Genomic DNA, 104,005 nt, shown 5'->3' with positions numbered 1-104,005 from the left:
TCGTACTCACAACGCCTAACCCTAAAGAATTCAAACCAATAAATCTTTTAGAAGCTACATGACATTTTTTGACCACGACATTGATGCCTATATTTTTTCATCTTTATATAATCAGAAAAAGATAGGTATCTCCGAGTAAAAAATGTCATGTATGGCTTCAACATAAAAACAATGAGCCACATTTCCCTCAAAGGTTTACCCTAGCTATTTAAACAACTTCTTTGTACCCTTACTTCAAACATAGAACTTCCTAATTATGCCAGGAAATTTACACCAAGAAATTTTAGCCTCAAACCGTATCTATTTTAGTAGGTATATTATTGATATGAAGAATAATTACCTATCAAGGTATTTGACCGCCTCATATGATTATGTCCAATTTGATCCCAAACAAAATATGAATATTTAAATATTAACATTCCATCATCATGATCTATTTCATCATATTTTCTAACATGAAAATCGACAATAAATTTATGATTATCTTTTGCACTATTAGTCATGTATTCTTTATTAAATTCAACTTCAACATATCTAGTCAATTCATCATTTTCAATATCATTAGTAAAAGAACACCACTTTCTATTGAAATTCAATTCTCTTAAAAATTTTTCGCTAATATTTGAATTTATTGGTACATAAGATTTAACCCTTGAATGCAAAATATTTGCATCTAATCCAGTTTGTATATCTGTAGAAGTAACACCTTTAACATCCCATTTCATATTATAGAAAGCATCTCCACCTACCTCATCATCATTTCCTTGAATAATAAGCTTTAATTTTGTTGGTCCTCCTCTCCCAACTGATAAAAAAGATTCATCTGAACTATATAATGGATTTGTAAGACATATAGTTCGATTACTACATACCTTAATCCATGCTGACATATCCGCATCACCGTGAACATCTTTAAGATAAATCTCTTCTTTAATCTTTAATTCTTGCTCATATGTTTCACCCATATAATTATATTGATTAGAAAATACTACTGTCTCAACAGGTCGTGATTTATAAGTCCCATCAATTAAACAATCCTTATAAGTAACAACCGAACTGATACTTATTCCTGTATGAAAATCTAATAGTTTCTTATGCCATAGTATTTCTTCTCTTTCAGCTTTTGGTAATATATTTTGTTTTTTAACAATATCTTCAACATTAATATTAGGATTAAACCATTCTATGTAAGTTAATCTGTTTGTTTCTTTTTCTTTAAATATTAATGATATCACTGAATGAATTTGATGTTTATTTCTTAGATATTCTTCTTTGTTAAATAAATTCATTTTTCCTGGTGATATTGACAAACTGCAATTTATAACCTCAAAATTATCTAAAGAATCTTTTAAATCAGCAATAACTAGAATATCCTTATCTTTACCTCTATTTTTCAATTTACCAACAAGTTCAAAATCAACCACTTCTCCATTATTATAATTCAATGAACCAATAAGTTTTCCTTGAGTATTTAAAAAAACTATTTCTTTTAGATCGACAATTGAACATGTTATGTTTTTCATATTATTTGCTTTGCTCTGTTTAAGCATCTCACTATTAAAATTCATAAATGTATCTGCTTTTAGATTTATTTCTTTATCAAATTTACTTTGCTTTTCATTGAAAAAAAATACTACACTCTTAAAAATAAATAAAAATAAAATTATTACTATAAGAAATATAAATGATTTTTTCATATACTTTTACCTCTAAGATTTTTTTAAAGCCTTGCAAGACTATCTATAACAATTATATAACTTATTTATTTTTTTGCACGTATTTTATTTTTTGCTATATTTTGTCTTTTGATCTCGATTTTATTATTAATAGCTCTATAATACCCTATTTATTTTAAATTAATTTTTAAATTCAGTGGTATAAGAGATTTTTCTAACTAGGATAAAAGCATATTTTTTAGATTTTTCTAATGTTAAATTACACCCTAGTACAATATATTTGTAACATAAAAGTTACACGGAGTTACTTTCTATAAGTTAATCAACCTAACTATTTACCATTTTTGTAAATATTATGTTCGTGTTCATATCTTTATTAACTTATTATTTATTTTGTATTTACACCAGGCAACTTTTGTTTTATTCTATTAACTGAATAAGAAGAAAAATGAATCCCGCCCTAGGGAGAATCATGCTTATTTATTACTATATTAAACAACAGGCATACCAATACGGTATGCCTGTTAATTTGCTTAATTGTAGTTGTTTTTCAATTTTTCCACTAAGCAAGCGATTCACACTAAATTAAAATTTAGCTTCTCTACTTAAATTCAAATTCTTCTACTTCTTTTTTGGTAGGTATCGAGCTTTGTGCTCCACTTCTCGTTACAGTTATTGCACTTACTTTTGTAGCTGTTTGTATTGCTTCATCTATATCCATACCTTGTGCTTTACCAACTGCTATAGCTCCAATAAAACTATCTCCAGCAGCAGTTGTGTCTAATGCATTTACTTTATAAGCGTTATATTGTTTGATTTTTTTATTATTAACATAAACGCACCCCTTATCTCCTAATGTAACAATAACTTCTACTACACCTTGTTCTAATAACATTTTAGAACCCCTTATTACATCATCAAAATTGTTTATTTTTATATCAGTTAATATTTCAAGCTCCGTTTCGTTAGGAATCAATAAATCAACATTATTAATAAGCTCTTGTGATAATTTCTTAGCTGGTGCTGGATTAAGAATAGTATATTTTCCATTTCTCTTTGACTCGATTAAAAACTTCTCCACTAGGTTCATTTCAACCTCTAGCTGAGCTAAAGCTACGTCATAAGCTTTTTCTTCTATAATATCTTTAATATCACTTTCTTCAATACAATAATTAGCTCCAGAAATTACAACTATACAATTATCTCCACTATCATCTACTAATACTGTTGCCACGCCTGTACTAACTTTATCAATAAATTTTATTTTTGAAATGTCTACTCCATCATTATCTAATGAGTTTACAAGGGTTTTGCCAAAAACATCATTTCCAACACAACCTGCCAGAGATACTGGACATTCTAATCTAGCTATAGCACAAGCTTGATTCGCACCTTTACCTCCACCAACTTGTTTAAAGGTTTTGCCTGTAATAGTTTCTCCTATTTTGGGCATACGGTGAGTTGTTGTCACTAAATCCATATTTATGCTTCCTAAAACCATAACCTTACCCAAAAAATCACTCCTCTTTTGTATTGTCAACATGCTTTATGCACTATCGCCTATATGTAATTCAAATTCTAATAAAACTTCTACAAATTCTCTATTCTTATTTTTAACAATATTTATTAATATCTCACCAGCCTTATAACCCATATCATAATATGGTTGTTTAATAGTTGTAAGACTAGGTTCATATAATGAACCAAAATGTATTCCATCAAATCCCATTACAGCTATTTGCTCAGGTATTTTATAACCAAATTCTTTAAGTTTTTTCATTGCACCTATAGCAATCATATCGTTTCCACAAAAAATAGCTTCAATTGGTATATTTCTTTCTAAAAGTTTTTGTACACCAACCTTACCTGAATCAGTGTCAAAAGTACCTTCTACAATATAATCATCTGTAAGGTGTATAAAATTGTCAGCTAAAGCATCTTTGTAACCTTCTAATCTATGTAAACCAGTGCTTCTATTGGTTTGTCCTGATAACATAGCTATATTTTTATAACCTTTATTGATTAAATAAGTTACTCCTTCATAGGCTCCTTTATAATTATCTATTGTTATTTTGCCTACAATATTTTCACCGGTAATCTTACTATCGCTATCAACTAAAATTACAGGTGTATCTGTTCTAAAAAAACTTTTATAATAAGTTGAGCTCTCTGAACAATCAAGTATAATTCCATCAACCATCTTTTCAGTAAGCATTTCTATAGCTTTTTTCTCTCTTTCAATAGAATTATCAGTGTTACACAATATTAAACTGTATCCCATTAAATTTGCGATATCTTCAGCACCACGTACTATTGCTGGAAAAAATGGGTTTGTAATATCAGGAATAATTAATCCTAATGTTTTTGTATTCTTTGTTACAAGACTACTTGCTACACGGTTTGGAATATAATTATTTTTTTTTACTATATCTAATATTCTATTTCTAGTATTATCACTAATATTCTTATCTTTGTTATTTAAAACTTTTGAAACTGTAGCAATAGAAACTCCTGCTTCCAAAGCAATGTCTTTAATTGTATATTTTTTATTGCTCATATAATCACACTTTCAAATTAGAGTAAACGTTTAACTAAATATATTATTATTCTATCACTAGTAGCATATTTTATCAACATGTAATTTCATTTTTTTTTATAATTAACAAATTATTGAATAAAGAGGAAGTAAAAAACTCTATTGAAGTATTTTTACTTCCTCTTTATCATCTTTAAAAGAAAAAGAAATTTATTAAGGGAATATGATTTAATCTTGCTGTTTATTTTATTGAATTGATTTTTATAACACATTTATATTTCTATAGACTCTCCATTGTTTAAAATTCTAACCTCAGCAGTTTTTATCTTTTCTTTAAAATCATTTGGATTAGCTTTTATTACCGGAAATGTGTTATAATGCATTGGTATAACTAATTTTGGCTTTATGAACTCAACTGCTCTTGCTGCATCCTCTATATCCATTGTGTAATTTCCACCTATTGGTAATATAGCAACGTCTATATCTTCTTTTTCTAAAAGCTTCATATCCATTGTCAGTGCTGTATCGCCTGCATGATAGATTTTTTTATTATCTATTTCTATTAAAAAACCACATGGATTTCCTCCATTTGTTACAGTGCCATCTTGGTTAATTATACCAGAACCATGTAATGCAGTCACCATTTTTACAAAACCAAAGTCAAAATTATATTTCCCCCCTATATGCATTGTATGGACATTTATATCTTTGTTACCTAAATAAAAACCTAATTCAAAATTACATATTACTAATGAATTATTTTTCTTTGCTATTTCTACAGTATTGCCTAAATGATCTCCATGACCATGTGTAACAAATATATGTGTAATGTTGTTTAAATCGTTAACAGTTACAGGACAATTTTGATTACCACTTATAAATGGATCTATTAATGATTTTATTTTTTCTCCTTCAATTAAAAAGGCCGAATGACCTAAATAAGTAATTTTCATACTTCACCTCTTAGTATCCTAAATTTTTATTTATGATAATAACATGCATTCTGTCTTTATCCATATCCCCTTTTATAACAACATATTTTCTGCATATTCTTTCTTTACTTAAACAATTCATGCAAATTCCTGTTTTAGTACAAGGTGTCTGCTTGTTCAATCTTTTAGCATTAGCAGGTGCTGCTAAGTTTTCATTTCTTTCTACAGCATACTTCATCTCTGAAACTAACTTATTGATACCTACAATGAAAATAACTTTATCAGGACCATATAAAGTTGCTGCAACTCTATTACCATTACCATCTACATTATAAATCTCACCTTGCTCAGTCAATGCATTAACACTTGTAAAATATGCATCTGCAAAAAAGGTTTTTCTATATATCTCTTTAATATCCTCTTTAGAAAGTCCTTCTTGATATCTATCTAAAAATTTATATTTACCATTTCTAAGATAATCTAATATACCTGTTTCAAATAAAGTCATTGATCCTCCTACTGAAACAGTCGCTCCTTCTTTTACTATTGACTCTATGGTTTCTATAGCTTCTTTTTCGTCTTGTAAAAAATATCCGTTTATATTTCCTTTTTTCAAATTTTCAATAGTTCTTTCTGCCATTTTTTCATATACAAAACCTACATTTTCATTCATATCGTCCCTCCTTAAATATATTAGCTATTACTATTGTATAATAGAATTTTAGTATTACTTTCAATAGAATAATACCCTGCTTATACATTTATCTGAAAAATCAAACTCTTATAAACAATAAAATCCCCTAAAAGGGACTTTATTATATGTATTACTTATTAAAATATTCCTTATAATCATATAAGTCTTTTATAGGATCCAATTCTTCATCATTCTTTATGTAATCAATAAAATAATCATTCAATTCCACTGCTTTCACAGCATCTTCAAGTGCCTCTTTTAAATTACCTCTATGTACATAAAAACAAGCTCTATTATAATATAAAAATGCTGATTTATTATTATTTTTAATACCTAGTGTTATAATATCTATAGCATAATCATAATCTAATTTATCCTTAAATATTACAGCCAAATTTAAATAACTATAAGGATATTTTGGATTTTGTTCTATAGATTGCATGTAATAATCTATAGCCTCTTCTACTTGCCCAAGTTTATTTATTATTACACCTTTGTTAAATAATGCTAAGAAATTGTCTGATTTTAACTTCAAAGCTTTATCAATCATATCTAATGCATTTTGATTTTTATCTATTTCTTCATATATTGACCCTAAATTTATGTATGCCCAAAAGTCATCTGGTTTAAGTTCTATTGTCTTTTTATAATATTTTATTGCTTTTTCTTTATTTCCAATACTATCCCAAGTATCCGCCAAGAAAAAATATGCTCTATCATAATCGGGTTTTAACTCAATTGCTTTCTCATAGTATTTAATTGCTTTATCATGTTTTTTCTGCTCATCATATAATATAGCTAGTCCATAAAATGCTCTAGGTTCATTGGGATTAATTTCTAAAATTTGTTCATATTTTCTTTCAGCTAATGTATAATTACCTATCTCATCATAAATTAAACCCATCTTTAATAAAATTTCGTACTTATCTCTACCTTGTGCATAATTAAATGCCTTCTTTAAAAATCCCACTGACTTAAAAAGTTTATTTTCCAGTCGAAACTTTTCTGCTAAATTAATATAATTATCAAGCATATAATTTCGTTTCATATAAATAATTACTCCCTCTATTTTTTCAATAAATTATATACAATCAAAAATTTATATATTATAAGCCAATATATTCATTAAAAAAACTTTTAATTTAATAGCCTAAAGTTAATTATATTTATTTTTTGATATCAGTATCTCTCGACGTCTTTATAAATGTACTTTTAGATTCATTATAATATAAATTTAACTTTCTTAAGCTTATAACCCATAAATAAACAACGAATGGTATGAAAATACCCATTAGCATTGGTATATTTGACATTAATATAAAATTAAATATTCCATGAAATATAATTGGTACAGTTAATGATTTTCTAAAAAATTCTTTAGCTTCAGCTTTATTGTTTGAAAATTTAGATAATGATAAATAATAACCCATAGTTACAGCAAACAGTGTATGTGCTGGCACTGATAATATACCTCTATATAATCCAACATGTGGATTTGTTGAAAACCTAAAAACAACATAAACAATATTTTCAACCAAGGCAAAACCTAATGCAGAAAATATACAATAGACAATACCATCAAGCTTTTCATTAAATGCCTCATGATTAAAAGCAGTTCTTATTACAACTTCTCTCTTGAAAAACTCCTCTGTTAAACCTGCAACAATAAACGCAATGTAAGCAGCAGATATCAAGCCACTAAAAACATTAACAGATACTAGTATCTTTTCGATTATAGAAATTGGAATTGCAGATAACATGCCTAATACGAATACTTTAATTAAAAGTTTGAAAGGTTCTTTATCAAACCTATCTGTCAAATAAATACCTAAGCCAAGAGCAAAAACGGGTATTGCAGCTATTACCAATAATCTTATATCCATAATCATACCACCATCCTAATTCATAAAATATATTGACTTATGAATTATTCTCTCAAATATAAGATTTGTTATACAAGGACATTTTGGTAATAGAATAGTATATTTCCACCTCCTAATTTAAGTCTTCTTTTATTAACATTTAATGTAATTATATCATTTTTTTATGTTCATGTAAATTTATTCTTCAAAATAATATATAAAAAGTAGGTCAAACATTAATATAAATGCTTAACCTTATAAAATAAATTGATTGTATATTATATATTATACCATAATATTTGTAAAGTTGGTATAATTTTACTTATATTTTCTAAATATTTTTCTTTTATATATATAGCTTCACCTCTAATTATTATTTCTCTTAGTTAGATAAAAACACTTTATTTTATGTACTCTTTTAGAAATTCTTATATACTACCATACCATTAACAATAGTGTAAATTACATCTGAGTTTATATCTAATGGGTTTCCATTCCATATTACTATATCTGCATCTTTACCAACTTTTATACTACCTACTTTATCATCTATTTTTAATATTTCAGCAGGGTTAATAGTCAATGCCTTTAAGGCTTCCATTTCATCTAAACCTGATTTCACTGCTAGAGATGCACACACTGGCAATAAATGTAACGGTATTACTGGATGATCTGTCATTAAAGCAATTTTTATACCATTTTCAACTAAAACCTTTGGAGTTATAAATGATCTATTTGAAAGCTCAAATTTAGATCTATGTGTCATATTCGGACCTACTATTGCATTCATTCCTGCATTTTTTATATACTTTGCTATTAAATGACCTTCTGTACAATGGTCTAAAGTAATGTCAACATCAAATTCATCTGCTATTCTCATTGCTGTTAATATGTCATCAGCTCTGTGTGCATGAACTTTTAGAGGAATTTCCTTATTTAATACTTGAAGCATAGCCTCATGTTTCATATCAAAAGCTGGTCTTTTTGCATAATCATCTTTAGCAGCTTCTATTCTCTTCTTGTAATCTACTGCTTTAAATAATGCTTCTCGTAATAATGAAGCTATTCCCATTCTAGTCATAGGCATTTGATCTTTTTGATTATAATTTCTCTTAGGATTTTCACCAAAAGCACATTTCATACCTACAGTCTTTTTAACAATCATATCATCTACTCTGTCTCCATATGTCTTAATAGCAACAAATTCTCCACCAATTACATTTGCACTACCTGGACCTGTAGCAGTACAAGTAATTCCTCTTTCTATAGCTTCTTTGAAAGCTATATCAACCGGATTAATAGCATCTATTGCTCTAAGCTGTGGGGTAATAGGATTAGTCCTTTCATTGTGATCTGAACCTTCGAAACCAATACTGCTTTCGACAATACCTATATGTGTATGTGCATCTATAAACCCCGGCATAACTATTTTTCCTTGTGCATCAATAACATGGGCAGCTTCTGGTTCTTTTAAATCATAACCAATATCTATAATCTTCCCATTTTCAATGAGTATTGATGCACCATCTAAAATACCATTTTCCATAGTAAAAACTTTACCATTTTTAATAAATAACATTTTTCCACCCATAAAATACAACAACCTCTTTCTTCTTTTAGTAATTAATATTATATCATATTTTATATAAATATTTTGCTTAGAAAAACGCTGATAGCATTATACAGATTGTTAATCGTTAAATTTTGTTAGTTTATATTTTAAGAGTGATTTTGATATAGTCAAACTTTGTTAGATTAACAATGAAACTACTCATTTATTTTCCTTACTAACTGGTATAGGATTTTTCTAAGAATCTTCTACGACTCCGTAAAGAGCTTGTTTCCTTTTGATTTTATAAAAACGCCTAGAAACAAGCTCTTAAAGTCGCTCTCCGAAGAAACCTTAGAGAAATCCTAGTTACTTATTGGTTATAACAAAAGTAATTTTTTCAACTATGCTATTTTTTGTCTTTCAATTTTTCAACTTAAAATATTCATATAAAGCGACCATTGGTCATTGGTCGCTTTATTATACTTATTCAACATAAACATAGTTTATTTATTTAATCAACTTAGCTTTCCTATCTACCTACACAATAATATTTAAAGCCTAATTGTTCAACTATTTTTCTTTCGTAAATATTTCTAAAATCAAAAAAATAGTTTCCCTTCATTAGCTGCTTTATCTTCTTTAAATCCATTATTCTAAATTGATTCCATTCTGTTAATATTACTAGAGCATCAACATCTGTTATTGCTTCATATTCATTTTTACAAAATACTATTTTATCTATTATCTTCTCAAGTCTCACTTTTCCTTCTTTTAACCCCTCAGGATCATAAATTTTAAAATTCACACAATATTTAGCTAATTCATTTAGTATAGTTATAGAAGGTGCCTGCCTCATATCATCAGTTCTTGGTTTAAATGTAACACCTAATACTCCTATAGTTTTTTCTTTTAGTTCTCCCATAGCTTCTTTTATTTTTAGAGCCATTTTTAGTTTTTGATTTTCGTTAGCTTTTATTGTCTCACCAACTAAAGTAATAGGTTCATCGATTTTTTGACTTATTTTATATAACGCATTTGTATCTTTTGGAAAACAACTACCACCATAGCCTGGTCCTGGATGTAAAAATTTTGAACTTATCCTGCCATCCATCCCCATAGCTTTTGCTACATGATGAACATCAGCCCCTACCTTTTCACATAAATTTGCTATTTGATTTATATAAGTTATCTTCATTGCTAAAAATGCATTAGATGCATACTTTATCATTTCAGCAGTCTTTATATTTGTAATCACAAATGGAGTCTCATTTAAATATAACACTCTATAAACTTCTTTCATAATATTAGCAGCTTTTTCAGATTCTAAACCTAATACTATTCTATCTGGATGGGTAAAATCATAGATTGCAGAACCTTCTCTTAGAAATTCTGGATTAGAAACTATATCAAAGTTATAATTTACATTTCTATGCTTTAATGCTTTCTTTATTTCATTTTTTACTATTTCACCTGTTCCTATAGGTACTGTTGATTTGTTTACTATAACTTTATACTCATTTATATACTTACCAATTGTCTGTGCAACATCTACCACATAATTAAGATCAGCTTCTCCATTTTCCATTGCAGGTGTACCTACAGCTATAAAAATCACATCACTATCTTTTACTGCACTTTCTACATCTGTTGTAAATCTAAGCCTTTTATAATATTTATTTCTTTGCACTAACTTATCTAAGCCTGGTTCGTAAATTGGAATTATATCATTATTTAGTTTTTCAATTTTACTTTTATCATTATCTATACATATCACACTCATACCAAAATCAGCAAGACATGCCCCTGAAACTAAGCCTACATAACCACTTCCAATAATAGTTATATTGTTTATTTTAATTACCCCCTTTTAAGTCATAAAAAAACACATCCATATTTCATTAATATGAAATATTAGCTGTTTTGATAATATTCAACTTTTAACACTGAATATAAATATAACTAGGAGGTAACATCATAACAAGCTTATGCTTTAAAATTTGATAAAAAAGCTTTTAAAATAAAATTTTTAATAATAAATCATACAATAATTACGTCAGAATTTTATCATTTAGACTATTTGTTTTTTTGCATTGTAGTATTTAATCACTTCGTTACCATCATTTGTGACGAAATACCTGATATGTTTATTTTTTACAAAACTATCTATATATCCTTTAACTATCAACTCTGACAATATAGCTTTTACTTTAATAATTTCTAAATTTGTTTCCTTACTAATTCCATCTATAGATCTAAAGACAAATCTACTGTAACATATAGCATTCAATATTGTTATTTTTTCATCGTCAATTATTTTATCAGAATTTATTATTTGCTCACTGTCATTTTTATTCGATATTGTATCTTCTCTAGTCTCATTTACATCATCTTCTACAACCTTGTTAACAATAGGATTAATATATCTATTTATATAATTCATTTGATTCTTAACTTCGTCTACTTGTTTTAAAAATGAGCTAGTCATTGAATTGATAAATGTACTAGATGCAATAGCTGCTATTGTACAAAAACCTAAAAAAATAAATAATTTATAATAATCCTCTTCACTAGATTTTATTAAATCACTTGATATCATATTTAAAAATAATGGTACTAAAAAAGAAGCTGCCATTCCAATTATTATAGACTTTATTAGATTATATCTCTTATACTGTTTCTCAACATCCAATTTAGCATACATAAAATTATTAACTAGTCCACCTAAAATTCCAGCAAAAACCATAATGATAATAATATAAACCATATGCATATTATTTCCCCCTTACATTCTATATAAAAATAATATAGAATTGTTTATATATGTATCCAATCATACCCCAGTTCATTTTCAAAAAACTATTCAATTATATATTTCTTTAATATTCTTTTTACAATATTGACAAAATCATTAGCTGCTCCCCAATCAAAATTAAATATCATTCCTTGCGAACTACCTGTACAAACAGCTCTTAAATTTGTTTGTCCATATAAATCATCTACAATAACAATTAAAGCCGCTCTATTACTTGCTCTAAAGTAAAATTTTTCATATATCATCGTTGCGATAAACTTACCACTTTCTATATCATGATATTCTTCATGTACTAAATCTTCATTCATTTCATTTCTTAATATATCACATACTTCTCTAGGAGATATATTTACATTAAAACTTGTTTTGCTCATAATTTAAGACCCTCTTCCTTGTTTTTATATTTTTAATTTAATTATATCGTAAATCCTTAGTATATAGCTATTTTATCATTTTTTTACATTTTTGTAAACTCACACAAAGCTTTTCTATTCATTGTGATTTGAATTTCTATGAACAACTTGAGTTTGTTATTGACATAAATGCTTATTTGATATAATATCAATGATGATACATTTGGTCATATGACAATAAATACACACAAGGAGTGGTACTAGTGAAACTGAACTTTAAATGTCTCCCATGCAATTTAAATCAAACTTTAAGAATAACTGAACTTCTAAATTGCACAGATGAGCAAAAGAAACTAATTTTCGCAGATGTTTTTGATTATCTTAAAAATATTGACTACGAATTGGCTAATCCACACACAATGAAGGGGATTTTAAAAATCGTAACAAAGTACACTAACAACGCTAATCCATATAGTGAAATAAAGAAATATTATAATAATATCCTATTAGATCAAGCTGAAGCTATTGAAAATATAATTATGAACTCCAATGATTTATTTTTCACTGCTCTAAAAACAGCAATAATTGGTAATATAATAGATTTTGGTCCTGCACATAAATTTAATAAAGATATTATTCTTGAGAAAATAAAAAACGTAGATGATTATAACCTTACTGTAAACAATAGTAATGAACTCAAAGACGCATTATCAAAATCTAAAACTTTGCTATATATAGGAGATAATTGTGGCGAAATAGTATTAGATAAAATTTTTATAAAGTTTATTAAAGAAACTTATCCAGATTTGAAAGTTATATTTGCTGTAAGAGGTAAACCTGCTCTTAATGATGTTACTACCGAAGATGCTCTTATGGTTAAAATGGATGAAGTTGCTGAAATAATTGACAGTGGTGATGGTTCTCCAGGAACTATCTTAGAAAATACAAGTGATAGTTTTAGAGAAGTATTCTTCTCTGCAGATACTGTTATTGCTAAAGGTCAAGGTAACTACGAAGGTTTAAGTGATGTTAATAAAGATAATCTTTTCTTATTATTTATGGCTAAATGTGAAGTGGTTGCAAATATAGCAGGTGTAGAAAAAATGAGTATAGTTTGCCTTAAAAACTAGGCAAGCTATACTCATTCTATATTATTTTAAACTATTATTACTTTTATTGATATATCTGTTTCTTGTTTCTTAATAATACTAAAGTTATTAATCCTCCAATAAACGCTGGTAAAATCCATCCAAAGCCTTTATCATATAAAGGTATCTTATTAATAATATTAGTTATTAAGTCTATTTTATAGCCTGCTTGTACAATTCCATCATGTAAACTTACAATCATAGCTCCGAAAACTGCTCCAAAATAATAACTATTTGGTATAGCATCTCCAAATAGATTTAATAATATTAAAACTATTGCTATTGGGTAAACCGCTACTAACAATGGTACAGCTATACTTACTATCATCTCCACACCTTTATTAGCAAATACACAACTAAATACGCATGTTATTATTACTATCACAATATAAGGAATTTTATCATTGCTTAATTTATTGAAGAAATCACCTACAGTCGCTGTTAAACCTATAGATGTTGTAAGACAAGCTAGAAATGCTACTATCCCTAATGCTACTTTACCAAAGCTACCTAAAGCATGATTTGCAATTCTCATAAGTAATTCTGTCTTTGATAAATCTAATGGATAAACACTATTAGCTGAAGCTCCTAAATAAACTAATCCTCCATAAATTATCGCTAAAAAGAATGCAGCTATAAAACCTGCTTTTATAGTTATTTTTACTTGATCTTGAGTCTTAACATATCCTTTTGCTATAACAGAATATAGTATAACTCCACCAAAAATTAATGAAGCTAAAGCATCCATTGTTTGATAACCTTCATTAAAGCCCACTGAAAATGGACTATCAGACATAACACTTTGTGGACTTCCTATCGGACTCATTACACCTTTTATGATTATAGCTAATATCATTATTAATAATAAAGGAGTTAATATCTTGGCAATTTTGTCAACTATTGTACTTGGTTTAATAACGAAAAATAAGGTCAATCCAAAGAATATAATTGATACAACTACACTTTCTACCTTTGGAAACATCGGTAAAACACCTAATTCATAAGCAGTTGCTCCTGTTCTTGGTATAGCAAGCAAAGGTCCAATAGCTAGAATTACAACAGTTGCAAATATTTTACTAAAGACTGGATGAACTTTATTTCCAATTCTGTCGATCGACCCTCCAGCTTTTGATACAGCTATTATTCCAAGCAAGGGCATTCCTATTGCTGTTATAAAAAATCCAAACCCACATGTAATCCAATTTTTACCAGCAATTAAACCTAAAGATGGTGGAAATATTAGATTTCCCGCTCCAAAAAACATTGCAAATAATGCCAATCCAACTATTATAATATCTTTTGTCTTGTTATTCATTTAATTCCTCCGTTATTTGATATTATTTTGTCAAAATTCTGTCATTTTAGAATATTTACAAAACTAAGAAATATTATAACTTTAATATTTTAATTTGTCAAAGTAAACATTTTTAGTGATTAAATCTTTTTAAATCTTCTTTTGAAAAGAGCCATTCAGACCAGCTAGTAAAAGTCAATAATTTTTTTATTAAATAGGAAAAGATAACTAAGAGCATAGAAAATAAACCAATTAGAAACACGAAAAATTGGCTTTAATTAAGTTTGAAAATTCGGTTTCTATGCTGCAGATTTAACTTGTTTTAATTGACTATATTTTTTAATATGATCTTTTGGTGTAATCATTACATATTCCTTTTTGTCTCTAGAACCGCAAAAACAATATTAACAATTTTCCTCATAATAGAACCAATAGCACATTTTTTAGATTTAGCTACAAGCTTGCTGTCATAATAATTACGTATAACACAATTGACATAGTCACCATTTCGTTTTCGGCGAATAGTTGCCATAGCTATAATATATAGAACTCTTCTAGCTATAGAAGAACCTCTTTTAGACATAGATACTTTACTTGCTTTAAAATTACCTGTTCCTTAGTTAGCTGATTAACGAAAGCGGTTTTAGTATCAGTCAATTGTGATAGTTTCTAGTTAAAGTACGAATATTTAGAATCAGATCGTTAGGTACAATAGAAGTCTTTAAATCATAAGAATATGCTAATTTTGTTAATTCAATTAAAAAAGCAGAAGAGGTATATTCTTTAAAAGCTAAAATCTTTCTAGAATCCACAGGAATCTACCATATTCCACTCTTCCACTTTCTTAAATCTATGGATTTAGATGTATACATCTTAAATCCCCTCATTAGTAATTCTAACAAAAACCGAGGGATTAGGAAAGTTAAAATGATAAAAATGATTCTAAAAGAATTGCAAAATTAGAAAGAGAAGCATCAGAAGTAAAATCAATTTTAATATACTTAGAGATGGGTTTGTAATCAGGAGTAAGGATACTAGGTTTTAGAACCTACATCAATACCAACGCTTAAAAAATCAAAATATCTATTGATAGTAATCACTCCTTTGAAAAAAGTAAGTAAGAGCATCCATTTCATCTAGTGATACATAACCTAGCGCGTTATACGGATATGCCATAAAGGTTCCAACCAGCCAACACATAAAATTCAGTAAATGGATTAATTGTCTGACCCACAGGTATCCAATATTGAACCAAAGAGATTAATAATATTGTCCTAAGGCGTTATTCAAATTTAAGAATACTATGTGCTGACAGTATTGTCCATACCTGTAATGTTCGTTTTTATATTGTATCCTTTAAACAAATTCTTGATCCTCTTGCTTAACATTATTATACTAGGCGTTGATATCAATTCATTATCATCTAAAGTATACCAAGGACTAATATCTTCGTTATCTTACATACAGTCCACCAATGGCTACCTACAAACCAATTTGCACTATTACAATATTTATCAATCATTCATCCTTTTATGTAATTTTAAATTATCTATTTATCTAATTTCTAATTTATTCTAATTTGTCAATCAAACTTTTTATTATCTATTGCCACAAATACTGTATCATTATTATAGAGCAAAAGCATCTAAAAGATGAATTTGAAGAAATTTAACAAATATAACATGGGGGTGATTCAGTGTTGAAAAGAAATTACATAGAAGAATAAAAAAAAATTTGGGTAATAGAAGAAATAAAAGTTTCTAATAAAAAGTTACAAATTTATTTAAGCAATGCTGTTTTATTATGTCAATTTTGTAAGCAAGAATTATCTTGACATAAAATAATATTTCCAAAAAATAGGAGCGCTGTACTAGCTTTACAAAAAATAATTTTAAATACGTTTTGCCCTGAAAGACATTGAAGTTAATCTAGTTTTATTGTTAATTTTATGTTACTATTATATTATATTTTAAATATGGAAATGTTTTGAATGTATTTATTTATATTTTTTTCTGGAAAAGAGGTATTATTAATAATTAAGAATATAAATAAATAGTTATAAAACATTAATGAAGCATAATAAAGGAGGATGAAATGATAAAAAGATTAATCAGTTTAGTAATTATATTAACTTTAGCCTTTGGCATATTTACTCAAAATAGTTTTGCTATAGAGAATTCAAATTATAAAAATTTTATAAGTAAAGAAGGTTCAGAATGCAATTGGAAAACACGAAGTTAATAAAATCAAAAAACAATTTCGTGGAGCTATAAACGCCAAATTGCAGAAAGTAGAAATCGAATATTATAAAATTGATACTGCTGGTAATTATAAAAAAACTAGTACTATCACATTAAATACTAACACGGCCATAAAAAATTATATACACGAATCTTCTGAAAATGCTTTAACTGAAATAGCCAGTATTGGTGATGTGAAAGTTATTACAGAAGATATGGGCATTGTAGGTAGTTTTGAACCATATGAAGAGAAAAGTGCTTTATACCTACCATCAATAATAGGAACTTCTATAGGTTTGGTTGCTGGAGCTTTTGGTCCAGTAGCTGGTGTGATAGGTTCAATAATAGGAACATTTATCCCCCCTGCACAGCAGCCATTTTATAAAAATCCGTTAGTTGAAACTAAGCATAATAGAATATTATTTAGTAGAGATGTTTTAATTTATACAGAGTATGGTTGGCAAGACTATGCTGCTTCTGCCAGATTAGATACTGAACTAATTGCATACTTTTCAGCTTATAATGAAAATACTCAAGACTTTATTAATGAAGATACTCAAGACTTTATTAATGAAGATAAGGATTATGGAACAATCAAAATCGAATATGGAGAAAATTACGACAAAGAACTTTTGACAGATATAGCATTAGATGTATGGATGAATAATAGAAGTAAATATGTTGAATACTATCATGGAGGCCCAGAAGAAATAAACTCTTCAATTATCGACCATTTTGAAGAATGTGCCAAAGAATGGTAATGTTGTAATAAGATTTATATTCAAATCAAATATGATTTGAAATTAATAAAGGTGGAAAATATTAAGTATGAAAACAAAACATATCTTGATTTTAATAATAATAATAATAATGGTTATATATAAGATACCTACAAATGTACAAAGAACTTATAATGGGTATATGGATATTGGAAAAAATCAAAGTAAAAAAATCCAAATAAAATTTAATGGAAAAATAAAAAGAAATATAACAATGCAAAATAAAATAACAGGTACATTAAATATTGATGGTATCTCAATGGAAATTCAATCTAATCAGTATATAGTTTCATTCACAGAAAATTTCAAACATAAATTTGAAGATGATTATTACACTTTACATCAATTAAATAATTCAGGCAGCGATATTGGTAGAATTCTAATGCCCAGAAATTTAAAAATGATATTTGGACGTTTAAGTGCTTTAGATGAAAAATACAATGAAAATGTGTATTTTTTCGCACCAACTGATAATAAAGATGATATATTAAATATTTATGATCAGATTACAGGATCTTCTCTTTCTACAGATTAATTGGCTATATAAATAAACTAATTAATAATTTGAGCAAGCTTATATTGCAAGTTTAGCAAAAAGGCTTGCTCATTTTTTTATGAATTTTTGTATTTATCAATATCATAAGGTTAATGTTAACAGGAAAAATTTTATTTACTCCAAAAGTTCATAACTACTTATCATAAAAGGCATATTTAAATTTCCTAATACTTTTTCTAATAATACTCCTTCTTTTCTAGGATAATTAAACCCATAACTAGCTCTTATACATGCAGTTATAAATTGAACTCCTCTATCTAAAGCCATTGGAAGACTATCACCTTTTAGTAAACTACCTACTATAACGCTTGTAAATGCATCTCCTGTACCGGGAAAATGAGCAGGTATGTATTGACAACTAACTTTCCAATACTTATCTTCTTTGCTGTCATAAGCTATTACTGCTGTGTTTTTAGTGCTTTCTGTAGGAACACTTGTTATGATAACAGTTTTTGCTCCCATATCAGCAAGTCTTTTTAACCATTCTTTTACCTTTTCCTCGGAAATATCTCTATTATATTCTTCTCCAAGAAGATATGCTGCTTCAGTAAAATTAGGTGTTATTATATCAGCTTTTTGTATTAACTTTCTCATATTCTCTACCATTACCATATCCATTGTACTATACAATTGTCCATTATCACCCATAACAGGGTCAACAACAACTAGACATTTATCCGTTTTAAATGTATCAATGAATTTAGAAATTATACCAATTTGTTTAGGAGAACCCAAAAAACCACTATATATACTATCAAACTCTATTTTTTCATCTTTCCAATGATTCATATAATTTTCCATAGTATCTGTTAAATCCACAAAAGTATAATTGTCAAACTCTGTATGACTTGACAAAACAGCTGTTGGCATAGGACAAACTTGCATTCCCATAGTCGATATTATTGGAATAATAACTGATAATGAAGCTCTTCCAAACCCAGCTAAATCATGTATAGCAGCAACTCTTTTTACTTGATTCATATAAACTCTCCCCTATCTTAATCTATAATAGTTAGTTCAAGAACTCTACACTGCTTATATTTTCCCTATTAAATGTGTAAAGCAACTCAGTTTCCCCAATATATTAGTTGTAAAAACCACCAATTAGTTACTAGGGAACCATCTCATGTTTCTTTGAAAGCATGACTTCAAGAGTTCGTTTCTTCATCGCCCATACTTAAATCATAAGAAACGAGCTCTTGTCGGAATCGTCAAAGATTATGAGATGGGTCCCCTCACCAAAAACTTATGAGCTAAACAGTTAATGTTATCTACACATTATATTTAAATTTTAGTTTTGAAACTATCTATTTAATCTGTAAGTAACATATCCTTTATACTCAACTCTTTGTATGCTATCTTCTTTATTTAAAGAACTAATTATATTATCAGTATCAGTACAATTTCTAGAATTTAGAAAACTTTTTATTTCAAAAGTATTCATAGGATGTCTTTTAATTATACTTTTTATAGCTTCTAAATCATCCTTTATATCACTATAGAAGCCTTTTGATACAAGATGATTAATAGAAATTCCTCCTAAAATTTCACAAGCTTTGTTAACTAAATCGTCTGAAGGCTCTAAAGCATATTCTTCTGCTGGAGGTCTAACTGGAGTATTGATATACAATCTATCATATTTTATTTTGCTTATAATATTTTTATAATCATACAGCTTTTGTATATCATCATTAAAATCTTTTACGAGCATAGTTTCAAGCCAAAGCTGACCTTTGTATTGCTTTGAAAAGTTAATTAAACTTTCTAGCATTTCATTAAATTTGATTTGCCCATGGGGTCTGTTAATTTTCTTAAAATCATCCTCATTACTTACATCAAGTGATGGAAGAACTAAATCTGCACAATTTAATGCTTGCACTACCTCATCATTTGTCAAAATTGAACTGTTTGTAATTACTGCTATAGGCTTATCTGTTAGTTTCTTAATATGTAATATTAGATCCTTCAATTTGTTATATAATGTTGGTTCACCCTCGCCAACTATAGTAATTACATCAAACTCTTTATTGGTTTTTAAATACTCTTTTATCTCTTCAATTATTTCACTAACTTCAAAAAAATCTTCTGGCTTAACTTTCATGCTTCTAGTCCTGCCTAACTGACAATAAATGCATGAATAACTACAACAATTATCTTCAATTGGACTAACACCTAATGATATACCCATCCTTCTTGAAGGAACTGGTCCAAATATATGTTTATATTCCATAACTGTATCCCGTTAATTAAATTAGCGGTTTTCACCATCCTTTCTATTTACGACTGTATACTATTAATACGATTTTTGCTCTAAATCATAATGATTTATTAAAACATTGGTTTACTCATTTAATTTTTAGTCAAATTTTTAAGCACTCAAAACTTAAGTGCTTAAGTATTCACTAAAATATTAAAATTGAAAATATATAAATTCATTTGCTTTAGTATAAGCACCTAAAACAATTATTACAAAAAGTGCAGCAAAATACAACCCCCATCTAACATATACAGGTATTTTATATCTATTAAAATCAATGTATCTTTTATTCCTTGGAATTTTTATTCCTTCAATAATAATAGTACATAATATGAATATTACTAAATCAACTTTAGTAAAATGAACTGTCCAAAATAGCTTATAGACAGGTTCTAAATTTAAGCTTAAATGTGTCATGTTTTTTATTATAGTAACTGAATCACCTAAAGAATTTGCTCTAAAAAATATCCATGCAAAATCTACTAAAATAAATGTTATCACCATTTGAATCAGACTATTTAATTTCTTTAATTTTCTAATAGGAGCCATTACCTTATCTCTAATATTTTTGGTAATTATACTAACAACTAAATATCCTCCATGTAAAAGTCCCCATATAACAAATGTCCATGCGGCACCATGCCACAATCCACTCAAGAAAAATGTCACTATTAAGTTATAATAATGCCTCCATTTTACTACTCTATTGCCACCTAAAGGTATGTATACATAATCTTTAAGCCATGAAGATAATGATATATGCCATCTTTTCCAAAACTCTGATACACTCTTTGCAAAATAAGGTTTTTTAAAATTATCCATTAAACTAAATCCCATAATTTGAGATACACCTATCGCTATATCTGAATACCCTGAAAAATCATAATAAATCTGCACTGCAAACAAGACTGTTGCTATTATTATTGTTATTCCATAATAATCATTTGGATTATTATATACTTGATTTACAACAACAGCTATTCTATCTGCAACAACAACTTTTTTAGTAAAACCAATAAGCATAAGTATAAATCCATTTATTACTCTATCATAGTCGAAATCGTGTTTTTCATAAAATTGCGGCAGCAAATTCTCTGACCTTTCAATAGGTCCTGCAACTAATTGCGGAAAAAATGTAACAAACAATGCAAATATCCCAAAATGTCTTTCAGGTTTAATTTTACCTCTGTATACATCTATAGTATAACTAAGTGTTTGAAATGTATAAAAAGATATCCCAACAGGTAGTAATAAGCTTAATGTTGTAGATTCTATATTTATATTTAAAATCTTATTTAAGTCTGTAATTGACTGCATGAAAAAATTAAAATATTTAAAAATAAATAGAACGCTTAAACTGCTTATTAAACTAATATATAAATAAATCTTCTTTTTCTTCAGATTACTTGTCTCATATAATTTTATACTCATCCAATAATTTATTATAGTTGCAAATAATATTAAAACAATATATTCAACTTTCCATGACATGTAAAACAAATAACTAGCTGTTAATAACAGTATCCATCTGTATTTATGAGGTATTAAAAAATATAGCGTTACAACTACTATGAAAAATATTAAAAACTCTAATGAATTAAATAACATATGTCCTCCTAATTTTTTATCCTTTCATATAAATCCTCTGCTAACATTTCATATCCTTTAGGAATTAAGTGTATATGGTCTGAAAATAACTTATAATCAATCTTTCCGTTGTAATTGACATATTTAATTTCTTTTTTTTGATTGAAATAATTATCTATCTTTTCCATATTAGATATATAACCATCCTTTTTAACATTATCACCTAACAATTCATCATTCATTGCTGCCAAAAAGAATAATGTATTTTTGCCTCTTTGCATTTGTAGAATTTTTTCAATAAAAAAAATCTGAGGAACATCATTGTTAAATGTAAAAGGTAAATCAGTATATATGTATTTGTAATCCTCTTGTTTCATGAGATCAAATAAAAATGTTTTTTTGTTCCATGCTTGTACTATTTTTTCCGTATCATGTGCAAAAGCATTATTTAAATTCCCTTTAAAGTAGTCTCTATACCTCAATATTGAAAGCCTTGTATTTAAGTAATGTTTAATAGTATTAACGTAATAATCTCTATTACTTTCTTTTTGTGGATAAAACTCTGTATATACTTTATCATATGTTTCTCTATCTAGCTCACATAGATAATCTTTCATCCAAAAAACTGGTGTACTATATGGTACAGAATTAATGAAATCCGGATATATAGTATTAATAATAAGATTATCTGATGATATACTGTATTTATCCATTAATTTTAACATTACATAAATATCACCCATTTGCATTGAGGGTATAGCTAGATTATAAACTTTGTCAAAGCTGCTATCTTCATTTACCAGCTTATTCATGTAATAACCAATAGATTGGTGCTGACTCCCAGGACTGCTATAACCAACAGAATCTCCTAATATAACAATATATTTATCAATTTTATTACCTTCAATATCATCAGCAATTACTTCAAAAACTGCTTCAATACTGTCTGTATAATCCTTAAATACATCATAATTCACTCTATAATCATATATATAATCTGTTTTGAATATTTTAGCAAATCCTATTTGAAATATCAGTAAAAATAAAAAAATAAAAACTATTCCTCTTTTAATAAATTTTTTCATCTTGTAACTCCTTTAATTTTTATACTAGAACATTGTAAATATCCAACCCAGATTATTCAAAGTTATACGAACAATCAGGGTTCAATTTACTATACAAATTTAACTTTTATGTTACAAAATTCTCAGCTCTATTATATTAAAACATCTTGATTAAGTAAATAATTTTATATTTTTATATTTTTATTTCACAAAGAAATATTCACATAGCTCAATTGAATTTTATTAACTATTTGACGCATAAGAAAACCTCCTAAAGTATATAACTCTTTCTACTTTAGAAGGTTTTCTTCACTTTATATCTGCACCAAAAACAGCTACATTCTGCATAAAACTAACAAATTCTCTATCTTTCCACTCAAGAGAGGTTTCTACTAGTCCTAAACCATCTGCATTATATAGCCCTATAATTCTCTGCATTGCATATAGATTATACACTCCGTTTCTTCTAAAATCAATAGGATAAAGCCCTCCTAAAGGCATTACTGCCCCTTTTATTGGCTGTTTAAGTTTTCCATTTTGATCATATAATTTTGAAAGGTAGTCTTTATCCCTATTTCTTATGTCTATAATAAATACTTTTTTAACTTTTTTACTAGTAACTTTAACTGCATAATAGTCTAGATAATCAACTTCGTAAGTGTACTGTTTGTAAAACTTATCCGAATCAAAAATAGTTATATATTTTCTGCCACGATAGGTATAAACATAATAGAATGCATAACCCCCACTACCACCAGAATCTATAGATATCATAATATCTAGTATTTTGTTTCCTGTAAAATCACCTAAAAACAATGTTGGATTATAACCAGCGTCATTTTCTGGTGAAATAATTGTATATTTATATGTTCTGCAATTAAATATTACAAGCTTTATTTCAGTAACAAATGGACTGCTAGAGTCAATTTTTTTTCCTATAAGAAATATACTATCTAAAAAACCATCTCCGTTTACGTCTCCTCGTTTAAAGTCCAAAATAATATAATTACTATCTAAACCATTTTGACTGTAATAGTAAAAAGGATAGTAATACATAATTTTCCTCCTCATATCATCAAGTCCCAGATTATCCACACAACTTAAGATACTATTCTGCATCCTATTTTTTTAAGTTATATCAACCCAGATTAGTCATAGAAAATTTAATACTTTTTTTAAATGATGCTCATTCTTCGAATGAGTAAGCGATTCACATAAAATCATAGATTTTAGTTCTCTGCTTATGTTTATAAGGCATATATTAAATTCTCGACGTACCAACTAGGTATGCCTTCGAATTCACTACACACCTTCTAATTCAAAACTATACAGCATATTATGGGGCGTTATATGAATAATCAGGGATTAACATTCTGGGATATATTATCATAATATGAGATATTATATTTAATTGATACAAGCAGGTTATGCTTTACATGCTTTTATATATGGTGCTTTCATTTTATACACAATTTCTACTCCGTTTTCCAACTCATCCTTTATTCTATTAACTCCACTTTCAATATCTTCATCAGTTAAAAATCCAAACATAGAATATCCTCTTTTTTTAGCTAGCTCTATCAATTTAAAGCCATACTTATGATCATAGCCAATCATAACCTCGTTTGTTTCTATATCTGTAAAATTATTTTGTTTTAATTTGCAGGTTAATTCATTTAAACTCTGGTACCTTCCCAGTTCATATTCTAATGTCTGTGGAAAATATTTTGTAGTAAGTCTGTTTTTTATATGATCATGACTGTCTGTAAAAATATATAAAAAGCCACCTTTTTTCAGTACTCTATTTATACTTTTGAAAAATTTATCAACTTCTTTTATATGATGTATTACATCAACCATATAAATTAAGTCAAAGGTACAATCATTATAAGCTTCTAATATTGTTGCGTCTCCTAAAGTAAATATTGCATGATTACATTTTTTCTTAGCTTTTGATAACATACCTCGGGATTGATCTATCCCATAGATATTGTTAAAGCTTTGTTCAAATATCTTTAAATAATTACCAGTGCCACAACCTATCTCTAATATATAGCTGTCAGTATCTATATCACTATCTTGAATCATTTTGTTAATTAATTCAACCTCACCATATCTAACATCATCATACACTTTTGATATATCATCATAATTATAAGTAATCATATTATAACTCCTCCCTAATTCTATACCAATAATTATAAATATGATTATATCCTAATTGCTCATATAATTTCTTTGCAGGTACATTATCTCTTACAACCTGTAGATATGATTTTTCAACACCGTTTTTCTTTGCTTGGTTTAGTATAGCCATCATAATTTCTGTTGCTAAACCTTTTCTTCTATTATCTTCACTTACATATACGTTGAATATACCAACATATCCTCTTTCAATAATCCCCAAGCCTGTAGCTATGCACCTTGCATCTTTGAATATTGAAACACAAATAACAGGTAATACTAAGTTCTCATATAATTTCTTTATAGCACTATACTCAGTCTTGCTTTTTTTGCTTAATTGAATAAAATTATCCAGCCATCCATTATACATAGTTTTTTCTATTTTAATATTTTCATCATAAGCGTAATTATCATCCAAATCCATGTCCATGACACACGTTACAGCTTCTTTATTATATCCTTTTTCTTCTAAAATTCTATCTAATTCCAAACTAACATCATCTTCAGATATCTTGAAAACTACCTTTTTATCTTGTTTAGTATAAATATTTTCACATCTAGTAATTTTAGTTTTAATATCTTCAATAGAAGGATACATTGCATATACTGAACTTGCCCTTTTACTGCTATAATCTTTTGATATTCTTATAATCCATCCATCATAGAAAATTGTATTAAGTGCTGGTAATGCATTCATGGATAATTCCTCTATGAATTTAACCATTTACAATTCCTCCCCTTTAATAAAATTATAAATATCATCTAAAGCTTTCTTTATCTTGATTTCATTAAGGTAATAATAAATTGAATTCCCCTCCTTTGCTTGTATATCTACAAAATTTGTATCCTTAAATATTTTCAAATGTCTAGATATCGTTGAAGCATTAACATCTAAAATCTTTGCGATTTCATTTGCACTCATACTTTTATTAATCAATAATTTTAGTATTTTTAACCTAGTCTTGTCATTGAAAGCAGAAGTTTTTAACAAAAGCATATCAGAGGGTTCTATAGGCGTTATTTCCTTACTCTCAAGTCCTATATAAAATATAAAATTATTATCATTGTACCAAAAGGTAAAATTTCTACATGCATACAATGAAGGCATGATTATTATATTCTCTATAGCTGCTATCTCAACTTCAAAATCTGGTTTTATATGAAAATCTATAATATTATCTCTTATTTCAAATCTATCAGTAATACTGGTAAGATAATTTAAAATACCTTGTTTAGATATATTCTCATCAATTTCAAAAACCTTGTCTGTTAATTGCTTGTTGTTTTTTGAAATTTCAATATTAAAATAATTCTGCCACAAATTCAATATAAAATTGACTTCCTGTTTCATTGAATCGTCATTTAACAATAAAGACGGTTTTTCTCTAAGTTTTAGAAAAATTTCTTCCACAGAAGATCCTATATTTAATACAATATTTATACTATTTGCTATAGCATCTAGATACCCATTTGTCTCATCACCAAGCTTAAATATCTGTTCATACTCTTGTTCATTTAATTTATTATGTAAATTTGTTAACTGCTTACAAAAAGGTTTAAACCTCTCTCCCATGTATATCTCTCTTAAACTTAATAACAAATCTAATAATCCATAATAACCCTGCTTTAATTTCATAAATTCCTCCTTTTGCATATTTGTGCATCTACGCAAATATTAGCATATTTTTATCTGTATGTCAATATTAAACATTATAATTTTTTATTATTTTTGAGTGAATCAAATACAGTTCCATAGACAGCTAGCAAAATACACACTGTACCAATTACAGTATTTATTCCAATATGTTCACCTAAAAACACAGCACTTAAAATTATACCTGTAATTGGTTCTAATGTACTTAGTATTGATGATTTAACTGAGCCAATTATTTTTACTGCATCTATGAACATTAATAGTGTAAAAATAGAAATGCATCCGAGTACTATGAATAAACTATATGCTTTCCAAGAAATATTAAGCTTTATAGTATTCGTAATAGTTCCAAAAGTAAATAATGCCAAAAAACAAAATACTGTTAAATACAAAGTTAATATTATACTATCAAGCTTTCTCAAGCTGCTATGATCAATTATTAAAATATATACCGAATAACTCATTCCTGACAAAATTGCAAATGTAATACCTTTTGCATTTAGTTCAATATGACTAAAGCCTATCAAAACCCATATTCCTATAAGTGACATTAATAATGCACCAATTTTATATTTATTTAATTTTTCTTTAAACACTATAAAACATAATAATGTAACTACACACGGATAATTAAAATGCAATACGGTTGCTAAACCCACATCAATGTATTGATAAGATTTAAATAATATCAATGCGGTAGTTGCATAACCGATTATACTAGTGATTATTATTTTAGGAATAAGCTTTATATCAAGCTTTAAGCTCTTTTTAGTTAACAATACATAAAAAAAGAGCAATATTGATGCTACAAAAAATCTAATTAATACTAAAGTTATTGGATTAGCTCCATATTTATATGCATAAGAAGCTATTATCGGCATAATACCAAAGCCTACAGCTGAACACATAGCTAAAAGTATTCCCTTTATATTATTATTACTATTCATGTCTATATACCCCTATCATATTTGTCATTCAATTCATTTTAAAACTTCTAGCATATATTTTCAATAGTAAACATAGAAAATTATGAGCAGTGAACTAAAATCTATGATTTTATGTGAATAGCAGGGTTCAATATTAATTTATACAAAAAAAAATGAAATGTCTCAAAATGAAATTATTCTATATTGTAGAAATATCTAATATCCATTTTGAAACACTCTAAAAAATAATAGTTATATATTCGCCCTAGACTGTAGTTAATGAATAATCAGGGTTCAAGTTTTCTATGGTTTATATATAACTCCTTCAAACATTATTACGCCTGTTCTACCATGTTTGATAAAATATAAAAACGGTCTATTTGCATATAAATTTATTATCTTCTCTGGAGGAGGTGCACTACCACATAAACCAACAGATGTTAAAGCCGCTGCTTCTGTACCTTCCTCATCAACTGATATCACACATTTTTGCTTAATTTTATCTACCCACAATGGTTCTGGGTTTTCTTTAAATATTCCATTAAGATTAGCCCTGTACGCAATAAAAATATCTTCCACACCTAGTTGTCTTAATGCATCATTTAAATTATATTCAGCTTCATACTTGAATTTAGGTAATTTAATATTACATTTAATATATTCCTTGTTTTTGAGTTTATCATTTAGTTCTTGGTAACTAAATTCTTTTATGTAATCATCTATATTACCTTTTGGAATAACTATATTCATACTACATCCATAATAACTTAAGCTTCCATAAGTTATTTCTTCATCCTCATAACATGACATTTGTCTTTGTGCATTCATCATATCTACATCTATTTCGCTGCCATCTTTCAAATGGAATTTTTCTGTTTCTGTATTCTTTTTATTAAATTGATCCACCCATTTCCCATTAAAATATACTGTATTAAAAATAAACAGTCTATCTAATACATCAAGCTTTTTTATATAATCTTTTATCATGCCATTTGTTTTATCACTAATCCACTTATTCATATCATCTTTACTATCACTATCGTTAAAATCTACACTATAAACTCCACTGTCATAATATTCTTGAGCTATTTTGACAAATTCATCTCTTAATTTGTATCTTTCATCTACCCATATTGAATTAGCAGATTGTACTAAGGTTGTTTTTTTCCCGCCTTCGTCATATCCTGTTTCGTTTAATAAATTTAACAGTAAGCAATATTGTTCATTTAGTGTTTTTTCATCTAAATGTGATTTGTTGATTATGTCCATTAATTCTTGTTTGGTATTTTCTTGAGCCCCATTTGTTAAAACAGATAAAGCTACTGCTAAACTTAATGGAGAAGTTATACTATTTTCTTTTCCATCAGAACAAGATTTGATTAATGTTTCTCCTAATTCATTAATACTAGTTGCTACTTCTTTATTAAATTCATTATCTTTTGTTTGTACTTTCATTAATTTACTTGAGCTATCAATCTTACTAATAGTATTTGTACTGCACGCACATAAATTAATCATAATTAAACAAATAATAGTTAGAAAACTAATTTTTTTCACAATAATCCCCTCCTAATTACTATAGACTATAAAGCATGGCATTTTGTTCCAAATATAATTTTTATTATTTAAAAAGCTCAAATTCAACACTAATTCTGAATTTGAGCTTTTTTAGCATATATTTTAACACAATTTTAAAAGGCTCCAATTAATCTTGCAGCCTTACTAAAAATTTATCTATTCATTATACTTAAACAATTAATTCTATTCCATCTTTTGTGATTCTTATTATTCTCTTTTTTAATAATCTGCCTACTGCCTTTTTAAATGCACCTTTACTTATATTTAATTGCTGTCTGATTTTTTCAGGAGAACTGTTATCATTCAAATACAGTTTCCCTTTGTTTTTCAAAAGCTTATCCATTATAATATTCACATCTTTATCAATTTGCTTGTATGTTTTCTGTCTAATACTTATATACATTTTACCATCTGGCCTGATTTTAGTGACTCTACCTTCTATATTATCACCAATTCTAATATCACCAAATAATTCATTGTTAGGTATCATTGCATGATATCTGTAATCTATAGCAACAAATGCACCCATTTCTCTGTTTAATTTATACACAAAACCTTTAACTGAATCATTTACCTTATATGGTGACTCAGTACTCAACAAATCATAAACATTCATAGTTGCACATAGTCTAGAGCTCTTGTCAATATAAACACCAACTAAATACTCTCTACCTTGAACAATTTTATCTTTTTGCTCTTTAAACGGTAAAAACAAATCTTTATCTAATCCCCAATCAAGAAATGCACCAAATTTTGTTATTTCAATAACTTTTAGAAAGCCAATTTCACCTACTGTAAGTTTGGGTCTATTTGTTGTAGCAACTATTTTATTACTAGTATTTCTATAGACAAAGACCTCAATTTCATCACCTATTTTAAGCTGATTCTTAATTTCATTATTATGTAGCAATATTTTATTATTTTCCTTTTTACCTTCACTTAAATATACACCCTTTGAGCCAAAATCAATTACCTGTAATTTCTGTATTTTACCTAATTCTATCATATTCTCTCCTTATTTATATATATTTTATCTCATATTAATTAGCTATAGTAAATATATCATTATACATAATGGATTTCAAGGTAGTAAAATGCAATGATTATACATTATTTATTTTTTTAATCTATATAAGTGCATTTTAGCTCGAATAATTTTACAGTTAAACATCCAAACGAATACATTATTCTAATGTTTTTGCACTATTATAGATGTATAAAAATTAGCAATACGGTCAACAGAAAACTTTCACTCACTAACTCAAATAAAATAGGAGAGGTTGAAATCTATACAAACCCTCTCCTGTTATTAATTCTAGTTACCATTCATTTTATTTGCAAATTCTTTTATTCTATCAACATCCATACCATTACTTTTCTTCACATCCCCCTTATCTCCTTTAGAAACCATCTTAATAATTAAACGATCAAAAAACTTAGCTTTATCCATGATTATTTCACCACCAAAATAATCCTTAGCAACAGCCTTTTCATATAAGTCACTTGGAAAATTCATTTGCATCTGCTTCAATGCCTGCTCACCAGTTGATGTACATGTTATAAATAACCCAGCTTCTTTATTTTGCAAAACAGATAAGTTTTCCAAACAAAATTTCTTAACTCTCTTTCGTAGCATCCCTGCATATATTGAACCTCCAATAATTACCTTGCTATAAGAGCTTAGGTTATGCACTTTATCTACTTGAAGATTAACACTATTTACATCACCTTCTAATTTTCTAGTCAAATATTCCACACACTTATCTGTAAAACCATATTTTGAATCATACACAATTAGAATACTCATCTCAAAGCCTCCTCTACTGCTAATTTAATAACATTACTGCTCATGGTAGCACCACTAATACAATCTACCTGTAAGGATTGTTTTTCAATTATATCATCAACAATTGCCTCAGCCTTCTTGCCTAAACCACATTCATGTTCTTTAATAACAATATCTTGAATTATATTATCTTTAACCGTAACAACAACCTTTACTTTAACAAAATTTGTCTTGCTATCACCTTCATATATACCATCTGCAATTGTAGATAGGTTTACATTACTTATCTCCACTGCTTCGTACTTCGTTGTCTTAAGCTTAACAAAAATACCAACTATCACTGCTATACATAATACACAAACACTTAATATAATTTTCTTTCTCATAAGCCCACCTCTTACCTTTTAATACCATTAATTAAAACTTCTAGTTGTCGATTAATCAACCTACATCTTTGTTCGTCTGTTGTTTTTTCAATAATTAATCTAAGAACAAGGCCAAACACTGATACCCACAAAGATTGAGCTGTTAGTTCTACATCACAATCTGCAAAAACACCTTGTTTTATACCTTTTTTTATACTCGCACATAATTTCTGAATTGATTTTCTATCGTTACTAACACCCTTATGCAATAAACAAGTATACTTCAAGATAGAAGGTCTCTCACATAAAAGAAAAGCTTTGTATTCATCTTGAAACTTAAGTACAGTATAAATGTAATGCATAAAATCTTCTTTAATTTCTTTTTCAGGATCATTATTATCAACTTTCAAGGTTGATAAACTTTTGAGAATCTTTCCATAACCCTCTTTTAACAATGTATCCACTATTTCATCTTTATCTTTAAAATAATGATAAATGATGCCTGGTGAATAATCTAAAATATTTGTTATTTTTCTTATAGACAGCTTATCAATGCCTTCCTTAACTACAATTGACCGTGCAGTATCTAGTATTAATTGCCTTGTTTCCTCTTTTTTTTGTTTCTGTCGTTCTCTACCCATGATTATTCATCTCTCTTCTATTTATTAACTTTATTCAAATATTAAACACTGTTTAATTATTATTATATATATTCCATTCTACTTTGTCAAAAAATAAAACAAAGACGTTTTAACATTTACTACTTTTAAATATTTCTGAAATTCATATGCTAGTATAAAGAATATATTTATTAAAGTGCACACAAAAAAAGGTAGCGTTACTTCATCTTGAAATCTTCTAATTCAGAAACTTACAGCATATTATCGGGAGTTATATGAATAATCAGGCTTAAATACTATCAAAATATAAACTTTCATGATAAAATATCACTATTAAACAAAGCAAAGGATGATATCAATGAATGTTTTAACTGTCAAAAACTTATCTAAAAGCTATGGTGAAAGAAATTTATTTAAAGATTTATCTTTCATTATTAATGATACAGACAAAATAGGTTTAATTGGTATAAATGGCGCAGGAAAATCTACATTATTAAAGGTGCTAAGTGGTCAATTAAGTGCTGATTCTATGGATATAATTATGCCTAAAGGCATTACTATTGAATATTTAGACCAAAATCCAAATTTTGATCCTAATAATACTATCTTAGAACAGATATTCAAGAGTGATAATCCGAAAATACAATTAATCAAAAAATACGAACGTGCAGTTGAAACTGTAACTGATGATCTGATGAGTCAAAAAGAATTATTAAATTTATCTAGTGAAATGGACAAATCTAACGCTTGGGAACTTGAAAACCAAGCTAAAACTATACTAACAAAGCTTGGTATAACTGATTTTGATGAAAAAATTGGAGAATTGTCTGGCGGGCAACGAAAAAGAGTAGCATTATGCTCATCATTAATAACACCCAGCGATTTATTAATATTAGATGAACCTACTAACCATATGGACAATGAAACTATAGATTGGTTAGAAAAATATCTTACTACTAGAAAAGGTGCATTATTAATGGTAACTCATGATAGATATTTCTTAGATAGAATAACTAATAAATCATTTGAGCTTGATGAAGGAAATTTATATGTTTATACTGGTAATTATTCTGAATTTCTTCAAAAAAAATTAGAAAGAAAAACTCATGAAGCTATAATGGAAAATAAAAGACAGCAACTATATAAGAAAGAATTAGCTTGGATAAGAACTGGTGCAAAAGCAAGAACAACAAAACAAAAAGCTAGAATTCAACGTTTTGAAAATCTAAAAAAATCAGAAATTAATGCAGATGAATCAAACCTAGAGATTTCATCTGCTTATACTAGACTAGGCAAAAAATTAATAGAAATTAGCAACATTTCAAAATCATATGATGCTAAAACAGTGATCAATGATTTTAGCTATATATTATTAAAAGATGATAGAATAGGTATTGTAGGAAATAATGGAATGGGTAAATCAACCTTATTAAATACTATAACAAAAAATTTATCACCTGATACCGGTACTGTTGAACATGGTTTAACTCTAAAAATCGGTTATTTAACACAAGAATCAGAAAACATGGACTTAGAATTAAGAGCTATTGAATACATTAAAAAGGGTGGAGAATTCATAACCACTGATGAAGGTATAAAGATTAGTGCTTCTCAAATGATGGAAAAATTTCTTTTTACTAAAGAAATGCAATGGTCATATATTAAAAAATTATCAGGAGGAGAAAAAAGAAGGTTGTATTTGTTAAGAACACTTATGGAGGCTCCCAATGTATTAATATTAGATGAACCTACAAATGATTTAGATCTTGATACTATAAAAATTTTAGAAAACTATATAGAAGAATTTAGCGGTCCAGTAATAACTGTTTCTCACGATAGATATTTTTTAGATAAGATATGCAACAAAATATTTTCTTTTGAAAACACTGGAAATATTTTTATAAATAACGGTAATTATTCGGATTACAAAGAAAAACGTGTACAAGAAAATATAAATAATGATACTAAAAAAACTTTCAAACCAAATAAACCAACAATAAAAAATCGACCTAAACTAAAATTTTCTTATAAAGAAAAACTTGAATATGAAAATATATATACTGATATTGAAAAGTTAGAAACGCAAATAGAAGAAATAGATAAAAAGATAGAAGTATACTCAACTGATTATATAAAACTTCAAGAACTTATGGATAAAAAAAATGAATTAGAAGAAAATCTAATGTATAAGCTTGAAAGAGAAGAATATTTAAGCAATCTTGAAAAACAAATAAATGATAGCAAAAAAAAAGCTGAATAACCATCAGCTTTTTTTGGTTAAATTATTTACATACCCTTCAACTTTTTTATATTGTTATTATTCTCATTGTTCCATTTTTTACTATCAAAATTATTATCAATGCTCAACATTTTTCTTAAAGATGATTTGCCTCTAAATAATCTTGATTTAACAGTACCAATGCTTATTTTTAACTCTTGACTAATCTCTTTATATGAAAAATTTTTGTAAAAATACAGGTATATAACTTCACCATATTTGGGATTAAGACATTTAACCTTGTCTAAAATGAACATTCTTGCTTCCTCTTTTATTAGATTATCTGGAATCGATAATAGTTCATTGTATTTGAGCTTATCAATGCAATACTGTTCTACTTTAATATTTTTTTTATTTTGATTATACTTTAACTTAGCAAAATTGTAGGCTATAGTATAAATCCATATTTCAAGCTTGTTTTTATTTTTTAATTGGTCTATCTTATCTACAGCTCTCATTACAGTGTCTTGCACAACATCATTAGCATCATAATCATTTCCTAGTACTGAATAGGCAATATGATAAATTTTACTTTGATAAGTATTGAAAATTTCAACATATAAATCCATTTTGTCTCTTTCATTATTTACCAATTTATACACCTCGATCAGTGGTTCACATTAAATTAAAATTTAAGTACCCTGTTCATAATTCAGAATTATACAGTATATTATCGAAAGACATATGAATATCAATGATAATAAAACGCAAAACTTAGAAACTTATACAATTTTCTAAATTTAAATACAATACTATGAAATATAAAATTTTTTAATTTAATAACTTTTTATTAAATTAGTAAATACTTTTAATGTTATATAATTTGTTTCATTTACTTAATCCCTAAATATGTATAAGTTCTAAAATATGTCTTTATTATATCACCCATTTATGAAATATTATGTCATATTTTCTGGTAAATGAAATAATTTTTAATTCTTTCTATTACATTTTACGACAAAAAAACTTATGAATAAATCATAAGTTTTAGGAAATGTGGAATAATTAGCTCTAGACCTGCTGGTATAATGATATCTTATGTTCTTATGTCAAGAGGTTATAAGTTTTTCTAATTCATTTGTATATTTTAATCCAACCCCAGTATCTCAAGCTTGATTACTATAAGTTATAGCTAAATCTACTATCTCCATATCAAATTATTCTGAAATCATTTACATATTTCGCTAATTATTTTAGATTTATTATATAAAATCCTATAATTTTCACTACCAGACCTAGCATTTCTAATAAATTTATAATAGTAAGTTCCTTTTTCTAATTCAAAAACCTTATTGGTAAATTTCTTATCATCAACTTCATATTTTTCAATAATTTTTCCATCTTCTTTCTCTAATACAAATACAACTTTTCCTAATCCTATTTTTATATTATGCAAGAAATACATTTTAGTCTTTTCATTAACATCTAATTTAACTTTTTCTTCTTGTGAGCTTTCACCATATGTTATATTAGCTATATCATATTCTATATTTGACGCAGTTTTTGTAACATAGTAAATACTAAAAGAAAAGAAAGCAAGTGAAAGTATTAATATTATATATTTAATAGTATTTTTCATTTTTGTCCTCCCTAAAATTTATACTCATAAAAGCAAATTAATTTATAATTAACCAGACAAAAGATTATATTTATTACTAACATACAAGCTATAAAATAATTAATTCCTACACCAAACACAACCAGGACAATAATCTGTTTAATACTCATCATCACTACTCCCAATACAAAGAATATCAAAGTAAATAATAGCCATCCTGATTTATATGCTACTAAGCCAATATTCAATAAGAAGTTATATATTAAAAATGCAGCTGTCCATGATAATAATATTATTCTAAATAAATCAAATACACCTATTGTCATAAATTTTTTACCAAACATAAAATTTGTTTTAAAACAATACATAGTCACAATAAATATTAATGTAAGTATAATACTTCTAATTAAACCCTGTTTAATTGTTGTCTTTCCTAATAGCTTTCTAGGACAATTTAAAGAAACCAAATGTGGTATTACAGATAAAGATATTAATAAACCATATATGGACATATATATTAGTATGTATATGCTAATTTGTAATTTTATCGATGTCATAAGTGTTTGAACAGTCATACTATCATCAAATATTAATCTTGTACCTATATTTATAGATAAATTAATTACTGCTATAAAAACAATTATACCAATTATCAGTTTATCAAATACAAACATTGATTTTTTTATATTTTTTGCAGAAATCATATCTTGTCTCCCCCTTTGCTAAGATTAATAAATAGTTTTTGTAAGTTAATCGGTTTAAAATCTATTCCTATATCTTTCACAACTCTCTTTTCAGCATCTGTAAAACTATCATATACAGTATATGTTGCCATCCTACCAATAATCTGTTTATTGATTATCCTTTTGCCCGCCAACACACTTTCAATTCTATCTTTATCTCCTTCTAAAACCTGTGCCTTTAGCTTAGTCTCTTCTGTAGAAGTATTTAAAATCAACTTACCTTTATGTAATATATATATGTGTTCAAATAAATTTTCTAATTCATTGATCAGATGAGTAGATATTATTATAGTTCTTGGATTTTCTTCATAATCACTTAATAATTTCTCATAAAACAACTCTCTGACAATAGGATCTAAACCTATATATGGCTCGTCAAACAATGTCATAGGAGCTCTACTAGCAAGACCTATAACAATTCCTACACAAGTCTGCATTCCTCTTGATAATTTATCATACTTTTTGTTAGTATCTAAATTAAAATCCTTTATTATTTCATTTGCAAAAGCCTGATCCCAATTAGGATAAATATATGATGCAAATTCAATGAGTCTTTTCACTTTTATTCCTTTTATATTATTACACAATTTTATAAAATCTCTTGATAAACAAATAGTTTGTGTTAGTTCATCATCATTCTTTAATAATTTACCATCTATCCTTATTTCCCCTGTTGTAGGTATTAGCTGATTTGCCAAAAGCTTCAAAAGTGTTGTTTTACCAGCACCATTTCTTCCAATTAATCCATAAATCTTATTTTCTTCTATTTCAAAGGAAATGTCATCTATACTCTTGGTTTTACCAAAATGTTTACTCAAATTAGTTACTATCCAATCACTCATTCTTAAAACCTCCTGTACAATTATTGATCATGTTTATTATTTCATCCTTACTAATACCTAGTTTTTCTCCTTCCTGCAAAAGCTTTATTATAAAATCATTCATAAAATTTTTTTTCCTTTTCAATTTAATCAAATCAACAGCACCTTCTTTTACAAACATACCTACCCCTCTTTTCTTGTATACGATATTCTCATCAACTAATATGTTTAAGCCTTTTCTGGCTGTTGCTGGATTGACATGTAGAAGTGTCGATAACTCATTTGTTGAATAGACCTTTTCTTCTTCCTTTATTATGTTTTTCAAAATTTGATCTTCAATCATATCCGCTATCTGAATGAATATAGGTATCGTTGAATCAGTTTTTAATTCCATAAGAAATCTCCTCTTTGTTATTTGGTTAGTTACTTAAGTAACTAAGTATATATCTAATTTACCATTTGTATTTACTTTTGTCAATTATATTTTTTCAAATTATTTTAGTTGAATATATAACTAAAATTTTATAAAATGAAAGTAATTATGTAAAATGAGGTGAATTAATGTTATTAGTTGAGAATTTAAATCATAGTTTTGGCGGTAGAATTATTTTAGACAATGTATCTTTTAGATTAAAAAAGGGCGAGCATATTGCATTAATAGGTGCTAATGGTGAAGGTAAATCTACTTTTTTAAATATAATAACCAGAAAAATAATGCCAGATGAAGGTTTAGTGCGTTGGGCAAAAAAAGTAAGTGTTGGATACCTTGATCAACACACTGTTTTAGAAAAAGGAAAAACAATTAGAGAAGTTTTAAAAACTGCTTTTAATACATTATTTGATTTAGAAAAAGAAATGCTTCAGATGTATGACAAAATGGGCAGTGCAACTCCTGAAGAGTTAGAAAAATTGATGGAGGAAACATCAAAGATACAAAATACATTAGAACTAAGTAGTTTTTACAATATTAATGCTAAGATTGAAGAGGTTGCGAATGGTTTAGGTCTAGGAGATATTGGACTTGATAAGGATGTCTCTAAGCTTAGTGGTGGTCAAAGAACAAAAGTTTTACTTACAAAATTACTCTTAGAAAATCCTACAATATTAATTTTAGATGAGCCTACAAATTATTTAGATTTTGAGCATATAGAATGGCTTAAGATTTATCTGCAAAATTACGAAAACAGTTTTGTATTAGTATCTCATGATATTCCATTTATCAATTCTGTTTCTAACGTTATTTACCATATGGAAAATGGCAGTATCACCAGATATAAAGGAAATTATGAAGATTTTCAGCATATGTACAATGTTAAAAAGAAACAATTAGAAAAAGCTTATGAAAAGCAGCAAAAAGAAATAAAAAATCTTGAAGATTTTATAGCAAGAAATAAAGCAAGAGTTGCAACTACAGGAATGGCAAGAAGTAGACAAAAGAAACTTGATAAGATGGATAAGATAGATAAACCAAGAGAAAAAATTAAACCAACTTTTGAGTTCTTAGAAGCAAGAGCACCTTCAAAAATAATATTTGAAGCTGAAGACTTAGTATTAGGTTACAATGAACCATTAACTAAGCCATTAAATGTGCAATTAACAAGAGGCTTAAAAATAGCACTAAGAGGTGTTAATGGATTAGGAAAAACTACACTCTTAAAAACACTAATCAGAGAAATAAAACCTTATGATGGCAGTGTAGTTTTAGGTGATTACCTTGAAATAGGTTACTTTGAACAAGAATCTTCTAACGATAATAATAATACTGCCCTCGAAGAAATTTGGAATGAGTATCCTGGTATGTTAAATTCAGAAGTTCGTTTAGCGCTGGCTAAATGCGGCTTGTCAAATGATCACATAACAAGTAAAATGAAAGTTTTAAGTGGTGGCGAAGCAGCAAAAGTAAGGCTGTGCAAGATAATGCTAAGAAATATAAATTTCTTAGTTTTGGATGAACCTACTAATCATTTAGATGTTGATGCCAAGGAAGAACTTAAGAAAGCTTTACAGACTTTTAAAGGTACTGTTTTAATAGTATCTCATGAACCTGAATTTTATATGGATATCGTTGATGACGTGTGGAATATTGAGGATTGGACTACAAAGATTATTTAGGAAGTGATAATATGTATGACAATTTAACAATAGTAAGAACTCAAGAAAAAGCTTATAAAAAATACTGCGTAAATGATAGTATTTTTTATTCAAATAATTTTTTTATTGCTTTAGATAAAAAGAATAATATTATAGCAACAGGTGAATTATACGTTCAAAATCATTCACTTGCTGATTTATATACCAAAGTGTTTAATGATAATTATTTAGAAGAAAATTTAATTGATATGTTTTTTAAAGAATGTCTGTATTGGAACCCTTATATTGAAACCATAACATGTACATTTGGAGAGTTATATAATGAAAATCCTGCTAAAATATTTGAAACAGAAATATCATCAATACTCCCTTGTCAATTAACTGTAAGTGACAAAAAACTAAAAAATGTAACCAAATGGCTTGATAGTCCTGAAAAAGTAATAGTGCCTGTAGTTGAAATTAATAAAGCTTTATACCTTACCGACGGACACACCAGATTAGTTAGAGCCTATTTGCAAGATTACCAAAAAATATATGCCTTTTATGATCAAGACATAGATGCTACTATGTATCCAGAGTTTATTAAATGGTGTGAAAATGAAGACATTACTTCTATTAATGCTCTTTCAAAACGTATAGTTAGTGAAGAGTCTCATAAAAAACTATGGCTAGATAGATGTCAGGAATATATTAAGAATAATAGAACATAACAGCATAACTCAAGCTGAGATTTATAGGTACAAATGGGATGTCTTAGAGGTTTTGAGCCATCCCATTTTAAAATTATCTGCTTTTTGATTTTGTAATAAATTTTTAAACTTAGATATTATTCTTTTATTAACGATAATAAATCTTTATCCGATATGTTTTTTTTCTTTTCTGCTAATAATTTAAAATGTTCAAATATTTCATTAATCTGTTCATTTTCTAAATCTTCATACCCAAGTTCACTCAATCGTTGTTTAATTGCGTGTCTTCCAGAATATTTACCCAAAACTATATTGTTCTTTGTTATTCCTATAGATTTAGCCGACATAATTTCGTATGTCAAGCTATTACTAATTACTCCATGTTGATGAATACCCGAAGAATGTACAAACGCATTTTCACCTACCACTGCTTTATTTTTTTGTACATCTATACCAGTTATCTCGCATACTCTCTTGCTTATTTCTGATATCTTTTCAGTTTTTATATTCGTAAAGTATTTCAATTTATCAGATCGTACTTTAATAGCCATTACTATTTCTTCTAAAGCAGTCATACCCGCCCTTTCACCTATTCCATTTATAGAGCATTCTATCTGCCGTGCTCCATTCTCAATACCCTCAATTGAATTTGCCAAAGCTAAACCTAAATCATTATGACAATGTGTACTTATCATTGATTTGTGGATATTTGGAACTTCATTTCTAACTCTTTTTATTAATTGTCCATATTCACTAGGTATTGAATACCCAACTGTATCATTTATATTTATCACATCTGCTCCAGCTTCAATAACTTTTTCTAAAACTTTAAATAAAAACTCTGGCCTTGTTCTCGTAGCATCTTCTGGAGAAAATTCAACACTTGGACTTAATGATTTGGCATATTTGACCATGTTATATGCTCTTTGCAAAATATCATCTGGACTCATTTTAAGTTTATACATCATATGTATATCAGATGTAGCAATAGATACATGTATCCTAGGATATCTTGAATATTTTAGTGCTTCCCATGCAGTATCAATGTCTTTTTTTACAGCTCTAGCAAAACCTGCAATTGAAGCATTCTTAATATTCTTTGCAATTGTTTTAACCGCTTCAAAGTCTTCAATAGAAGCAAAAGGAAACCCTGCTTCTATAACATCTACTCCCATATCTTCAAGCTGTTTAGCAATTTCAAACTTTTCTTTCTTATTAATATTTACTCCTGGTGTCTGATCTCCATCTCTTAATGTAGTATCGAATACAAATATTCTTTTTTCCATTTTCATCCCCCCAATACTACTAAATATTAGTTAGTTGCATAACTCTACAATATGCATAATATCAATATTTCTGTGTTATGAAGTAATTCAGTTTCCCCCATATGTTAATTGTAAAAACTACCAATAGAGTTACTAGGGAACTATCTCATGTTTCTTTGAAAGCGTGACTTCAAGAGTTCGTTTCTTCATCGCTCTTAAGTAGAGAACCAAAATCTATGATTTTGAGTAAATCACTTACTGCTAGGAACGCAGTGAGTAGTAAGTTTCTTATTCATTTCAAAACGAGCTCTTGTCGGAACCGTCAAAGATTATGAGATGGTTCCCCTCACCAAAAACTTATGAGCTAAAACATTAAAGTTATCCACATTTTTTATATTTTAGTTTTGCAACAACCTACTACTAAATATCTTATAAAATAATCTGAAATTTATTTAATCCTCTATATAACAATATTTATTTATAAAATCATATTTATTTTGAATCAAAAGACTTTTCTTGTAATTTTTCAACTTATCAAGAATATCTACGTTATCCTCTTTCTTAACATAATATCCTTGTAGATATAAACCATCTAATTCAGTTGTATAAAAGCAAATTAAAGCATCAAGAGGAGATTCTACAATTGGTTCTTGATTGTCGTTAAAAGAAGTATTAAGTAACACTGGAACGTTAGTTATTTTTTCAAATTCATCTAATAAATCATAAAGCAATGAATTATCATTTTTATCTACCGTCTGTATTCTTGCAGTACCGTCAAAGTGTACTACTGCAGGTATTTGTGTTTTAACTTCCTCGATCACATTTTTTGCAAACAACATAAAAGGACTTGTATCATTCACATCAAAAAATCTGTTTGCCTTATCTAATTTAACCACAGGAGCAAATGGTCTAAATATTTCTCTATGCTTAACTCTTTTATTTAAAATATCTTTATTTTCTATTTTTCTTGGATCACATAATATACTCCTAAATCCCAAAGCCCTTGGTCCATATTCAGATGATCCTGTAAACCATCCAACTATGTCTCCTTTTGATATTTTGTCTGCTAATTCTTTATTAGTTATTTCAATATAATTTATATTAAATCTATCAAGTAAATTTTGTATCTCTACCTTTGTATAAGAAAATCCTATTGCAGCACTCTTCATCCTGTATCTACTGGATGATTTTAATATTTTATTATATCCATACAGTGCTGCTCCCAAAGGTATACCTGAATCATCAGATGCAGGCTGAATCCATATATTTTTGAACTTGCTATATCGTTTTATTTTTTCATTTGCTACACAATTCAATCCTACTCCACCAGCTATACATAGATTTTCACAAGGATTCATTTCCCATGCTAGATTTACTAAATATAACATCTGTCTTTCAGCCTCTTTCTGAATATCGAAAGCTACTCTAGAATATATAGAATTAAGAATATCCTGTTTATTGTCACAAATTTTTACCTCTGTTTTTAGCAAAAACTCTGTATCTGTTTCATCCAAGATATGATTATAATTAAGATCTATACCACTTCGAACTGCTTGCAGCTTATTTGAAAGATCATTTTCACTATATTTTCCACCATATGCTGATAATCCCATTGTTTTCCCAGCAGACCCAGTTCCTTTAAAACCAAGAATATTATTTGTAACAGCCTCATATAAAGCTCCAATCCCTCTCTTATAACTTCTATCTAATAAATTAAAATCTGAACCTTCGGCTGCATATATACTCTGACTTTCACCTTCGTTACCAGAAGCATCTACAACTAAAATGGTTGCTTTATCAAATGGTGAACAAAAATAAGCTGATGCTCCATGACAATCATGATGATTAATAATATGTACTTTTTTATCTGGCCATTTGAAAGATTTACCTATATATGAATCATATCTGCTACTATCAAATTCGCTTTTAAAATCAAAAAATGTCTGTAATTTATACACATTTCTTCTATGATTAAAAACAATTGCATCTAAATCATCGATTCCAATTCCTGCTTGTTCAAGACATGTCCCAATAGCAAATATAGGGAATTTAGTAGTGTGCTTTACTCTATTTAATCTTTCTTCTGATATCGCCATTAATTTAACAACTCCATCTGAATCATCAACTATTGCAGCACCTGTATCATGTCCAATTACCTTTAGACCTAAAACCTTCACTTTTTTCACCCCTCTATCTCAAATCATATTTCAAAAATTTTACTTATATTTTTTTGCTCTATTGTACTATTACATTCCAATTCTATTAGAGTTCTATTTATTTTCTGCCACTCATCTACACAACAATTATCTTTTATACTACAAACACTACAATTAGGACATGATGGAAATCTAATTATCTTATCAAATATATTATTGTTCTCAATATTATCTACAAGTAATTTATATATATCTTGACTTAAAATCCCCTTTAATATAATAAAAATATCTTCATTTGATACATCATTAGCTTTATTTCTAAGATATATTAGTAAACCTATAAAATAATCACTACCCTCTCTAGCTAAAACTCTTTCGTCTCTAACATAACTTTGTAAATATTCAAATGCTTCGTTGTATTTTTTCTGGTTATACAATATATAACAAGCATATAATTTGCTATTAACTTTTCCCTTTATTAGATAATTATTAAAGCAAAGATTGAATGACTTGACCAATCCACCGCTATTGTCTGAAATTTTCACCATATTAATTTTTTTTATATTATCTAGTAATATGTTTGAGTTTTCAAAGTTACCTTTTCCTAATTTCACTAAATATTCAGTTAGTTTTTTTTCTTTTATTCTAAAATCTATTTCTTCACTAAACAAAGATTTAGTTTCTGATATTCCGGGAATATATATACTATAAGTTGGAAATCCTAGGTAAGAACAGTCTCTAATATATATATTGAAATTTTCTTTTACTAATAAATTTTTTATATATATTAATGCTTCTGTGTTTGATATGTTTTCATTTTTAAATGCTCTTAGATAATTTTTACTTGCAATCTCGTCATGAAAAATTGTTATTGGATGAAGTCCACTGCAAAAACAGATTGATTTAATCCATTCTTTATAATTAAGCAAATAACTTGTCTTATCTTTTGGTGCTGCTTTGAATAAACTATCATCATAATAGTTTATAGGTAACATATAATTATTATCAAATGTATTATTAAAACTTTTCCCCTGAAATATTTCAGTAATACATCGCTGCAATGCAATGTCTAAATTCGGATCTGCACCTATAGAGAATAAATATTTTGTTCTCTCAGGGTTAAGTAGTATTATACCTACTACAGGATATTTACAATCCATTGTACAATCTTTTACTATAGGCTGATATCCCAGTTCAATTATTTTTTTAAGTAATAAATAAGACTTAAATTTTTGTAAATGAATAATAGGAATTGTAGGTACTTTTTTATGTTCTAAAAAAATCTTTTTATGAACATATCTTTCTAATATCTCAGATAATCCTTGCACTATTGCTTCAGCTGGCGAATTTCCTGCACATAAACCATTTGTTCCTGTTAATAATTTAATTAACCTTATCGGAAGAAACTTAACATTATTTTTATGAACATTATAATATGGTATACAAATTCTATATTCTTTATTACCAAGTAGTAATTTTATTATTTCTTCATAGCTTGCATGTTTAGAAGCAATATTCAAAATATCTTGTGCATCTTTTTCGATTTCTTCTATCTCAAATACCTTCCCATCACTAAAGTAAGATTTATTGCTAGATTTTTTAGTGAACATTTTTTTTATTAATACCCCAGTTTGAATTCTTTCCATGAGTTCACCATATGCACTTGCCATTGCATATTCTCTACTTAATCCTTTTCCATTAGTACCTACTCCTGGCAATCCATCTATTTCCAATCTCAATGAGTACCACTTGTCTTCAAATTCAACTACATCCTTAACAGAAGTACTAACGCCAATGTTTTTTAATATATCCTTTACTATTTGAACTGTTTTTTCTGGACTCAGATCTTTACGATTCCATTTCTTATCTTCCCACATATACATCTACTCCTTTAAACAATTCGCTTATACCTATATCAGTAAAGTCTTAAAAATACTCTCTATTTAGTATTAAATCTAATACTTCTGGCTTTTTTTCTTTAAGTTCTACAAATAGTGAAATAATTTTCTTTACTGATTCAACAGAATACATACTACTTTGACATATATTCATATCAGTTGAAGTATAACAATTGTACAATGAATATATATTATAAACACACTTTCCTCCACAAAATCCTACTATGAAACAATCTTTACATGAATGTCTTTCACTTAAAGATACTTTTCTTATATATTCTCGCCGCTTTATAAAATCAATACCATTGATTATATCTCCAATTTTAAACTCATCATTATTAATAAATCTATTACATGTATAAATATTGCCAATTGTTGAAAATGCAACATCATTTATTCCTCCATAGCAAGTTACATATTTAAACCTTGATTTATTTATATTATCTATTATTAAATCAATACTATCTAAGAATTTTATATTATTAATATCAGTATTTAATAAATGATTTCTGTAAAAATTAATTACATCATCTTCGTTATTTAATAATTTACTATGATATTCATTTTTAATAGATCTAATGTCACTGTTTATAACAGGTTGATATTTTATATACTTAAATCCTAAATCTATGCAACCTTTAATTTTCTGGACAGCACTTTCTTTATGAGGGTAAAATGTAATTGCTACTATAACATCTTCATTTCCTAAATAAATTAAGGATTTATTTATTATTTTAATCAATTTATTATATTGTTCATTATTTTTAAATCTGCTTCTGTTATGTTCAAAACCAGGACCATCAATACTTATTTTTATCTTAAATTTATATTTTTTAAAAAATTTAAGCATCTCATTATTGATTAACAATCCGTTAGTTGATAATCTATATACTACTGTTTTATCCTTCTTATTTCTTTCCATGGATTCAACAATAAACTTTATTACTTCAAAATTTGTTAAAGGTTCACCTCCACCAACAAAACGAATACTCATCAAATCTCCAAATATATCATCTTTACAAATCATATCAACTATTTTTTTAGCAATATCTTTACTTAAAAAAACTGAATCAGTATTTATTTCTTTCCTAGCTTTCTGAGAATAGCAATACTTACACCCCAAATTACACGTAAGACTCGGAACTATATTTATTAAATGAAATTTCTTTTTTAAATACCTATCTAATAGTTCTTCATCTGAAATATCTACTGAAAAAAAGTCTATTTTATTATCAAGCTCTTGTAGCTTGTCTAAATAATAATTATAATTCAAATTTTCATGTCGCTTGATATTATTCTTTTCTGTCAATTTTAAAAAGTCATACATTTCTTTATCTATATGATATATATAGAAATTATTCTTATTAAATAAATAATATTCGTTCCTCTCTTCAAACCAATAAAAATTGGTTTTAACCTTTTCTAACAAAAAAACATCTCCTTATTCAACAAATTCTCTCTTGTTATAAATATTATTAATAAATCCAATATCTTTTTGTGCAATTTTAAATGTATAATATATCAATTTCTCAAATAATTTAATTTTGATATTGCAATCATACTGTAAGTAATTATCTAGTATTTTGCTATTCTTATAATTATTAAAATAGCAACCACCATTGCAATAATTTAGTATAGGACAATTTACACATCTATCCATAACATTATAATTTCTGATAGTTTTAATTTTTTGTCTGTTTAATCCTTTTTCTACATTTCCAATGACATATTTTTCATCACCAATAAATCTTTGGCAAAAATATACATTTCCAACGTCATCATATGCACATGATGCTATACCTGCTGAGCATCCACATAATGAATTCAGAGGCGCGAATAAAAATTTGATAAAAGAATCTAGCAAATTAACGTAAATTTCCTGACCTAAATTCATTTTAATATTTATAAAATTCAACATTTTTTCATACTCATTTATAATTTCATCATATTTTTCAACTAAAATATCAGGTACTCTTTTTTCATAAAAATCATTATTACAAACAAATTGAACGTAAAAATTTCTAAATCCAACTTCATATGCATGTTTCAAATTTTCACAAAAATTTATATTGTAATAATTATTAGTAATTCCAGCTGTTAATAACTCATTAGGATAGCATTTAAAAACTTCTTTTAATTTTTTTATTAATACACAATAAACATCTTTATATTTAGCAGATTTCCTATAATAATTGAATATTTCTCTATTACCATCAACACTTATTTTTATTTTTGTATTACTATCATTCATAAAACTTAATTTATCTGAATCTAAAAGCAATCCATTTGTTGATAAATAATAGTTAAATGTCGTATTTTCATTAAATCTATCATTGCTACAATAATTTATTATTTGTTTCATTAATTTATAATTTAATAAGGGCTCTCCTCCAAAAAAACGTATCTGAAAATCTGTTTCTGTTTTTCTTTTATTTTTTATCATCATGTCAATTAATTTCTTTGACATAGAAAAATTCATTTTCACAGGTTTGCTCTCTTGATAACAATATCTACACTTTAAATTACACGCATTAGTTAAAAAGAAATATGCTTTATTGTGATACATATAATTTTCTAAGTTAATAGAAGCATTCGCTTTATAATTATCCAAATTATTTAACAATTCTTTTATATCTTTTATTGATAAATTACTTGTTTTGTATAGTTTTATAGAATTATTATCCTTAATAAAAGTAGATACTAAATAACCTTTTTCTTCTAAATTTTTCTCAATTAATAAAATTTTCTTTGTCTTAATATGATATATAAATAATTTATTTTCTCTTTCAAAATAATAAAGTTTTTTATTCAAATTATAGTAATCAAGTGATTTTACATATTCTATAATAGATACCACTACTTACATCCTTTCTACTAAGTTGAATAATTCTAAGGACTATACCATCTTGAACTTTACAAAATACATAAATAGTACTATTTCAAAAACTATGATGATATAGTCCTAAGTAGGTATATCATCTTTTAGCATCCATGATGACATATCTGTTCTTCTTGATTATTAACTTTTGTCTTTTCTGAAAATTCCTCGTCAATTTTTTTTATAAGTTCTTCTTTTTTTATTGGATTTTCTTTTTCTTTCTCTTTCATCTAAATCACCTCCTTCTAATATATATTTTTATTAAACAATCACAAAATACTATAATCAAGCAATATTATTCTGTAATTGTTTTCATAAAATAGACTTCAACAATTCTAAAAAAGTAAAGCAATATTAAAAATATAGTTAAACTAAGATTACAGTTCAAATTTTTTGTTAATTTTATCTTAAGAAATATATAAAACTTGGATTTTGATACAACAGAGATGGATTTTAGATTGAACTAATTTACTTATAAGCTGAATTTTCGTTAAGATAAGTGATATGATATAGGAAATAATACTTCAGAAAACAATTAAATACTTCAAATATAATTTTTTTGACTGTTTTCTGGTATTCATTACATTTCAAAATGGGTAAAATAATTTGTTTGCTGCAATATCATCTATAGCTACATTATTTATTTATTTATTTAAATTCTACACTTTCTCTTAAATACCTTGTAAAATTTATACTAAACTAAAAATATTATTCATTTTAAACTGTTCGTAATTCTTTTGAAGTCAGCAATTTTAAAATCAGAAATTAGACTTCTGCTACAGCTTTTATTAGCTTTACCCTTGAACTTCACTTGCTTTTCTATTAAACTAATATAATTAAGATAGATATTTTACTAATTCTAAGGGAGAGATACTAATGGGTAATTTAGATTTTATTTATAATAGACATAGTATAAGAAAATTTTCACAGCAAGATGTTCCAATGAAAGATTTAAAAAAAATACTTGAAGCTTCTACTTATTGTGCTTCAGCTAAAAACGTTCAAAATTGGCATTTTGTTGTTGTAAAAAACAAAGAATTAATTGAAAATATAGCTAAAGCTATTGAGCAAAAAAACTCCGAAATAGCAAATCAATTAAACGATGAGTCACAAAAGCTAGCGTTTACTAAATTTGTTAGGTTTGCAACCTTTTTTAGAAGTGCTCCAGTAGCAATACTTGTTTATGCTAGCTCTTATACTCCTACTGGCCTTGAAGAATTGAAAGCAGTCAATGGTTATGAAGAAGAAATCAATCATATACTAGAAATGTCACCTCAAATGCAAAGTATTGGCGCACTCATAGAGAATTTATTATTAGCAGCTACAGAAATGGGATATGGAGCTTGCTGGATGACAAGTGGCAATTATGCTGCTAAAGAGATATCAAGTACAATTAACTTTGAAAAAAAGGGATTTTCCCTAGCTGCCATAGTTCCAATTGGAGTACCAAATTCACCAATTAAAAGCCCCGGAAGAAAGCCAGTTGATGAAGTAATATCAGTGATTGAATAGTTATATATTAAAGTATATGTTCTCTACCATCTTTAACATAAATAGTATCAAAGATAAATTAGTCTGAACGTATTAAGCAAAAGGGATGTCTCAAAGTAATTTTGGGTCATCCCTTCATAATCTGTTTCATAGTTATAAAATGTTAAAGTCCAATAATTACAGAATTGTCGTAAAAATCGTCTCCTTCTGGTAAAATGCTACACATACAAAGACATTTAGGTATAAAAGCAGTAGTAGTATTTATATTAGCTTTTTTTATTAATTTTTTCATCAAATTCACCTCCTTTTTTAGTTAAGTTATGACTAATGCAGTTTTCTTTCGTATACAATTAATTATTCACATGTTTGATTATTCAATTAGTAATTTTGTTCCATTTTTCTATCTTTAATGCTAAAAAATATAAAGGGACTGACTCAAAATATTTTTTTGAACCGCCCCTTATATTTGTTTCAATTTGTGCTATGAATCCCACATTAAAATAATTTTTTTAATACTTTTTCTGAAAAAATATTATTTTATAATTATTTCTCAAAACAATTACTATTGATAATATAAAAATTCTTTCTATATTAATACCTGCACCTATTATTGAAAAATAATTATTTCTGATACCACTAAACCCTAAAAATGCAATGCAAAATAAAAATGCTCCAAACAATACTTTTGAAAATTTAACTTTATTTTCTTCATAAAAATATTTTATTTTAATCAAATACCAAAATACTTTAGTTAAAAGTACACTTACACAAAATCCTGCAAGCAAACCAAAACAAAAATATATTGTTTCTATACGTGCTAATTTATATGTATAAGGAATACTTTTATATATAATAAAAATAAAATAAGAAATAAATATCATGTTACCTAATATTCTTTTTACTTTTTTGCTATTTTCCATAACTTAGCCTCCAGAATAGTATAATAGCAACTCAAGATAGTTACCTATAAATATATTTCAACTATGATTTTATAACCAATCCTAACATTTTTGCAAAGTCCACTGCCTGCATAGGAGAGACTATTGCTCCTTTAATATCTTCTGGCCTTACACCTAACCCTTCAACGTTGGAATTACTAAGATCTATCCCTGATAGGCTTGTTCCTGACATCTGACTCATTTTAAAGCTACAATCACTAAACTCTACCTTTGTAAACTTACTGTTTTGAAAATTACTGTTTTCAAATATACTTTCTTTAATAATAACTTTCTTCATTTGTGCAAAGCTCAATATAGCAAATTTGCCATTACATTGTTTTATGATGGTATTTTGTAGTATTGCTTCGCTTAGGTTTATACCCATGAGTTTACAATTGATAAATTCCACCCTATGTATGATTGACCTACTAAAATCTATATTTGATAAATCACAGTTTTCAAATCTAACATCTGTTAGCTCAAGTGCATTTAGTTTTATATTTATAAAATCAACGTTTTTAAAAATTACTCCTTCAAAGCATACTCTGTCAGCTGCTTGATTTTCAATTATACTGTTTGATACATATACATCTTCAAATACATCTTCGTCATTAATAACACTAATTTCAGTGCAAATACTATCAATTTCTTTTATAAATTTGGGTTTTACTATTTTAAGTTGTTCTCTCTTGCTATTCATTTTTTCTAAGCCTCCTGTATTGTCTCATGAATAATTGGTAAATACTACTAATGATTTATGATTTATTTATAAGTCCATTATAGATTTCCAGTAGTTCAATCATTTTATCTTCATCTCCTCCTCTATCGGGATGATATAATTTCGCAAGTTCTCTAAATCTTTTTTTAATATCAGCTAATTCTGCATCAAATGGTAAATTCAATAACTGTAATAAATGAGGATCATACATACTAGTCATAGTCAACCCATTATCTAAATAGTTTTGATAATAAACATTGAAAAAATATTCATCAATAACATTTTTATATTCTTGTTTACTCATTTTCATTAGCTTATCCATGCAATATTTTACATCCGTACTATCAGCATTTTTTGTGCAGAAAAACATATCCCATACCAAATTTATTTTTTTATTCTTAATGGGAATGTTCTCAAATCTGATTTTAATCTCTAATTTTTTTAATTTTCTAAGTTTTTTCTTTAATTGATTAATATTAATCACCTACTAGAAATCTCAAATTATTAACATACTAGAAAATAGCCTAATCTTACATTCATATTTTATTTTATAAAATACATCTAAAACAACTACTATATTTATTCTATACTTTTTCATAAAATACCTTGTGAAAATTATACATTAGATTAACTAATTTTAAAATATATCTTCTATATTTTTAAGGCATCATTAACAATTCTAATAAGTTTTATAACCTCTGTATTTATATAATATAACATGTTTTAAATATAACAGTATCTTTTTAAAAAAGTTGTCATTTAACATTTTATTGTCATATTGTATAATTAAAATAATAACAAATGTTATATACATAGAAAATTTCTATTTTCTTACAGTTTTCTATGATTGGAGGGAGAAATCAATGGTTAATTATAGAGATATACCTTTTAGTGAGATTTCAATTATCAAAGATGTGTGGGAAAGAAATAGAAAGTATCATGAAAAAATATCAAAATATTTTAAACATCTTTATTCAGATATTGTTTTCGAAGACAGAATAAATGGATTCAGCTCCTTCGATAAAGATCATATAAAAATAACACTAGCTGAGGATGCTGAAAGCTTAAAATTACTTGGCTACTGTATTTCTACTTTTGAAGGAAATCAAGGTGAGCCACAAACTCTCCATGTTGTTGAAGAAGCACGAAACAAAGGAATAGGTAAAGAACTGATGAACCGCCATATAAAATGGCTAAAAAGTAATGGCTGTGACAATATCACCATTACAGTTTCTTACGATAACATTAAAACTATTGAATTTTATCAAGCTATGGGCTTTAGACCGAACACTATCGAAATGAGGTTAAAATAAATTATTCTATTTTGTCGCTTACTAATCCAAAAAATAATCTACTCAAAAGAAATCTCTTTATAACTAATTTTATCATCAAATGAGCGCATAAATAATATTTCAAATAATATAATTTCAAATTCGTTGAAACCTCTTCTTTTCTTTTCTAAACACAGATAATGCAACACTGTGAGTAGTTTCATTTTCTAAATAACTGTGAAAAGCTTATTAAACAAATTAATAGTTGTCTTAAGGATTATTTACATTCTAATGAATAATAAGTTGTAATTTCCCACACTATAGAATTCCATGAAATTTTAAACGTTGTTTTTTGAAAACATTGATGTTTGCAATATCTTAAATGACTTTACTTTACGCTCAGTTATTACATGATTAGCATCAATATTTCCAATTAAAATTGGTGATTTATCATTATGCTTTTTCATATTTCTCATTACTACGCTTTGATTTGCATTAGCATAGCAATACACACATCCATTACCACAACAGTCATAAGCACCAATGTCAATACTTTCAATACAACCACAATCATGGCGTTGATTAACATCTTTTTTTGCTTTAATGGGACATCCAATAATATTTTCAATCATAGCTTTATCTATGCATGATGCATGGGTTATACCATATTTACTTAAGTCCTTAACCTCTGAACATGTTGATAATTCTATACCATATGATTTCGCAATTTTAGAAAATCCATCTGCTATTTTATTCATATTTATATCACTAACTTCAGATTCTACAATCCCTTTAGTTCTATTTCTAATTTTTGCATACAAATCAATAAAACTGAAAATGCACTTATTTGTATAACCTCTTAACATGTTGCACATTTTGCCATATGTATCTATATGATATTGTACCGAAAACTTTTCATTTATAATAACAGGATCATAACGCCAAACCACACGATGCGGTCCTATTTTATCACTCAATCTTCTAAAAGTATCTACAACTACATTTTTTGGTGGTAATCCCTTTTCTATATTTTTACCATATGGTGTCAGTGTAAATTGAAAATAATATGAATACTTCATAGCATCAATAATGTCTAATTTATCTAGCATTGGCTGAGCATTTTTAGTCCAGAATACAATACAATCTACAACTTCTGGATTTAAAATAATCTTACTGCATTGCTTACGATTCCATGGATTTTTAACATACAAAAAACCTTCTTTCAAACGATTGATTAACCACTCTGAATAATATGCTGGTATATCTGTTCTCCTGCTTGCACTAATTATCATACTAAATCACCACATTTACTATTTTTCATGAGACTAGTCTATTCATTATTGTAAAAAATATCACTATTGAATCACTATCTACGTTTCATATTACGAATCAATGTTTTTGTTTCTTTATTGACTTTTAGTGATTCAGTTATTTTTTGCAGTGCTTTGTTATATGTAAAATCATCTAATTTATTATTCTTTAGATACTGCATTGTTGTTTCAGGAAATTTGACAAAACAGATAGATACAGCCCACGCAACTGCCATTTTAACATAATATCCTTCATGCTTTGGCTTATCTAATAATTGTAATACCTTTGCAATATAATCTTCTTCTATATAATAAACAATTAGCATTACAATGCCAAAACGCATTTCAAACTCTTGTTTTGAAGATAGATAAGGTCTAAGATATTCCCAAACACATTCCTTATTTGTTTTCGTAAATTTTAATCCGCTACAAAAGCTATCACAAACAGCCCAGTTATCAATTTTAGGCACAAATTCAGTTACATAATTAAGTAATTCTTCAATATCAGCAGCTGCATAACCTATAACCATGCCTTGCAGCATAATCTCTTCAAAATACTCCTCTTTTGCTATCTTTAAATACTCGCGCCAGTTACCTTTAGCTATTTGTTTTGCAAGTTTTCTTAATAACGGAAGTCTAACTCCTATAATGTTGTCATTATTAGGGCATAATTTACTTTGAAACTTTTTATATTCTTCATCTGCCAGCTCAAAAATTCGTTTTCTAATTGTAGTATTCTCCATATATTCTCCTTATAAAATTCTAAACTGTTTTTACTATTTAATTTTATCATATATAAACTCTTATTTATTATAAGTTTTTATATTATTCAAAGTTATACGAATAATCAGGATTAAAATATATATGATAACATCCCTATTTTCAATAATTATAAATCTAAAATAGGGATGTTTTAATAGAAAATTTAATTATATTTTATATAAAATTCTTTACAATCATATAAGTAGATGTAGACGTAATCAAAAATAACACACTTCCTATAAGTAAAGCTTTCATTCCTTTATTTTTAATGCTTTTGAAATCTACAGAAAGTCCCATAGCCACCATTGCCATTAATATAAAAATCGAACTCAATTTAGTTAATATTTTTAAAATATTAGCTGGTATAATCCCAGTAGAACTAACTACTCCAGCAATAATGAAATATAGTACATACATAGGAAATTTAGTTTTTTTACTACTGCCATTACCTTTATTATAAATTAGTCCTAAAATCAAAGATACAGGTATAAGCATCAAAACTCTTCCCATTTTCACAAAAGTTCCTATTTCTCCTGCTGTATCTCCTCTGGCAAAAGCAGCTGCAAGAGCATGTGCAACTCCATGTAAAGATAAGCCTGACCAAATTCCATATTGAATATTACTTATACTGCTAGTTACAGCTATTGCTGAATAAGCTAAAACTCCAACAGCCCCTAAAAAACTAACTATAGAAACTGCTACAACTGAATCCTCATCATCCGCATTTATTGTAGGCGCTAAAGCTACTACAGCAGATGCTCCACATATACATGAACCAACTCCGATTAAAGTAGCTAACTTATTTTGAGCCTTAAATAGTTTTCCTAAAAGTGCTGCAAGCAATAAAACACTAGGAACAAAGATTAAAATTATCAAAATAACCTTAGGTCCTAATTTTAAAAGAGAATTAAAATTAAGTTTAAAGCCTAACAATACTATACCAACCTTTAATAGTTTTTTAAGAGAAAATTTTACCCCTTCTTTAAATACTGTTTGAGTCTTTATTGTATTGTTATAAATAATACCAATAATAATTCCTATAGTTAGTGCTTCTAAATTTATAACATTTTTTATAGAATCATTAATGTACATTGATAAAACAGAAACTATAAATACAAAAACAATTCCTGGTACCATTTCTTTTATCTTTTGCATATTAATCACCTCTCTCATATGAATTATATCAGAGCTTTTCTATAAAATAAAATTATAATTTATTATGATACTATAATTTTTCGTTATAGTTAATTATAAACTTTAAGGGGGTATTAACCCCCTTATCAACAAATTTCTATACGATTGAATTAAAACAAAATTCCATAAAGCTACTAAGATAATTATTAACACTTCCTAGTAAATATACAAAATTAAATTCTCTATTAAATTTAACTTCATTAAACTCATTATTCTTTATAGGTAATGTTTTTATAACACCTAATTTCAGTTCTCTTTCAATAGCTGCTTTTGATATAATTGTATATCCCAAATTTGCTTCTACAAGAGCTTTTATAGCATCTATACTTCCTACTTCCATATAGATATTTAAATCATTTAAACTATATCCTTCATCTAGTAGAGTATTTTCAAAGTATTTTCTTGTACCTGAACCTTCTTCTCTTAAAATAAGTTTTCCTGAAAGTATATCCTCTAGTTGAATATATTTTTCTTTTGAAAATTTATGTTTAGGCGAAAAAGCTAATATTAGCTCATCTTCCTTTAATCTTTTATATCCAAATTTTTTTCTATCAAAAGGTCCTTCCACTAATCCTAAATCTATTTCTTCTCTTAATAGTTTTTTTAATATTTCTTTTGTATTGTTCACAGTTAGTATTATATCTATATTAGGATAACTCTCCTTGTATTTACCTAAAATTTTTGGCAGAACATAACCACCTATTGTTAAAGTTGCACCTATATTATAGTTTTTTACTACAGATGATTTATTTTTTAGCTTCTTGCAAATTTTTCTTTCCTTTATCTCCAACTCTTTAACATATTGTAAAAATTCCTCACCTTCCTCTGTTAGATCTATATTTCTTCCTTTCTTTTTGATGAACTTAACTCCATAATGTTCTTCTAAAAATTTAATATGCCCTGATACAGCAGGTTGAGTTAAATTAAGAATTCTCGCAGCTTTTGTATAATTTTTTATTTTAGCAACTGTAAGAAAAGTTAATAATCTGGATTCTAACATTTTTGTCTCCTAAATATGAATTTTTTTATTATTATAACATTAATTTGTGTCTTTGTATAAATGATAATACTAATTAATCTTAACTATAAGTACATCATAATAATTTTGTTATATTGTATTATAATCTTAGGTATAGAGGATGTAAAAATGTACTATACTATTCCAAGTTTTTGGAGTGATTTTACATTTAAATCGTATGCTTTTTAATCTTTTTATGGTAAAGATAAATTTGTTATAACTCTCTAATATGTGAGCTCTCATAGTTCTATTTTGGTTATTTTAATAAAAAATGGAGTAAATCAGTCGTACCCAAATTGCATACAAAATTGATTCACTCCAAATATTTTTCAACTATTGATATCACTTAGTTATTTAATATTTCAATTATTTAACAGTAAAATCATTATTAATTCATATGTTTTATAATATCTTTAAAACGAGGTAAAGTATAACTATAAAACTTTTTATATGATTTACAAAAATAATTAGTTGATAATCTACCGTCAATTATTGGTTCTTTGTGCCTTCGGCATCCACTTCGACAAATCTGTTTAAACATACATGCTTGACAAGTTTCATCTATCTGAAAAGATACCTCAGTAAACTTTTTACCTATATCACTATTTAAGATTGTATCAAAATTTGATGTATTGATATTACCCATACGCCACTCGTCCATGACATAAAAATCACACGGATAGACTGAACCATCACTTTCTATCACTGCATTGACAGAACATCTACCTCTCATATCACAGCTTTCTGGTGGATATCCCATAAGCATTAAAACAATGTTATCAAAAAAACGTATACTAATGTGTTTATCATTCATTATATCCTTATACCATTCATCAAATAGTTTACATAAAAAATCTCCATAATCTTCTGGCGTCAGAGAATACACTCTACTCCCTTGAACTTCATTAAACGGATCCAAGCAAGGTATAAACTGTAAATATTTAATGTCATTTTTTTTGAAATGATTATATATCTTTAACGGATGTTTTGCTACCCCTTTATTAACAACACTTAATATATTAAATTCAACTCTATGCTCTTTTAAAAGTCTTACAGTTTTCTCAACTTGTTTATAACTACCTAAACCATTTTTATCAATTCTATTTAAATCATGTATTTCTTTTGGACCATCTATAGAAAGCCCTACTAAAAAATTATGCTTAGCTAAAAAGCGAGCCCAACGAGAGTCAATTATTATACCATTTGTCTGTATTGAATAGCTAACTTTTATGTTCTTTTCATTATATTTATCAACATATTCAATTAGTTTCTCGTAAAATTCAAGTCCAATAAGTGTTGGCTCTCCTCCTTGAAAAGCAAAACCAACATATTGATCCGCATATAAAAATGACTTTTTTACGATATTTTCTAATGTATCTGTAGACATCATTCCATAGCTCTGTACTTCTCTATTCTTAGCTACATCACTGTAGAAACAATATTTGCAATTCAAATTACAATTTCCAGAAGCAGGTTTAATTAAAAGTGTTTGATTCGGCATATATATCACCTCCTCATAATATATTATCTCTAAAATTTAATTTTTGCCAGTCGTTTATGAATACGAATATATCTAATTGTACCAATTAAACCTATTACAAATCCCATTCCTATTAATATAACTCCACTTATTAAAAAAATTAAATCTTCACTAAATTTAATAATTGCAAGCCCTCCAGCAATTAAACTGATAGCTGTTCTAAACCAAGCCAAGAATGTTCGTTCATTCGCCATTATCGTGCGATCTAATGCTAAAAAATCTCTTAGGACCATATTATCTTTTGAATCATCATAGATGTTCATTGGCTTTTTTTTATCTATAAAACTTAAAATATTATCTATCATCATACTCCTTCTTCTTATAAAATTTCATCTGCACCATTAGTTGATATTACATCTTTATACCAATAAAAACTTTTTTTCTTAGAACGGTTCAAAGTCCCGTTACCCTCATTATCTTTATCTACATAGATAAAGCCATAACGTTTTTTCATTTCACCTGTAGAAGCACTTATAAGGTCTATGCATCCCCATGGAGTATAACCAATTAAATCTACACCATCATTAATTGCTTCTTTCATAGCTTTAATATGAGCTTTTAAATAGTCGATTCTATAGTCATCATTAATAGAACCATCTTCCTCGACCGTATCCATTGCACCTAAGCCATTTTCAACAACCATGACTGGTACTTGATAGCGATTATAAACCTCATTTAAAGTATAACGTAATCCAACAGGATCAATTTGCCATCCCCAATCACTAGACTTAAGATATGGATTTGGAACACCCCCAAAAACATTGCCTTTACCTTTAACTTTCTCAGGATCAGCACTAATACAACATGACATATAATAACTGAAAGCATAGAAATCGACTTTACCTTCCGCTAAAATTTGTTCATCTCCAGGTACCATATTAATATTAATATTATTTCTTTCAAAATATTTCTTAGCAAAATTAGGATACGCTCCACGTACTTGAACATCACCACACAAATTATTGAACATGTTGGTTTGTTGTTGTGTAAGCAATATATCATCAGGATGACACGTCAATGGATAACTGCACATATTGACAATCATACATCCAATTTTAAAATCCGGATTAATCTGATGTCCTAATTTGACTGCTTTTGCACTGGCTATAAATTGATTATGCAATGCTTGATATCTCATTTCTTGTCTATCATCATCTAAACCTGTATTAAATTCATCATTGTCTATTTGCATAGCTCCTGCCATAAAGGTACCAAAAGCTGAGGTCAATGCATTGATCTCATTAAATGTTAACCAGTATTTAACGACGTCTTTATATCGATTAAATACCACTTCACAATAACGAACATAAAAATCTATTACTTTCTTATTAGCCCAACCATTATATTTGACAGTTAGCTGATAAGGTGCTTCATAATGGGATAAAGTTACTAATGGTTCAATGTTGTACTTCTTTAATTCAGCAAACACATTATCGTAAAATTTGAGACCTTCTTCATTTGGTTCTGTATCATCTCCATTAGGAAAAATCCTTGACCAAGCAATAGACATTCTGAAAACTTTAAAACCCATTTCTGCAAATAGTTTAATATCTTCTTTATATCTATGATAAAAATCTATAGCTTCATGACTTGGGTAATAAGCACCCTCTTCTATAGTACTTGTTATTCTTCTTGGCTTAGTATGAGTACCGCTTGTCATCACATCAGCTGTACTTAGTCCTTTTCCACCTTCATTATATCCGCCTTCCAACTGGTTGGCAGCTGTAGCACCTCCCCAAAGAAAATCTTTGGGAAAGCCACAATTTAACTCACTCATATTTATTCGTCCTCCTTAACTATATTTGTTTCGTAAATAAAAATCAACTTATTAATCAACTTTGTCTGCAAATTCAATTAGTTTAATAAAAAAATGCTTCTTATCTCCAATGTTTAGAACATCTAATAAGATGTCAGCTATTACAACAACCGCTCTTTTATCTATATCCTTTATATTATTGTTCTCACATATTTCTTCAACTCTACTTTCAAAATTACTTTGATACTTTATTGGCAGTGAGTATTTAAGAAATAATAATTGTTTTTTTGCTTTTTCACTGATAGTATAATTTTCGCTTAACTCAAGTCTTTCATAAACTTTTTTTAATTCTATTTGTTTTATTAAATCATCTTTGGACAATTGTTTATCTTTATATACTCCTATCCTTTCATATTGCTCATCAGGTGCTTCTGATTCTATCATCGCTTTACGCATCATCTCAATCATTTTTATTTCCAAATCCAAATCATCAATATTATTTCGCTGCAAAGGATCATCTTCTAAATCAAATAACTTATTTCCAAATCTATACGACGATAAAAATGCATTTGCAGGTACTTTTAAAATTGGAATATTATCAGCAAAACTAAATTCATTTGTTAATTCTGATTTTTTCAACTTATTCTTATTAAAGAAATTTCTCATATTTGTTGGCATTAATGTATATTCATTTAATGGTTTATTAGCAGGTTTTACAGATGATCTCATATAAACATGTTTACCATCCGTTATATTAACATGTCCACCATGCATTCCAAACAATGCATAGTCTCTAATCTCCTTATTATCTTCTATTACTTCTTTTAAAGATTTACCTTGCATGTGACTAGGTATATTTATATCAAAATATTCTAGTATCGTTGGTGCTATATCTATTGTTTGGGTTAAAGAACTTCTTCTTTCATTTTTTACTCCCAATTTCGGATTCCATATAAAAAACGGTAAGTGTACGATATCATCATAAAAAGGCTGTACATTTTTACCCCACCATTCATGTTCTCCCAATAAAAATCCATGATCTGTATTTACAATCAACATTGTATCTTTCCACATATTATTTTCATCCATGGCATCAAGGACTTTTCCAAGATAATTATCACACATGCTTATCAGTGCTGCATATTCATAATTTACATGTTCTTTGGCATCCTTAGCTTCAGTTACTGGTTGATAACTTGGCCAGTCAAAGTGCTTTCCATTATACTCATGAGGATACATATCTTTATATTTTTGAGGAGTAAAAAAAGGTTCATGAGGATCAAAGCATTCAATTTGTAAAAACCAATTGTCTTCATCCTTATTATTATCTATAAACTCAATTCCAGCTTCAAATGTTTTATATGCAGATACATCTTCTTCATTTTTCTGATAGCTTCTATTTACCCAATTCTGCTTGAAGGATACACCTCCTTTAACAGTTTCCAGCTGTTCAGGAATCTCTATATCACCAACATGACCTTTCCAACGATCACCTTCTTGACCTCTAAAACACTCCCATGTATTATACCTGTTATGATATGTAGCTCCACCATCTTCTAGGTAATGTGCATGATCTGTAACTAGATGTGTGTATACTCCATTATTTTTCAGTATTTCTGGCATCGAGTCATCAAACGGTTCTAAAGGTCCCCAACTTCTGTGAAGAAAGTTGTATCTAGCTGTATGCAATTCTCGTCGAGCAGGTATACATGGTAAGCTACCTGCATAAAAATTATCAAAAACAGCTGTTTTTTGTTGCAATCTTTTGAAGTTAGGAGCTTTTATCCATTCATTGCCATATGAAGGCAATGCTTTTCTTCGCAATGTATCAAACATAACCATTATTGCTTTCATCTAAACAACTCCTTTTTGTTTTTAATTAACATACTTCTTTTTTAAACCATTACTGTTAACAATTCATCTTTATAGTCTGTCTTTTTAATATCACTTCCAACAACATCTAAATACTCATCTGAATTAGTAATTATTATAGGTGATATAATTGAATAACCATCACTTTCAATAGACTCTATATCAAATTCTAATAATAAGTCTCCTTTTTTGATCTTATCACCTTGCTTGAATTTGGGATAAAAATACTTTCCATCTAATTTAACAGTATCCATACCTATATGTATAAGTAATTCTATTCCACTGTCAGTAGTTATACCTATAGCATGTCCTGTACTAAAAAGAGTTGTCAACACTCCATCCGCTGGTGCAATAACTCTACCTTCTATAGGTTTTATCGCAACGCCTTTACCTAGAGCTCCTTTTGAAAAAGCTTTATCATCAATACTTGACAATTCGTAAACATCACCTTTTAATGGACTAGTTAATACTTCATGTACAGCCTGAGTATCACTACTATCTGTGTCATCATTCATGATATCATTCTTGTCACTATATCCAAATAAGTAAGTTAGTATAAAACCTAATATGAATGCTGTCGCTATTCCAATGAGATATCCATAAAATCCTTGATCCAATCCTTCAGGATTAATACAACTAGGTAATCCAAATATTCCTAACCCACCCATTGTATAAACCTTAGTATTAAATATACCAAATATTGCACCTGCAATAGATGAAGATACAAGTGTTAATATAAATGGTTTTTTACGTGGTAAAGTAATACCATAAAGAGAAGGTTCTGATATTCCAAAAACACTTGATATAAAAGCTGGGAAAGCCAAACCCTTTAATTTTTTATTCTTAGTCTTTATTGCAATTGCTAAAACTACCCCTGCAGTTGCAAATGGAGTTCCTAGCATTAATGGAAAGAATGAGTCATATCCAAAAGTCGCCATATTATTTATTGCTATAGGTATGAATCCCCAATGTAATCCAAACATTACGAGCACTTGCCAAAAACCACCCATTATCAAACCACAAATAACAGAATTGAAATTATATATTGATAAAGTCAACTTTCCTAATAATGTACCAAGCCAAGTCGCTATAGGTCCAATAAATATAAATGTCAATGGAACTACAATTAATAATGTAAAAAACGGAGTCAAAAATGTTTTAACTACATTAGGTATTATTTTTTTAAGGAAACGTTCTACTTTTGCTGCAAAATATGTGGCTAATATTATTGGTATAACACTTGAAGCATACCTCATCATGATAACAGGTATACCTAGAAAAGTACTATGAACTGGTGATTGAATTATTGAACCAGCAAATAACATGTATAAAGGCTTACCTGCTGTCATTTTTGCTAGTGCAGGATATACTAACGCTGCACCAATAGCCATACCTGTGAATTTATTCATTTTGAATTTATTCGCAGCTGTGTATCCTAAGAATATTGGTAAGAAATAAAAGAAACAATCTCCTATTGCCTGCAATATTTGATATGTTCCTGACTGAGGTGTAATCCAACCTAAAAAGACAAATAGTGCATTCAAACCTTTTATCATTCCTGTTGCTGCCAAAACACCCAATATAGGTGTGAAAATACCTGATATAACATCAATGAAACTATTAAATACTCCAACCTTCTTTTCAGATTCTTGATTTTGTTCTGAACTTAATCCACTCACTGCCACAAACTCACTATAAACATCAGATACATGATTTCCTATTACAACCTGTACTTGTCCACCACTCTCAACAACTGTGATGACACCTTCGATTGTTTTTAATTTATCTTTGTTGGCTTTACTTTCATCCTTTAATTTAAATCTAAGACGTGTAACACAATGTGCCAAACTCAAAATATTTTCTTTTCCACCAACATTTTTTAAAATATTTTTGACTAATTTTTCATATTTCATATTACTCCTCCTCACTATATTTAGCTAGAATTATTTCATTGTATTAACATGCTTTTTTCCGTATTATATATACATAACTATGAAATATTATATTTAATCACCTTCTTTATAATTTTTTTACTAAAAAAATATATTAAAAAAGGCGAGCCTGTAAATAAACTAATCTAGTTCATTTATACGGTCTCGCCTGCTTTACCAGTAACAATCCATAATATATAATTATTCTTGTGTTACACGTTGTATATGCAATGTCAAATATAACTTCTCATCATCACTCAAAACAGTCTCTAGATACTCTTGTATATTTAACATGCAATTATACGCTTTTTGTAACTTATTTTTGACTTGTCTCAATAAAAAGTCATCATCTAAAACTTTAGAATTTTCATTATTCTTTAGTCTCATAAGAAAAAATCTTAAATGAATTACGAATCTTTCATAATCATATGATTTTTCATTTAACTCTTTCTTATATGAATATTTTACTATATTTAGAATATCACTAATCATTTTAGTAATTTCGAGTAAATCATCTGTTTTATTAAATTTATTGTTTATTTGAGCATTTATTAGATGCAGTGCAACATGTCCAGCTTCATCTTCACGCAGTTTTTTTCCAGTTATCTCTTCGATATATTCTAACGCCTTTAAACCAATTTTAAACTCTTTAGGATAGAATCTTTTAATCTCCCACATAAGCATATTGGGGTTATTTAGCCCATCATCATAAAGTTTTAATGCAAAATTAAGGTGATCTGTTAAAGTAACATAAATATAATCGTTCAGTTTAATATTTAAAATACTTTTAGCATATTCTATTATGTCAAAGCTTAACTCAATACATTCAGCAGTAACATTACCTAACAATGTTTTTAATCTGTTAGTTGTTTCATCTTCTTTCAGTATAAATGTTTTTTCAATCTTATCAGTATCAACATTATCTCCAATTTTCTTTTTAAAAGCCAATCCACAACCAAATAACACAAACTCTTGATTTTCAGAATCGTTTGCAATAACAGCATTATTATTAAAAATTTTTTTTATTTTCATCATAATCAGCTCCGCATCAGAAAATTAAAATCTATAACTCAATTTCATGTATAAAAACGCTTATGGAACTTAAAAAATTCGATAATCATTGATAATAAGCAGATATAATTCTTCAACTAATAAATCTAAAAAAACATAAAAAAACTTGATTAATATAAAAATTGCGAATTAAATCTTTATATTAATCAAGGTTTCGCCTGATCGAATCAGTAACAATCCTAGTAATATGTATCTTATGTTATTTGTATACTATCACATTCAACTTTTTTTGTCAAGATTTTATGAATTACAGCAGTTCTGAACGGATTAAAATTCCACTTTCATTTAATCAATATAGTAAACACTTGCATCTCTATCTAATTCATTTGCTGATAAACTAAGATACTTCCAATTCGTATCAATATATTCTTGTGCGTGTTCTATTTTACCTATTTCTCTGTCATGAACAAGCCACTTTAAAGTTTTAAATCCATATTTCACTGTAGAAATCCATGAAACATAGTTTATTGAAAAAGGATTTTTAGTTATCACAAATTTGCCTGCATTTTCTGCAAATAATATTCCATTTGCTATGCATAACATTATTGTTAACTTTGGATTGCCTCTCAAAGATACATCTCTTTTAGAAAAGAACATTTCTTTTATCACAAAAGACAGTCTCATTAGTATTTCAATCAATAAGACTGGCACACTCATGCCAATGAAATGATTGAAATTATATCCATCATAATACATTTTTTTAGATAAATCAGCTACTGTATATTTATTTCCGTTATACTCTATAGAACCTACTTGTATTAACTGTAACAAGGGTGTTAAGGGTGCGGGTACGCTAAGTATTTTTCCAGTTTTACTTTTTGTACCTACATCAGAAAGAAAATGTCCAAAAACAGTAATTATTGATTCAATAAATGATTTCGTTTCTGCTCCTTGTACTGATTGCACTATCAATCTTCCATTTCCATCTATAGCAGTTAACTGACCTTTCATTAAATCGGCGATTCCGAATATAAAGCCTAATATTGGGTCATGCCCTAAAGATTGAAATCTATGATACAGAGGACATAAACCAAGTACTTCTTGAGATATTTTGGAAGTATTTGATGATATGTCGTAAGTAACCTTATACTTTTCTTCTAATTCTTTTATCTTTTCCCCTGATAAGAGCTTGTTCCAAAAAGTTTCAACTCCTGATTTTAACTTGCCTGGAACAACTTTTTTGCCAACTGTTTTTGTAACCAAAAAATAATCTATTAACGCCGCAATAGTACCTATTATTCCAGAAATAGCATAATCATACTTATCTAATTTATATTGATCAGTAAACTCACTATTATATTTGCTTAATAAATAGTTAGCCTCATTAATTTCTTTTTTTGTTGCAACTTCATTAATAGCTACATTTGAATATCCACTATCATGCGATTCATTTATCAAATCTTCAAACCTCTTTTGAGGTCTTTTTTTAACCTTTTGCCATTCTAGCTTTTCAATTCTATTATTCTCAATAAATTCTGTAATCACAGATTTATCAGTATTCTGATTGTTAATAAATTCTTGCACTCTTTTTTCAAGCTCATCTAGTTCATTATTCATTTGAGAATAACTATTATCTAATGAATTTATTTTTTCACGTTGATATTTTAATACATCAATTTCGTTTTGAAATACCTTTTTACCCATTCAAATCAGACTCCATGTCTTTTTTTACACCCATTAACATATCTAATGTCAATTTCAAGTGATTCAATCTTTCTATTGATTCTTCCTTATCCTGCTCAAGCTTAACCATAATTCTATCATGAGCAAGCATTATTCTTTGTATAAGCATTTCTTTCTCTTGAATTAGTTTCTTTTGTTTTGTCTTATTCGCAAGTGCATATGCTCCACCACCTAGTATTACAGCGGGTGCAGCTAAAACTCCGATACCTGCTACCATTCCTCCTCCAACTAAAGCTCCTGCCGCAGCTAATCCAGATGTTATTCCAGCTGCACCTAATCCTGCAACGCTTCCCATAGCACTAAGAAGCCCAACTCCTGCAATTCCACCTGTTACAAGACCTGCTCCTGCCGCTCCAATGCCAAAGGCATCTGATTTTAGTATTTTATCCATTATTTCTCCTAAGTCTCCATCAACATCAGCTGTAATTCTTTTATTATCACTTAAAGTTAGCTCCGCTTCTTCTAACAGCTTTTTCACCAAAGTTAACGATTCACTATTTTTAAAGTTCATTTTCTTTCCCATTTATTATCCCTCCATTAATATATTCTTCGTAATCTAGTTTTTATGTTTTTTCATTACTACATTTCCATGCATAATATTTCACATAGATTTTATAAAAACATAATTTACATACATTATACCATGTCAATTCTACATTATTCTACATATATTGCTATATTATTACCGTAAAAATATTAACAAGACTGATTAATTTTTATCAAATCTTTATAATCTATTATGATTATGGCTGCCGATTTGTGTTATATTTACAGTTTCTTTTCATTTTTTGTTACTTTACAAGTGTATATGTTTTAAAAATAACCAGAACATCATATTTTGTCTGAAAAATCAAAAAATTTGGAACATATCTGTATATTAAGTTATCTAATATATAGATATATATATTTATTGAACTTATAGGAAAGGGGGGTTATTATGAAAAAACTTAGAAAGAAACTTAATAAAAGTACTATTGTTACATTTCAACGTATTTGTCTAGCTTGTTACAGAGAACCTGATGGAAGTACTGATTATTACTCTCCAGAAAATCGTTATAGCGGACCTGAATTATAATTATAACATTTATACTTAAACTCTTGTTAGGCTTGAACTCAATTAGATATTTGAGCTTAAGCCTAATTACATATTTCAGTTGACATTTTAGACCAATTTTGAAAACTCAGTTAACACCTCGTGTGTCAATTTGTTTTGAAGATTGGCCGTTAACCGTCTTTGATACAAAAGAATGTGGAACATATTTACATATAGGATTATCTAATATATAGACTAAATAAAATTAGCGAGATTTTCATAAGGAAGGAGGGTTAGTATGAAAAAGCTTAGTAAGAAAATTAATATACATACTATATCAATGTATAGTCTATGTATGTGTAGTTGCCATATTGAATGTGATGATCTTTACGATAACCATGTGTTATTACATGACGGATGGATACTTCCTCCAAAATAATTAATCTGTATACTTAAACTTATTAGGCTTAAACTCACTTTAAATATTTGAGCTTAAGCCTAATTACATATTTAAGTTGACACTTCATGTGTTAACTTGTTTTATAAGTTGAATGAGTTTTGTCAAAAAGGTCTAAGAACTATTCCAACTTATATTTCTTTAAGAAGCAAAATCATCTCGGGCAACATGCCTAGATAACAAAAAACAGACTGTTTTTACACAGCCTGCTATCTCTAATCACCAGATTTAGACTTTATACAATTTTTTTATGTCCTACACATATGATACCGGAATAAAAAATACTTTTCCTAGATGTATTTATAACACCAATACCAGTCTATACAATTAGGACAATTTTTTCTTCTTAATAATTCTTCATAAGTTTTTGGAGGAGGTATTATTGTAGGGCAGCCTTTTCTCCAATTTGCTGGGGTAACTGTCTTTGTTTTATCTGATACTTGAAGTGCTTCTACTAACCTTAATATCTCAGGTATATTTCTGCCATTTGTTAATGGATAAACTAATATAGCTCTTATTATACCTTTGTCATCTATAATAAACACATTCCTTACAGTTGTTGTTTCACTTACATCTTTTGATATCATTCCATAAAGACTAGCTATAGAACCATCTCTATCTGCTATTATAGGAAAAGGCACCTGCACTCCTGTATTTTCATAAATATTGTATACCCAAGCTAAATGAGATGGATTGCTATCTATACTTAAACCTAAAAGCTCTGTATTTCTTTCTTTAAAGTATGAATAATACTGTGTAAAAGCTAAGAATTCTGTTGTACATACAGGTGTAAAGTCTCCCGGATGTGAAAATAGTACTAACCATTTACCTTTATAATCAGATAGCTTTACATTTCCAAAAGTAGTTACTGCTTTAAAGTCTGGCGCTTTCATCCCTATTCTTAAACAATTATCTTGCACTTTATTTGCACCACCTAAAATATAATCCTACTAGTTTATAATATGTAATTAGCTATTCATTCGTTAACTTCTAATCTACCGACCACTGCGTTCAATACATTATATAAATAAAATTACTTTTATTATTAATCTATACTATATCACTAAATATATCTATTCTGAAGTAAATCACTTTATGGGAGTATTTTGTTATATAAAGTGGAAAACGGAACCTACCAAAAAACAAATAACTTCTTCTTATAGAACGGCTTATACTTAGAAATAATCAAATTGGTTAGACTACTATTATCATATCTAACGAAATCAACCACCTTACCTAAACCTTCAACAGTAATTCCAGCTTTAGCTATAACCTCATCATAACTTGAAGTACACTTCACTAGAATAAGTGAGTGTGGAGGTACTTCTTCTTCAGGATTATAGTAATGTACCAAATACGCTTCTAAAACACGTTTTTCTTTCTTAAATATCTTAATAAGATTATTAACAACGTCATGAGGATACTCTTTCGGTTCACCAATCATAATCTTTGTTTCTTTCTCAATAATTCTACTATTTTGAGGTTGAAATATTGTACCATCACGTAACGCATTTATTTCTGATACAGTAAATTCTTTTTGAACTGTAAAGTTAGGATTTAGTATCATAGGGGTATCTCTCACCAACTCAAATAAACTCTTTGCATTCATGCTAATATATTTTTGGTTTGAAGTTATGAACTTCTGTAATAGCTCTAAATTGCTGAAAAACGGAATTATTGTACTTCCATCTTGTTTTTGTATCGTCAAGAAATTAACTTTAGAGCCAGCTATAAGAGTTCCATCTTCTTTTATAGTATCATCTTCATTAGTCAGTAAGTAAACTTCCAAATCTAATAACATCTTATAAAACATTCGTCTATCATCAGTATTCTTTGATGCTGAAATGAATACTTCCTCAAAACTCTTCATACTCTTCCCCTTTCATATTCACTACCCTCGATTACTTTTAATTATTTATAATAGTAATACCAGTTACTATCATAGTTCTTGTCAAAGTTTTCTTTGCTGTCAAGCATTATACTAAAGTTGCCAAAATTGATATAATCGAATTCGTCATATTTTTTCAATACTTTAAGATAATCCATTTTCAAATCATCTATCAATCCATCTGCTTTATGTAGTTCTACTTCATAATCTGTATAAAAGAAAAAAGTAGTTGCTGAAAAAAACTTCGATATCTCCCATAAACTATAATCCTGGTATTTATTTTTCAATTCCGATATTTCCTCTCTTGTAACACGATTATTTGCATCACTTCTAGCAATAGGTTCAAAAGCGCTAAATATAACAAATAAATCTATCATATCATACTTATATTTATTGTTTTTAGCAAAAAAATTAATTAATACTTTAGACTTTTTTGCATTATTTATCTCTATAAATTTACACTTTATTTCTTCTTGTTTAATTGGGTCGTAATTAATGTTTTCTTGACTTCTAAACTTCTCAGCTTCTTCTTTAAATTCAAAAACAATTTCAAGTCTAGGTCTTTGGGAATTAGCAGCAACACCAACTTTTTCATAACAAATATTTAGTACCTTTACGCAATATTTATTATAAATCCAATCAGCTAATTTCATTAGTGTAGAATCCATTTTTTTCTTTCCTTGCTTTACTAGCTTTTTATCTTTATATGAATAATCATTTGTTGTAATCACATAACATTACCTCCTTGAAACAATTAGTCATGTCGATAGAGGCATAGGTAAGGCTTTAAATCATCTCTACCTTTACCATGCCTAAAAGTTTAGGTCATCAGGCTACGACTTCATCTCGCTTAGTACTATGTGCAGTAGCAGCTACAAAGCACCAAGAAGTATTAATGTTCACATTATCTACCCTTTGGTGTGGGACAAGATATTAACTCTGTATGCCAAAGGTATTTCACCTCTAGACTCAGCAGTATAGTTTAGACAATTAGACTAACGCGTTTTACTTAGGTTACCAACCCAAAACTTATGGCGAAACGTGGATACCTTCGAACTGAACCCTATAGTAATAAATCTTTATGGTATTTGCACTCAGTAAGAAGATGTGGTTTACAGCACCCCAAAGACTGTCCCTCGTACACTCCTGAGCAAACACAGTATTATGTGATAGAAAGACCGAATAATTATCTTAATAATTCAATTTTGTTTTCTATCATTTCATAATTTTTATATCCTTTTAATTTTGCTTGTAATAAAAACTTATCTGCTTTCTCAAAATCACCTTGCATTGCATATGCTAATGATATAAATCCATAAACTTTTATTAAATTTGGATTATTATCTATAGCTAACTTGAATTGTTTAATAGCTTTTTCAATATCATTATTACTTAAATATAAAGCTCCTAAAAATGAGTATACATCAGCATGATTAGGATTCAATTCCTCTGCAACTAATTATGCTTCTTCAGCTAAATCTAATTTCCCAATATCAAAGTAAGCTATACCAATATTAAACCAAGCTAACTGATACTTGTCATCATCTCTATAGCCTTTTTAAGTTCAATAATTCCTTCATTATACATATCTAGTTCAATATAACATCTTCCTAATGCACTATACATTTCTACTAAGCTATACTCTTTAGTCCCTACTTCTATTGCTTCATTAAAATAAACTATTGCATCATGATAATTTTCCTTCTCAAACTGTGAAAATCCTTTTGACACAAGATAATCACCTGACTCATTCAAACAACTACACAATAAAAAAATAGAAACTAATATAATAAAACAAATTCTAATCTTTTTCATTTCAAACTCCTTGTTATTATCTAGTCTTTTCAGTCATATGAATTTTAAATCTCTGTATATTAGTTCCGACTATTACCTAAAATCAGTGATAGTTGCGAACTAAAGCTTGTAAATACTTTTTATATATTATCTAATGAACTCTTAATATTACTTTACTTCTTAACAATTTATAATGTAACAATATATTTCTATATATATCATGCAAACCCTTTTATTCGATGTAACTTTTACGCTAATCATGGTTAATTTAAGCAGAATATGACTCATTAGAATTGGTTACTCATATATATGTCTTGTAAAGCTTCAACACAAAAAACATTGAGCCACACTTTCCTCAAAGGTTTACCCTAGCTATTTTACAATTTTTTTGAACTCTATTACAAAAGTAGTCCTATTATATAAAAAACAAACTGTCTTTTTACACAGCTTGCTTCATTAATTTCCTAATCTAGGATTTCTATAATTTTTTTATATCTTTCATATAAGATACCTGTTAGATTAACAAATCATAATAGATTGTTTTTATAATATATGTTATTTAAAAAACAGAAACTATTACCTTCGCCATATTGGCGTATTTTGTGACGAAACATTGACGTATAAATTCATCAATTATTTATTTAATTATGCCACTTACACAGGATTTTTTAGCACTCACTCTTTCGTATTTGCTATGATATACCAAAGACTAAAAAGAGTAAAATAGTATGTCGATATTTATTTGAAAAATGCTTAATTCTACATAAAAAATTAATGATTCTATCACATTTTATTTAATCTATATTCACAAGTACCTTTTCTTTTTTATTTTTACAAATATTTATGTTGAAATAAGCAGTATTATAATTTTTTTTATAAATAAATGGAACAAATTCATATATCAAATTATCTAACATATAGATACAATAAATTTACTTTAATTTTACATAAGAAAGGAGGGTTAACATGAAAAAACTTTTAAAGAGAATTAAAAATAATACTATGGTTAAATATATGCCAGCAGCATGTGAGTGTAGCTGTACAAATACTGACCGCTATGATAGCTCTTACTCCCATCATTATTAGGTAATAAAAGCAACACACATATTACTTAAAATCTTGTTCGGCTTAAGTCTACTTGAAATATTTAGGCTTGAGCCTTACTTATTATTACTTTCATGAATTCACATGCTCCTTGCATTAGTCATAATTAATTACTTCTTTTTTTAAATATCAATACAACACTTTTTAATCTCCAATATGCATTATGTGTTCAATATTATTAGACAATGCTTTGATTTTATCTTTTATAAAAGTTGGATAAACAATAATGTTATCAATGTCTGCAATATCAAACCATTGAAATATTAACTTTACATCTTCCTCTACACCCAAAAAACCTTCTTTTTGATCTAGAATAGATGATTCTTCATCAAATTTCATAAGATAACAAAATGATATCTCATGATACTTTTTATTATCAAATTCAAAAAAATTCTCTACTACCCATAATAATCTATCTATTGTAACTTCCTCATTAAGTTCTTCTCGCATCTCTCTGACAATAGTATCTTTAGTAAATTCTAGTAATTCATTTCGCCCACCAGGCAAAGCCCAAAAATCATCCTTAACTGTTTTATGTAAAAGAATTTTACCATTGTTTATTGCTACTCCAGCAACTCTAAAATTGAATCTATTTTCCCCACTATCAAAACAAATCATAATATTCTCCAATCATATAGTATTTAAATCAATTACATGTGTAAATTACTATTCTTTTTATCACTTACATTCACTCAAATAAAGAATGTGTAAATATTGCTTTATCCTTAAAATAAATATACTGTCAAAATATATAATGACTATTGTTAACCAATTACACTTAACGGTCTGTATTTGCGACGTCTCTGAATCGGACCCTCAAAGCCCTTCTTCGTAAGCGGTGCTCACACCCGTTAAAGAGATGTACGTACAGAGTATTTTGTTATAAGAATTTGACTCATTCAGCTTCGAAGCTTCTTCGCTAGTTTTTTCAGTATTTCTCTCTTTTAATACATAACATAATATAAGAAAATTATAAACTAAAGATTATCTATTAATTTATATTTGCTTTTAACTTAACGGGTATAAATGTTTCCATCTGTGCCCATCCCTGTGCTTTTATAATCTCTGATGGTGTAATAATATGTCCCATAGCATAATGATTTTGGCGAATATCCAGTTCTAAAATATCTGAATTCTTAATATATTCCAATGTTTGCTTATATAACTTACCATTTGCTTCTTCATTTCCGTCTTTGTAAACATAAGTTATATAGTACCCGCCTTCGAAATCAACGACTTCGTTCCCATCATTATCCATATCCTCACTCAATGCCCACCACCATACCATACCTTGTTTTTCTTCATCAAAAAACAAAAAGTCTCTAGGCATAAAACTATCTCTGTCAGATAGCTTAATTGCAGAAAAATACTTATCAAACTTTCCTAAAATACCATTTAACGAAAAGTTAAATTCCTTATCTACACCAGACGACGCTGCTTTAAACGGTGGTAATGATATTATTCTAAACTCCATAAAAATACCTCCTGTTATTTTTTTAAGCAATAATTATCTTCGTGTACACTTGTCATTTCTACAAGTATGTATTATTATAATCTCTCTATATATACATACTGTATTCTTTTGACCCTAAAGTAATCTCCCGAAACTGAATGAGTCAATTCTTATAACTTTTAATCTCTGTATGTTAGTTCTGACTATTACCTAAATTAAGTAGTATTTAAGAACTAAAGTTTGTAAATACCTTATATATATTATCTAAAGGACTCTTAATATTACTTTAATTCTTAACATTTTATAATGTAATAATGTATTTCTATATTTATTATGCAAACCCTTTTATTACATGTAAGTTTTGCACTAACCATGTGGGTAATTTAACATTATATGAAATCGAAAAAATACTCCCTTCTCCGAGTTAGAAAAATTTCTTACATCTTGCTGAACCAAAAATAGCAAGCTATATAACATACAAAACTTTACTATATCAAATCTTCAAAGAAATATAGCAAATAGTTGATTTACCCTCTTTTTACCTACAAATTTCTCACCCTTGCAATCTTCATTTTTCTATTTTTCATATATTTAATAACAGTTGTACCTACATAACCACCTATTAGCCCTCCTATCATTGCAAAACCAAGTGCTAATAACACTTTTAATGGTGGATTAAATCCAAAAGGAGCGAGCAGGCCTGGTATTGGCGAAGCTGTTCCTGGTGCATTGTTTATTATTTTAAAATGTGCTGCTGCTATTCCTGCAAGTCCTCCACCAATAAAGTCTGAAAAATATATTGGAAATGGGTTCTTTGTTATTATGTCTGCCTGTGTTAATGGCTCTAGCATTACTGATATAACATTTTTTGAATCACCAATATTCAATCTCTTAAAAACAACTCCATTTGTAAATGCTCCTCCAAAACTGCTTATGGCAGCTATTCCCATAGCTAAACCCTGTAATCCAAGCATTGCTGTTAAAGCCATAGAACTTAAAGGTGATGTGCATAGAATCTTGATAATTCCTCCTAGTAAAAATCCCATAATATATGGTGATTGATCAGCTGCTACCCTTATTATATCTCCTATACTTAAAAGAGTACTATTTACAATTGGTGTGAATAATACTGCAATTAGTCTAGCAATAGGCGCTATAGTCAAAGCTCCTATTATTATATCTACACCCTTTGGAAGTTTTTCCTCAAGCTTAGGTGCAAATAATCCTACCAAATAACCTGCCATAAATCCTGGTAATATCCCCAGCTTTGCAGTTGCTGCTCCTGCTACCATTGCATATACAGGATTTACTCCCATATTTATACACACATATATTGCTGCAATAGGTCCTCCCATACTTCCAGATGCATTTCCTACCTCCCCTAAAAATTCAAAATGTAAGAAGTCACCACTAATATATTTATGAATTGCTTCTACTAGAAATGTTGCAACAGCTGCACCCGCTAGACCTGACATTGCCTTATCTCCCTTTGGTGCTTTTAAACTAAAACCTGAAAATACAATTAAAACTAATAATAATAACATCATTCCTTTTACAATTGCTAACATATATAACCCTCCAGTACAATTTGAATTTTGGATTATCTATGTGCAAAATAAAAAGACAGAGAGTAATGCAGCATAGAAAATCCCTTGCTACTCTACTCCCTGTCCTTTTATCTGAAAGCTTCCCTACAACATTCGTTGTAAGTTACTCCTTCGATGCCTAATAATAGGTCTCTCCAGGGTCGTGTCAAATCATTGTATCATTACCTGAAAGTTTCAAAACAGATTTTTAGCACAAATCTATTTTTTGCTTCTACGGTTATCCTCTTGGATATCTCCAATGATTATCATCCACATATGTAGTTGTTTTTTATATCTTTTTAGTAACTCTTTCCTTCTTTTTTTATGTTATCATAATTTGTTTGAAGAGTACAATTATTTTCTATTTAATATGAAAAAAATATAATATATGCATCAATTATAGATTATTTTTATAACGCAAAATAATATTTTGAAAAAACAATAAGTCTTATTTAAAGAACTAAGAGTGTTATCTTATATACAGACTTTACTTGTTTTACAAATATCATTATCTTAACACAGTTGAGTATTTACTTAGAAATTTATAGTTTCTAATTTGTCATAAATAGAGCCTACATTACTTCATTGCAGGCTCTATTTATCATGTTTTTAATTATACAGCGTACTATAAATTTAGTATGGAGGAACATTTACTTTATCTACTGTACACCAATAATAATTGTAAACAATTTCTGGTCTACATCCTCTAACATCATCTTGTGCATTTTCATACTTTACAAATCTTGCTAGTGTCATATACTAACCCTCCTTTTCAATATATTTTTTTACTAAAATTGAAATAAATATATATATTTTTTTTTTAATCTAATATTATGCTGTAACCTCTGTATTTCTTATTCTAAACTCTTCAATCATTTTACACACATTAGAAACAGAGCTGTTCTTATTCTCCAGCTGCTTATTCCACTGCTCTACTTTATTCTTTAATCCATATAATTTATAATTTGCAACTATATCATCTATATCATTATCAATTATATTTCCATAACTAAATAACTCCTCAGGAAAGAAATCACAAGGTTTAATATTACCTTTTTCTGATATAGACCAACTTGATGTTCCAGCACCACAATTGAACCTTTCTTCTTTAACTTCTTCTTCAATAAATTCTTCTTTGTCTTGTTTTTCTATTTTTAATTCACTACTACTATCTTCCCATTTTGTTATATCAATTTCACCTTTATATTTGCTATTTAGTTCTTTAAGCTTATTTTCAACAACTATGTGATCTTCTTTACTTAATAACCAACTATCATCTAAATTAAGACCTCTACCACATTTACTAAATGCTCCAACAGTTAATTTCTTAACACCAATACTGATTAGAAATTTAGCCATTTCCTCTATTTCATCAATTTTGTTCTTGGTTGCTATCATTGCTATTGACACATTTACATCATTTTTAACCAATTCTTTTATACCGTTTATTGTTTTATTATAAGAATCTTTAGTACTTGTAACATATTCATGCTCATCCTCTTTATGTGAATACAATGATATTTGTACACCACTTACACCCTTGAATTCGTGTGCATTTTTTTCATTTATTAATGTTGCTGATGTTGTTATATTTACATCAAAATTTTCTTTACTATATCTTAAAATATCTAAAAATCTATTATGTAGCATTGGTTCTCCCCCAGTTAATTGTATACCTGGAGTTTTACCGGCTAAGCATTTTAATGTACTCATCAACCTTTCGTATGGTATAAAATCTTTGTTTGAAATATTACAGCTTTTAAAACAATGCTTACATGTCAAATTACAACTATTTGTTATACTGAAAATAATATAGTATGGATACTTTTTGTTTTTTTCTCCTGTATGCTTCATTGTATACTTTGAGGGCTTGTCATTAAATGTTAATATTGATTTATTATTTTCTAAAAACTGATTCATAATATCTGATATTTGATTTCTATCATCTGATCCTAATTCCAAAACAATATCATTAATAACATTATCTATTGATTTTTCTCCATCTAACTTGTCCAAAATATATACATCTATATCACTTAAATACTTATTTTTCCCTCCAATAACAATACCATAATTATCTATATAATGAACTTTTAAACTCTCTTTTAAATGTGGATACATATTGTTCTCCTTTCGTTTAAAAATTTATAGTTTGCCATTTGTTTTAAATAAAGCCTGTACTACTTTACTACAAGCTTTATTTATCTTTACATTTAAACTATTCTGTCTTAAGGAAGATGATACATTAGTATTTCTGGACCACATATATCATGTCTATTAACTCTTTCAGGCATACATATATATCGCACACCAGAATTTTGATATTTCACAAATCTTGATAAAGTCATAATCTAACCTCCTATTTCTATCACATTGGTTTTATTTAATTATATTGTATCATTAATAAATAGAAAAATTTGTTAAAACTAGGATGTATTTTAAATTTTTATTCATCAATAATTTTTGTTTTTAGCCGCTTTTTTTCTAAAAATTTAGCTTGAGTTAATGATTATTGATTTATACTTAAAAGCCTGTAATATTAAATTACAGGCTTGATTCATTATGTTCTATATGTTATATAGTATTTCATCATTGAATTAATGTTGTATTATGCTATATTCATTAATGGGAAAAAATGTTAATTCCTCATCTACGCCCCTTTACTGAATGGATAAATTGGTAAATTTCGGTATTTTATAAATAATACAATTGGTTTAAACCAAGTACTAACATATTATAATATTTAATATAACTTGAAACTTGTTAATATTACTCATATCCTCATTTATGTATAATTAAATCATCTGTTTTAATTATAACACTTTTGACTTAAATAATATGTAATATTTGGTCTATAATCCCAACTTTCGTTCGTCAAAATATTTTGTTTTCAGATATTTTTTTATTTTAATTTATACTATTTCAAATAGTCATTTTTTTAATTTAAAAAAATTGATAAAGCATTCTTGCTTTATCAATTTTTCTTTATTATGTTCTATATTCATATCTTGTCAATTTAGATTAATACACTGTTTACATTCAAAATATTTTATTATTCTGTAAAATACACTTTATCTACTGTACAAAAATAAGAATTATAAGTTACTTGTGGTGGACATCCTTGAATAATATCATGTGAATTTTTATACTTTACAAATCTATCTAGTGTCATATACTAACCCCCTTTTTAATTTTTTATAAATAAAGCCTGTACTACTTTACAGGCTTTATTTATACTATTCTGTCTTAAGAAGTACTAAAAACCACCATACATTAGTATTTCTGGACCACATATATCATGTCTATTAACTCTTTCAGGCATACATATATATCGCACACCAGAATTTTGATATTTCACAAATCTTGATAAAGTCATAATATAACCTCCTTTCTCTACTGCATTGCTTTATTTAATTAAATTATATCATCAAGAAATTGAAAATTATGTAAAAATAAGGTTGTATACTATATTTTCACTCGTCAAAATTTTAGTTTTAGACACTATTTCTCGCATAATTATTTTTGTAATCATTTTGAAAATCTAACTTGATTGAATGGATTATTGGTTTATGCTAAAAGCCTGTAATATTAAATTACAGGCTTTATAAATTATGTTCTCTAAGTTAAGTATGTCATTAATGACTCAATGTTATATTTTGTTTTATTTTTCAATAGGATGATAATGTATTTGTCCTTCTGCACACCATTTTAGAACAATTAAATTTTCTACCGAGCATGCTGGAATTGGACCATTTTGTGTATCTTGGTATTTTACAAATCTTGATAGTGTCATTGTTTAACCCCCTTCTCAATTAATTTTATAATAATATGATTAATTTAATTTAAATGTTGCCATATTGTTTTATTTGTTATAATTTAACAAACTTAATGATGTAATTATACCTTCATTTATGTACAAACAAATCATTTCTTTTTATTATAACACTATTAATTTCAATATTTTGTAAAATTTTGTCTGTATATTCAATTTCCGTTCGACACTATATTTATTCTTAGATACTTTTTGTTTTATACTATTTTTGATAGTCTTTTTTGCATAAAAAAATTGATAAAGCATATCAAGCCTTATCAATTTTAAATCAGCAAAAAAACGTCAAACAGCGTAAAAACATACTCTAGTATTCTTATATATACACCATATTGTATAGTTCAAAATATTATTAATATTAAACCCAATGCTAGTAGTTGATTTTAATTATAGGTCCACCAGTATAATATAGTACATCTGGCCTGCATAATCCCATGTAATTAATTTCTTCAGGTAAACATACACTTCTTTCAGATTTTTGATACTTTACAAATCTTGATAATGTCATAAAAATTTCACCCTTTCGCTTATTTTTTATAACGCTTGTACTATTATTAATATTATGTTAATTCAATGCTAGTAGTTCCTTTCAGATGGTTAAACAGATAAATATATTACATCAGGTCTGCATAATATTGGTTTATCAACTTTTTCAGGTACGCATATAGGTATTTCAATTTTTTGATACTTTACAAATCTTGATAATGTCATAGTCTAACCTCCTCTCTATTTATTACTTCCTAGATTTTAATTACTACTACAAGCAAATTTTATCATTTTTTAATTGAAAAAAATGTAATAATAGAGTATGTATGTTAATTTTTACTCGTTAATTTTTTTCCATATTCTACAAAAAAACCGACAAGACTTTTTACCTTATCGGTTATAACTAACTCTATGACTGTATATCTCTATATTCATATCTATTATAAGTAATAAATATACCAACAACGATAATTATCGCTGATAACAATAGGTATATACTCTGTATTTCCCCTGTAATAAGTATTGCCTTTGCATCAAAGTAATAAAAAGGTATTATATATCCTAAAAATTCAATTTTATCATACATACTTATAGCCATTGACAAAATATACGTTGACAGTAAAACTCCTGTAGATATTGATGATGCTTTTTTTGCTGTTTTGGTTAATGATGATATCATTAATCCTATGCTAAAAAACACTATTTGAATCAATAATAATGTTGCCATTATTTTTAAAATATATGATGTAATAGAATCGCCTTTATTGACTTTTGAAACAAAAATAATTGACGTAACGCCTGTAACTATGTTTAAAATAATCATATTTATAAGACTAGCTATTATCTTTGATGTTACTATTTGTTTCCTTTTAATAGGCTTAATTAATAGAAAATCAGCAGTTTTATCTCTTTCTTCCTTTGAAATAATTGATGCTCCTAATAGTATTGCATGTATTCCTGCTATGAGTGCGAAATACATATAAAATATAGAATAGTATCCCCCTATTTCTGTAAGATTAATGTCACCTATCCCAAAAATTCTTTTCATGACTTCAGGTAAATTATTCATTAATTCATTAGCTTCTTCACCCATACTAGCAAAACCTTGATATTTTATCATACCAATAGTTATTAATAGTATCATACTAACACACCATATAATCAATGCTTTTCTATTTGCACGCATTTCTCTTGAAATTATATTCATAATCAATCCTCCAATTAACCAATATTCATTAAATAATTATATAGATGGAAAATCTTTTTTTTGATATCTTATATATGCAAAACAAATAAACACCATAGCTAATATAAAATTGAGTATTAAATAGTTAGTTTTATAAGCTATCTCAAGCATAATACTATCTGGATCAAAGTATCCAAAGGGTGAAATGTAAGAAAGTTTTTTATCTTGAAGTGTATTATTTAATAGTTGAATAATATAAAATCCAAAAACTACACCCATTGTAATAGGTAATACGCTTTTAATTTTCTTTACAATTGTTCCAATCAAAATACCAAATGTTAAGAAAAATATTTGAATAAAAAACAAGCTTAAAGAAATTAATAAAAAAGTCTTAAAATCAAACTCTACTTTTTTAAATATTTGAACTAATAAAAGCGCACATATTAAATAGATTACATTCATAATAATAACGTGTGTTAATACTGCTAAAAATTTAGGTGTAATAATCTGTTTTCTATTTACAGGTTTAACAACAAGAAATTCTACTGTTTTTTCTCGTATTTCTTTAGACATAATATCCAATCCTAATTTCATAGCAAATATAGCTCCTATTAATTTAATGTACATGAAAATCATGCTGTAAAAACTATTTATACTACTAAAAGTAAGGTTATTAAATCCAAAGGCTTTTTTAAATGTTTCAGGAAAATTATTTAATAGTCTTTCAAGTTTTTCTGCTTCAGATGAAAAAGAAGGATATATAGATAAAAACAATAATAAACACAATATTAAAGAAACAGTCCATATTATATTTTCTTTTAAGTATGATTTGAATTCATATTTAAAAATATTCATTTTATACCTCCTTCTCATAATAATACATGAAAATCTCCTCCAGAGTTGGCTCTTCAACAAGTAGATTTTTTACTTTCATTTTGCTTAATATGCTAATAATTAGATTTATATCACCTTTATACATAAAACTTGCACTATTTTCTTGTGCCTTAAAATCTTTGATTCCCTTTATATTAAAAGATTGTTCAGCTATTTCATCAGTTGCTTCAAGCTTGAATTTTTTATAATTATTATGTCTTAGTGAATCTATACTTTCAACTTTAATTAGTTTACCTTCTTTTATAATTGCAACCCTATCACACAATTTCTGTACTTCATCTAGTATGTGAGAAGAAAAGAAAATAGTTGCTCCTTTTTTATTTTCTTCTTTGATTAAATTAAAAAACTTTTTCTGCATTAGTGGATCCAACCCACTAGTTGGTTCATCTAATATTATAAGCTTTGGTTCATGTAGTAACCCTTGAACTATACCTACCTTTTTTTTGTTACCTAATGATAAATCATCTATTTTTCTCTTTAAATCCAAATCTAAAATTTCTGCTAAATAATTTATTCTCTTAGTACAATCTTTACCATAAAAGCTTGCTGAATATTTTAGTAAATCTATAACTTTCATATTGTCATAATAAAAAACTTCTGAAGGAAGGTAGCCTATATCTTTTCTAATTGATGCACCTTCTTTTATGCAGTCTTTGCCGAAAATCTTAGCACTTCCGCTGGTAGGATATATTAATGATAACATAGTTCTAATAGCTGTTGATTTACCGGCTCCATTAGGTCCTATGAATCCAAAAATCTCACCTTCTTCTACTTTAAGTGAAACATCAATTATACCTCTGGCTTTGCCATAATATTTCGTCAATTTGTTAGTTTCAATAACATTCATAATAATACCTCCCTCGTATAATATATTTAAAACCAAATTATTCACAGAAAGTTATACACTATATACATGTTATAAAATTATATGAATAATCAGGGTTAAATCATTAGTTATTTTATTAAATAAATATCAACTCAATTCGGTTAATATAACAATATCATATATATAAGCAATAATTTATACTAAAAGCCAGTTCAATTTAATTATTATTCTTTAATGTATCTCTTTGTTTTATACATTATTAAAGCTATTACTTTTATCTTTGTACATATTAATTGTAGTTATAAATAACTATTTATCATAATAAACCTTATATAGACATAATCCCTCAGAAGGTGCTGTAATTCCTGCATTTGACCTAATTTTACCGTTCATAATTTGTGGTATTGTTTCAGACTTTAATTTTCCTAGTCCAATCTCTATAAGCGTACCAGTTATTATTCTAATCATTTTATGTAAAAACCCATTGCCATGATAAATAATATCTATTTGATTACCATTTATTCTGAACTCTATCGAATAAATTTCTCTTACTGTAGATTTCTTTTTAGATTTCATAGCTGTAAAAGCTTTATAGTCATTAACGCCTATAAAATATTTAGAAGCCTTTTTCATTTCTGATATATTAAGTTTTTCTGGAATATAATATGTGTATTTTCTATTAAATACTGTAGGTACATTACTATTGTAAATACTATAAATATATTCTTTGCTAACAGCATTGTATCTAGAATGAAATCTTTCATCCACTTCAATAACTTTTTTTATAACTATATCTTCTGGTAAGTAATGATTGCAATAATCTCTTATTTCATCTTGAGAACTATTACAATTGGTGTGAAAGTTAGCTACCTGTCCTATAGCATGAACCCCTGCATCTGTTCGACCTGAACCAATTATTTGAATATCTTCACCAGTCATTTTCTTTAAAACATCTTCTATTTTATGTTGTATAGTATTGTCTGTATTACCGAGCCTTTGCCAACCTTTATATCTTGACCCATCATATTCTATAAGCATTTTAATATTTCTCATACATTTCTCCTTTTTTCTTTGTTGTTTTTTAACAGCATTTTATAGTCAGATTTATTTATTTATAATCATAATAATATAATTATATAAAATTGAAAGCTTAAGTAAATTAATATTGTTTTATTAGTAATTATTCCTTTTCCTATTGCAGATATTCATATCTTTATTGTTTTATATTATAGTTTATTTTGTTTTTAAACAAAAAATAGAATTAGTCATGTAAATAACAGAACATAGAAATCCAAGAATAATATGGAGTTAGTATTATAAATAATTATAACACAGGTTAAAATAGAAAAAAATATAATTCTCACTCCTACTTACTTCGTTCCTAGCAGTAAACGACTCAAACCCAATCATAGATTTGGGTTCTAAACAGAACCGCTAAACTCTTACGTTTAGCGGTTTATTATACTTATTCACTTAAAACTGTAACTTTTTTAATGATGACATCTACTGTCGGCTTCGATTTTTCACCCATTAAAGGATTATATATTACTGGTGTTTCTGCAATTTTATCTAAAGTTTCTTCACCTTCTATCAATTTGCCAAATGCTGCGTTTATCTCCATTTAATGGTGAAAAATAACAGTTTATTTAAATAAAATTGCCTCTAATTCTATATTTTGTAAAAATACATCAGATTGCACATAATAATCTGACGTATTTTATTTAATCATGGTAACTTGTATCTTAATTAATTATTATTGACACTTATGTCGTCCAAGACAGAACCCTCCCGACTGGGTATTCATAATTAGACAAACTCATAAAACTTATAGTTTCTAAATCTTAAGGTTTGTATATATTTATTATATTTTTTTTTACAAAAAATTTTAACTATACAAATCTTTTTGATTTACCTAGTATCAAATGTTTTGCTAGGAGTGTTTTTGTAATAAAAATAATATAATTAATTATAAAAAACCTATTATCTATACAAAATTAATTATTGCCCACTTAATATTTAGCATGTCTATTTTTTTCTTTAAAAATTGTTTTTATTAACATATTCCTCAAAATCATCACACAATTTATCTATAATATCTTCTGTCTCTTTGAAGAAAAACTCTCCAATTTCTCTTTTATACTTAATTTTAAACTTCCTATATATTTTAGTAAAATCACTATAAATTTCTTCTTCACTAAATTTGGTTCCTATATCCTTCATTTTGGCTATTAGATTTCTACCATTCTCTGGTTTCATTGTAAATAAAAATAATTTTTCGATTTTTTCTTCAAATTCTTTTATTAATTCACCTATAGTTTCTTCTTCTTGATTTTTTTGTTGAATTATTTTCAATATATCAAATTTCATCTGTTCTCCACCAGATTCTCCATCCTCATTACCTTTAGTTTTTCTTTTATTTTCATCTTTTTCTGGGGGATTGACAATTCCAATCTGATTATCAAAGTAAACTTCTACATCGTCCTTTAGATTATCTGGTTTATTAATATTGTTGTACTCATTATTATACCTTTTCCAAAATTCTAAAAAGTTTATCTCATTATATTTTGGATCAAATTCTATAACAAATTCAACCAGATTCAAAATTTGAAAATATCTATTAATTTTCTTTTTTAATTTTTTACTTCTCTCAGGATTATTTCTTATGTACCTCGCTAATCCATCTTCAAACTCTAAAAAATTATGTACATTCTTTTCCTTACCTTGTTTTATGGTTAAAAACATCTTGAAGTATTTCTTATACAATGAAGAATCTATTAAATCATCATAAATATTCTCAAGTCCTTTTAACTCTCCAAATGGATCAAAATCGCTAATTACAACATCACTAAAATGTTCAAAAGCCTCTTTAATATTATTTACGTTCACGTTTTTGTGTGAAAAATCTACTATTTTACATTCATTTTTATGTTTTGTTGTTCTATTTACCCTAGAAATAGTCTGTATCGCATTAATGGCTCTTATCTCCTTATCTAAAAACAATGTATGTAATCTAGGTTCATCAAAACCGGTTTGTAACTTATCTACAACTATAATCAATCCATTTTTACACAAAGCAAACTCCTGAAGTACTTTTACTTCAGATTTTCCATTATTTAAATTGCTAGCTTTAGAATATTTTTGCCCATCTCCACTGTATACAATATATACAGGAGCATCCTTAAATCGTTGGTAATTTTTATAATTCATTGCTTCATCATAATACTTTTCTATACATTCTTTGTATTTAATAGCACTTTTTATTGACGTTGTTGCCAACATAGCTTTTGCTTGTCCCCTAATTTTTCTATAGGTTGTTTTGACTAATCGTTCTACAATGAACTTAGAAGTAGCATCTATACGATCTTCATTCTCATATACCTTTTTCTTAACAATTCTATACTCTTTTTCTTTATTGTTGACTCCCTTTGTAATATCATTAGGTAATTCATAATACATCTTAGCTGACACTGGCACAATTCCTTTTAGAGGATTTAATATATAACCATCTTCAATAGCTTCCTTCATGGTATAGCTATCAAAAGGCTTCCATATTTTTTCTCCTTCTGCATACTTGCTAAATTCACCAAACCTTGCCAATGTATGATCACTTGGTGTTGCGGTAAAACCAATAAGCAAATTCTTATGCTTTCTATTCTTCACATATTCTTTATTTGAGTCAAAACTGCTTTGTAATTCATCAAATAAACTAATCATCTCATTATGCTGTTTTCCACTATTAGAACGATGAATTTCATCAATTAAAAAAACAATTCTCATATTAGCAAGCCTATCTAATATATCATCGCTTAATACTTCTTTAATAGTGTTGAATTTTTGTAAATTTACTATAACAATTCGCTTATCTGTACTTAAAGCATTAATAAAAGATCTCTTGTCGCTTGCTTCTACAAACATTTTATTATCAATATTCATATTGAACATTTTACTATCTAATTGATCTCTTAATTGAACTCTATCAACAATTAGCATAATTTTATCATAGACATATTTTCCATCTCTTTTTATATCTTTTAATTGCAGTGCAGACCATCCAATAATATTACTCTTGCCAAAACCAGCTGCATACTGTAACAGAAGTGAATATACGTTCTTATTATTCTGATATTTTAATCTCTTCTTAATTAAATCATTCCTTATGTCTTCACTTACTCCTGATAATTCTTTTCTTAATTTATTAATAAAATAATCATCTTCATTTTCATGAATCAACAACTCATCAATTTTGGACATTATCTTGTCTACACCAAATTTTTGCTTTGGTCTAGGACTGATTAATCGCCCTCTTTCATTTTTCAATTGTTTCACTTTATCTTTTTTAATAGTTTCTCTCTCAATAAAATTATAATAAAGAATCTCTTTCTCTATCATTTCTTTAGAATATAATGCTGAAAACACTTCCTTTAATTTTCCAGTTTTTGACTTGTCATTATTTAATAAAGGATATGGTTTAAAATTCTTTAAAACTTTTAATTTATAGCTATCATAATCATACTTTCCTTCTTTTTGAATTGTCCTAATATTATCAAGGTAATCAGCAATATTTCTAATAATATAAGTATCACCCACATCAGTAGTTGTAATATGAATGGCTTTTTCAAATACTTTCAAAAAATCTTTTCTTATTTTTTGAGTTTTATCATTATCTTGTGCTATTTTTAAATACTCAATCACAGCCTCTTTATAATCTTTAACAACTTTTATTCTTCCGTTTTTTCTGGCATTTTGATTATTATAATTGGATTTTAATTCACTATAACCTAAATAAATTCCATTAACAAAAAAACTAATATCTGGTCTGAATGAAAAAACTTCCCTTCCATTATATTTATACTTATACGGCAATTCCTGAACTACAGAAAAAATATTTTGCTCAAAGAGTCTATTGCCATATGTTTCACTACCACTTACATAAAATAAATACAGCTTTACCCCTTCAAAAGTTATGGTTTTAGTATCATTAATGAATAATGCCATATTTCTATAATTCTTCATTCTATCTATTAAATAATCAACAAATTCCTTCATCAATTTATGCTCATTATTCTTAAACTTTTTAAGTAATTTTTCATAATTGCTTTTATTTAGTTCCGTACTGCTAAGAAACTCTCTCAAATCTTCTTCGATGATTAAATTGTTAGCAATAGTATTGGCTTTGACCTCTCTATAACCTAAGCCATTTACATTGTCCGTAAAAAAAGGAATTAGAAATTTATTCTGTAGATGTAATTCATTCATGATTAACCCTCACTTTCCCCGTCACAACATCACTAATCAATGTTTTTCTGAATTCTTTAAGTAAGTCTATTTGTTGCTTAGATTTTTGAATTATCTTATCAATTTTAGAGCATTTATCATCTAAATAATCAGCAATTGCCTCTTGCTCTTCATACTCTGGATTCGGTAATTCTTGTTGTCCAAAAAGAGTCATATTTACAGCTTCACGAATCTCTAATATCCCTGTAGCAATAGTCCTTAAATACCTTTGAAAATATTTAGATCTGAATACATAATCGTAATATCTAGGAGAGTTCTCTAGTTTAGTTTTTAATACAATATAAACTACACTTAAGGCTCCAAACTCTCTTGATATTCCAACAGAACCAATTAATACATTCATCTTATTAACTACAATGTCATTTGGATATACAAGTTTATATCCTGTAATATCCTTTGCCATCTTATTACCAACATTCCCTTTATCTCTATGGTTAATAACACCAATATCCTTCAAAACTGATAATATATTTTTTGTAACAGGTTCTCCATTATCACTCAAATTTTTCTCTACTCTTTCATCAAAAATGTTTTTTATTCTTGCAGTTTTCCAATTTTTAGGTGTCAGTTTTATCCAATCAACATTACTCTCTTTCAATTCAACTTCTTTATTTAATCCTCTACACACTGTTTCATTAATAAGTTCTTCTTTTAATTCTCCATATTTTTTGATTTTATAGTCACTTAGTTCAATTCTCTTATCTATAGAAGATGTTTGTTTATCTAAAAAATTTGCAATTCTTATTTGCTTATTAATACTTCTTGGAAAAACACATTGCCAATTTCTAATTGCTGTTTGAGAAATCTTAACCATTGATGTATTGAGACCTCTAGCTGAACACACAATTTGAAATCTATTTTTTGCACTGATTAAAAAATATACTAAATATCTAGCATTATATTCCGAATGTTGCAATTTTAATTTATAAATCAAATCCGAATACATTAAGTTATACATGTTTTTTTTTACTATACAAGAATCCCCCACTAATTGCGGTGTATTAGAACGAGTAATTAAAATATCGTTTTCTCTAACCTTAAAATTGTGATTTGGTACAGTATTTATAGATAATGCTTTATGTTCATTTTCATAGTAAATTCCATTTTTTACTGCCGATAACTTTAAAACGCCCCATTCATCATTTGCTACAGTCCTATTTTCAGCATTTGGACTCCACCCTTGGTCAATATAATATATTATGTCTTTTATTCTCTTAACCTTCCATTGACTAGGAATTTGAGCTAACCAATCAATTCCACTAGCTTTATAAGCATCATATTTATCTAGTATCATATTGTCAACCCCTCTTCTAATGAATCAATTTCTTCATCCAAATTTTTTATATCTGTTAAAATTTCAGATATATCCCTTAGTTTTTCTGGTTTATAAAATAATTTATTAAAATTAACTTCTACTCCAACCGTATTATCAAGGTATTCAAACGGTTTAGTAATATATTTAGCCATAAACTTTTCTATGTTTGCATTATTTTTCTCCACGTTTTCACTATATGGAATTATTTCATAATCTTTGGTGTAATCTGGAGTCATTTCTACAACAACTTCAATTCTTGCTTCTTTTGTTTTAGTTGCCTTTTTATAACTACTTTTGACATTTATTTTTCCGCAACCTAGCTCTTCTTTTTGCCCATTACTCTCTTTTATAAGAGTATTTTTATCTGCATTATAATAATAGATGGCTTTTTGAGTATGCACTTTCAAGTCTTTTTCTTTATAATCAAATCCAGAAATTAATGGTTTTATATAGCTATCATTATAGTCTTTTAAATTTTTATATCTATTTTCATCAAACTCTGTTATCTCGAAATTATCAATTAATAGTGTATTTGATTCTTCTATTTGTTCTATCTTTAATAATTTTGTTAATTTTAATGACTTTTTCTTTTCAGGCAAATTTTGCTCAAAACTTTTACCATTATAATCAAGATTAGTTAGCATTATTGCTTGTTTATTGTAATAGAAATACTCTCTATCATATACCTTAGCTATATCTGTATCTTCATAATTATTAAGCATACTAACTATATCTTCACGATTTAAATAATCAACTTCCTTTCGCTTTTTACCTTTATTTTTCTTTAGTAATTTGAACCTATCACTGGCATTAATCATTATAACTTTCTTTTGTCTACATTTAGATTTATTCTTATTAAGAACCCAAAGGTAGGTATAAATATTGGTATTGAAAAATTCATCTGTCGGTAACTGAATTATAGCTTCAACATAATCCTTTCCAAAAATCCATTTTCTAACATTACTTTCTCCACTTCCTGCATCACCACTAAATAAAGTAGAACCATTATGTACTACAACAGCTATACCATCTAAATCATCCATTTTAGAAATAATATGTTGTAAAAACAATAACTGACCATCAGATACTGATGGTAATGCAACAAATCTACCAGTTTTATCATTTTCAATATCTTTTCTATATCCTTTCCAATCTACTCCATATGGTGGATTAGCAACAACAACATCAAATTGTTTATCATAAAATTCAGTACCAGTTAACGTATTTCCATATTTTATATGAGAATTCTCTCTAAATCGACTTTCTATTTTTGCTAGAGCGTATAAACTATCACTCCAATCTTGCCCATATGTTGCTGTTGGTCTATTTGAGGTTCCTTTTATTCTATCCTCAACTCCAAACAACATATTGCCTCCACCACATGTAGGATCATAGATAGTAAGAAATCTGTCTGTTTTTTCTACTTTCGAACTCACAATGGCTGAAATTAATGCTATAACATCATCAGGTGTATATTGTTCTCCAGCAGTTTCTGCTGATATATCAGCCCATTTTCTTTTAATATGTTCTTCAAGTGTTGTAATTTCACTATTATTAAACGGCTTTAAATCTATTTCACTCCAAGCCTTAACAAATGAAAAGAATATTTTCTTCTTTTTTAACTGTCCACTCATTCCTGAAATGTCTAAGAATTTTTCCTCATTATTGCCTTTATCTATCCCCAATAAATCTTTAGTTTCTCCGTCAAATCCTTTAAGATATGCATCAAAATCTATTTCAAAGGTCTTATCATTTTTACATATATCAACTAATGTTTTATTGTGTTCAAATAGATAAACATTATATCCTTTTTCTTGCTCCTTAACATAATCTATAAACTCATCTAATCTTATATCGTCTTCATCTAATCCTAGGTCTTGCTTTAGTTCATCAGCCATTCTTAAAAATCTACTTTCTACCATTACCAATGCAAAAAATGGCATCATGAATTTAGGAAAATCACTTTGCTTTATCCCTGCACCTATTAATAAATCTGCCGTTGCCCAAATATTTGATTCATACTTCATTATATCTTGCTTCATCGCGTTACTCCTTTTCTATTGTTTTAGACACTATCAAATCAAAAATCATATCATTTTTATATAATAATCCATATTTTATTATAACATAATTTAATATATCTTAATGAATAGTAGTATATTTTTATACTATGTTTAATATTTAAATCAAATATAATAGTACAGCAATACATTCTAAAAATATATTATTTTTAATATTTACAATTTTTAAACAAACATTATAATTTCTTTAATGAATAATTATAAGATTAATAATTATATTAACTTTTAAATATTTAACTGTAGTTCTAAACAGAATAGCTAACAAGATATTTGCCTTCTACATATATTACCCAAGAAATATATTATACCATCATCTCTAGCATATAACATACTGTACCTAATTACTTTAAAATCTCTTCAATAGTTGGATCAACACCTCGTTCAACTAACTTATCAACCAAATGCTGTATACCATATCTATTTTTATCATATGCAATTTCATTTAGTATTCTAGCTGAAATCTATTGAGCAACATACGGCTTATTGTTATTGATAACATCGCAAGCGATATAACCAAAATCATCATAATCTGTCCAAGTTTTACATACGTCTAAATAATTGTTCTTAATTAACTCAAGGACTTCTTCTGTCCTTTTATCATCTCCATCCATAAATTGTGAAATTGTTGAAACCATGTTACCATTAGATATTATTGCTTGACATAACTCTTTGCCATCAAGTCCATATAAATAATTCTCAACATCCTCATCATAAATACCACTGGAAATTTTAGATTTCACAAATTCTACTTTTTCTTTATCTTTATAATAGACAATAGCTCTTTCAACACTATCCTAAAGTAACATAAATCATGAATTACAATACTTGCAAGATAATTAGCTAAATTCATAGCTTTAGACATCTTTTGGCAAACCTGCTATGGCTCATATAACAGTGACTCACACTAAATCATAGATTTAAAAACCGCTAAACTCTTACGTTTAGCGGTTTATTATACTTATTCACTTAAAACTGTAACTTTTTTAATAATAACATCTACTGTCGGCTTTGATTTTTCACCCATTAAAGGATTATATATTACTGGTGTTTCTGCAATTTTATCTAAAGTTTCTTCACCTTCAATTAATTTGCCAAATGCTGCATAATCTCCATCTAAAAAAAATCCATCTCCATGCATTATAAAGAATTGACTGCTTGCTGAGTTTGGATCAGCTGACCTTGCCATTGAAATAACACCTTTTGTATGTTTTAAGGTGTTTTGCTTAAAACCATTTGATGCAAATTCACCCTTAATATTTTTGTCTGCTCCGCCTGTGCCATCACCTTTTGGATCTCCGCCTTGAATCATGAAATCTTTTACTATTCTATGAAACTTTAAACCATCATAAAAACCAGCCTTTGCGAGCTCAAGGAAATTTTCAACTGTCTCTGGTGCATATTCTGGATAAAGCTCAAATACCATCTTTCCACCATCTTGCATTTCTATTTGTACTGTTGTTGTTTTATTACTACATCCAATAAAAATTGAACTCATTACAAATATAATTATAATCAACCCAATGTACTTTTTATTCATTTTTCCCTCCTATTTTATATAAATCAGCTAGTTGCAAAACTTTACACTATACATAAATTCAATGTTTACATGCTATGAAGTAACTCAGTTTCCCCCCATAAAACAGTTGTAAAAAATACCAACATAGTTACTAGGGAACCATCTCATATTTCTTTGAAAGCGTGACTTCAAGAGTTCGTTTCTTCATCGCTCTTAAGTAGAGAACCAAAATCTATGATTTTGAGTGAATCACTTACTGCTAGGAACGCAGTGAGTAGTGAGTTTCTTATTCATTTCAAAACGGGCTCTTGCCCAGCCGTCAAAGATTATGAGATGGATCCCCTCGTCCAAAACTTATGAGCTAAACAATTAATGTTATTTATATATTATATTTAAATTTTTTAGCAACTACTTATTTTTATATATACTTCCAATATAAGTTTATCACCCATTTTTTAACGTGTCAAACACTAGATTTCACTAGTTTTAAACAAGATTTTTTTAATCTATACAAAATATTACATGTTTATTGTAAATAATAAAAATAAACCCATGCTCTTGAGTAAAAATTTGAGTAAGCGACTCACACCAAATCATAGATTTGGGTTCGCTGCTTTCTAACTCTTTTTTTTGCTTAATCCTTGCTATATTATATTGTTTTTCATCATATCTTTATTGTTTCATTTCTTTAATCATCAATCTGTAACTCCTACTCACTCCGTTCCTAGCAGTAAGCGACTTACACCAAATCATAGATTTGGGTTCGCTGCTTTCTAACTCTTTTTTTTGCTTAATCCTTGCTATATTATATTGTTTTTTATCTTATCTTTTTTGTTTTTATTTGCTTTAATCATCAATCGGTAACTCCTACTCACTTTGTTCCTAGCAGTAAGCGACTCACACCAAATCATAGATTTGGGTTCGCTGCTTAAAAAAACTCCTATTGATTTTATTTATATCAATAGGAGTCAATAGCTATAGTAATAGGGATAAACTCTACTACCTTTTTAACTTTTGTTTTAATATATATATCTTATTCTTTTGTAATTGTAATTATAAATGTATACGATTGTCACCTAATTTAATTAATAGAGTTTTTTGTACCATTTCATCTTAAGTAAATTCCATGATTAATGTAATATATTTATTATTCAATGTTATTATACGCATCTCAACCGCTTTATGTTACAATTACAATCAAAAATACAATCACCTTTGTCAAAAGCTTTCATTTCTAAAAAGAAATTAACCCTCTATTTTCATATAATATAAACACTTATTTCTTTACTTATAATTTAAAATTCCTGTTTTGAAATTGAAGTCTTTACTTGTACACTGTCTAGTCTTCCAAGCTTACCAGTAAGACTATTTATCTCATCTACTTTTCCTATAACTGTTATGCATATAACTGTTATTCCTTCTTCACTTAATGGAAGTCCCATTCTCCCTTTTATTAATCCTTTATATTCAGAAACAATGTCGTTAAACTTTGCCTGAGTAGCTATAGGATTTTCTAAAATAGCACTAATTACTGCAACTCTCTTCATATCTTCCTCCTAGTTATTATTAAGTAATAAAGTTAAATTTAAATTAAATCACTTACTCAATATTTGAATAAGATTCATCAATAATATTCTTTCTATTAATACTAATTGTTAGTATTTTAACACACAAACTTTAAATTCACAACTTCTAAATTATCTAGTCAACATTCGTATTTCTATCCTATTGACCGTAGGAATTAATAAATATAATATTTCATCTGTTTATTAATTTTTCAAAAAGCTAATAATATTTAAAAAGAGGTGTTATATTTGAAACGAACTAGAAAATGTCAAAAACCAATCATAGCAATAGTCAAAAACAATGATGAAAGCTTAGCAGTTTTAAAAGCACTTAAAGAAATAAATGCTGATAATCTAATCTCTAATGATGATGTAGTAGTAATAACTCCAAACTGGGTCAATAATAAGAAAAACCATGCAAAGGATGCAATAGTTGTAGGTGCAGAGACTTTGAGAACTATCATAAGGTTTGTTAAAGCTAAAAGCCCCAAAAGGATTGTTATAGCAACAGGTTCAGGAGGTGTTAAGACTGATATAGTATTAAAAGAAGTAGGATATGATAAAATTATAAATGATGAAATGGTCGAATTTATAGATCTAAACAAGGGTGATTACGTTGATTTAGAATTAAATCATGATTATCCAAAATCAACAAAAATCAATAAACTAATAAATGAAATGACAGTTTTGATATCTTTTACTCAATTAAAACACCACGAAGAAGCTACTATGTCAGCAGGAATTAAAAATATTGCATTAGGATGGCCTCCTGCTGAACTGCACGGATATCCTAAGAAAAATCTTGGAATTCACAATGATTTACATGGTTTTATTACTGCTATGGCAGAAAAAATTCCTATTGATATCACTATCGTCAGTGCTAATCCCGCTATGATAGGTAGCGGACCATCAAATGGTATATCAAGACATACTGGAATTGTTATCTGCGGAACTGACCCTGTTGCAACAGACACTATTGGTGCTAGATTGCTTGGTTTTAAACCACAAGCTATTAGATATTTATTTCAATGTGCGAACATGAAAATTGGAGAAAGTAATATAAACAAAATGATAATAAAGGGCTTATTAATTCAAGAAGCTGAAGAAGCTTTTAGCAAAAGTGTTTATGGTGAAAAAATCATTGTTGATAGATAAACAGTATAATATATATCTTTAAGCAAAAACAAAGGGATGTAATCAAAATCGTCCCTTTGTTTCTTTTACCAAATAGCATATTATATCATATCTTTAATAACTTTATCACCGTAAACTTTTTTCCAATCTTCTTCAAATTGTTCTACACTAGCATCTGTAAAAGGATGAGCAAATATTTTTTCGAATAGCTCTGAATTAACTGTTGCTGCATGTGCACCTAAATTTGCAACAGAATGCACCTGTTGAACGTTTTTAAAAGATGCAGCTATTACATTTGTTTTTAAATTATATTCTTTAAATTGTTTCACAATATTACCTACTACACTACACCCATCAGAGGATAGATTATCTATTCTGTTAACATAAGGTGCAACGTAGGTAGCACCAGCTTTTGCTGCCATTAGAGCTTGTTGTGCTGTAAATATTGCTGTTGCTGTCACCTTTATTTCTTTAGAATTTAAGATTTTTATTGCTTTTAATCCTTCTTTAGTTACTGGAATTTTAATACACGTATTTTTACCAAATTTTTCTACGATTTTCATTCCCTCTTCAGCCATATCTTCAGCTTTATTAGAAACTACTTGAATGTGAAGTAATAAAGCTTCTCCAATAACTTCTCTTATTTCTTTGATAAGATCAACAAATTCTCTATTTTCTTTTGCAATTATAGTAGGATTAGTAGTTATTCCTTCTATTGGAAAATAATCTATAGCGTATTTTATATATTCTATATTAGCTGTATCTAAAAAATATTTCATGAAAATCCCTCCTATACAATATATTATAAGCAGAAAACTAAAATAATTTCATTTCTCTGCTTATGAATAATTTTAGTTTAATGAATATTAATTTCAACTTACAATATCTTTATTTATCATTAATGCATAACTTGTCCACCTGTTATATTTACTGATTGTCCAGTAAGATAATTAGCTTTATCAGATGCATAGAATGTTATAGTATTTGCAACATCATTAAATGAGCATCCATGTTGTTTTTGACTTTTCTTATAGATACCATTATCCCTTTTGTAAAATATTTGTGAAAGACAAAACCTTATATTCATTTCATTTCCAAATGCTTCTATGCCACTGTTTGGTTTACCCCTAAGCTCTATATTGTAATTTTTAAGTATATTTGATATTCTCTTCAAATCTTTTATTAAGGTAGTTCTGCTAATATAGAACATTTCAGCTAAATCTTCAATTTTTATCATTTTTCTTTCTTCTAAAAGAATTTTGATTATTTCTATAATTCTTTCTTCTGGAAAAGAAATATTTGATTTTCGATATGCATTTGTTATAATATCAAATTTTTCAACATTAATTTTTTTTATGATATACTTCTTATTTTTTGTAAATTTGATTTCAGCTACTTCCTTACCAATAATTTTGTTAATATTTTTAATGTAATTAAGTATTGTTCTTGATGTTACTCCTAAGTTTTCTGCAATTTCATTTGCCGTACAAAATTTTTTTCTATTTAACAGTTCTATTACTTTGAGTTCCTTAGCATTTATAGCATATTCCTTCATTTCACCACCCCTACCCTTATCTTATAACAATTATATCACGACTTTTTCGACTAATTAATACACTTTTTTTCTTTTACTAGTCGAAATATGAAATCATTTTCCTGTTTTTTTATTTTATTTTTCGAACTCTCATTTCTATAAATCAAAGAAAAAACTCTAAAGTCTTGATATTTAATTTTGGTATGATTTGCTTTTTTTATATTATTCACTATTATTTTAATTGACATAAATTCATAAAAAATTCTATAATTAAATTGGTAATATTCACTAAATGAAAAAACATTATAGACAAATAACATAGCACTTTATTTTTATTAATAAGATTAATAGCGTCTTAAAGGAGGTTGAATTTAAAATGTTAAAAGATTTAAAAAGTTATTATTACAAAGGTGAAACAAGAAATTTATCATTTAGAATAGATCAACTAAAAAAACTAAAGAGAATTATTATAGAAAATCAGGATGCATTAATAAAAGCTCATCGTGAAGATTTGGGAAGACATGAGTTTGAAACTTATGCTGCTGAAATAGGCTCTGTACTAGTTAGTATTAATTACACTATTAAACATTTAAAGAAATGGGCTAAGATTAAAAGAGTAAAAACTCCAATACATCAATTTGGTTCAAAAAGCTATATCATACCTGAACCCTATGGTGTTGTATTAGTCATTGCCCCTTTTAACTATCCTTTTAATTTAGTGATAGAACCTATGCTCGGAGCAATAGCTGCTGGAAATTGTGTTGTAGTTAAACCTTCAGAACAAACACCTAATGTAACTAGAATTGTTAGAGAGATGCTCACTAAAAATTTTGATAATAATTATATTCGAGTGGTTGAAGGTGATAAAGAAGTCATTACACGCTTAATTAATTCTCCATTTGATTATATTTTCTTTACTGGAAGTGTTAAAGTAGGAAAATTAATTATGCAGGCAGCCAGTAAAAACTTAGTTCCTGTTACTTTAGAATTAGGCGGAAAAAGTCCATGCATTGTAGATAAAACTGCAAATATTAAAGTAGCCGCTGAGAGGATAGCTTGGGGTAAGTTTTTTAACGCAGGTCAAACTTGTATAGCTCCAGATTATTTAGTAATTCATTCTAGTGTTAAAGAGCAGTTTATTAATGAGTTCAAGAAAACTATAACTAGGTTTTACTCCGAAAAAATTGAAGGTTCTAAAGACTTTGCTCGTATTGTCAGCGAAAAACATACTAATCGCCTAATTTCCATAATAGAAAAGGATAGAAGCAAAATAATATTTGGTGGAAACTATAATCTAATCAATAAATATATTGAACCTACTATAATTGATAATGTTTCGTGGGAAGATGAATGTATGCAAGATGAATTGTTTGGACCAATAATGCCTATTATGTCATATGATAATATTAATTCTGTAATTAAAATGGTAAATGATAGACCTAAACCTCTTGCTCTTTATATTTTTACAAATAATAAGAGTACCCAGAAAAAAGTATTATCAGAAACTAGCTCTGGCGGATGTTGTGTAAATGATACTGTCAGTCATTTCAGCACTCACTACTTACCTTTTGGCGGAGTAGGCAATTCTGGAATTGGTGCTTATCATGGTAAAAAAAGCTTTGAAACCTTTTCTCATATGAAAGGAGTCTTAAATAAATCTCCTCGTATTAGAATGAGTATGATATTCCCACCATATACTGAATCTAATTTGAATATGATTAAAAGAATATTAAAATAAGAAATTTCGAACTCGTTTCTCTAAAAGAAACGAGTTCTCTATGACGTTAAAAATTACTAATTAAATTAACCATCTCTATAGCTGAAACTGCAGCATCATAGCCTTTGTTACCCGCTTTTGTACCTGCTCTTTCTATTGCTTGTTCTATAGAGTCTGTTGTTAGAACACCAAAAATAATTGGAATTTCAGTATCTAATGATACGTTTGCTATGCCTTTTGACACTTCACTAGCAACATAATCAAAATGAGGTGTAGCTCCTCTTATTACTGCTCCTAAACATATAACAGCATCGTATTTTTTAGTCGTTGCCATCTTTTTAGCTACCAAAGGGATTTCAAAAGCACCTGGTACATAAGCAATTTCTATATTACTGTCATCTACACCATGTCTTTTTAATCCATCTAATGCTCCATATAATAGTTTACTGCTAATAAAATCATTAAATCTTCCTACTATGATACCAAACTTTTGATCCTTTGCAACTAATTTTCCTTCATAAACTTTCATCATTATTAATCCTCCTCATTTACATTTACATTATCAAAAATATGCCCCATCTTATCTATTTTAGTTTTTAAATAAAATTCATTGTTCTTATTATGCTCTATTTGAATAGGAACTCTTTTGACTATATCTAATCCATAATCTCTCATACTCAAAACCTTGTCAGGATTATTTGTCATAAGTCTAATTTTTTTTATTCCTAAAAGCTTTAATATTTGAGCTCCCATTTTGTAATCTCTCATATCTTCTGGAAAACCTAATGCAATGTTAGCTTCTACTGTATCCATGCCTTTATCTTGAAGCGCATAAGCTTTGATTTTATTTATAAGACCTATACCTCTTCCTTCTTGTCGCATGTATAAAAGTACTCCCCTGCCTTCTCTTTGAATATTTTGAACAGCTTTAGCATATTGGTCACCACAATCACATCTTAGAGAACTAAAAGCATCTCCTGTTAAACATTCAGAATGTATTCGTACTAAAACAGGCTCTCCATCAGCTATATCTCCTTTTATCAATGCAACGTGTTCTTCCTCATTAAGCTTATTTCTAAATCCAATGATTTTAAAATCACCATACTTAGTTGGTAAATTTGCTTCATCAGTTCTTTCAATTATCCCTTCATTTTTAAGTCTATAAGTTATTAAATCCTCTATAGTAATAATCTTGAAATTATGTTTCTTGACGTATTCCATCAGTTGTGGAACTCTTGCCATAGTACCGTCTTCATTCATAATCTCACAAATAACACCAGCAGGTTTTAAGCCTGCAAGTTTTGCCAAATCAACCGCTGCTTCAGTATGTCCTGCTCGTTTAAGTACTCCATCTTTTTTAGCTTTTAAAGGAAATATATGTCCTGGCTTTCTAAAATCTTTTGAAGTAGAATTATTATCAACTAATCTCAATATAGTTTCTACTCTATCCTCAACTGATATCCCTGTAGTTGTATTTACTGCATCAACAGACACAGTAAATGCTGTACCATTTGGATCTGTATTGTTAACAACCATAGGCTCAATATCAAGTTCTTTTAATCTATCTTCTAACATTGGTACACATATAAGCCCTCTACCATAAGCAGCCATAAAATTAATAGCTTCAAGGTTCGCCTTCTGGGCTGCCATTATCAAATCCCCTTCGTTTTCTCTATTTTCATCATCTACGACTACTACCATTTTCCCATTTCTTATATCTTCTATCGCTTCCTCTATTGTGTTAAATTGAAACAATAGTGCCACCTCCTTATTACACAAATAATTTATGTTAAAAATCCGCTTTGTCTGAGAAATTCAATGTTTATTATCTTAGCTTTTTTTTCATCCTTTTTTTCATCAGAACTCATAAAACTGTGTATATACTTTCCGATCATGTCACATTCTATATTCAATTCGTCACCAATCTTTTTATCTGATAGGATTGTTTCTTTATTAGTCAAAGGTATTATAGATACTTGAAAGTCATTTTTATTTACATCTGCTACCGTCAAGCTTATACCATCAACTGCTATAGAACCTTTTTTAACAACATAAATTGATATGTCGTCATAAACTTTGATAGTAAGCCAAACTGCATTGTCTTCTTTTTCTATATTTTTTATAATCCCTATGCCGTCAATATGCCCTGAAACAATATGTCCGCCAAATCTATCGCCTACTTTCATAGCTCTTTCTAAATTAACACCGCTACCTTTTGACAGCCTTTTTAAATTCGTTCTTCTCAAGGTTTCAGGCATAACATCAACAGTGAAATCATATTTAGTAAAATCAACTACCGTCAGGCAAATTCCGTTTACACTTATACTGTCACCTAATTTTATATCTTCTAATACCTTTGATGCGTTAATTGTAATGCTAGCAGATTTGACACCTTTTTTAATAAATTTAATTTGACCTATTTCTTCTACCAATCCAGTAAACATCAACAATCTTCCTTTCTGATATATCCTTCTATCAATATATCCTCATCAAAAGCTTTAATATTAATATCCTTTAGATTAATACAATCCCTAATATATTTAATACCTTCACCACCAACAGGAGTTTTGGAGTTTTCCCCACCTACTATCTTTGGTGATATAAATGACATAACCTTGTCTACAAGACCTTCTTGTAACATGCTAAAATTCAAAGTAGAACCACCTTCTATTAATACACTGTCTATTCCAATTTCACCTAACTTTTCTATAAGATATCTCAAATTAACTCTATTATTTTTAAGTGGAGTAACTATCACCTGAGCACCTTTTTGTTTTATAGCTTCTAATTTATCTTTATCTGCTTTTTCGGTAGTCGCAACAATAGTTTTAACATCTGACTTAACATTTAATGCTTTAGATGTTAAAAAAATTCTAGCGTTAGTATCTACGATTATTCTAATAGGATCTCTTCCACCTTCTAGTCTAGTATTTAATCTAGGATCATCTTTTAAAACTGTACCAATTCCAACCATTATTGATGATACTTTATGTCTTATTTCATGAACATGCTGTCTAGATTTATCATTGCTAATCCATTTAGAGTCACCAATGTGTGTGGATATCTTGCCATCAAGAGTCATAGCTGTTTTTAAAATGCAAAATGGCAACTTTGTCTGTATATATTTAATAAAAACCTCATTTAACTTTTTAGCTTCATTTTCCATTACACCAGTAGTGACATGTATACCATGCTCTCTTAATATTTTTACACCTCTTCCTGCAACTTTAGGATTAGGGTCTATCATTGCAACAACAACCTTAGAAATATTATTTTCAATTATTGCATTTACACATGGAGGTGTTTTACCGTAATGAGAGCAAGGTTCTAATGAAACATACATTGTAGCACCTTTTACGCTTTCTGCTGCACTCTTAAGTGCATTTATCTCAGCATGTGCTCCTCCAAAATATTGATGATATCCTTCACCAATTATCTTATTATCTTTAACTATCACAGCTCCTACTAATGGATTAGGATTTACAAATCCACTACCTTTTTGTGCAAGCTCAAGAGCTCTTTTCATAAATTTTTCATTCACAAATAAATCACCTCATTTTAGTATTTAACTTTGTACATTTATTATTCTTAAATATAATCTTAGGTTTCAGTTTTGAGGCTTTCATGAAATTTTTATTTTTTCTGCACATCAAAAAGCTCTGAAGAATAAATTCTCCAGAGCATAATCAGCTACAAATAACACAATAACAACAAATTATTGTATAAAAATATACACCTCTTCTCCCATCCAGACTGTACTGTCGGTCTTGGAATTTCACCAAGTCAACCATATTGGTTCGTGGACTATAACCACCGGTCGGGAATTTCACCCTGCCCTGAAGATATATTTAATTTATTTAAAGTTAACATAGATATTTAGGTTTGTCAATAAATAAATTTCATGTAGATAGCGTTAATTTACTGT

The 104,005-nt window shown here is 27.8% G+C and carries 95 protein-coding genes, 1 pseudogene and 2 riboswitches; of the genes and pseudogenes, 13 read left to right on the top strand and 83 right to left on the bottom strand.

All coding sequences use genetic code 11. The features are described 5' to 3' along the window. Positions 1-317: 317 nt before the first annotated feature. The 11 genes from AYC61_RS13375 to AYC61_RS13325 form a co-directional block, all read right to left on the bottom strand. The gene (locus tag AYC61_RS13375) at positions 318-1,697 is read right to left on the bottom strand and encodes a hypothetical protein (RefSeq protein ID WP_066503341.1); all 1,380 of its coding nucleotides are present in this window, start codon (positions 1,695-1,697) and stop codon (positions 318-320) included. Between the two features lie 580 nt (positions 1,698-2,277). Then, positions 2,278-3,189: a ribokinase gene (gene rbsK, locus AYC61_RS13370; protein WP_066503340.1), complete on the bottom strand. Its 912-nt coding sequence runs from the start codon at positions 3,187-3,189 to the stop codon at positions 2,278-2,280. A gap of 33 nt (positions 3,190-3,222) precedes the next feature. Then, the gene (locus AYC61_RS13365) at positions 3,223-4,233 is read right to left on the bottom strand and encodes a LacI family DNA-binding transcriptional regulator (protein ID WP_066503338.1); all 1,011 of its coding nucleotides are present in this window, start codon (positions 4,231-4,233) and stop codon (positions 3,223-3,225) included. 251 nt (positions 4,234-4,484) lie between these two features. Continuing rightward, positions 4,485-5,165, bottom strand: a complete 681-nt coding sequence (locus tag AYC61_RS13360) for a metal-dependent hydrolase (protein WP_066503336.1) — start codon at positions 5,163-5,165, stop codon at positions 4,485-4,487. 10 nt (positions 5,166-5,175) lie between these two features. Then, the gene (locus AYC61_RS13355; RefSeq protein ID WP_066503333.1) at positions 5,176-5,817 is read right to left on the bottom strand and encodes a lactate utilization protein; all 642 of its coding nucleotides are present in this window, start codon (positions 5,815-5,817) and stop codon (positions 5,176-5,178) included. 151 nt (positions 5,818-5,968) lie between these two features. Beyond that, positions 5,969-6,886, bottom strand: a complete 918-nt coding sequence (locus tag AYC61_RS13350) for a tetratricopeptide repeat protein (protein ID WP_066503332.1) — start codon at positions 6,884-6,886, stop codon at positions 5,969-5,971. 118 nt (positions 6,887-7,004) lie between these two features. After that, positions 7,005-7,721, bottom strand: coding sequence for a PrsW family intramembrane metalloprotease (locus AYC61_RS13345; RefSeq protein ID WP_202906842.1), 717 nt, complete (start codon positions 7,719-7,721; stop codon positions 7,005-7,007). Positions 7,722-8,118: 397 nt separating this feature from the next. Then, positions 8,119-9,279 carry an amidohydrolase gene (locus tag AYC61_RS13340; RefSeq protein ID WP_066503353.1) on the bottom strand — a complete coding sequence of 387 codons (1,161 nt, stop codon included), beginning with the start codon at positions 9,277-9,279 and terminating at the stop codon, positions 8,119-8,121. A gap of 502 nt (positions 9,280-9,781) precedes the next feature. Further along, the gene (locus AYC61_RS13335) at positions 9,782-11,086 is read right to left on the bottom strand and encodes a UDP-glucose dehydrogenase family protein (protein WP_476691453.1); all 1,305 of its coding nucleotides are present in this window, start codon (positions 11,084-11,086) and stop codon (positions 9,782-9,784) included. 234 nt (positions 11,087-11,320) lie between these two features. Beyond that, positions 11,321-12,022 (bottom strand): YEATS-associated helix-containing protein, encoded by a 702-nt coding sequence (locus AYC61_RS13330; RefSeq protein WP_066503326.1) that lies wholly within the window; start codon positions 12,020-12,022, stop codon positions 11,321-11,323. Between the two features lie 86 nt (positions 12,023-12,108). Next, positions 12,109-12,438 carry a DUF6054 family protein gene (locus AYC61_RS13325; RefSeq protein WP_066503325.1) on the bottom strand — a complete coding sequence of 110 codons (330 nt, stop codon included), beginning with the start codon at positions 12,436-12,438 and terminating at the stop codon, positions 12,109-12,111. A gap of 242 nt (positions 12,439-12,680) precedes the next feature. Here AYC61_RS13325 and AYC61_RS13320 point away from each other — a divergent pair, with 242 nt between their 5' ends. Beyond that, a complete protein-coding gene (locus tag AYC61_RS13320; protein ID WP_066503324.1) occupies positions 12,681-13,547 on the top strand; it encodes a damage-control phosphatase ARMT1 family protein in 867 nt (288 codons plus the stop codon). Between the two features lie 43 nt (positions 13,548-13,590). Here the strand turns inward: AYC61_RS13320 and brnQ are convergent, their stop codons facing one another. Further along, entirely contained in the window at positions 13,591-14,880 is a 1,290-nt protein-coding gene (brnQ, locus tag AYC61_RS13315; protein ID WP_066503323.1) for a branched-chain amino acid transport system II carrier protein, read from the bottom strand. A 343-nt stretch (positions 14,881-15,223) separates the two neighbouring features. Further along, positions 15,224-15,442: a hypothetical protein gene (locus AYC61_RS13310; protein WP_066503322.1), complete on the bottom strand. Its 219-nt coding sequence runs from the start codon at positions 15,440-15,442 to the stop codon at positions 15,224-15,226. A 1,511-nt stretch (positions 15,443-16,953) separates the two neighbouring features. Between AYC61_RS13310 and AYC61_RS21335 the strand changes: the two genes are divergently transcribed. From AYC61_RS21335 to AYC61_RS13300, 3 genes are all read left to right on the top strand, one after another. Further along, a complete protein-coding gene (locus AYC61_RS21335; protein ID WP_156456464.1) occupies positions 16,954-17,100 on the top strand; it encodes a hypothetical protein in 147 nt (48 codons plus the stop codon). Between the two features lie 40 nt (positions 17,101-17,140). Continuing rightward, positions 17,141-17,860 carry a hypothetical protein gene (locus AYC61_RS13305; protein WP_066503321.1) on the top strand — a complete coding sequence of 240 codons (720 nt, stop codon included), beginning with the start codon at positions 17,141-17,143 and terminating at the stop codon, positions 17,858-17,860. Between the two features lie 67 nt (positions 17,861-17,927). Continuing rightward, entirely contained in the window at positions 17,928-18,413 is a 486-nt protein-coding gene (locus tag AYC61_RS13300; RefSeq protein ID WP_066503320.1) for a hypothetical protein, read from the top strand. Positions 18,414-18,548: 135 nt separating this feature from the next. Here the strand turns inward: AYC61_RS13300 and AYC61_RS13295 are convergent, their stop codons facing one another. The 14 genes from AYC61_RS13295 to AYC61_RS13230 form a co-directional block, all read right to left on the bottom strand. Then, the gene (locus AYC61_RS13295; RefSeq protein ID WP_066503313.1) at positions 18,549-19,415 is read right to left on the bottom strand and encodes a pyridoxamine kinase; all 867 of its coding nucleotides are present in this window, start codon (positions 19,413-19,415) and stop codon (positions 18,549-18,551) included. Positions 19,416-19,737: 322 nt separating this feature from the next. Next, positions 19,738-20,664, bottom strand: coding sequence for a radical SAM protein (locus tag AYC61_RS13290; protein ID WP_066503311.1), 927 nt, complete (start codon positions 20,662-20,664; stop codon positions 19,738-19,740). 180 nt (positions 20,665-20,844) lie between these two features. Further along, complete coding sequence (locus AYC61_RS13285; protein ID WP_066503309.1) at positions 20,845-22,299, bottom strand: MBOAT family O-acyltransferase; 1,455 nt, start codon at positions 22,297-22,299, stop codon at positions 20,845-20,847. An 8-nt stretch (positions 22,300-22,307) separates the two neighbouring features. Next, positions 22,308-23,363 carry an SGNH/GDSL hydrolase family protein gene (locus AYC61_RS13280; RefSeq protein WP_066503307.1) on the bottom strand — a complete coding sequence of 352 codons (1,056 nt, stop codon included), beginning with the start codon at positions 23,361-23,363 and terminating at the stop codon, positions 22,308-22,310. 288 nt (positions 23,364-23,651) lie between these two features. Further along, a complete protein-coding gene (locus AYC61_RS13275; RefSeq protein ID WP_066503300.1) occupies positions 23,652-24,398 on the bottom strand; it encodes a spore coat protein in 747 nt (248 codons plus the stop codon). 369 nt (positions 24,399-24,767) lie between these two features. Beyond that, on the bottom strand, positions 24,768-25,508 hold the full coding sequence (locus tag AYC61_RS13270; RefSeq protein WP_066503299.1) for a class I SAM-dependent methyltransferase: 741 nt from the start codon (positions 25,506-25,508) through the stop codon (positions 24,768-24,770). A 1-nt stretch (position 25,509) separates the two neighbouring features. Next, positions 25,510-26,250, bottom strand: a complete 741-nt coding sequence (locus AYC61_RS13265; protein ID WP_066503297.1) for a GNAT family N-acetyltransferase — start codon at positions 26,248-26,250, stop codon at positions 25,510-25,512. Next, complete coding sequence (locus AYC61_RS13260) at positions 26,251-27,162, bottom strand: ArsR/SmtB family transcription factor (protein ID WP_066503293.1); 912 nt, start codon at positions 27,160-27,162, stop codon at positions 26,251-26,253. A gap of 74 nt (positions 27,163-27,236) precedes the next feature. After that, a complete protein-coding gene (locus tag AYC61_RS13255; protein WP_066503291.1) occupies positions 27,237-28,127 on the bottom strand; it encodes a DMT family transporter in 891 nt (296 codons plus the stop codon). A 282-nt stretch (positions 28,128-28,409) separates the two neighbouring features. Further along, entirely contained in the window at positions 28,410-29,663 is a 1,254-nt protein-coding gene (locus tag AYC61_RS13250) for a serpin family protein (RefSeq protein ID WP_066503289.1), read from the bottom strand. A gap of 190 nt (positions 29,664-29,853) precedes the next feature. Next, entirely contained in the window at positions 29,854-30,690 is an 837-nt protein-coding gene (locus AYC61_RS13245; RefSeq protein ID WP_066503287.1) for a CvfB family protein, read from the bottom strand. Between the two features lie 309 nt (positions 30,691-30,999). Next, complete coding sequence (locus tag AYC61_RS13240) at positions 31,000-31,491, bottom strand: flavodoxin domain-containing protein (RefSeq protein ID WP_066503285.1); 492 nt, start codon at positions 31,489-31,491, stop codon at positions 31,000-31,002. Next, positions 31,488-31,856 (bottom strand): FMN-binding protein, encoded by a 369-nt coding sequence (locus tag AYC61_RS13235; protein WP_066503283.1) that lies wholly within the window; start codon positions 31,854-31,856, stop codon positions 31,488-31,490. Before AYC61_RS13235 ends, AYC61_RS13240 begins: the two co-directional genes overlap by 4 nt. Positions 31,857-31,867: 11 nt before the next feature. Further along, a complete protein-coding gene (locus AYC61_RS13230; protein ID WP_066503275.1) occupies positions 31,868-32,476 on the bottom strand; it encodes a TetR/AcrR family transcriptional regulator in 609 nt (202 codons plus the stop codon). A 337-nt stretch (positions 32,477-32,813) separates the two neighbouring features. Between AYC61_RS13230 and AYC61_RS13225 the strand changes: the two genes are divergently transcribed. Beyond that, a complete protein-coding gene (locus tag AYC61_RS13225; RefSeq protein WP_066503274.1) occupies positions 32,814-34,715 on the top strand; it encodes an ABC-F family ATP-binding cassette domain-containing protein in 1,902 nt (633 codons plus the stop codon). A gap of 26 nt (positions 34,716-34,741) precedes the next feature. Here AYC61_RS13225 and AYC61_RS13220 read toward each other — a convergent pair whose 3' ends face one another. The 5 genes from AYC61_RS13220 to AYC61_RS13200 all read right to left on the bottom strand — a co-directional run bounded on the left by AYC61_RS13220 (position 34,742) and on the right by AYC61_RS13200 (position 38,249). Beyond that, positions 34,742-35,326 carry an RNA polymerase sigma factor gene (locus AYC61_RS13220; protein WP_066503273.1) on the bottom strand — a complete coding sequence of 195 codons (585 nt, stop codon included), beginning with the start codon at positions 35,324-35,326 and terminating at the stop codon, positions 34,742-34,744. Between the two features lie 575 nt (positions 35,327-35,901). Then, the gene (locus AYC61_RS13215; protein WP_066503267.1) at positions 35,902-36,312 is read right to left on the bottom strand and encodes a hypothetical protein; all 411 of its coding nucleotides are present in this window, start codon (positions 36,310-36,312) and stop codon (positions 35,902-35,904) included. A gap of 11 nt (positions 36,313-36,323) precedes the next feature. After that, positions 36,324-36,995, bottom strand: coding sequence for a hypothetical protein (locus tag AYC61_RS13210; protein WP_066503265.1), 672 nt, complete (start codon positions 36,993-36,995; stop codon positions 36,324-36,326). Continuing rightward, positions 36,992-37,876, bottom strand: coding sequence for an ABC transporter ATP-binding protein (locus AYC61_RS13205; RefSeq protein WP_066503264.1), 885 nt, complete (start codon positions 37,874-37,876; stop codon positions 36,992-36,994). The genes AYC61_RS13210 and AYC61_RS13205 overlap by 4 nt, the downstream gene beginning before the upstream one ends. Then, positions 37,869-38,249, bottom strand: a complete 381-nt coding sequence (locus AYC61_RS13200) for a GntR family transcriptional regulator (RefSeq protein WP_066503263.1) — start codon at positions 38,247-38,249, stop codon at positions 37,869-37,871. The genes AYC61_RS13205 and AYC61_RS13200 overlap by 8 nt, the downstream gene beginning before the upstream one ends. Before the next feature lie 167 nt (positions 38,250-38,416). On the opposite strand from AYC61_RS13200, the gene AYC61_RS13195 reads away from it, so the two are divergent. Both AYC61_RS13195 and AYC61_RS13190 read left to right on the top strand, forming a co-directional pair. Beyond that, complete coding sequence (locus AYC61_RS13195) at positions 38,417-39,967, top strand: ABC-F family ATP-binding cassette domain-containing protein (protein ID WP_066503262.1); 1,551 nt, start codon at positions 38,417-38,419, stop codon at positions 39,965-39,967. Between the two features lie 11 nt (positions 39,968-39,978). Next, on the top strand, positions 39,979-40,656 hold the full coding sequence (locus tag AYC61_RS13190; protein WP_066503261.1) for a hypothetical protein: 678 nt from the start codon (positions 39,979-39,981) through the stop codon (positions 40,654-40,656). 122 nt (positions 40,657-40,778) lie between these two features. Here AYC61_RS13190 and AYC61_RS13185 read toward each other — a convergent pair. The 6 genes and pseudogenes from AYC61_RS13185 to AYC61_RS22095 all read right to left on the bottom strand — a co-directional run. Continuing rightward, positions 40,779-41,921: pseudogene (locus AYC61_RS13185) on the bottom strand (2-isopropylmalate synthase); the annotation flags it as partial. Between the two features lie 431 nt (positions 41,922-42,352). Continuing rightward, a complete protein-coding gene (locus AYC61_RS13180) occupies positions 42,353-44,077 on the bottom strand; it encodes a carbamoyltransferase family protein (protein ID WP_066503256.1) in 1,725 nt (574 codons plus the stop codon). Between the two features lie 23 nt (positions 44,078-44,100). After that, positions 44,101-45,933: a YcaO-like family protein gene (locus AYC61_RS13175; protein WP_066503254.1), complete on the bottom strand. Its 1,833-nt coding sequence runs from the start codon at positions 45,931-45,933 to the stop codon at positions 44,101-44,103. Positions 45,934-45,982: 49 nt separating this feature from the next. After that, positions 45,983-47,383, bottom strand: coding sequence for a radical SAM/SPASM domain-containing protein (locus AYC61_RS13170; protein ID WP_066503253.1), 1,401 nt, complete (start codon positions 47,381-47,383; stop codon positions 45,983-45,985). Between the two features lie 12 nt (positions 47,384-47,395). Then, positions 47,396-48,811 (bottom strand): radical SAM/SPASM domain-containing protein, encoded by a 1,416-nt coding sequence (locus AYC61_RS13165; RefSeq protein ID WP_066503252.1) that lies wholly within the window; start codon positions 48,809-48,811, stop codon positions 47,396-47,398. Positions 48,812-48,936: 125 nt separating this feature from the next. Then, entirely contained in the window at positions 48,937-49,062 is a 126-nt protein-coding gene (locus AYC61_RS22095) for a hypothetical protein (RefSeq protein WP_275935253.1), read from the bottom strand. 646 nt (positions 49,063-49,708) lie between these two features. On the opposite strand from AYC61_RS22095, the gene AYC61_RS13160 reads away from it, so the two are divergent. Next, positions 49,709-50,344, top strand: coding sequence for a nitroreductase family protein (locus tag AYC61_RS13160; protein WP_066503251.1), 636 nt, complete (start codon positions 49,709-49,711; stop codon positions 50,342-50,344). 142 nt (positions 50,345-50,486) lie between these two features. Here AYC61_RS13160 and AYC61_RS22090 read toward each other — a convergent pair whose 3' ends face one another. From AYC61_RS22090 to AYC61_RS21705, 4 genes are all read right to left on the bottom strand, one after another. Beyond that, entirely contained in the window at positions 50,487-50,615 is a 129-nt protein-coding gene (locus AYC61_RS22090) for a hypothetical protein (protein WP_275935252.1), read from the bottom strand. Between the two features lie 217 nt (positions 50,616-50,832). Then, positions 50,833-51,243, bottom strand: a complete 411-nt coding sequence (locus AYC61_RS13155) for a hypothetical protein (protein ID WP_066503249.1) — start codon at positions 51,241-51,243, stop codon at positions 50,833-50,835. Positions 51,244-51,304: 61 nt separating this feature from the next. Then, complete coding sequence (locus AYC61_RS13150) at positions 51,305-51,961, bottom strand: pentapeptide repeat-containing protein (protein ID WP_066503247.1); 657 nt, start codon at positions 51,959-51,961, stop codon at positions 51,305-51,307. 55 nt (positions 51,962-52,016) lie between these two features. Continuing rightward, positions 52,017-52,463, bottom strand: a complete 447-nt coding sequence (locus AYC61_RS21705) for a J domain-containing protein (protein ID WP_066503244.1) — start codon at positions 52,461-52,463, stop codon at positions 52,017-52,019. 379 nt (positions 52,464-52,842) lie between these two features. Between AYC61_RS21705 and AYC61_RS13140 the strand changes: the two genes are divergently transcribed. Continuing rightward, a complete protein-coding gene (locus AYC61_RS13140; RefSeq protein WP_066503242.1) occupies positions 52,843-53,292 on the top strand; it encodes a GNAT family N-acetyltransferase in 450 nt (149 codons plus the stop codon). Positions 53,293-53,588: 296 nt separating this feature from the next. Here AYC61_RS13140 and AYC61_RS13135 read toward each other — a convergent pair whose 3' ends face one another. The 12 genes from AYC61_RS13135 to AYC61_RS13080 form a co-directional block, all read right to left on the bottom strand. Beyond that, on the bottom strand, positions 53,589-54,542 hold the full coding sequence (locus AYC61_RS13135) for a DUF1848 domain-containing protein (protein WP_066503241.1): 954 nt from the start codon (positions 54,540-54,542) through the stop codon (positions 53,589-53,591). Positions 54,543-54,616: 74 nt separating this feature from the next. Then, entirely contained in the window at positions 54,617-55,303 is a 687-nt protein-coding gene (locus AYC61_RS13130) for a DNA alkylation repair protein (RefSeq protein ID WP_066503240.1), read from the bottom strand. 193 nt (positions 55,304-55,496) lie between these two features. Beyond that, the gene (locus AYC61_RS13125; protein WP_066503236.1) at positions 55,497-56,477 is read right to left on the bottom strand and encodes a YeiH family protein; all 981 of its coding nucleotides are present in this window, start codon (positions 56,475-56,477) and stop codon (positions 55,497-55,499) included. A gap of 136 nt (positions 56,478-56,613) precedes the next feature. Then, on the bottom strand, positions 56,614-57,516 hold the full coding sequence (locus tag AYC61_RS13120) for a LysR family transcriptional regulator (RefSeq protein ID WP_066503232.1): 903 nt from the start codon (positions 57,514-57,516) through the stop codon (positions 56,614-56,616). 406 nt (positions 57,517-57,922) lie between these two features. Next, a complete protein-coding gene (locus tag AYC61_RS13115; protein ID WP_066503229.1) occupies positions 57,923-59,035 on the bottom strand; it encodes an anaerobic sulfatase maturase in 1,113 nt (370 codons plus the stop codon). 29 nt (positions 59,036-59,064) lie between these two features. Beyond that, complete coding sequence (locus AYC61_RS13110) at positions 59,065-59,382, bottom strand: YidH family protein (RefSeq protein ID WP_082759958.1); 318 nt, start codon at positions 59,380-59,382, stop codon at positions 59,065-59,067. 11 nt (positions 59,383-59,393) lie between these two features. Further along, the gene (locus tag AYC61_RS13105; RefSeq protein WP_066503226.1) at positions 59,394-60,851 is read right to left on the bottom strand and encodes a 6-phospho-beta-glucosidase; all 1,458 of its coding nucleotides are present in this window, start codon (positions 60,849-60,851) and stop codon (positions 59,394-59,396) included. Between the two features lie 51 nt (positions 60,852-60,902). Beyond that, a complete protein-coding gene (locus AYC61_RS13100) occupies positions 60,903-62,684 on the bottom strand; it encodes a sulfatase-like hydrolase/transferase (RefSeq protein ID WP_066503225.1) in 1,782 nt (593 codons plus the stop codon). A gap of 41 nt (positions 62,685-62,725) precedes the next feature. Then, the gene (locus AYC61_RS13095) at positions 62,726-64,615 is read right to left on the bottom strand and encodes a beta-glucoside-specific PTS transporter subunit IIABC (protein ID WP_066503222.1); all 1,890 of its coding nucleotides are present in this window, start codon (positions 64,613-64,615) and stop codon (positions 62,726-62,728) included. A 219-nt stretch (positions 64,616-64,834) separates the two neighbouring features. Further along, positions 64,835-65,665, bottom strand: a complete 831-nt coding sequence (gene licT / locus AYC61_RS13090; protein WP_066503220.1) for a BglG family transcription antiterminator LicT — start codon at positions 65,663-65,665, stop codon at positions 64,835-64,837. Positions 65,666-65,989: 324 nt separating this feature from the next. After that, positions 65,990-67,348 (bottom strand): hypothetical protein, encoded by a 1,359-nt coding sequence (locus tag AYC61_RS13085; RefSeq protein WP_066503218.1) that lies wholly within the window; start codon positions 67,346-67,348, stop codon positions 65,990-65,992. Then, on the bottom strand, positions 67,341-67,910 hold the full coding sequence (locus AYC61_RS13080; RefSeq protein WP_066503216.1) for a hypothetical protein: 570 nt from the start codon (positions 67,908-67,910) through the stop codon (positions 67,341-67,343). Before AYC61_RS13080 ends, AYC61_RS13085 begins: the two co-directional genes overlap by 8 nt. 414 nt (positions 67,911-68,324) lie before the next feature. Here AYC61_RS13080 and AYC61_RS21330 point away from each other — a divergent pair, with 414 nt between their 5' ends. Both AYC61_RS21330 and AYC61_RS21325 read left to right on the top strand, forming a co-directional pair. Beyond that, complete coding sequence (locus AYC61_RS21330) at positions 68,325-68,462, top strand: hypothetical protein (RefSeq protein ID WP_156456463.1); 138 nt, start codon at positions 68,325-68,327, stop codon at positions 68,460-68,462. Between the two features lie 256 nt (positions 68,463-68,718). After that, on the top strand, positions 68,719-68,859 hold the full coding sequence (locus AYC61_RS21325) for a hypothetical protein (RefSeq protein ID WP_156456462.1): 141 nt from the start codon (positions 68,719-68,721) through the stop codon (positions 68,857-68,859). A 308-nt stretch (positions 68,860-69,167) separates the two neighbouring features. Here AYC61_RS21325 and AYC61_RS13075 read toward each other — a convergent pair whose 3' ends face one another. The 23 genes from AYC61_RS13075 to AYC61_RS12985 all read right to left on the bottom strand — a co-directional run bounded on the left by AYC61_RS13075 (position 69,168) and on the right by AYC61_RS12985 (position 95,677). Further along, a complete protein-coding gene (locus AYC61_RS13075) occupies positions 69,168-69,797 on the bottom strand; it encodes a peroxiredoxin (RefSeq protein WP_082759957.1) in 630 nt (209 codons plus the stop codon). A 212-nt stretch (positions 69,798-70,009) separates the two neighbouring features. Continuing rightward, positions 70,010-70,747: an enhanced serine sensitivity protein SseB C-terminal domain-containing protein gene (locus AYC61_RS13070; RefSeq protein WP_066503212.1), complete on the bottom strand. Its 738-nt coding sequence runs from the start codon at positions 70,745-70,747 to the stop codon at positions 70,010-70,012. Positions 70,748-70,788: 41 nt separating this feature from the next. Then, positions 70,789-71,496 (bottom strand): hypothetical protein, encoded by a 708-nt coding sequence (locus tag AYC61_RS13065; RefSeq protein ID WP_066503209.1) that lies wholly within the window; start codon positions 71,494-71,496, stop codon positions 70,789-70,791. Positions 71,497-71,951: 455 nt separating this feature from the next. After that, the gene (locus AYC61_RS13060; protein ID WP_066503208.1) at positions 71,952-72,209 is read right to left on the bottom strand and encodes a tetratricopeptide repeat protein; all 258 of its coding nucleotides are present in this window, start codon (positions 72,207-72,209) and stop codon (positions 71,952-71,954) included. A gap of 80 nt (positions 72,210-72,289) precedes the next feature. Next, on the bottom strand, positions 72,290-72,580 hold the full coding sequence (locus AYC61_RS13055; RefSeq protein ID WP_066503207.1) for a tetratricopeptide repeat protein: 291 nt from the start codon (positions 72,578-72,580) through the stop codon (positions 72,290-72,292). A gap of 1,227 nt (positions 72,581-73,807) precedes the next feature. Further along, positions 73,808-74,281 (bottom strand): NUDIX hydrolase, encoded by a 474-nt coding sequence (locus AYC61_RS13050; protein ID WP_082759956.1) that lies wholly within the window; start codon positions 74,279-74,281, stop codon positions 73,808-73,810. Positions 74,282-74,654: 373 nt separating this feature from the next. Further along, positions 74,655-75,137, bottom strand: a complete 483-nt coding sequence (locus AYC61_RS13045; protein ID WP_066503202.1) for a hypothetical protein — start codon at positions 75,135-75,137, stop codon at positions 74,655-74,657. A 521-nt stretch (positions 75,138-75,658) separates the two neighbouring features. Then, on the bottom strand, positions 75,659-76,684 hold the full coding sequence (locus tag AYC61_RS13040) for a PTS sugar transporter subunit IIC (protein ID WP_066503186.1): 1,026 nt from the start codon (positions 76,682-76,684) through the stop codon (positions 75,659-75,661). 89 nt (positions 76,685-76,773) lie between these two features. After that, a riboswitch (glycine riboswitch) is annotated at positions 76,774-76,871 on the bottom strand. A gap of 464 nt (positions 76,872-77,335) precedes the next feature. Further along, positions 77,336-77,458 (bottom strand): hypothetical protein, encoded by a 123-nt coding sequence (locus tag AYC61_RS22085; protein ID WP_275935251.1) that lies wholly within the window; start codon positions 77,456-77,458, stop codon positions 77,336-77,338. A 75-nt stretch (positions 77,459-77,533) separates the two neighbouring features. Further along, positions 77,534-78,823, bottom strand: a complete 1,290-nt coding sequence (locus AYC61_RS13035; protein ID WP_066503182.1) for a radical SAM/SPASM domain-containing protein — start codon at positions 78,821-78,823, stop codon at positions 77,534-77,536. 1,540 nt (positions 78,824-80,363) lie between these two features. Beyond that, entirely contained in the window at positions 80,364-80,495 is a 132-nt protein-coding gene (locus AYC61_RS22080) for a hypothetical protein (protein WP_275935250.1), read from the bottom strand. Between the two features lie 406 nt (positions 80,496-80,901). Next, positions 80,902-81,039, bottom strand: coding sequence for a hypothetical protein (locus tag AYC61_RS21320; protein WP_156456461.1), 138 nt, complete (start codon positions 81,037-81,039; stop codon positions 80,902-80,904). A 387-nt stretch (positions 81,040-81,426) separates the two neighbouring features. After that, positions 81,427-82,224 carry an ABC transporter permease subunit gene (locus AYC61_RS13030; RefSeq protein WP_066503180.1) on the bottom strand — a complete coding sequence of 266 codons (798 nt, stop codon included), beginning with the start codon at positions 82,222-82,224 and terminating at the stop codon, positions 81,427-81,429. Positions 82,225-82,260: 36 nt separating this feature from the next. Further along, entirely contained in the window at positions 82,261-83,058 is a 798-nt protein-coding gene (locus AYC61_RS13025; protein WP_066503178.1) for an ABC transporter permease subunit, read from the bottom strand. A 1-nt stretch (position 83,059) separates the two neighbouring features. Continuing rightward, positions 83,060-83,944 carry an ABC transporter ATP-binding protein gene (locus AYC61_RS13020; protein WP_066503176.1) on the bottom strand — a complete coding sequence of 295 codons (885 nt, stop codon included), beginning with the start codon at positions 83,942-83,944 and terminating at the stop codon, positions 83,060-83,062. A gap of 288 nt (positions 83,945-84,232) precedes the next feature. Further along, positions 84,233-84,976 (bottom strand): tRNA pseudouridine(38-40) synthase TruA, encoded by a 744-nt coding sequence (gene truA, locus AYC61_RS13015; protein ID WP_066503164.1) that lies wholly within the window; start codon positions 84,974-84,976, stop codon positions 84,233-84,235. A gap of 412 nt (positions 84,977-85,388) precedes the next feature. Further along, entirely contained in the window at positions 85,389-85,544 is a 156-nt protein-coding gene (locus AYC61_RS21315; protein WP_202906841.1) for a peptidylprolyl isomerase, read from the bottom strand. 416 nt (positions 85,545-85,960) lie between these two features. Then, positions 85,961-89,179 carry a DEAD/DEAH box helicase family protein gene (locus tag AYC61_RS13010; protein ID WP_066503161.1) on the bottom strand — a complete coding sequence of 1,073 codons (3,219 nt, stop codon included), beginning with the start codon at positions 89,177-89,179 and terminating at the stop codon, positions 85,961-85,963. Continuing rightward, complete coding sequence (locus AYC61_RS13005; RefSeq protein ID WP_066503159.1) at positions 89,172-90,512, bottom strand: restriction endonuclease subunit S; 1,341 nt, start codon at positions 90,510-90,512, stop codon at positions 89,172-89,174. Before AYC61_RS13005 ends, AYC61_RS13010 begins: the two co-directional genes overlap by 8 nt. Further along, positions 90,509-92,575, bottom strand: coding sequence for an HsdM family class I SAM-dependent methyltransferase (locus AYC61_RS13000; protein ID WP_066503157.1), 2,067 nt, complete (start codon positions 92,573-92,575; stop codon positions 90,509-90,511). The genes AYC61_RS13005 and AYC61_RS13000 overlap by 4 nt, the downstream gene beginning before the upstream one ends. Positions 92,576-93,075: 500 nt before the next feature. Then, entirely contained in the window at positions 93,076-93,354 is a 279-nt protein-coding gene (locus AYC61_RS12995; RefSeq protein ID WP_066503154.1) for a hypothetical protein, read from the bottom strand. Between the two features lie 218 nt (positions 93,355-93,572). Continuing rightward, on the bottom strand, positions 93,573-94,109 hold the full coding sequence (locus AYC61_RS12990) for a peptidylprolyl isomerase (RefSeq protein ID WP_066503343.1): 537 nt from the start codon (positions 94,107-94,109) through the stop codon (positions 93,573-93,575). A gap of 1,316 nt (positions 94,110-95,425) precedes the next feature. Further along, entirely contained in the window at positions 95,426-95,677 is a 252-nt protein-coding gene (locus tag AYC61_RS12985) for a TM1266 family iron-only hydrogenase system putative regulator (RefSeq protein ID WP_066503151.1), read from the bottom strand. 258 nt (positions 95,678-95,935) lie between these two features. On the opposite strand from AYC61_RS12985, the gene AYC61_RS12980 reads away from it, so the two are divergent. Beyond that, complete coding sequence (locus tag AYC61_RS12980; protein WP_338026052.1) at positions 95,936-96,850, top strand: DUF362 domain-containing protein; 915 nt, start codon at positions 95,936-95,938, stop codon at positions 96,848-96,850. 80 nt (positions 96,851-96,930) lie between these two features. On the opposite strand, the gene AYC61_RS12975 is transcribed toward AYC61_RS12980, so the two are convergent. Both AYC61_RS12975 and AYC61_RS12970 read right to left on the bottom strand, forming a co-directional pair. Beyond that, on the bottom strand, positions 96,931-97,608 hold the full coding sequence (locus tag AYC61_RS12975) for a fructose-6-phosphate aldolase (protein WP_066503147.1): 678 nt from the start codon (positions 97,606-97,608) through the stop codon (positions 96,931-96,933). 119 nt (positions 97,609-97,727) lie between these two features. Continuing rightward, complete coding sequence (locus AYC61_RS12970) at positions 97,728-98,384, bottom strand: HTH domain-containing protein (protein ID WP_066503146.1); 657 nt, start codon at positions 98,382-98,384, stop codon at positions 97,728-97,730. A 355-nt stretch (positions 98,385-98,739) separates the two neighbouring features. Between AYC61_RS12970 and AYC61_RS12965 the strand changes: the two genes are divergently transcribed. Beyond that, complete coding sequence (locus AYC61_RS12965) at positions 98,740-100,101, top strand: aldehyde dehydrogenase (protein ID WP_066503142.1); 1,362 nt, start codon at positions 98,740-98,742, stop codon at positions 100,099-100,101. A 46-nt stretch (positions 100,102-100,147) separates the two neighbouring features. On the opposite strand, the gene ribH is transcribed toward AYC61_RS12965, so the two are convergent. The 4 genes from ribH to ribD are packed head-to-tail and all read right to left on the bottom strand — an operon-like array spanning position 100,148 to position 103,621. Beyond that, a complete protein-coding gene (gene ribH, locus AYC61_RS12960) occupies positions 100,148-100,609 on the bottom strand; it encodes a 6,7-dimethyl-8-ribityllumazine synthase (protein WP_156456465.1) in 462 nt (153 codons plus the stop codon). Between the two features lie 5 nt (positions 100,610-100,614). Then, positions 100,615-101,835: a bifunctional 3,4-dihydroxy-2-butanone-4-phosphate synthase/GTP cyclohydrolase II gene (locus tag AYC61_RS12955; protein WP_082759953.1), complete on the bottom strand. Its 1,221-nt coding sequence runs from the start codon at positions 101,833-101,835 to the stop codon at positions 100,615-100,617. Between the two features lie 29 nt (positions 101,836-101,864). Continuing rightward, entirely contained in the window at positions 101,865-102,524 is a 660-nt protein-coding gene (gene ribE, locus AYC61_RS12950) for a riboflavin synthase (RefSeq protein ID WP_066503136.1), read from the bottom strand. Further along, positions 102,524-103,621 (bottom strand): bifunctional diaminohydroxyphosphoribosylaminopyrimidine deaminase/5-amino-6-(5-phosphoribosylamino)uracil reductase RibD, encoded by a 1,098-nt coding sequence (gene ribD, locus AYC61_RS12945; RefSeq protein WP_066503133.1) that lies wholly within the window; start codon positions 103,619-103,621, stop codon positions 102,524-102,526. Before ribD ends, ribE begins: the two co-directional genes overlap by 1 nt. Positions 103,622-103,812: 191 nt before the next feature. Beyond that, positions 103,813-103,928, bottom strand: a riboswitch (FMN riboswitch). Positions 103,929-104,005: the final 77 nt, after the last annotated feature.

Origin of the sequence: Abyssisolibacter fermentans (genome assembly GCF_001559865.1) — a bacterium.
Taxonomy (GTDB): domain Bacteria; phylum Bacillota; class Clostridia; order Tissierellales; family MCWD3; genus Abyssisolibacter; species Abyssisolibacter fermentans.
This window is presented reverse-complemented; position numbering and strand designations above follow the sequence as displayed.

What these genes read in the sequence shown, in the direction of transcription:
- AYC61_RS13095 (WP_066503222.1), bottom strand. Translation starts at nt 64,615, where the DNA reads ATGAAATATGAAAAATTAGTCAAAAATATTTTAAAAAATGTTGGTGGA.
- AYC61_RS13360 (WP_066503336.1), bottom strand. Translation starts at nt 5,165, where the DNA reads ATGAAAATTACTTATTTAGGTCATTCGGCCTTTTTAATTGAAGGAGAA.
- truA (WP_066503164.1), bottom strand. Translation starts at nt 84,976, where the DNA reads ATGAGAAATATTAAAATGCTTATAGAATATGATGGGTCAAGATATAAA.
- AYC61_RS12975 (WP_066503147.1), bottom strand. Translation starts at nt 97,608, where the DNA reads ATGAAATATTTTTTAGATACAGCTAATATAGAATATATAAAATACGCT.
- AYC61_RS13265 (WP_066503297.1), bottom strand. Translation starts at nt 26,250, where the DNA reads ATGGTTAAATTCATAGAGGAATTATCCATGAATGCATTACCAGCACTT.
- AYC61_RS13085 (WP_066503218.1), bottom strand. Translation starts at nt 67,348, where the DNA reads ATGGGTAAAAAGGTATTTCAAAACGAAATTGATGTATTAAAATATCAA.
- AYC61_RS13225 (WP_066503274.1), top strand. Translation starts at nt 32,814, where the DNA reads ATGAATGTTTTAACTGTCAAAAACTTATCTAAAAGCTATGGTGAAAGA.
- ribH (WP_156456465.1), bottom strand. Translation starts at nt 100,609, where the DNA reads ATGAAAGTTTATGAAGGAAAATTAGTTGCAAAGGATCAAAAGTTTGGT.
- AYC61_RS13210 (WP_066503265.1), bottom strand. Translation starts at nt 36,995, where the DNA reads ATGATTTCTGCAAAAAATATAAAAAAATCAATGTTTGTATTTGATAAA.
- AYC61_RS22085 (WP_275935251.1), bottom strand. Translation starts at nt 77,458, where the DNA reads ATGACACTAGCAAGATTTGTAAAGTATGAAAATGCACAAGATGATGTT.
- AYC61_RS13205 (WP_066503264.1), bottom strand. Translation starts at nt 37,876, where the DNA reads ATGAGTGATTGGATAGTAACTAATTTGAGTAAACATTTTGGTAAAACC.
- AYC61_RS13215 (WP_066503267.1), bottom strand. Translation starts at nt 36,312, where the DNA reads ATGAAAAATACTATTAAATATATAATATTAATACTTTCACTTGCTTTC.
- AYC61_RS13290 (WP_066503311.1), bottom strand. Translation starts at nt 20,664, where the DNA reads ATGGAATATAAACATATATTTGGACCAGTTCCTTCAAGAAGGATGGGT.
- AYC61_RS13135 (WP_066503241.1), bottom strand. Translation starts at nt 54,542, where the DNA reads ATGATAATTAGTGCAAGCAGGAGAACAGATATACCAGCATATTATTCA.
- AYC61_RS13045 (WP_066503202.1), bottom strand. Translation starts at nt 75,137, where the DNA reads ATGGAGTTTAGAATAATATCATTACCACCGTTTAAAGCAGCGTCGTCT.
- AYC61_RS13000 (WP_066503157.1), bottom strand. Translation starts at nt 92,575, where the DNA reads ATGAAGCAAGATATAATGAAGTATGAATCAAATATTTGGGCAACGGCA.
- AYC61_RS13330 (WP_066503326.1), bottom strand. Translation starts at nt 12,022, where the DNA reads ATGCATATGGTTTATATTATTATCATTATGGTTTTTGCTGGAATTTTA.
- AYC61_RS13285 (WP_066503309.1), bottom strand. Translation starts at nt 22,299, where the DNA reads ATGTTATTTAATTCATTAGAGTTTTTAATATTTTTCATAGTAGTTGTA.
- AYC61_RS13190 (WP_066503261.1), top strand. Translation starts at nt 39,979, where the DNA reads ATGTATGACAATTTAACAATAGTAAGAACTCAAGAAAAAGCTTATAAA.
- AYC61_RS13295 (WP_066503313.1), bottom strand. Translation starts at nt 19,415, where the DNA reads ATGAATCAAGTAAAAAGAGTTGCTGCTATACATGATTTAGCTGGGTTT.
- AYC61_RS13110 (WP_082759958.1), bottom strand. Translation starts at nt 59,382, where the DNA reads ATGATGATAGATAATATTTTAAGTTTTATAGATAAAAAAAAGCCAATG.
- AYC61_RS13375 (WP_066503341.1), bottom strand. Translation starts at nt 1,697, where the DNA reads ATGAAAAAATCATTTATATTTCTTATAGTAATAATTTTATTTTTATTT.
- AYC61_RS13235 (WP_066503283.1), bottom strand. Translation starts at nt 31,856, where the DNA reads ATGAGAAAGAAAATTATATTAAGTGTTTGTGTATTATGTATAGCAGTG.
- AYC61_RS13350 (WP_066503332.1), bottom strand. Translation starts at nt 6,886, where the DNA reads ATGAAACGAAATTATATGCTTGATAATTATATTAATTTAGCAGAAAAG.
- AYC61_RS13040 (WP_066503186.1), bottom strand. Translation starts at nt 76,684, where the DNA reads ATGTTAGCAATTGTAAAAGGAATGATGTTATTATTATTAGTTTTAATT.
- AYC61_RS13175 (WP_066503254.1), bottom strand. Translation starts at nt 45,933, where the DNA reads ATGTGGGAAGATAAGAAATGGAATCGTAAAGATCTGAGTCCAGAAAAA.
- AYC61_RS21330 (WP_156456463.1), top strand. Translation starts at nt 68,325, where the DNA reads ATGAAAAAACTTAGAAAGAAACTTAATAAAAGTACTATTGTTACATTT.
- AYC61_RS13345 (WP_202906842.1), bottom strand. Translation starts at nt 7,721, where the DNA reads ATGGATATAAGATTATTGGTAATAGCTGCAATACCCGTTTTTGCTCTT.
- AYC61_RS13195 (WP_066503262.1), top strand. Translation starts at nt 38,417, where the DNA reads ATGTTATTAGTTGAGAATTTAAATCATAGTTTTGGCGGTAGAATTATT.
- AYC61_RS13340 (WP_066503353.1), bottom strand. Translation starts at nt 9,279, where the DNA reads ATGTTATTTATTAAAAATGGTAAAGTTTTTACTATGGAAAATGGTATT.
- AYC61_RS13025 (WP_066503178.1), bottom strand. Translation starts at nt 83,058, where the DNA reads ATGAATATTTTTAAATATGAATTCAAATCATACTTAAAAGAAAATATA.
- AYC61_RS22080 (WP_275935250.1), bottom strand. Translation starts at nt 80,495, where the DNA reads ATGACACTATCAAGATTTGTAAAATACCAAGATACACAAAATGGTCCA.
- AYC61_RS12965 (WP_066503142.1), top strand. Translation starts at nt 98,740, where the DNA reads ATGTTAAAAGATTTAAAAAGTTATTATTACAAAGGTGAAACAAGAAAT.
- AYC61_RS13105 (WP_066503226.1), bottom strand. Translation starts at nt 60,851, where the DNA reads ATGAGTGAGTTAAATTGTGGCTTTCCCAAAGATTTTCTTTGGGGAGGT.
- AYC61_RS21315 (WP_202906841.1), bottom strand. Translation starts at nt 85,544, where the DNA reads ATGGAGATAAACGCAGCATTTGGCAAATTGATAGAAGGTGAAGAAACT.
- AYC61_RS13230 (WP_066503275.1), bottom strand. Translation starts at nt 32,476, where the DNA reads ATGGGTAGAGAACGACAGAAACAAAAAAAAGAGGAAACAAGGCAATTA.
- AYC61_RS21320 (WP_156456461.1), bottom strand. Translation starts at nt 81,039, where the DNA reads ATGACATTATCAAGATTTGTAAAGTATCAAAAATCTGAAAGAAGTGTA.
- AYC61_RS13070 (WP_066503212.1), bottom strand. Translation starts at nt 70,747, where the DNA reads ATGAAGAGTTTTGAGGAAGTATTCATTTCAGCATCAAAGAATACTGAT.
- AYC61_RS13275 (WP_066503300.1), bottom strand. Translation starts at nt 24,398, where the DNA reads ATGTATTACTATCCTTTTTACTATTACAGTCAAAATGGTTTAGATAGT.
- AYC61_RS13325 (WP_066503325.1), bottom strand. Translation starts at nt 12,438, where the DNA reads ATGAGCAAAACAAGTTTTAATGTAAATATATCTCCTAGAGAAGTATGT.
- AYC61_RS12970 (WP_066503146.1), bottom strand. Translation starts at nt 98,384, where the DNA reads ATGAAGGAATATGCTATAAATGCTAAGGAACTCAAAGTAATAGAACTG.
- AYC61_RS22090 (WP_275935252.1), bottom strand. Translation starts at nt 50,615, where the DNA reads ATGAAAAAATTAATAAAAAAAGCTAATATAAATACTACTACTGCTTTT.
- AYC61_RS13270 (WP_066503299.1), bottom strand. Translation starts at nt 25,508, where the DNA reads ATGATTACTTATAATTATGATGATATATCAAAAGTGTATGATGATGTT.
- licT (WP_066503220.1), bottom strand. Translation starts at nt 65,665, where the DNA reads ATGAAAATAAAAAAAATTTTTAATAATAATGCTGTTATTGCAAACGAT.
- AYC61_RS21325 (WP_156456462.1), top strand. Translation starts at nt 68,719, where the DNA reads ATGAAAAAGCTTAGTAAGAAAATTAATATACATACTATATCAATGTAT.
- AYC61_RS13260 (WP_066503293.1), bottom strand. Translation starts at nt 27,162, where the DNA reads ATGAAATTAAAGCAGGGTTATTATGGATTATTAGATTTGTTATTAAGT.
- brnQ (WP_066503323.1), bottom strand. Translation starts at nt 14,880, where the DNA reads ATGAATAACAAGACAAAAGATATTATAATAGTTGGATTGGCATTATTT.
- AYC61_RS13080 (WP_066503216.1), bottom strand. Translation starts at nt 67,910, where the DNA reads ATGGGAAAGAAAATGAACTTTAAAAATAGTGAATCGTTAACTTTGGTG.
- AYC61_RS13300 (WP_066503320.1), top strand. Translation starts at nt 17,928, where the DNA reads ATGAAAACAAAACATATCTTGATTTTAATAATAATAATAATAATGGTT.
- AYC61_RS13030 (WP_066503180.1), bottom strand. Translation starts at nt 82,224, where the DNA reads ATGAATATAATTTCAAGAGAAATGCGTGCAAATAGAAAAGCATTGATT.
- AYC61_RS12985 (WP_066503151.1), bottom strand. Translation starts at nt 95,677, where the DNA reads ATGAAGAGAGTTGCAGTAATTAGTGCTATTTTAGAAAATCCTATAGCT.
- AYC61_RS22095 (WP_275935253.1), bottom strand. Translation starts at nt 49,062, where the DNA reads ATGAAAGAGAAAGAAAAAGAAAATCCAATAAAAAAAGAAGAACTTATA.
- AYC61_RS13125 (WP_066503236.1), bottom strand. Translation starts at nt 56,477, where the DNA reads ATGCAAAAGATAAAAGAAATGGTACCAGGAATTGTTTTTGTATTTATA.
- AYC61_RS12990 (WP_066503343.1), bottom strand. Translation starts at nt 94,109, where the DNA reads ATGAGTTCAATTTTTATTGGATGTAGTAATAAAACAACAACAGTACAA.
- AYC61_RS13255 (WP_066503291.1), bottom strand. Translation starts at nt 28,127, where the DNA reads ATGAATAGTAATAATAATATAAAGGGAATACTTTTAGCTATGTGTTCA.
- AYC61_RS13150 (WP_066503247.1), bottom strand. Translation starts at nt 51,961, where the DNA reads ATGAATAGCAAGAGAGAACAACTTAAAATAGTAAAACCCAAATTTATA.
- AYC61_RS13020 (WP_066503176.1), bottom strand. Translation starts at nt 83,944, where the DNA reads ATGAATGTTATTGAAACTAACAAATTGACGAAATATTATGGCAAAGCC.
- AYC61_RS13200 (WP_066503263.1), bottom strand. Translation starts at nt 38,249, where the DNA reads ATGGAATTAAAAACTGATTCAACGATACCTATATTCATTCAGATAGCG.
- AYC61_RS13155 (WP_066503249.1), bottom strand. Translation starts at nt 51,243, where the DNA reads ATGGAAAATAGCAAAAAAGTAAAAAGAATATTAGGTAACATGATATTT.
- AYC61_RS13365 (WP_066503338.1), bottom strand. Translation starts at nt 4,233, where the DNA reads ATGAGCAATAAAAAATATACAATTAAAGACATTGCTTTGGAAGCAGGA.
- AYC61_RS13355 (WP_066503333.1), bottom strand. Translation starts at nt 5,817, where the DNA reads ATGAATGAAAATGTAGGTTTTGTATATGAAAAAATGGCAGAAAGAACT.
- AYC61_RS13130 (WP_066503240.1), bottom strand. Translation starts at nt 55,303, where the DNA reads ATGGAGAATACTACAATTAGAAAACGAATTTTTGAGCTGGCAGATGAA.
- AYC61_RS13035 (WP_066503182.1), bottom strand. Translation starts at nt 78,823, where the DNA reads ATGTATCCACATTTAAAAGAGAGTTTAAAAGTTCATTATATAGATAAT.
- AYC61_RS13115 (WP_066503229.1), bottom strand. Translation starts at nt 59,035, where the DNA reads ATGCCGAATCAAACACTTTTAATTAAACCTGCTTCTGGAAATTGTAAT.
- AYC61_RS13055 (WP_066503207.1), bottom strand. Translation starts at nt 72,580, where the DNA reads ATGAAAAAGATTAGAATTTGTTTTATTATATTAGTTTCTATTTTTTTA.
- AYC61_RS13280 (WP_066503307.1), bottom strand. Translation starts at nt 23,363, where the DNA reads ATGAAAAAATTTATTAAAAGAGGAATAGTTTTTATTTTTTTATTTTTA.
- AYC61_RS13120 (WP_066503232.1), bottom strand. Translation starts at nt 57,516, where the DNA reads ATGTTAGAATCCAGATTATTAACTTTTCTTACAGTTGCTAAAATAAAA.
- AYC61_RS13100 (WP_066503225.1), bottom strand. Translation starts at nt 62,684, where the DNA reads ATGAAAGCAATAATGGTTATGTTTGATACATTGCGAAGAAAAGCATTG.
- AYC61_RS13050 (WP_082759956.1), bottom strand. Translation starts at nt 74,281, where the DNA reads ATGATTTGTTTTGATAGTGGGGAAAATAGATTCAATTTTAGAGTTGCT.
- AYC61_RS13005 (WP_066503159.1), bottom strand. Translation starts at nt 90,512, where the DNA reads ATGATACTAGATAAATATGATGCTTATAAAGCTAGTGGAATTGATTGG.
- AYC61_RS13310 (WP_066503322.1), bottom strand. Translation starts at nt 15,442, where the DNA reads ATGTCTAAAAGAGGTTCTTCTATAGCTAGAAGAGTTCTATATATTATA.
- AYC61_RS13240 (WP_066503285.1), bottom strand. Translation starts at nt 31,491, where the DNA reads ATGAGTATTCTAATTGTGTATGATTCAAAATATGGTTTTACAGATAAG.
- AYC61_RS13160 (WP_066503251.1), top strand. Translation starts at nt 49,709, where the DNA reads ATGGGTAATTTAGATTTTATTTATAATAGACATAGTATAAGAAAATTT.
- ribE (WP_066503136.1), bottom strand. Translation starts at nt 102,524, where the DNA reads ATGTTTACTGGATTGGTAGAAGAAATAGGTCAAATTAAATTTATTAAA.
- AYC61_RS13010 (WP_066503161.1), bottom strand. Translation starts at nt 89,179, where the DNA reads ATGAATGAATTACATCTACAGAATAAATTTCTAATTCCTTTTTTTACG.
- AYC61_RS13140 (WP_066503242.1), top strand. Translation starts at nt 52,843, where the DNA reads ATGGTTAATTATAGAGATATACCTTTTAGTGAGATTTCAATTATCAAA.
- AYC61_RS21335 (WP_156456464.1), top strand. Translation starts at nt 16,954, where the DNA reads ATGATAAAAAGATTAATCAGTTTAGTAATTATATTAACTTTAGCCTTT.
- AYC61_RS13245 (WP_066503287.1), bottom strand. Translation starts at nt 30,690, where the DNA reads ATGATAGAATTAGGTAAAATACAGAAATTACAGGTAATTGATTTTGGC.